Raw genomic sequence first — 105966 nt, forward strand, 5'->3', positions numbered from 1 at the left:
CATCGCCGACAAGGGCGAAAGCCTCTCTCAAGGGCCTCCCAACGGGATGAAAACTCCAGTCGGTGTCGAGCATGCACCTGGACCCCATAGGGACAGTTGGGGCGGTGAAAGATGAACGTCCGAGCATTGCCCACGTATCGAGTCTCCTCGGAAACGGGGCAATATCCGTAAAGGCCGCGCCGCTCGAGAACCGCTTCGCGTTGCAGCTTCACAAATTCGTCCACTCTGGAGAACCCTTCGGGTCCCAGGAACACATAGGCTAGACCCTCGCGGATCAGTTGGGCGTTGACACAGGTTCCGTCGCCCGTCATCACATAGGCCAGCAGCCTTCCATGATCGTCCCATGGATGTCCCTCATAGGACAATGTGACCACTTGCCCCAGGACCATGGCCTTGTTGCGTTCGAAGGCCTCCACAGCATAACAGTCATGGCGCCCTCTTTCATGATCCATCTCCGGCGCGTCCACCCCCAGGTACCGGACCCTAAAGCCCCCCTTCAACACCACCGTGTCCCCATCCAACACCTTGACCACCACCGCCGCCGTGGGGGGCGTGGCATTCTTTGAAAAGCCTAAGATTCCAGCGCCTTCTCCGAACGAGACCCGATGTGAATCCATGGCCGTCACGAGACAGGCCATGGCGGCGATCGCCCGTAAAACCGCGCCAGGTCGCTTCCACCAACACCGCACGTGTTCCTCCCCATGTCATGTGATCTGTGGATCCTTTAAGTGGGCCAAAGCTGCGCAAGGTTTAAAAACCCATGTGAAACCAAACGCAATCCGAACACTTGACCAACTTCCTTGGCGTAGATATTCAAAATATAGGAACGTTTCAACAAGCCGAAAAGGACAAGGTATGGAAGACGACATCCGTCAAGACGCTTCGGCTGTTTCCGGCACCAGGAAAAAGCGGGTGGCGGTCACCATTCGTCACATGGAAATTGATGACTTAGCTGAGGTGTTTCACTTGGGCGAGGAGCTGTTCACGGCGGACCGGGTGCCGAACTTGTATCGCACCTGGGATCCCTTTGAGGTGGTGTCGTTTTACTTAAGCGACTGGGAATATTGTTTTGTGGCGGAAATGAACGACAGCATCGTGGGATTTGCCTTGGGCACAACCATTTCCAAACCAAGGTCGGCCTGGAAATACGCGCACCTGGTGTGGCTTGGCGTTCGAGGAGACCTGAGGCGGTCGCATGTGGCCGAACGGCTTTTCGACCACTTCAAGGAAACGGTCATGGAAGAAGGGGCGCGCATTCTTTTCGTGGACTCCGAGGCGGATAACGATACGGCTTTGGCTTTTTTTAAAAAGATGGGGTTCACCAACCCTAGGGAGCACATCTATTTGAGCCTGAACCTGACGGAAAGGCTCAAGAAGACTCGATCCGACCCCAGGGCTTCCAAGAAGCGCCAATCCACTGCACCCGTGTCGCCGCCGTCGCTCTGAGGCGACGTTCCTTCGCGGGCAAGGGGTCACCCCATTGGAGGTGTCTGTGGGCTCATCCGCACGACCGGTTATCCAGACAGCCCGATTGCGTCGCCTTCTGGAACGCTTGGTCAACATCTACAGCCCCTCAGGAAAGGAAGAAGACGCCATCGATTTTCTCTATTCCTTCCTGAAACGATACGACGTCCCCGTCGTGCGTCAGCCTGTGGACGATCATCGGTCCAACCTGGTGGTGCTGCCGCCCGATGCCGATATTCAGCTCGCTCTCATCGGACACGTGGACACCATTTCGGCTTATGACCTGGAGGATTTCGGTTGTGACGAGGCCAGTGGAGAGCTCTTTGGTCTGGGGACAGCCGATATGAAGGGGGGCTGTGCCGCCATGATCGAGGCGTACCTGAGCGCCTCGGCCGTGGCCTCTTCCCCCATCCCCGCAGCCTTGGCCTTGGTGGTGGGAGAAGAGGAAGAGGGGGATGGGGCTCGACGGCTCGTTCGCGATTATCACTTTCCATGGGCGATCATCGGGGAACCTACCGACCTGAAAGTATCCCTGGTGCATTACGGCTACCTGGAAATGCAGTTGGCTATTCGCGGCAAGAGAATGCACGCGTCCATGGCCAACCGGTCCGCCCATCCGGCCGAAAGCCTTTTGCACTTTTTGCTGCGCCTTTTGAGGTATTGGGAAGAACGCTGGCCGGAGGTCATTCCCAACATTCGCGATCTGAGCAGTTCTTCGGCGGGCTTTGTGGTGCCCGATTACTGTGAAGCCTGGCTCGATGTGCACCTTCCTCCGGCTTTACCCATGGGCGAAATCATCTTGGAGCTGGAACAGCTCACGGAATCCATTCGTGAAGACAACCCCCATGTGATCCCGAGCTTGCGGTTCACGGAGATTCACTCGGGCTATGATATTCCTGAACGGAGCCCCTTTGTGCAAAAGATTCGACATATCCTGGAAAGCCGTGAGCTTCGGTGGACGCCCGTGCCTTTTCGAAGCCACAGCGACGCCAACACGCTGTGGACCGCCGGGGTCAAACCCATTCTGCTGGGGCCGGGACAATTGGAAAAAGCCCATTCACCGGAAGAATCCGTGTCCTTTGATCAGGTGGTGGCGGCCGCGGAAATTTACGCCGACATCCTGATGGCTCTCTAAGACCTTAGGCAGCGTCCCCAGGCGCCTGGCCGAGCATGGCTTTTCGGGGCCGTTTTCATTTCATCCTGTAGGATCACCGCAAGGCGTGATCAGGCGACGCGGCGTGCGCCACTCCTACAGAAATTGTTCTCGAACAAGCTTCAAGGAGCGTGTCCAAAAATGCCAATTGCGCTCGAATGCAGCCTTGCAAGTCATTGAAATTGTAAGGCTGCAAACCGTAAGAGATGAGTTCTCGAAGAGTCTCCCGGAAGCCTGTCCGACAATGCCCATTTAGGGACACGGGAGCCTTGCAACTTATTGAAATTGCAAGGGCGCCAATTGTCAAAAGTCAGTTCTCGGACGAGCTCCCAGCCGTCTGTCGGTAGATGCCTTTGTGGCTTCGTTGCGTGGGAGCACCGTGAGGCACCCCGGGGGCTCGCGGCGTGTGCCCCTCCGCTCTAAACATTCTCGAACAATCTTCCAGGCCGCCATGCGGTTGCACGTTGACCGTCGGTATTTTCATGGTATGTTATCAGCCTAGCATTCTAAGGAATCCGCTAGCCAAAGTGTGCCTTCTTAGCCGCTTCATCGAAAGGAATTGACCTATGCACGGGGGCGTTCCAGGCAATCTTCGAGTCGCCGCCACCACTCCAATGAAGAGCCTCTTCCCTGTCCAAGCCCGCCCACTCGCCATGGTGCTCGGACTCGTTCTGATGGGTCTTGCCGTCGCTAATCTTTTCTTCGGCCGTGCCTCAGTACAGGCTCAGGACATGGTGAAGCCCGCCTCGGGCGCAAATGCCAACATAGCGCTTAGTCGCGCCGGAATCTGCGAAGCATTGGAAAACCTTAATCCGGTCAACACCGCTGCCGTCTTTTCAGTCACGCAGGGGCAGATCTATTGCTTCACCGAATTCGGCGCGGTGCACTCCCAGACTGTGATCCACCATCGCTGGTACCATCGTGACGCTCTGACCACAGAAATACGACTGAAACTCTACCCTCCGCGATGGGCGACATACAGCGTGCTCAAGCTTCGAGAAGTGGACAAGGGGCCATGGAAAGTGGAAATCACCGACGCCGAAGGGCACGTTCTCAGTGTTCTTCGGTTTAGCATTGTGGATTGAACGCCATGCGCTCCATCCTTCTCGTTCTCTCCTCCATTCGATGGCAGGATGTGGTGGACATCCTGATCAACAGCTACATCTTGTTTCGCGTCTACGTCCTTTTTCGACACACCAACGCCTTTCGTATTCTGGCAGGCATTGCGTCTCTGTGGGTTATTCAAGAACTGGCCGCTTCCCTGGGCCTCATTCTCACCAGCTGGGCCCTTCAGGCGATTACGGCGGCGGCGGCGATCATCATCATCGTGGTGTTTCGCAACGAAATCCGCTCCGCGCTGCAAGCCCGTAACCTCAAGAATTTCCTTTGGGGATCACCGTTGGAAGAAAAGTCTTCGCCTGTGTCTGTTCTGGTCGACACCTTTTTTCAAATGGGCAAAAAGCGCATAGGGGCCCTTGTGGTCTTTCCGGGCAAGGAAGACCTCAGTGAACTCGTTCATGGCGGTATTCCGTGGGATGGGCGTGTGTCTCAGGAAATGCTCATGAGCATCTTCTGGCCTAAGAATCCTGTGCATGACGGGGCGGTGATCGTGAAAGGGGACAAGGTGACGGAAGTAGGCGTCCTTTTACCCCTGTCCCAAAGAACGGACCTACCCACCTTTTACGGCACGCGGCACCGGGCCGCTGCAGGGCTTGCCGAACGCTCGGACGCTCTGGTGGTGGCGGTTTCCGAAGAACGCGGGCGGGTCTCCACCGCCAAGGACGGCTGGATCAAGCCGGTGTCTCAGCCCGAAGAACTGGCCCATATTTTGGAATCCCATATGGGAATGGACCATCGGCGCGACCCCGAGTATCGCAAGAAGGAAATGACCAAGCTGCGTATTGCCAGCGTGCTTTCCCTTTTCATCATCACCGCCATTTGGCTGGGCTTCACTCGAGGCCGCGATACCCTTATGGAACTGAATGTTCCCGTGGAATTCGTCAACCGACCGGCTCAGTTTCAGATCCTGGAAACCTCCGCCAACAAGGTGCATCTCCAATTCCATGGATCCAGTGCCATCGTCAAATCTTTGCGTCCGGAACAGGTGACCGTTCGCATCAATCTGGCCAAAGCCGTGGAAGGCCTGAATGTCTTTCCCATCACTAAGGAAAACATTCAGATGCCTCCAGGACTCTTTCTCAACAGCGTCAATCCGGCCACTTTGGAAGTCACCCTCGACGTTCCGGCCACCAAGATCGTTCCTGTGCAGGTGGACTGGATCGGAAAACTTCCGAACAACATCGTCATCACCGAGGTGCAGGTCACCCCCTCCGAGGTTCAAGTGCTGGGTGGAAAAACGTTGCTGGCGGGCATCCACACCTTTTACACCGCTCCTTTGCGCGTGGATAGCGTCACCCAATCCGGCTCCCTCACCGCTCCCCTTATCATCACGCCAGCCTCCCTGAAACTGGCCGATCCTTCTCAAGAACACGTGGAAATTCGCTTTACCGTGGCCAAGCGCTCGGAAAAGAAAGGACCTCCGGAGGGCTGATGCCTTTTGTTCGGCTCAGTGCCGTCCGTGCCGCGAAGGCGGCCCAGGGTGCGAGGCATTGTGAGGAGGAGACCCCGCCATGGCCCAGGTCCCCACCGATATGGAGCGGTCGAGAAAACTGAGCGCCCTGTGGATCGGCTACCTCGGCTGGGTGCTCGCCGCCTCCACCATTGTGCTTCTCCAAAAACTCGGCTACAGCGACATTTCAACGCACCAGATCGGTATTTTCATTGCAGCCGCCACGCTGGCTCACGGCCTCGGCTGGGCCATGGTCACTCTTGGATGGGACAGGCTCTTTCGGTTCGACCCTCACTTTGTCCTTATTCCCAACTGGTTCTTTTTTGCTCCGGTGGCCGCCTATGGATTTTACGCCGTCGGCACGGCCCGTGACCTCATGCTCATCGGCTGGCTCATGGGCTTCTTCTTCCTTGCCGGTCATGTGCGCTTTCGATGCGTGCTTTTGACCGCCTGTTACTACATGTTCTTGTACTTCGCCCTGTTCGTCATCATGAGCCGCTGGCACGGACACAGGCCGGACTATGTTCGCGAAATCGTGCGCATCGGCGCCTTTTTGACGGTTTGCATTTTTCTTGCCCTGCTTCTGGATCGATTCGCTTCCCAAAAAGCCCATCTCAAAGAATCCATCGCCCAGCTGAGGGAAAAGGATCGGGAAATCACCAGACTGAATGAAAGGCTGGCCCTGTTTGTCAGCGATCCTTTGGTGAGACACCTGGCCAAGGACGAAGGGAGGACTTTGTTCGAACACCGGCGCACAAAGATCACTGTTTTCTTTTCGGACATCTGCCGCTTCAGCACCATTACGGATACCATGGAGCCGGAAGAAACGGCCGAACAACTGAACGAGTATTTTCACGAAATGATTCCTCTGGTCTTGGAGCACAAGGGGACCCTGGACAAGCTCATGGGAGACGGCATGATGGTCCTCTTTGGAGCCCCCGATGACATGGACGCCGCGGAAGGGGCCTACCGTTGTCTGCAGATGGCCACGGCCATGCGCGACAAACTTAGAGCCCTTAACCACCGATGGGCTCAGAAAGGTTACCCTCACGCCCTTCGAGTGCGCATGGGGATCCATACGGGACTGAGTGTCGTCGGAAGTTTCGGCTCGGAACATTGGATGCAATACACAGCCATCGGCTCCCAGGTCAACGTGGCCGCCAGGCTGCAGCAAATCGCCGAACCCGACCAGATTCTCATCAGTCGGGCCACCTACACCCTGGTGGCCGAGAAGGTTCAGGTTCGAGACCTGGGCCTCCTGGCCTTGAAGGGGCTGCACCAACCGATGCACGTCTATGAATGCATCGATCTCCATGCCGGCGACCAGCCCCAAAGGATCATGGATGAGGGGCCGGGTTATTTTGTTTGGGTCCAATCGGATGCCGTAGAAGCCTCCACCTTGAGGGAATTGGCCCTTCGGTTGGAGTCGCTGGCGGAAATCAAAAAGGAATCCAAGAAATAATGGAGATTTCTGAGGCGGAAAAGGCTAGTCCGAAGACATGGACGTTTCTAAGGGACGCAATAAAGGCCGCCAGTAGTCGGGAAGGCCTTTTTCCGTGCCGTTTCGCATGAATTGCAAAATTCGGTTCGTGCGGGTTTCCATGTCGGGAATGATCTTAGCCAAGGCTTTCAGGCTGGAAAGCACCTTTTGCGTGTGCTTCTTGTGGGGGACTTCCATGCCCGGATGATTCAAAAGAGCCAGCACCTGATCCAACATGGGCAATTTCTCCGCGGTAAACTCCATATACGCCAACTGAGGCCACAGGGTGCGCACCTCTTGCGGCAAATGCTCGAGCCGATCGGCTACTTCCTGATCAGTTCCAACCCATACGGCGCTCTTGAGCCGTTCCAAAATACCTTGGATTTCTTGGCGCAGATCATTCCACGCGGAACTTTCTTCCAAGAGCCGTTCCCACTTGGGCTGAATCTTCATGGCGATCCAGTTGGCGGCCTGCTCCGGCAGCAAGGGCGTCACCAACAACTCTTTTTGCTCGGCCAAAAGGTTCCGTCCCACTGCTCCCAATTCCGCATGGCCGTTCAGGTTTTCCAAGCGGGTTTCGATGAATTCATTGAGGCGGCCCAAGAGGGTGGTCTTGTCTTCCAGCCCGGTGTGTTTTCGAATCTCTTCTTCCCACTGTTCTCGAAGAAAACCTACTTCGGCGTTGATGGCCGAAAAGATGAAGCTGAGTTTCATCAAGGTGTTGCGCAGCTCATGGGCCAGGGCGTTACAGGAAGCGAACCGCTCCTGGATCAATTCACTCTGCACCTGGCTCAAGGTCTCGCGAATGTGCAGGGAAAACATCTCCGTTCCCAAGATGCGGGAAAGCTTCTTGATGACCTTGGTGGCCCGATCCCCCCGCTGAATGCTGTGGGGTAGGAAATGGATCTTAATGACGGCCACCACCACATAGTCCGTATCTTGCCAAATGGGCGTGCCTTTCCAATTGAGCGGATACTCCAGGCCGGACAGATCTTCCCCGTACAGGTCACTCTTTTTGACCAGCACAGGCTCCATGTGATGCCAATCTTCCGGCTCCCCACTCAACTGCTTGCGCACGCTGCGCTGGTCCTCATAAGGATTGTCCGCCGTCCAGCTCTTTTGGCGCTCCACACACCACGCCATGGCCTCCAAGGCCCGGCCGGGACGATCCCGGTACTGTTCCCACGTCTTTCCCGGCGGATTATAGTCGGAAACGGCGGGAAGGCCCCAATAAATGGTGCAATTGCCCTGCTCTCGAATGCCCGATGTCACCCTCACCGAGCGCAACTCCGGCATGGGACCGATGCGGTAGATGGTTCCCTTGGTAGCATGATCCAGGCACAGCAAAATGGTCTCGATCATGTTCTTGCAGGTTTTCTCTAAAAGGTCGTGACCAATGATCATGCCCTGTCCACCCTCTGTCACAAAGCCGCTTGACGCCTTTTTTGAAGCCCAATCTTATAGTCGGAAAGCGTCAGGGCGTCAATAAGCACTTCTCTCGTGATTTTCTAAAGCATATTCCATACCAGACAAAGGGGTTTTTTTCCAAAAAATTGGACCAGACCTGAACCGGTCGTTTTCAGGGCTTGCATATTCCTTGAAAAAAATTTTCTCTAGGCGTCTCGGCCAAGCCTTGCCGCCCGAAAAACATGGCCCCATGAGCGGACTTTGCCTTCGACCCCCTCGCCACAGGATGACGCCGCCTGCACAGAAGTGTGCAAAGAATTGCACTTTCCAGCAAGGTCTATTAGGGGAGCCCTACGGACGGCCTTTTTCATAGCCCATGTTAAAGGCTTTTTGGTTGAGGTCATAGAGTTTGGGCGGGAAGAAGCGCTGAAGGCAGGCATCCCAGGTTTCTTTGGCAATGGGAAGCACCTCAATGGCCGCCACGGCGCCCATGACCACCATATTGGCCGCCTTGACGGAACCTGCCCGTCGAGCCAAGGCTTCGGCGTCCAGCGTGACGACTTTGGCCAGCTTTTCTTGCAGCACGGCGACGGTGTGGGCAATGTCCGGATAGCTCCCTTGGCCGGCGGCGACGGTAAAAGGCACAATGGGTGCCAGGTTGACGACGGCCTGGGTTTGGGCATGACATCGGTTGAGAGCCCTTAGGGCTTCCAAGGGTTCAAAGGCCACCAGCACATCGGCTTGGGCTTCCCCCACGATGGGCGCCTGAATATTCCCCACCACCACGGAAGATTCCACGACACCGCCGCGTTGCGCCATGCCGTGGATTTCGCTCATGGACGCATGGAACCCTGCAGCCAGAGCCGCTTCGCCGACCAATCTGGTGGCCAGAAGGGTTCCTTGTCCTCCCACACCCGTAAAAAAGAGGCGAACGCCTTCAAAGCGCCCGCTTTCGTGCGTCTTCACCACGCTCTCCTCCTTGAAAGCCATAGGGTTGCAGGCTCTCCGGTTCAAAAGACTTTTCCATGCCGCCGTCGTGTTTTCTTTGTCTTTCTTTTGTGTTCCGTGCAAAGGGCGCCCTTTAATGCGCACGGGTTCACGTCTTCAGGGTCCGATGGAACCATCGAGAATGTTCAGTGGCTTCGCCGCCCTCAAGCCTCAGGGCTCAGCGCTCGGCCCCCCTGAGGTACGATCCATCCCCGCCGATCCACCCCCGCTGGCCCTCGCCGGCTACACTACCATTTTCTTCGGCTTGATGGCCTCGCACAGTTGCGCGCACACCCCGCACCCTCCGCACAGGACTTCGTTTATCTGAACGCAGGTTTCCCCGGCTTCATTCCGCGACCACACGAAGGCGGAACATCCCAGTTGCGCCAGATCTTCCCGGCACGGACCACAGTTTCCTGTCACCTGAAAGACCACCTTTTGTTTGATGCCGAGCATGCGGCGTTCATAGAGCGGGCATGGGGATCGGCTGATGAGTACGGAAACGCCGCCGGCTTTCAAGCCGGCCTTCATTTCCTGAAGCACCTGCTGCGTCTTTTTCACGTTTAAGGGATTGACCACGGCCAGCTTTTGCACACCGCAGCCCCGCACCAAGGTTTCCAGGTCCACTTTGGATTGCCGTCTTCCTTCCTTGGTCAGCCACACCCCGGGGTGCGGCTGATGGCCCGTCATGGCGGTGGTGCCGTTGTCCAGGATCACCAACAGAAGGTTTCTGTCGTGGCTCACCGCATTGATCAGTCCCGTGATGCCGCTATGAAAAAAGGTGGAATCCCCGATAAAGGCTATCACCGGTTGATGAAGCACGCGGCTGAAACCTCCGGCGGTGGACACACTGGATCCCATACAGATCAAGATATCGGCCATCTGCAGCGGTGGCAGGAGTCCCAGGGTGTAGCACCCGATATCCGTCGGATAGACCGCTTCCGAGCCAAAAACCTTCTTGACGCTGAAAAAAGTGGCTCGATGCGGGCACCCAGGGCACAAGTTGGGGGGACGCCCCGGAAGGTCCTGTGGCACGACAAAAACCTGGGGCGGCCGGTAGGTCACTTCAAAAAATCGGGCCATGGCTTCTTTGACCTTCACCGTGTCCAGCTCAAAAGCCCTAGGGATATATTCTTTTCCGGCGATTTTTCCCTGAAATCCGCATTTTTGCGCGACAACTCGCACGGCCTCTTCCAGGAACGGCTCCAGTTCTTCCACCACCAGCACGGCCTCCACCCGCCCGAGAAACTCCGCCACGAGCCCTTCGGGAAAGGGATGGGTCATGCCCAGCTTCAGATGGCGCACCCGATCCTTGATGCCCAGCTCGCGCACAGCGTCCTGGACATAAAGGGTGGAAACGCCGCTGGTCACGATGCCCCAGGAACCAACGCCCTCCTCGGTGTTGAAGGGGCTCGTTTCCGAGGCTTCTTTAAGCTGGTCCAGCTTCTCCAGAAGTCTGAGGTGGAGCTTTCGGCCCACCATGGGAACAACCACCAAGTTGAAAGGGTCCTTGGCAAAAGTGCCCTCCAACTTCCTTTCCACAAGCTTTCCCATGGTCACGGGGCCTCGACAGTGGTTGACTCGAGTCGTGGTCCGCAACAGGACGGGAATACCGTACTTTTCCGAGAGCTCATACCCGGCCAGCACCATGTCCTTGGCCTCTTGGGGTGTCGCTGGCTCCAACATGGGCACGCCAGCCATCTTGGCATAGTAGCGGTTGTCTTGTTCGTTCTGGCTGGAATGCAAGGAGGGGTCGTCCGCCGAAACCACCACCATGCCCGCTTTGACCCCCACATAAGCCAGGGTCATAAAGGCATCGGAGGCCACGTTCAGGCCCACATGCTTCATGGCCGCCAGACTGCGCACGCCGCACTGAGCCGCCGCACTGGCGGACTCCACAGACACCTTTTCGTTCACCGAATATTCCACTTCCGCCCCGATTTGCTGGCCCAGAACAGCAAAGCCGTCAATGATTTCTGAGGACGGTGTTCCCGGATAGGCGGCCACATAGCGCACGCCGGATTCCAAAGCTCCACGAATAATGGCTTCGTTGCCCAAAAGAAATCTCGTCTCACCTTGAGTCCCGCACAGCAGGTCATGCATGTCGGCCGCCTCCTCCTTCACCCGGTCTTGCGTCGATGATCCACAAAGGGTTTGACTTTGCCGTTGGAACGTTCCAGAGAACCTCTTTCCACCAGTTTGATACGCGGAACAATACCGATGAAATTGGCCACTTTTTGACGCATCTCATCCACGAGGGTCCGCTGCTCCCTCATTTTGTCAAAGAAGAGCTGTTCTGTGACTTCAATCCATATTTCCAGTTGATCCAAATTGCCGTGGCGGGTCACCACCACTTGGTAGGTCGGCCTTTCTCCCTTGACCTGCTCCAAAACATCCCCGATCCGTTCGGGAATAATGTTGATACCCTTGATGACCACCACGCCGTCGCAACGGCCTTCGATGCGTGAGATTCTGCGAAAAGTCCTTCCACAAGGACAGGGTTTCGTGAGGAGTCGGCACAGGTCTCCCGTCCGGTAGCGAATGACCGGAAAGGCCTCTTTGGTGAGCGTCGTAATGACCAATTCCCCCAACCGGCCCGGCTCACAAGGTGCTCCCGTGACAGGATCCACAATTTCCACAAGGAAATGGTCTTCCTGAACGTGCATGCCTTTTTGCTCCAAGCATTCTCCCGCCACCCCGGGCCCCATGACCTCACTGATGCCGTAATTGTCTGTAGCCGTGACAAAAAGTCTCTCCTGAATTTCCCGACGCATTTCTTCGGTCCACGGCTCTCCGGCGCACACGACATGCCGCAGGCTCAGCCTTTTGGGATCCACTCCCAATTGCTCCATTTTGTCGGCAATGATCAGGGCATATGAGGGCGTGCACACCAAGGCCGTAGTGCGAAAGTCCTGCATGATCTTGATCTGGCGCTCGGTTCGGCCCACGGAAGTGGGGAGCACGGATGCCCCCAGGCGCTCCGCCCCGTAGTGAATGCCCAGCCCCCCCGTAAGCAGTCCATAGGCAAAGGTCACCTGAATGACATCATCGTGCGTGAGCCCGGCCGAAGCCAGAATTCTGGCCACCAGTTGCGCCCAATGCTTCAGGTCCCGTTTGGTGTACCCCACGACCCTGGGATTGACGGAAGTTCCCGAAGAGGAATGCACTCGAACGACTTCCCGAAGGGGCACGGCGAACATTTCATAGGGATAACTATTGCTCACGTCCTCTCGTGTGGTGAAAGGCAGCCTTTTCAGATCCTCCAGATCCCCCAGATCATTTTCCGGCACAAAGCCGATGTCTCGAAAAATCCTTCGGTAAAAGGCCACGTTACGATCGACCCGGTTCAAAGTCGCCTGGAGCCGCTCCAGCTGTAACTGGCGCAACTCTTCAATACCGAGGCATTCCTTTTCCGGTTCCCAAATTGAAACCCCGTCCGGTCTCATAACCGTTCCCTCAACGAACCCATGAGTGTGGAAGCGCCGCAAGGCGCGAGCGGAATTGCGGCTTGAGGCGCTTGCACAAAATGCGTCCTCGAATCGGCTGCCGGCACTTTGTCCGACGATGCCATTTCCGAGGAGCCGAGATGGCAAAAAGCCCCATCCAGGGATGCTCCTCGACGTTTGAAGCCATCGTCCTCAGCCGCCTGAGCATTGGTGGATGGCCGGACCCCGTCGATGCGGTCGGGATCTTCCCGGAAGCGCAGGAGCGCCTCCCTCCGATGCGACGGATTCCCACCACATGCACCTTGAAGGGACCGGCTGCTGACAGTCCGCACTTGAGCAGATAGCCACAAGGTGATTCCTCCGAAAGCGTCAGGGGGACAAGCGTGCTTACGGAAACAAGAACCCTCCCGCAGCATTCACAAACGGCCTTCTCAGACAAAGGGCTTGGGGATGCCGGCGCGGTGTGCCGCCAGAAAGAGCGGCTCACCAAGAGGCCTTCAGCTTACGCTTCCCATATGTCTTTCGCCCCTTTGCCCAAGTAGGCCCTTTGCACTTCGCGATGGGCCAAAAGGTCTCGACCGTCTCCCTGAAGGACGATTTTTCCGGTCTCCAGGACATAGCCCCGATCCGCAATCTGCAAGGCGGCGCGCGCGTTTTGTTCGATGAGTAAAATGGTGCGCCCTTCAGCTCGCAGTTCCAGAATAATGTCGAAGATTTCTCGAACAATCAAGGGAGCCAGCCCCATGGACGGTTCATCCAGCAGGAGAAGCCGAGGCCGTGCCATAAGGGCTCGGCAGATGGCCAGCATCTGTTGTTCTCCACCACTGAGCGTCCCGGCCAACTGATGCCGCCTCTGGCGAAGCACAGGGAATCGGTCCAGCAGTCGATCCATGTCCCGTCGCATTCCCTTCCGGTCCTTGCGATGCACGAAAGCGCCCATCTCCAGGTTGGCTTCCACGCTCAAGGTGGCAAAGATCTGGCGCCCCTCAGGCACCAAAGAAATCCCCTTTTGCACGACGGCCTCTGAAGGCAGCCGCGTCAGGTCCGTTTCTTCAAAAAGTACGGCACCCTTGGCCGGTTTCAAAAGCCCGCAGATACAGTGAACCAGTGTGGTCTTGCCCGCCCCGTTGGCACCGATCAAGGCCACGATTTCCCCGGAGCGCACATGGAGCGACACCCCTTTGAGGGCGTGAATGTTTCCATAATAGGCGTGCAAGCTCTTGACCGTCAGCACCGCAGCTTATCCTTTTCCCAATCACATCTTGAGCGAGACCAATTCCATCAAAGTCTTTTTTTACCGTCTAAAAACATGCCTTCACAAAGCCCAGCCCTCACAGCTCATGATTCTCCGCCAAGGATCGCTCTCGAAGGTCGCCGGCGCCGTTCCCCCAATCTTCGCCCAGATAGGCCTGAGTGACGCTCGGGTTGTCCTTGATCTCCCGAGGTGTCCCAGAGGCCAGCACTTGGCCGAAATGGAGCACGACAATCCGATCGGAAATATCCATGACCAGGTTCATGTCATGTTCCACCAAAACCACCGTCACACCTTTGTTCTGAATCCGTCGAAGCAGATCCCCCAGTTCTTCCGTCTCTCGCGTATTGAGACCACCTGCAGGCTCATCCAGGAGGATCATGGCGGGGTCTGTGGCCAAGGCGCGCGCAATTTCCAGAATCTTTTGCTTGCCCAAAGGCAACGCCCCCGCCGGCAGGTCTCGCGCGTCTTGAAGTCCGGCAAAGACCAACCAGGCTTCGGCCTCCTCACGAATTTCGGCTTCTTCTCGGCGCATGAAGGGCAGCCGCAACCCTGAGGCCCAAAATCCCGCCCGGGTTCGCGCATGCCGCCCCACCATGACGTTTTCCCAGACGCTCATGTGCGGAAACAAAGCCACGTGTTGAAAGGTGCGCGACACGCCGCGACGGGCGATCTCGTGAGGCCTTTTTCCCTGAAGGGGTTCACCCTGAAAGATCACGGCGCCTGAAGACGGCCTTAGGAGGCCGCTGATGCAATTGAGCAGCGTGGTCTTTCCCGCTCCGTTGGGTCCGATGATGGATTGGATGATTCCGCGGGGAATGTGGGCGTTCACCCCCTTGAGGGCCGTGACGCCGCCGAAGTGCATGTGCACGTCATGAAGTTCCAGAATGGGTGTGGTGGATAAAGAAGAGGGGCTTTCGCTCATGGGTCATGAGCCACCGTCGGAATAGGGTTCACGAATGCGATGCCCGCGGTCGACAATTCCTTGCAGCCAGAGTACCAAACCTTGGGGCACAAACAAGGCCATGAGTAAAAGAATGCCGCCGTAGACCAAGATTTCAAAATCGGCAAAAACCTGGAGCCACTCGTTGCCCACAAATGTCAAGAGCACCGTGCCCGCCAAAGCCCCCCAGAGGCTTTGCATGCCGCCGACCACCACCATGAGCACGAACCGAATGGACCACATCAAATCAAAGGACCCCGGGGAAAGAAAGGAGACGTAGTGGGCGTAGAGGCTTCCGGCAATGGATGCCGAGACGGCGCTATAGACGAACACCTGCACCTTCAGCGTCCCCACGGGAACACCCATGGCCTCTGCGGCTTTTTCATCATCGTGAATGGCCCGCAGGGCTCTGCCGATGCGCGAAAGCAGCACATGGCGGGTAAACAGGAAAACGACAAGAACGATGCCCCAAACAAGGTAGAACCAAGCCACATCTCCCGAAAGCTTGCGGCCCGCGAAAGACAGCCCGGGAATGCCTCCAAACCCCGAAGGCCCTCCGGTCCAGTCCACCTCTTCGTTCATGACGATGTGGACAATGACCCCAAAACCCAGCGTGGCCATGGCCAGGTAATGACCTTTCAGGCGCAGGGCAGGCTTTCCCACTAGCCAGGCCACGGCGGCGGCGGCCGCGGCTCCGGCCAGCAACGCCACCCAGGGATTCCAACGAAAGTGGACTGTGAGGATCCCGGTGCCATAGGCTCCGATGCCGAAGAAGGCGGCTTGGGCCAAAGAGATTTGCCCGGCAAACCCCATGAGAAGACTTAGGCCGATGGTGACCAAACAGAAGATGCCGGCAAAAATCATGACGTCGGTGTAGTGAGAAAAAGACCGGGAGACACCGGCAAGCCATGGAAACGCAGCGAGGAAAATCGTCAAAGCCAAAAAGGCGGCCTTTTCCCGAGAGGTCATAGCGCTCAGAACCTCTTAAGCCCGGCGGCTTCTTTGTTTCCAAACAACCCTTCGGGCTTAAAGAACAACGCGGACATGAGTAGGACAAGGGCCACAGCATCCTTGTAACCTGAAGACAGATAGCCGGCACAAAACGATTCCGACAATCCCAACACAAGGCCGGCCACCAAAGCGCCGGAGAATTGCCCGAGTCCCCCCAGGACGGCCGCCCCGAAACCCTTGAGCCCGAGCAAGGTGCCGCGATCGTATTCCATCAAGGTGATGGGGCAAATGGCGGCCCCGGCCACGGCGCCTACGGTGGCACTGAGAGCGAAGGACAGCAGGACCATGGTGCGCACCGGAATGCCCACCAGCTTCGCCGCATTGGGATTATCGGCGCAGGCCAACATGGCTTTTCCATAAAAGGAGGTGCGAAAAAAAATCGTCAAGGCCACCACCACCACTGCACTGATTCCCAAGACCCACAGGGCTTGCGGTTGGATTGCCACCCCCTGCCACAGAAAGGCCCTTCCTTGACTGAAAGCAGGTAAGCGGTACGGATCCTTTCCCCAGGCCAGCATGGCCCCACCCTTCAGAAGGATAGAAAAAGCTAAGGTAACGATGATCATGGAAAGCACCGTCGCATGCCGCGCTCGACGGATCACGTAGCGTTCCAGGAGCAATCCGACGACACCGACCGTGACCACCGCGCCGAAGACAGCCGGTGCCAAAGGTAAGCCGCAGGTCTGGTGGTAAAAAACCCCAAACAACCCCCCCAGCATGACGAATTCACCTTGGGCAAAGTTGATGATCTCTGTCACGTTGTAGATGATGTTGTACCCGATGGCCACCAAAGCGTAGATGGCTCCGATGGTTACACCGCCCAACGCATATTGAAGCCACGCGGCTCCCAAAATTTCACCCACCATGATCACGCGTGTCCCTGATACCATGTTCCTTAAAAAAACCGGCGTGCCATTGCCCCATGGGTCGGCACGCCGGCTTTAAACTCCGCGGGTCCTGGTCACCAAGGGGCCAATGCCCAATCGCCGTTTTTCACCACAACCATTTCCAAATCGTCCTTACTCAAACCGTTATGGTCCTGGGGCGAAAAATTAAAGACGCCGTGTTGTCCCACAAAACCTTTGGTGTTTTCCAGAACGTCTCGAATTTTTGCCGGATCCGGCCCCACAGCCTTCAGAGCGGCAACGGCCAAGTGCAATGCATCCCACGCGTGGCCGCCGAAGGAAGAAACCGGTTCGTTGTATTTCTTTTCATACGCTTCGGTGTAGCCCATGATGACCTTCTTTTGTGGATGCGTGTCCGCAAGAAGGGGCCCAACGTTGACTCGAGCTAGCGGCAATAAAACGCCTTCGGCCGCATTCCCTGCCAGTTCCAGATTCTTGCGACTTCCAAAGCCGTGGCTTTGGAAAAGAGGAATGTTTTCCATCCTGAGGTCCCGCCACCCCTTGACGGCCAGCACCTGCGTCGGCCCCACGGACCAGTTCACAATGGCTTCCACTTTGGCTTCCCGCATTTTCGTCAGTTGCGCCGTCAAGTCCGTATCTTTTGGGCCGTAGCGTTCATCGGCGAGCACCGTGATGCCATATTCGGGGGCAAGACGCAAGAGCTCCTCGCGGCCGCTTGCGCCGAACCCTGTGGATGCGGTCATGATCCCAATCTTGGTGATACCTTTGGCTTTCATGTAGTCGTACATTTTGCCGACCACGTGTTTATCGGATCCGGCCACCTTAAAGACCCACCGGCGCTCGGCCACTGGCTCTACGATCTTGTAACTGGCCGCACAGGAGATGAGCGGCACGCGGGCCTCTTCAGCGATGGGGGCGACGGCCAGGCTGGCATCACTTTGCGTTGGCCCGATGATCACCGGAACCTGATCCGTCTTGATCAGCTTCTTGACGGCCAGAGTGCTTTTGGTGGCATCACTTTCGTCGTCGTAGATGATCAACTCCAGTGGATGGCCGTTGATGCCGCCTTGGCTGTTGATTTCATCCCGAATCATTTCCGCCGTTTTCTTTTCCGGCTCCCCAAGAAAGGAAGCCGTTCCCGTGATGGCAAAGACCGCCCCAACCTTGAACGGCTCCTTTGCCGCCAGGACCACCTTGCGCTGTAGAACGCCGGCACTCCACACCCCAACCATCATTGCAGCCAAGACACCCCACATCCAACGTCGCTTTGCCTTCATCCCTTGATCCTCCCTGTGCCCAGAGTGACAAAAAAGGGGCCGAGGGAACATCCCACGGCCCCAACAAAAAAGCCGGGGGCAAACCCGGAAATGCGGTCTGCCCACGGCTTATTCGGCGCGATGTCGCCTTCACCGACAGGCAGACCGCCTGCGGTAGCCGTAGCCATAATTACAGGAACACAACCGAATTGTCCGAAAAAGCATTGGCATCCTTTGCTGCACTGAGCCTGAGCGGGGTCTCCCGATTTCCCCCGTGTTCGTTTACACGGTTGCGTGTTTTCATGTCAAGGTGAAACTCATGCTCCGGCCGGGTTTTCGTTCAAAGCTTTCTGCAGGCACCGTCATCCCTGAAAGGCTTGGCCAAAAATGTGTTTTCCCGGTAATCATGAGCATGGGGAGCTTCACTAAGAAGAGCCTCGAGGATGAAGGTTCCATGAAGGAAAAACAAGCCCATCGGAAAACGCCCGTCGTCAAGGCCATCGGATTGGTTCTTTTCATTGTGACAGCCCTACTGGTGGTGCGAGATACGGGTATGCAGCAGCATTTGACCGCGGACTATCTGGCCACCCTCCTGAAAACAGCGGGCCTTTGGGCCCTTGTCGCGTATGTGTTTATTTACGCTGCGGGAGTCTGCATTTTCGTTTCGGGGACACTCCTGACGGCCGTCGCTGCGGCCATCTTTGGCCTTTACCTTGGATTCGTGGTGGTCTGGGGAGGCGCCATGCTCGGGGCAAGCTTGGCTTTTTGGATCGGAAGGACCTTGGGAAGGGATTTCGCCGCTTCTCTCATCGGCAGCCGCCTCAAGACATACGACGACGCTATCGAACGCAACGGCTTTGCCACCGTCTTGGTATCTGCGCCTCGTGTATTTTCCCTTCACGCCTATGAACTTCGGCATGGGGCTCACGAAGGTGCGGTTTAGCGACTTTCTTTGGGGAACCGCTTTGGGGATTCTAGTGGGAACCTTCGTTTTTACTTTTTTCATCGGCACTGTTCGAGATATTTGGCTTTCCGCCCAGTGGAGCAAACTTCTCTCTCCAAAGATCGCCGTAGCGCTCGCGCTTTTCATCGGGTCATTTTTCGTTCCTTTGCTGGTCAAGCGTCGGTATCGAACAGATTCGCTTCCATAGGCCCTTTGAACATTAATAGGCCCTTAGGCGCGAAATCGAAATGCTTGAGACCGCGGGTCCTCCAGGGCGGCCCTTCACGCCGTCGCCAAGCCCCCAGGGGGCCGCCCCACGTCCCAGTCCAAGCACTACCGGCGTGAAACGGCAAAACCGCACAGCCCTCGAATGTTCAAGGCGCCTTCAATGAATGAAACCACATCGGCACATTAGGGAAGAGGGCTTTTCGAGATCTGGTTGCCGATGGCGAAAAGACAGGACCAATAAACCCGGCGCAACCTTTGGTCGTGTTAAACAAAATCTTCATGCACTTAAAGGACCAAAAGGCGTGTTCACTTCGGCAAGGTTTTTTCTTGAGTTCTTTACGCATGTACTGTACGCAAGGGCGTGCAAGGGACGGCTGGAAGACTGTCCGAGAATTCCTTATTGCCCATCGAAGGTAAAGACTTTAGCTCGTTCACCGATGACGCCACCCCAAAGCCCATTGAATCCTTTCGTATGGCCTCAACTCCAGGCGGTCCCCGGACTTGTCCACGGGGTGTTTACGCGGCACGGCGGAGTGAGCCGTCCGCCCTACGCAACGCTCAATGCGGCCTTTGGCAATGGAGACAGCCCGGAGGCCGTGTCGGAAAACCTCAGAAGAATCGCTTCGTGGCTAGATCTGAACTTCCTAGTGGCGACACCTCAGGTGCATGGCACCCAAGTGGTCGTCGTGGATGAAGCGTTTCTGCACGCGCGGCCGAAAAAGACAGCCAACGGGTTTTCCCTCATCGTCGGCCCTCAGGCCGACGCCATGGTCACCGCCTGTGTGGGAGTCGGGCTTCTGATTAAGATCGCGGACTGCCAGGCGGTTTTCCTCATGGATCCGGTTCGACGCGTCGTGGCTAATGTGCATTGCGGCTGGAGGGGAAGCGTTGGGAACATTCTGGCGGAAACCGTTCGCGTCATGCGGACCGGATTTGGAACCCGCCCCGAAGATCTTCTGGCGGCCATCAGCCCTTCTCTGGGGCCCTGCTGTGCGGAATTTCGCCACTTTACCCGTGAGATACCTCTACATCTTTGGGGCTTTCAGGTTCGTCCGACTTACTTCGATTTCTGGTCCATCAGCCGCCATCAGCTGACGGCGTGTGGTGTTCGCCCCGAAAACATTCACGCAGCACAGGTCTGCACGGTGTGCCATCGAGACACTTACTTTAGTTACCGCGGGGAAAAAACCAAGGGCCGTATGGCGGCCGTGATTGGACTCACATCCCATTAGGGAAAGAACACGCACGTGCCAAGGGTTCAAGAAAAAGCCAAAATTCTCGAAAGTCATAGGGAAGCGGAGGGCATTTACCGGCTGGTGCTCTATGCGCCAAAAATTGTGCCCACAGCACGCCCGGGTCAATTTGTCATGGTCCGCGTCGCTTCCGAAGGTGCCGATCCACTGCTGGCACGCCCCTTTTCCTTTTACCGGCTGCACAAGGATGACGGCTTGTGTGAAATCCTTTTGAGAGTCGTCGGTACAGGAACACGCCTTCTGACGCGACGCACGCCGGGAAGCTCAGTGGATGTGGTGGGACCTTTGGGACGTGGGTTTACGGCCCCGACAAGTTCGGAAGAGACGGTGGTTTTAGTGGCGGGTGGCATCGGCATCGCTCCCCTTCGAGCGCTCCTGGATCATATGCTGGCCACCACACACAAGAACCATCCGGAACGCCTTCACCTTTATTACGGGGCTCGATCGGCCGGCGAACTCATCGCTTTGCATGCCCTGCAGCGAGCGGGGGTTGTCACGGTGGTGAGCACGGACGACGGGTCGGCAGGAGAGGCCGGCACGGTGCTGGACGCTATGCGAAAGAGATGGGAAGCGTCTGCCCAAATGCCCAATCGGCTGTACGCGTGCGGATCTTTACCCATGCAAGTGAATGTGGCGCGGTGGATTCGCGGTCGAAATATTCTGGTAGAAATGTCTTTGGAATCCATGATGGCCTGCGGCATCGGGGCTTGCCTGGGTTGTGCTTTGCCCGCGGTGGATCCCGAAGCCCCTCATGAGCCACGCTATCTGCATGTGTGCCAAGACGGTCCTGTTCTGGACCCGAGAAGGATACAATGGGACAAACTTCAACCCGTCATGGCTCGGCCCCTGACCTTCACGTCTCTTTAGGGCCCCTCCATTTGGTGAATCCTGTGCTGACCGCCTCCGGAACTTTCGGCTACGGGCTGGAATTCTCCGACTTTGTGGATCTGTCTCGACTGGGGGCAATTGTCGTCAAAGGCATCTCGCTCAAACCACGCCCCGGCAATCCGCCGCCGCGGCTCGCCGAAACCCCCTGCGGCATGATCAATGCCATCGGATTGGAAAATGTGGGCGTCGAGCACTTCATCTCGGACAAATTGCCGCTCCTTCGCCAACGCGGCGCCGTGATCATCGTCAACATTTTGGGCAACACCGTTGAAGAATACGCCGAACTAGCCCGCGTGCTTTCGGAAGTTTCCGGGATCGCCGCCTTGGAAATCAACATCAGTTGTCCCAACGTGAAAAAAGGCGGCATGGCCTTCGGCACCCACCCTCACATGGCGGCGAAGGTGGTCGGCGCCGTGCGGGCGTGCACGACGTTGCCGCTCATCACGAAACTCAGCCCCAATGTGACGTCCATTGCGGAGATCGCGCGCGCCGTGGTGGATGCGGGTTCCGATATTCTTTCCTGCATCAATACAGTTTCGGCCATGGCGGTGGATCCCTTCAGCCGCCGTCCCAAATTGGCCAACATTGTGGGAGGACTCTCTGGGCCGGCCATTAAGCCCATCGCCCTGCGTTGCGTTTACGAAACCGTGCAAGCCGTTTCCTGCCCTGTCATCGGCATCGGCGGCATCCGAACGGCCTTGGATGCTTTGGAATTCCTCGTGGTGGGAGCTTCCGCCGTTCAGGTGGGTACAGCCAATTTGGTCCATCCTAGAGCGAGCCTGGATATCCTTGAAGGGATCGAAAGGTTTTGTCGCCACCAGGGTATCGGCGCCATCACTGATTACATCGGCACTTTGGACACGGCCTGCCGCTTTCCCTTTGCCGATGAAGTCTGCGGCGTTGAGCCGCTTGCTCGAGAGCCCATGTAAGGTGTTCTTTTCTTGGAGTTTGTTTGAAAAAGCTCTCCGAAGGTTTTGCGTCCGCATCGAAGATTTTCGTGCTCATGCTTTTGAAGGGATGGCTTTCCGGCCGTCCGCGAACATCCAGACCCCAAAGAGACTGGTCCTTCCATTCACGGATGCAAGCCCGCGCAAACACCCAGAGCCAATGATCGAACCGCCAGGAGGCAGGCCCTCTGAAGGAAATAGGAGCGGCGACCCCCTGGCATCGCAGGGACGCACTCCTGCGCGTCCGCGCACTCCCACACAACAAAACCATGAAGGCATTGTTCGACAGTCTTCCAAAATGGCTGCCGATTTGAAGCTCTTTGGGAGACCCCTCACAGCGGTTCCTCAGCGTCCTTTGGCGCTTCAGTCAAGGAACGGGCGAAGCGTTCTCCCTCCATGCGGCACTGTCTCAGCCATTGGGGATCCTTTTCCACGTCTTTTTTCCCCTCCAACTCCCTCAGACACAGTTCTCCCACCATTTGGCCGCCAAGAGCGTCCATGAAATAGGTAAACGTCAAACGTGCACAATCAAAAAGTCGTTTTCCTCGCGTGGCTGCAGCACTGAGAAGGAATCCTTTCTTGCCATCCTTTGACGCCGCAGATGCCGATATTGGTTGGGCTTTTTCGTGCAGGCTTTTTTTCATAAACAGCGCTTGACTGCGATCGATGAGAAGCTTCACTTGGCCTGTGAGATTGTAAAAATACACAGGGGAAGCCAAAACAATACCGTGTGCCGCTTCCAGTAGGGGATACACCTCCTGCATGTCATCTTTGACCACACATTGGCCCGTCTCATCGCACCCGCCACATCCGAGGCAGCCTTGCAGATTGAGTTTTCGCACATAGATCTGGCGTACCAGAGCGCCTTCCTGCTGAGCTCCCTCCAAAAAAGCATTCAGCATTTTGTCCGTGTTCCCTCCAGCTCGCGGCGATCCGTAAATACCCACGATTCGCATGGACCCTCCCTTTTTTGCCGTGTGCCCCCAGGGCGAAGGTGCCGCTCTGGCACCACGGCCTTTAAGCACTCTGCCATGAGCCTTGGGGCTCTTCTCTGGCAGAGTGTCGCCCAGAAAACCTTGCTTCGCTCCTTTATAGATCACGGGGAACCTCGCTTCCAGTACCTTGCGCCAGATGGTGTCTAAATGACTCCCGGGCTGAACCTATCAAGGGCCGCAGCAGCACCGGGAAGGATCGTCCAGAGATGTGACAAAGCAGCTGTTCTTGTTCGCCGAAGGAGCTTTTTATAGGATGCGTGGGAAACGTGCAGTTCCTTATGAGATTTTGTGAATCTAGTGACCATAATGTTTGTGCGGGAATTGACCTTGTCGAAGGTAAGGAACTCGAAAGGCCTGAGAGAAAGGACGCAGCCATGGGGCGAAGAAAAAAACGCATTGTGTGGTCATGGAAGCCGGAAACAGGCGAGCTGGCGTGGGAGTATGTCAAGGCGGGAGTACTTATGGCATCGAGCAAAGGGCTTGTGTCAGCCAGAAAAGCGCTCGCCGATCTCATGGACTTTGTGAGTGACCTGGATGATGCGGGCGACGAGGTGGAGGCCCACAGGGTCATGGAAGAATGGGTGGAAATGGCATGGACCATCCGGGACCAAGTGGACGGGGAACTTAGAAACGCCATCGAGGAGGCCTGCCACGAGTGGTGGAACGCCGACGAAGACGACAATTAGACTGGCAGGCCAACGGGTGATCCAAGGGGGCTTTTGGGGCGCACACGGCGGAAATGGCGGCTAAGAAGGTCTCCTGCCGCGCATCGGAACTGAAAGTTATGAAACCTATTGCATGCGACTTTCGTGCCAAAGCCTACCGCATGCATTGCGACCGCGTGGGAAATCTTTTCAGCTCAGGCGGATATTTTCGATGGCACCTAGCCTGCTCGCAAAGAACCTCATCACCCAGCACGCATCACATCTCACGTTTCCAGGCTCACTCGGTTTCGCCCTTCCGTCTTGCTTCGGTAGAGCTGCTTGTCGGCCCGTTCCACCACGGCCTCGGCGGTCTCGCCCGGGCGGGAGACGGCGCCTCCGATGGAAACGGTCACCGCAATCCGATTCCCAAGGTGGTCGAGCCAGCTCTTTTCAATGAGCATCCGCAGGCGTTCCGCCAACGCACGCAAGCCGTCAGCGGTGGTATTCCGGCAAAGAACCACGAATTCTTCCCCGCCCCATCGACACGCCATGTCCAAGCTGCGAACGGTGCTGTCCAGGACACCCGCCACCATGCGCAGCACCTTGTCGCCCACGCCGTGCCCCCAGGTGTCGTTTACGGCTTTAAAGTGGTCGATGTCCACGAGGAGAACGCCGTACGAAACCCCGTATGCCCTTTCGTCCTTTTGGCATTCTTGAAGGCGTATCTCGGCATACCGGCGGTTGCCCACTCCAGTGAGCGGGTCTGTCAACACTTCTTTTCGGAGTTTCTGAATCTCTTGCAGAATATCGACTTTTTCGAAGGCAGCGTGGAAGATCTCCACAGCCCCCAAGATCCGGCCGGCGTCATTGCGCAGGGCCGTGGCGCGCACAACCACAGGGACTCGGTGCCCAAGCTTGTGGTGCATGTAGACCTGAGCCTCGCGCATTCGGCCATCCCGAATCACGGCCGCCACAGGGCACCCCTCAACACACAGCTCTCGCCCCGACTCATCCACGTGCCTCAAGAGGTTGTCAGCGCACGATTTTCCCAAAACTTCCTGGGCCGTGTAACCGCTGATCCGCTCTGCCGCTTTGTTCCAAAAAGTGATCCGTCGCTGCGCGTCCACAAAGTAGACGCCGTCCGCCATGCTATCCAAAAGCCTCTTGAAGAAAGCCTCATCCACGTCGCTCCCTCCCCTTCTCAAGACATTCCTCCATATCCTTCTGGGCTTCCGCCGGCGATTCCTTACAGCGGGCAAGAAACGCCTCGCGCTTGTCTTTTGACCATTGAGAACAGAAGGCGGGCTTTCCCTTTATGACCCGTTTCATGCACAGTGAACAGGCGGGTTCGCAGCGCACGATGGGTTCCGGCACTTCACCCTTGGCTTTCCTGGGCCAGAGGGGATCAGCAAAGAGGATGCGGGGCAGCCCGATGAGATCCGCCTTGCCTTGCTCGAGAATGGTTTCGGCCGTTTCCGGATCTTGAATGCGGCCGGCGGCGATGATGGGCGTGCCAGCCACGGCCTTTTTGATCCGAGCGGCCAAATCCGCCATATACCCTTGCACCTTTTCCCTGGCGAGATAGTCCGGCAGGAAAAAGGAATCGTAGGTCCCGGCCATAACGGAAAGGTAGGCCACTTGGCGCTTTTCCAGCTCGACGGCGTAGACGGACGTTTCCTCCACCATGAGCCCGTCCTTGAGGCACTCATCAGCCAGGAATCGATACCCCACCGGATAGCCGGGACCCACGGCGTCCTGAACCGCCGCCACCACCTCAAGGGGATAGGGCATGCGGTTCTCCAAAGGTCCTCCGTACTTATCCCCCCGTCGGTTGGTCCGCGGCGACAGGAACTGCACCAGCAGGTACCCCGTGCCGCCGTGGATCTCGACGAGATCGAACCCAGCCTCCCGAAGCCTTCGGGCTGCGGCCGCATAGGCCTGGCGAACGGTTTCCATGTCCGGTTCATCCATCTCTTTGGGCACCACCTCGCCTGTTCGAAATGGCGACGGCGCCAGGCGATGGGGCGTGTAGGCGTATCGACCCGCATGATTGATCTGGGCCGCCGCCAAGGCTCCTTCTTTTTTAATGACTCGAGCCAGTTGCTCCAGGCTCGGCAGGTAGCGGTCGTCGTCGGCCCGGAGCATGAACGGGCTTCCCAGCCCCGTTTCGTGGACCCCGATGTTTTCCACCACGATCATGGCCGCCCCTGATCGGGCCATCTCCCCGTAATGGTCCAAAAGGAGCGGGGTGACCGTGCCGTCGGCACCCGCGTAACCTGCAAAAAAGGGGGCCATGGTGATCCGATTGGAAAGGCTAAGGCCTTTCATACCAAGAGGTGAAAAAAGCAGAGGGTACCGTGTCATGGGGCATCTCCTTTTATCGTCAACCGGCCGGCGGCACGGGGGAGAGGACAACCTTGTCTCCCCCTTCGCAGGATCCTTGAGGCCGTGATCACTTGGATTCCCACGCTCCACCGGGCCCTCCTTTCCCTTTATCCGTCACCTGTTCATTTCATAGGCACCTTTGAGGACATAGATGTGGTCATTCCAGACGGTGGTGAACCGCGACGGGGGAACATGGGGTTTTCGAATCATTTTCTGGCACAAATCCATCTGCTCGGGCGTGCTGCTGGGCTTAGAGTAGATCTCCAGACTGAATTTGGAAAAGTCGCGGACCATGAGGTCAAAAATTTGGTCCACCAGGTTTTTGTCCACGTTGTCCATGGCCGCCTTTTCCAGAATGAGCTGGCCGTAAGCCACCAGCGTGAAAAGTTCTCCGAGACTCAGAAGGAAATCGATGTCACGGCTCTGCTCCTTGCTTGGGGGGGCGCCATGAGGAAGCGCTTGAACGCCTCAATCTGTTCCTTGAAGACCGCCAGATTGGGCAAATCCATGCTATCGTAGGCTATTCGGTAGTCATGGAAAAGCACTTTGCTGAGCCCGCCCGTAGGGCCCTGACGAAAAAGAAAATCATCGTCGGCCGCGTCGTCCCGCTTGGGAATTGTCGGAAACGGCGCCAGGTTGAAGAGAAAGTTTTTCATGAATTTGACCACCAGTGCCATGTTCACGTGCACGGTTCCTTCGAGCTTGGGTAGGGCACGAATCTCCCGAGCGGCCATTTCGAAGTAGACATCCTTCTCAAAGCCACGGGCGGCAATGACGTCCCAAAGCAGGTTGATCACGTGCTCGCCTTCGGTGGTCACCTTCATTTTCACCATGGGGTTGTAAAGCAAGTAGCGGCGGTCCTCAAGGGATGCGGAACGCATGTAGTCAATGGCTCGCGTGGAAAAGAGCTTCATGGCGGCCAGCCGGGCATAGGCATTCACGAAGAGCCGGCGGATATGAGGGAAATCGGTCACCCACGTGCCGTAGAGGTTGCGGTTGGCGGCATGCGTAATCGCCTCATAGGGGGCATGGGTGCAAATGCCGATGGAACCCCAACCTAGATTGAACTTGCCCGCACTGACCGTGCTGAGAGCCGCGTCCCAGGCCGCCTGGCCCGTGAACAGGATGTCGTCTTCATTCAGCGGATACCCGTGCAGAGCGTGTTCGGCCACAAACCCCTGCCAGGCCACCACGTTTTGGATGCACTCGTAGCCTTAGTGGCGCGAATCCACCGCAAAAAACACATACTCACCGGTTTCGCTGTTCTTGCCAAAGGTGGAGACCATGGCGACTTCGTTGCCGTTGCCGATGTAGTACTTGCCGCCGTCGGCCACGTAGCGGCCGTTACCCAACGGGGTCAAGGCCATTTCGGTGGAATAGTGGTCCGCGCCGTGCGCCCGTTCCGACAGACCGAATGCGAAAATGTGACCCTCCCTGAGGAGCTGTGCCGCCTTCTTTTTGGGCACCTCATTGGCGCTCATCCAGATGGGGCCCAGGCCCAAAATGGTCACCTGCCAGGTGTACCAGTAGGGCAGGCCGTAAAAGCCCAGGATTTCATTCATGTCGCAGATGCGCCTCGTGTCCCAACGGTAGGCCGGGTCGCCGCCGCCGTAGGCTGAGGGGGTCAGAAGGGGAGCAAATTCATTGTCCTTGACGAAATCCAGAAAATCCCTGTACCAAACCTGCTTGTGATAGTCCTCCTTGAGCCTGGCTTTGCCCTTGGTTTCAAAAAACTGGATCGTCTTGCGCATGATGGCCCTGGATCGCGGGTCCAAATGGGCGTAATCTTCCTTCTGAGGATGTAACAACATGCCTTTTCCCTCCTTTCTTGAAGTCCGGACCCTGTTGGGCCGCTTGCCGATCGAAAAAGCTTTGTGATTGAAAGCACGTAGAGGCCTATGCTATGAAGGCTCACGTCTTGGGCCCAACGGGATGTCCCATAAACGCCATCATTTTTCAAGCCAAGGAGGAAAAACCATGTCCCAAAGAAAACCCTTGATTGTTTTCTTGACCCTCGTGGCCGTTGTGGTTTGCTCACCTACGGTGTGGGGGGCCGACACCATCAAGATCGGCTTTGACATTCCCCTCACCGGGGACATTCCCAAGGTGGGCGAAGGGTCCAAGTACGCTGCTGAAATTCTTTTGGCGGAAGTGAACGGGGCCGGCGGCCTCAAGGTCGGTGACAAGACCTACATGTTGCAATTCATCTATTAGGACAGCGAATCCAAGGCGGAATCGGCCACGGCCGCTGCCTTGAAGCTCATCACTCAGGACCAGGTGCTGGCCGTCATCGGCCCTCAAGCCAGCAAACAGGCCATTCCCGCCGGGGAAGTCTGCAACTCCTATAAGACCCCGATGATTTCCCCGTGGTCCACCAATCCCCAGACCACCAAGGACCGTCCCTACGTGTTTCGCGCTTGTTTCTTGGATCCTTTTCAGGGGCCTGTAGCGGCCAAGTTTGCGATGGAAGAATTCCAGGCCAAGAAAGCCGCGGTGCTCTATGACATCGCCAGTGATTATCCCAAGGGACTGGCGGAATATTTCAAGGAAGCCTTTGAAAAGATTCACGGCTCCGGTTCCATCGTGGCCTTTGAAACCTTTACCACCAAAGACCGCGATTTCAGCGCCCAGCTGACCAATATCATCAAGTCCGGCGCCGATGTGCTCTTTACACCACAATACTACGATGAAGTCCCCCTCATCATCAAACAGGCCCATCAACTGGGCTGGAAAAAACCCATCATGGGCAGCGACAGCTGGGGCTCCGCGGAACTCATGAAACTGTGCGGCGACGACTGCAAAGGTCTTTATTTCACCACCCACTATGCGGCGGCCGGGGCCAAGGGAGCCACGAAAGAGTTCATTGACAAGTATAACGCCAAGTACGGGTATGTTCCGGACGATGTGGCGGCGCTCACCTGGGATGCCATTCGGTTGTTGCTGCAAGCCATTCAGAACACGGGAGGCCTGACTGGAAACCTGGAAAAAGACCGGGAGAACGTGAAGAACGCTCTGGCTCAAATCAAGGACTTTGACGGCATCACCGGCACAATGACCTTCACGCCTGAAGGGGATCCCATCAAGTGCGCCGTGGTGGTGAAGATCAGCGACCAAGGCGAATTTGAATTTTACAAATCGGTCTGCCCGTAAACCCACAGAGCGTTTGTCGTTCCTAGGGGAAGCGCCATGAGAACAGGGGATGCCGCCGTGAGAAGGGTTGGAAGGATCCCGTGCGCCCTGAAAGGGTTTCAGGGCTTCCTGCAGGTCGGGATTTCGAGCACATTCCTTTGAAGGAGCATCACGAATCACGAAATCGCCGTGCGGCGCCAAACCATAAGGACAGCCGGGATGACGACGACAAGACGTCGGCTGAAAAGAATCTCACAGTAACCCTTGCCGAAAAAAGAAACAGCCAGTGGACCTGCTTCTGCAAAACATCCTGAACGCCTTGCAGTGGGGAAGTTTCTACGCCCTGATCGCCCTTGGCTACACTTTGGTCTATGGCGTTCTGCTTTTGATCAACTTCGCCCACGGGGATATCTTCATGGTGGGGGCGTACATCGGCTTTTTCGTCGCCAACTTCTTATTGGGCGCCTATGCCTTCAAGCTTCCCACGACCCTCTCTCCTCCTGCGGTTTTTGCTCTCACCATCTTGGCCACCATGGTTTTGACCGCGCTCGTTGGCGTCACCTTGTAAAGGGTGGCCTATCGGCCCCTGCGACCCCGTGGTGCGCCGCGCCTTTACGTGGTCATCACCGCCCTCATGTGCGGCTTGCTTCTGGAAAACGGCAACTTGGCCCTCTTGGGCGCCAGCCGACGCAGCTTTCCCACTCTCATTCCGGCCACCGTGTATGACGTCGCCGGCGTGCTCGTCACCAATGTCAAGCTCGTGGTCATTCTGGCCACGATTCTGGTCTTTTTCTTTCTTGAAACCATCGTGCGCAAGACCAAACTCGGCATGGCCATGCGTGCCATCTCCTATGACCGTATGGCCGTGCCCCTCATGGGCATTCCTGTGGATCGGGTGATCGTCTTTACCTTTATCCTGGGATCATCCATGGCGGCACTGGGTGGCGTGCTTTTCGCCTCGGCCTATCCGGTCCTGGAACCCTACATGGGAGCCCTTATCGGCTGGAAAGCCTTTATCGCTGCCGTCATCGGCGGTATCGGAGAAATTCGAGGCGCTTTTGTGGGCGGATTTCTTCTGGGCTTCGTGGAAATTTTCGTGGCCGCCTTTTTTCCATCCACCCTGCGGGATCTCATCGCCTTCAGCATTCTCTTGGTGTTCTTGAGTTTTCGCCCCACGGGCATTTTTGGGGTTGCTCGGGCCACCAAGATCTGAGTGCAGGACAAGAGCATGCGACGCTACCTTGGATTCTGGCTCTACGCCATCTTTTCCCTCGTGCTTCTCTGGATCTGTCAGGCTCGATGGCTCACACCCTATGTGCAACTCGTGCTGATGTTCATCGGCATCAACATCATCCTCTCCAGTTCCTTGAATCTCATCAACGGGTACATGGGAGAATTCTCCTGCGGTCATGCGGGGTTTATGGCGGTGGGCGCCTACGTGGCCTCTATCCTCAACGTGGGGCTGTTTACCTCCCACCAAGGTATTTGGCCCTCCACTGCTTTCGCCCTCGACCGCCGTGTACCTTTTTCCGGCGACGCTTCTTGCCGGGGGAGTGGCTGCGGCCCTGGCGGGCCTTTTGGTGGCGTTTCCATCCTTTCGCACGCGCGGCGACTATCTGGCCATCATCACCCTGGCGGTCAACTACATCGTCAAGAGTGCAGTGGAAAATATTCAAGCCATCGGCGGTGCGCGAGGCTTTATGGGCATGCGCAAAGTCGTCGAAGGCATGGAAGCGGTCTGGAACATTCCTTGGGTCTTGCTGTGGATTCTCGTCTTTACAGGACTCACCGTGTGGGTGCTGCACCGCCTTGTTTCATCTTCCTACGGCAAAGGCATCGTGGCCATTCGCGATGATGAAATCGCCGCGGAAATCATGGGCGTGAACACGCGGCGCATGAAGGTCGTGGCTTTTATGCTTTCTTCCGGTCTTGCCGGGGTTGCTGGAGGCCTCTTTGCGCACATTCTCGGCTATATCAATCCGGGAACCTTCACCATCATGAAATCGACGGAAGTCATGGTCATGGTCTATCTGGGGGGCATGGGATCCTTAAGCGGCTCGGTGCTGAGCGCCGTGGCCTTTACCTTGATTTTGGAGCTGCTGCGACCCCTTCAGGTGATCAAATGGGTGGTGATTCCGCTTCTTCTCATTCTGCTCATGCTGCTGCGCCCCGAGGGCATCCTCGGCAACCGGGAACTCACAGACGTCTTTCCCAGGCTTCGCCGCTGGTTTGCCACGGAAAAGGAAGCCTAGATGGCGCTCCTAGACATTCGAAAACTCACCCACGACTTCGGCGGGCTTCGAGCTGTGGCCAATTTCAACCTCAGCTTGCAGGGCGGAGAGCTCTTGGGGCTGATCGGCCCTAATGGAGCCGGAAAGACCACCGTGTTCAACTTGGTATGCGGATTCTACAAGCCGACGGAGGGACAGATACTGTTTCAAAACAAGGACATTACGGGGTTGAGGCCGCACGCCGTCACCGCCATGGGAATCGCCCGCACTTTTCAAAACATTCGCCTTTGGAACACCCTCACCGTTTTTGACAACCTGTGTATCGCCCAACATTTCCGCCTAGGCTATAGGCTGCTGGACCTCGTGCTGCACACCGGGCGCTACATCCGTCAAGAACGTTCCGTGCGGCGCACTGCCGAAGAACTTCTGGAAATCATGGGCCTGCGCCATTACGCTCAGGAACTGCCGAGCAATCTCCCCTACGGCATGCAACGGCGCCTCGAGATCGGCCGCACCCTGGCCAGCCAGCCCAAACTCCTGCTGCTGGATGAACCAGCCGCTGGCATGAACCCCGGCGAAATCGATCAGTTGGTGGAAACCATTCGTTGGATTCGCCAGTCCTTTCAACTGACCATTTGGCTCATCGAACACCACATGCGGGTGGTCATGAGCGTCTGCGAACGCGTACAGGTCCTGGATTTTGGGGCAACCATCGCCGATGGAGCGCCTGAGGACGTTCAGCGCAACCCTCGCGTCATTCAGGCTTACCTGGGGAGTGAAGAACTGAGCCATGCTTGAAGTGACCAATCTGCACGTGCGGTACGGCAACATCGAGGCCCTGCACGGCATCTCCTTCACCGTGCGTGAAGGGGAAATGGTGGCCTTGCTCGGTGCCAACGGCGCCGGCAAGACGACCACCCTATGCGGCATCATGCGCCTTCCGCCTCCAGAAGGGCCCGTGGTCACGAAAGGGAGTCTGCGTTTTCGCGGCATTGATCTGCTCCATGTGCCGCCCCATGAGGTGGTGGCTAAACACGGAATCGGCCTGGTGCCAGAAGGGCGTCACATCTTCGGCAACTTGACCGTGATGGAAAACCTTCGCATCGCCACTTACGCCAGCAAAGACACAGCGGCCATCGCCAAGGATATGGATCGAGTGTTCGCCCTTTTTCCCAGACTGGCCGACCGGAAAAACCAAAGGGCGGGCACACTGAGCGGCGGGGAACAGCAGATGCTGGCCATGGGCCGCGCCTTTATGTCGGGCGTGCGTTGGATTCTTCTGGATGAACCGTCCATGGGGCTCTCGCCGCTGCTCATGCAGGAACTGTTTCGCGTCCTCAAGGAACTCAACGAAACAGGCACCACCATTCTCGTGGTGGAGCAAAACGCACACTTGGCTCTGCGCTACGCTCACCGAGCGTACGTCATGGAAACAGGGCGCATCGTTATGGAAGGCCCGGCCCAGAAGCTGGCTCAAAACCCCGAAATCAAAAAGGCCTATCTGGGCTGACCCACGGGAGCAAGACCATGAAGATCCTTATCTGTGACGGACTGCATGCTCAGGGTTTGGACATTTTGCGTGCCGATCCGGATGTGGAAGTGCTGGCGCCGGATCAGCCCAGTGTTGGGCTCATTCGAGAGCTTCTGCCGGAATGCGCGGCCATGGTGGTGCGCAGCCGCACCAAAGTCACGGAAGACTTCCTGGAAAACGCTCCGCGTCTCAGGGTCATTGGCCGAGCCGGCACCGGAGTGGACAACATTCATGTTTCGGCAGCCAGCGCTCGAGGCATCCTGGTGATGAACACTCCCGGAGCCAACGCCATGGCGGCGGCGGAACACACCATGGCCCTCATGCTGGCCCTGGCCCGCCACGTGCCCCAGGCAACGCAGTCCATGCGGGAAGGCCGATGGGACAAGAAACGTTTCATGGGCACCGAACTCTATCAACAGACCTTAGGCATTGTGGGCCTGGGAAAAATCGGCACCATCGTGGCCGATCGGGCCTTGGGATTCAAAATGAACGTCTTGGCCCACGACCCGCACATCACACCGGAAACGGCGGCCATTTTGGGAACCGAGTGGGTGGAACTGGACGAGATGTGGCCCCGCGCAGACTTCATCACCCTTCATACGCCCCTTACGCCCGAAACGCGAAACCTGATTAATCGGGACACGCTGAGCAAGATGAAAAAGGGTGTGCGCATCATTAATTGCGCGCGAGGCGGTCTCATCGACGAAGAGGCCCTGTACGAAGCCCTCGTGGCAGGGCATGTGGCCGGAGCGGCCTTGGACGTCTTCGCCAAGGAGCCTCCCGAAGGAAGCCCGCTCTTGACGTTACCCAACGTCATTTTTACGCCGCACCTGGGAGCGTCCAGTTACCAAGCCCAAGAAAACGTCTCTCGAGCCATCGCGGTGCAGATTTTGGATTATCTTAAGCGGGGCATCACTCGCAATGCCGTGAATTTTCCTTCCATCAGCGCCCGGGAATACGACCGCATTCGCCCCTATATGATTCTGGCCGAACGGCTCGGGCACTTGCATGGCCAACTGAGCACCCCTATCGAACGTGTGGACATCGAATACAGCGGCCCGGAGCTGCAGGAGCTGCCTCTGGATCCTCTCACGCAGAGCATTGCCAAGGGGCTTTTGGATCCCATTTTGGCCGAAAAGGTCAACCTGGTGAACGCCCCCATGCTGTTGCAGGAGCGCAAAATCCGGCTCACGGCCACCCGCACTTCCGAAGCTCGAGGCTACATGGGCCTTATTCGTGTCACCGTGGAAAGCAGGGGCCAAAAAAAATCAGCCACCGGGGCCGTTTTTCCCGGTAACGAAATCCGTCTCATTCGTTTCAACACCTATCGGCTGGAAGCTGAACCGGAAGGCATCAACCTCATCGTTCAAAACAAGGACACTCCGGGTGTCATCGGCTTCATTGGAACCACGCTGGGCGCCTTTCAGGTCAACATCGCCAACATGCACTTGAGCCGCACGCCGGAAAGGGACAAGGCCGTGGCCATCATTCGCCTGGATACCGAAGCGCCCGAAGACGCCCTGAAAGCCCTTCGCGCCAGTCCGATGATTCTTTCCGTGGAACAGGTGAAGTTGTAATAGGGCCTCAAAAAAGAACCTGCCCGGCCGGAGGGGGTAGCCGGGCAGGCCAAGGAGGGGTTAGGAGAAGGCGACATACCGTCTGCCTACCTATGCTTAGTCTAACGACGTCCTGAACGGAATTCAACCCCCCTTCCGCCAAATCCCTTGTGACATTTTCCCGACAGAAGCGCCGCGGAACCTTGGACCGGCTCTTGCTCCAAGGGCTGAAAGCCTGTCCGAGAATGCCGTTTTTGGACACCGGTGCCGGAACACAGGTTGCACCGCAGGGACGACATTCTCGCACTTTGATTATCGGATCTCGGCGTTCGGACTGGACGGCACACTCGACGGAAGGGCCGCTCTAAGGGTCCATAAACTCCCGAACGGCCGGATGGCCGTCCCTCCGAAAGCATGGGCGCGAAATCCTCGATCCGAGCGCATAAACCCTTGGAGCCTTTCTCGAACACGCTTTTGTGCGCCATACGGTATGAGGAATGGCGCACCCAGACATTCCCCGTTTTTTTGCCAACTCACGCGCCTACAAGGCGACGTGATGGACCCAACCAAAGGGATCTTCTTTTTCACCGTATTGAATCCCCGTGATCTCGTCGTAAAAACGTTGAGACCATTCGCCTACGCCGCCGTCACCCACTTTGTAGGTCTTGTCCTTGTAACAGACTTGGCCCACGGGCGAAATGACCGCCGCCGTGCCTGTGCCGAAGATTTCTTTCATGGTTCCCGTCGCCATGGCATCCAGGACTTCATCAATGGTGATGGGTCGCTCGTGGACCGTAAGGCCCCAATGTTGTGCCAGGTGAATGACCGAGTCCCTCGTGACGCCGGGAAGAATGGACCCGCTCAAAGGCGGTGTCACCAGCTCGCCTTTTATCAAGAAAAAAATATTCATGGTGCCCACTTCTTCCACATAGCGACGTTCCACGGCGTCCAGCCACAGAACCTGAGTGTAACCCTTCTTCTTGGCCACCTCCTGGGCTCGAAGGCTTGCCGCATAATTGGCCATGGTCTTGGCCTCTCCCACACCACCCCGCACCGCTCGGACATACTCGTCCGTGACGTAAATTTTCACAGAGTTGAACCCTTCCGGATAGTACGCCCCCACAGGACCCGTGATCACATAATGAAGGTATTCCGTGGCCGGGCGCACGCCTAAATGCGGTTCGGAAGCGATCATGGTCGGGCGAATGTAGAGCGAAGCCCCCTTGCTGCGAGGCACCCAGTCTGCGTCCAGGCGAACCAGGGTTTCAATGGCCTGCAGATGAAAATGCACGTCCACTTCAGGCATGCACAGGCGCTGCGCCGACCTATTAAAACGCTTCATGTTTTCCAGAGGGCGAAAAAGATGAATGCGCCCGTCGGCACATCGGTAGGCCTTGAGTCCCTCAAAAATGCCTTGGCCGTAATGAAGCACCATGGCTGCGGGATCCAAGGGCAACGGCCCGTAAGGAACAATGCGCGCGTTGGACCATCCCTCCGGCGCCTTATAATCCATTAAAAACATATGGTCGGTGAAGATCTTGCCGAAAACCAGTCCCGCATCCGCCGGCCGAGCTTTTCTCTGGTCCGGCGCCACAGCTTGAATGGTAATTTCCATGAAACCCTCCCCCCAAGAATTCACATTGTGCCTACGCACGCCCTTCACCCTTGGCTCTTCCTTGCCCCAAAGCCGCCCCATTCAATGGGTCAGAATCTTGCTCAAGAACAACCGCGTCCGCTCATTTTGCGGGTTGGAAAAGAATTGCTGTGGGGGAGCACTTTCAATCAAACGCCCCTCATCCATGAACACTACTCGGTGAGCTACTTCCCGGGCAAAACCCATCTCGTGGGTCACCACCACCATGGTCATGCCTTCCTTAGCCAGCTTCTTCATTACGTCCAGCACTTCATTGATCATCTCCGGATCCAGCGCCGACGTCGGTTCATCAAACAACATGATCTTCGGCCGCATGGCCAACCCTCGAGCGATGGCCACGCGCTGCTGCTGCCCCCCCGAAAGCTGCGCCGGATAATCATCGGCTTTTTCACGAATCCCGACCTTGTCCAGAATTTCCAAGGCCAAGGCCTCCGCGTCTTTTCTGGGCATCTTGCGCACCTTCATGGGCGCCAAAATGATGTTTTCCAGAGCGGTCATGTGCGGATAAAGATTAAACTGTTGAAAAACAAACCCGATTTCAGCCCGCAACTTGGTGATGTCCGTCTTGGGATCGTTCAGATCCATGCCGTCCACCACAATGGTTCCCTTTTGAATAGGCTCCAACTTGTTGATACACCGAATCATGGTGCTCTTGCCCGACCCGCTCGGACCGCACACCACCACCACTTCTCCCGACTCCACCGTGAAATCGATGTCCTTTAAGACATGCAGCGGGCCGAACCATTTGTTCACGCCGCGAAAAAGGATCATGGCCATGGGCTTTTCCACTCGGATTTCACAATGCTCACGCCTTGCTGGCCCTGTAGGTTGCGTAGGTGCCTGTCTGAAAACTCGCTTGCCCCTTCACGACCTCGCATTTTCCATGAGTGACAAGACCACATGTGGCTCGAATTGGCATTCGAGCACACGCTCCCGGGCCCGCGCACCGCCACCTTACGCCAGCACAGCCCGCTCTGGCAAGAATCGAAATCGGCTTTACGTGACAAACCAAACCCCAAGGCGGCAGTTTATCGGAAATACCTATTTGACACATGGAAAAGTTCCACCTAGAAAGCAAGTTGAGTAGAAAAAATTACCCTTATGGATGACCTCTATGACCGAGACAGCGATCCGCTTGGCCTCGCCCGTTGCCGATACCTTTGAACCGACGATCATCCTTTATTGCTGCCAGTGGTGTTCTTATGCCGCGGCGGATCTGGCGGGGGGCCATGAGGCTTCCTTACCCTACGAACGTGCGCATCGTTCAGGTGCCGTGCACAGGGCGCGTGGATGTCTTGCATCTGCTCAAGCCTCTAGAGCAAGGAGCCGACGGCGTCTACGTCTCCGGCTGTCTTCCTGGAGAATGTCACTATATATCTGGCAATCTCAAGGCCGCCAAACGCGTCGCTCGAGTCCAAAAGCTCATTGAAGCGCTCGGCGTGGAACCCGAAAGGGTTGGCATCGTCTACAATTCGGCGTCCATGGGACCACAGTTTGCTCAATGCTGCCGCGATATTACGGAACGCCTTCGCGCCCTAGGCCCCATCTATTCCAAGGACTGAGAAACGGTCAGGCTTTTTGCCACACGGCCTGCCGCTTCATGACGGCCATCGTATGGGGTTGAAAGTTGTCGTGCTGCCAAAACCTCGGCGACATGCTCGAAACAGCAGCCTTTGACAACAGGCTGAGCATCGTGAATCATGTGGTCTTCCTTGACTGTTGGAGAAGACGGAAGCTGGCCCATGCAGCTTTTCGGTTGTGGCGTCGCTATTTTTCGCAGCACCCTCTTTGGAATGAAAAAACCCGGTGGAAAGATCTTAGCCATTCCGTACTGCTTCGCTTCGCCTCCGAGCATACGGACGCGCAAAGAGCGCTCTTCGACCTGATCATGGTGTGTCAGGAACTCGGACACGCTGACGACGGCCAGTCTCTAGATCTGGAAACCCTGTGTCGCCTTTTTAACGGGTATTTTTACCTCATGAATCAAGCACAATGTGAAATCATGGCCCGCTTGGCCTGGGTGCAAAGGTCGCTACGCATGGAAAAGCCGCTGGTGGATTTGGCCTGTGATCCATTCATTTATGAGACCAAAGCTCTTTTGGAAATTCCTGCTCCCTGCCCGAAACATCCCGGTTATGAGGAATACCGAAGGAGCCAAGGCATGGAGCGCGCCGTCGTGGTTCGCAAAGCCATTGGCCAAGCTCTGCGTCATCTTCGAGCCATGGCATAGAGAGCGTTTACGCTTTAAGACATCGAGGAGGCCTATGCTTTCGACGTGCACCATCGGCATCGCCGGCCATGTGGATCACGGCAAAACCTCCCTGGTCAGAGCCCTGACGGGGTGGGATACGGATCGACTGCAAGAGGAAAAACGCCGGGGCCTGACCATTGAACCCGGCGTCGCGCCTCTTGTGCTGCCCAGCGGCCGACGTCTGGCCTTGATGGACGTTCCAGGCCACAAAGATTTTCGAAAGAATACCATTCGAGGTCTGAGCAGTGTGGCGGCAGCGATTCTCGTGGTCGCCGCCGATGACGGTATCATGCCTCAGACCTTAGATCATCTGGAAATCCTCCGGTTCATGGGGGCCAAAACCGGAATGGTGGTCCTCAGCAAGGCGGATTTGGTGGATGAGGAGACCCTGGAACTGGCCGAAATGGAAGTGCGCGATCTAGTGCAGGGCGCGTTTCTCGAGGGCTGTTCCGTGGTGCCCTTTTCTGCGCTAAACCGCCGTGGTCTTGACCACGTCCTTATGGAATTGCAGCAGGTGGCGGACGCGGTCACCGTGGATTGTGTCCATCCCGTCTTTCGGCTCTGGATCGATCGAGTGATCCAGGCGGCGGGCTTCGGCACCATTGTCTCCGGCACGGTTCTTTCCGGCACACTAGCCGAAGGTGACCCGGTGGAAATCCATCCGACCCGCACCACAACAACGGCGCGTTTTCTGGAAGTGCACCACGAAAGGGTGCCAAGGGTTGAACCGGGCATGCGGGCCGGAATCAACCTGCGCGGAGTCCCTTTGGAGGCCGTCGATCATGGTATGGCCTTGAGCAGCCCCGGTTACGCTTCCCCAGCCTTATATCTCAATGCGCAGCTGGAAATTTCCCGACATGCTGTCAAACCTTTGATCAACCGCACGCGGGTTAAGATGCATCTGGGAACGGGATGTCACAACGCCCTCGTCGTTCTAATGGACCGCGAGTCCCTCAACCCTGGAGAGAGCGGTCTAGTGCAATTTCGAATGGAAAGACCGGTCACGGCACTGGCCCGCGATCCCTTCGTGATGTGTTCTTTGGATTTGGAAGCCGTGCTGGGAGGCGGAACCGTTTTGGAAATTTCCGGCCAAAAATTCAGGGAACGCAAAGCACCCAAGATCGTGCCTTTTCTCGAATGCCTCATTCGAGAAGACGTCTCCGGCGCCTTGGATATGCTTTTCCAACGCAGCGGCAACCGCGCCCTGACGCTTCAGGACATGACCCGCGCCACGGGTTTTGCGAGCCGACGCATTGCCGAACACCTGGATCAAGCCCGCAGGCAGGATCGTTACGTGTCCATGGGCCAGGATTTTTACATTCCAAAAGCCGCCTACAACCACCTAATTCGGGAAGTTTTTCAGGCCCTGTCGGCAATCTTGTCCGAAAACCCGTTGAAGACCGCCGTGACCGCCCAGGAAATTCGGTATCGCGTCGATGCGCACCTGGACGATACCGTCTGCGCCCATGTTCTGGACGCGTTGGTCGAAAGCGGTATGGTCGCACGGACGGAGGGCTCTTACCGGCTTCCCGACCGTGTTACAGCTCTTCCCCGACGGCAACAGGAAATGGTGCAGAGAATTCTGGATTACGCCAACAAATTGGGTTGGCGCACTTTTGCCGTGGGCACTTTTTGCGACGAGCATGGTGAGCGATACCCTAGGCCGGAGGTTCAAAAACTCGTCGATTATCTGACAGCGCAGAAAATCTTGGTCCGTCTTCGTGATGGGCGCTATATGACCCGCAAGGCCCTTGAAGAGGTCAAAGAAAAGGTTCGAGAGAAAATTTTTCGTGACGGGGCAGTGACGGTTGCGGACTGTTCGGAACTGTTTGGTTTTGGGCGAACCCGTGGCATTAGCATTCTGGATTATCTGGACTCCACCGGCATGACCGTGCGCGTCGGCGATCGGCGCGTTCTTTCAGACCAATACGCGCAGGCCTTTTGGAGCGAGCGGCACCGTCGTCACAATGGTTCGTCAAATTCCTAAAAGTCCTAGGTATCCCAAAGATTTCGCTGAAAACGGACTGTTATGGTCGGCCCTTTCGGAACGGCTCCAAAATCCAGCGAAAAGAAGGGCGGAGCGCCGCCCGAAGGAGGCCTTTGAATTTTTCACGTGAGCGGCGACCGCAGAGAGGCCAGACTGGCTTACCCCAAATCTTTCCCCCACGCTTTTAGCCTTGAGAGCCAACTATAGGTCCATTATGCGGCAATTGGTCGCGATCCCAATCACAATTCTTTGTCAGGTCATTGCCATCAGTTTTCAAAGAGAACCTCAATCCTTGGCCCGGTCCACGGTCAGCACGGCGCCCACAAAGGCCGCTATACCCAGCCCAGCTAAGATCCCATAGGGGGAAAGAGTGGGTGTCTTGCCAAAGGCGGCTTCCCGCATAGCGGAAGCGGCGTGCGTGATGGGCAGGAACTGCAACACTTTTTGGGCCCACTCGGGCAGGTGGGCCAAAGGGAAAAAAGTGCCGCCAAGAAAGGCCATGGGCGTGATGATGAAGTTGTTCATAAAGGCCTGATCGGCATGGGACTGCACCAGCATGGCCAAAGCCACGGCCAGCGCCGAAAAGACCAGGCTATTGAGCACAAAGGCAATCCAAAAGTACAGGTTATACGAAAGAAAAACACCGAAAAGGGCTCCAAGACCGATAATGACCAGCCCGGCAAGGACAGCCCGGCACAATCCAGCCAGGACTTCCCCCAATACATAGTCCAAATGACTCATGGGCGCGGCTTGAAACTCTTCAAAGATATGCCAATAAAACCGAGCAATATTGATTTCGCTGCCGATGGCAAAGGCTTGCGTCATGCTGGTCATGGCCAAAAGACCCGGAATGAGGAACTCCACATAACTCACCCCTTGCACGCTGACGTGCCGACCCATGCCGTAGCCGAAGGCAATTAAATACAGAAGCGGGGCCACGGACCAGGAAAAGATTTGACGAAAAAAACGCCGGCGAAGGATGAGCATTTCTCGAAAAAAAACCGCCTGCCACGCATGACTCATGAGACTTTTTTCCCTGTATAGGCCAAGAAAGCATCTTCAAGGTTCACCCGGCGAAGCGTATACCCGTTCTTATGTTCTTCGCCATATCGACGGGCCGATTCTCGATCGGCAAAATATTGCGTCACCATGGCGTTGTCACGGTAGGAGTCAATGGCCCACTGGCCCAGGCTCTCCATCAGGTGCCGCGGCGTGTCCAACGCCACGATAGATCCTTCATCGATGAAGGCGACGCGGTCGGCTAAAAATTCTGCTTCTTCAATGTAGTGCGTGGTAAGAAAAATGGTGACGCCGTCTTGTTGAATCTTTTTGATAAGGGTCCAGATACGGCGCCGAATGGCAGGATCCAATCCCACAGTGGGCTCATCGAGAAACAACACAACCGGGTGATGTAACAAAGCCCGGGCAATCATGAGACGCCGCTTCATGCCGCCGGAGAGCCGTTTAACCAGACTGTCACGCTTTTCCTTCAATGCCACATAGTCCAACAATTCTTCAATGCGCCGCCGAATATCATCCCGGCTCATGCCGTGCAGCCGCCCATGAATCACAAGGTTTTCTTCCACGGTCAGCTCGGCGTCCAAATTCACATGTTGCGGCACCAAACCCTGATGCCGCTTGGCTTTCATGGGTTCCTTGGCTACATCGTACCCCCCGATATAAGCTTGACCGCCACTAGGCCTTGTCAGTCCCGTCAAGATGCGAATGGTGGTCGTCTTGCCCGCTCCGTTGGGCCCCAGGTAAGCGAAAAGTTCGCCGGATGCCACGCGAAGGCGAATGCCCTTAAGGGCTTGCACGCTCTTGTAGTTTTTTTTTAAGTCCACGATCTCGATCACATCACACCCTTTTTCAGCGAAACCTTGCTTGTGCAAAAGCCGAACGTCGCCCAGTGAGGCTGTTCCAAGAACAGTTGGCCCCTCTTTCACGCCGGCCCATGGAGCACGCTCTGTTGCCTCGGGCGGTGGCCCTTTTTAGATCATCCACGGATCTTTTCTAATCGGCCCTTGGTCGAGAAACGCCCCCCGCGGTGAGGGCTCCTTAGGCCCCGGCCATCCTGTAAGCGCCTCAGCCCACTCGGTTCATCGATTGCTCCATACACCGAAGGTGTCCTTTTGCAAAGATTCCCCACAGCCATGGAATGACTCAACGACGGACAGCCTTGAGAAGGTAGCGACCGGGTTCGTCGACCAGGGTCTGCACATGAAAGCCGGCCGCTGTGATCAGGAAGGTCATGGTCTGTGCATCGGGCAAGACATCCCGGCGCACCTCCTGATGAGTGGCGTGATGCCGAGCAAGCTCTTCGCGGCCCAGCAAATGAGCGATAACGAGCTTTCCCTTGGGCTTAAGAACCCGAGCCATCTCGCGTAGAGCTTGAGGAGGATCTTTGAAGTGGGGAAAGGCCGCAAAACACAGCACGCGGTCAAAGGCGCCGCTACGAAAGGGAATGGCATGCACGTCCGCTTGCAACGCCATTCCCCACGGTGCGGCGCATTTTTTGGCCGCCTCCACAGTCATGGCTTGAGCCAGATCAAAGGCGAGAATGCGGCCCGCAGGACCCAGGAGACGGCGCACATAGGGAATTAAAACCCCTGGGCCCGTTCCCACATCCAACACCCATTCCCCAGGGGCGACATCAAATTGCGGAAGAAACGCCTCAAGGCGTGCACGCACCTCGGGCGGGTAACAGGTTTGTTCCCAACGAGCGGCTCGTAACTCGAAGAATTCTTTACTGCCCGTCATTGTGCATCCTTGACGCCCCCAGTTCTTGGATATTCGATCTCTTTTCAAAACGCGAACTTTGCGCCCACCATCACACTGGTCCCGGGCATGGGATACCCGGGCAGATATTCGTAGTCTTCATCGAAAATATTTTCTACGGCCACGTAGACTGTGGCGTCCCCTGCCCTATAAGGCTAAGGAAAATGGTAGCTCAACTTGCCGTTCAACAAAAGATAGGCATCCACTTTTTGTGTGTTGGTGGCGCCCGCGCGTCGCGCCTGCTCACGAACGGTCATAGCACTCACCCTTTCCCCGTCAAGGCTAAGCGTCCAGCGGTCCAGAAAACGCCAATTGATGCCGGCGCTCAGGGTCCACTCAGGCGTGTAGGGCAAATCCTTTGGGTCGGCATCCAACAGAGTCCCTCCCAGGAACATGGCCAAGCGGTCCGTGGGTTAGATCGTGGCCGTCGCTTCCAGACTTTTCAACGTGTGGTCTTCCACATTGTCGTAAATGGGCGGAAATGGAGGTAGAGGCACCACCACATAGCGATCGGATCTACGGTCCCGAAAAGCCGTGACATCTAAGGAGAGCCAGCGACTCCAACGATGTTGAAGACCTACCTCGAAATGGTCCAGCACTTCGGCATCGAGATCTTTCCATGAGTCTCCTAAGGCAGGAATCACCTTTTGAGAAAAAACCACAACGTCCAACCCGGGATACAAGACACCTCGAGCATACCCCGCATGCAAGGCTGTATCCCGATACCCTAGAACCAAGCCCGCATGAGGGCCCCACTGAGCGTCGAAATCGGTGTGATCGTAGAAACGCACCCCGACCGACGGAGTGAGATAAAATCCTTCAGCATTCCCAAACATGTGGCTGACCGCTACGTATGGCGAAAGCAGGGTGAAATCATGCCCGTCCCATACATCTTTCTGCCCATTGGTGAACTTAGCCGTGTAGTCCCTTTGGTGCGATCCCAATCCAGCCCTGTGACGATTTCTCCTCCCGGCCACAACGCAAAACGCTCGCGGGCTTTGAAGCCGTAAAACAAAAAATCGTTGAACAAATCTTCGCGAACTCTGGCTGTGGACGAGGGCTGGTCTAACCAGTCCCCCTCGCCACCGCTTCGGTAAATTTTGAAGAAACCCGAAGCCTTTTCGCATTCGTTGGTCATAGCCGCGGAAAAGAGCCAAAGACGCGTTTCATAGCGTCCTTGGCGCCGATTCGGTGAAACCCCTTTGGCTTCTAGATCGTCTGCGTAATTGTCGTTCCACAAGGTTAAGGCATAAACCTTCCAGTGAGGGTTGAGGTGCCAGCCAACGCGGCCGTAGAGATTTCCGAGGGCTCCGTCGGCATTGTCGCGGTGGCCGTCGGAGCGCTGATACGCTCCGCTCACCACGTAACTCCAGGGTGCCTCACTGCCTCCGTTTTCTCCTCGAACCAGCAAAGTGCCGTAGCTTCCATAGGCGGCCCTCAGGGTGGCTTCAAAACCTTCCTGTGGGGCCGTCTTGGGTACCAGGTTCACCACCCCAAAGGCGTTCCCGAAAAGGTGCCGCTGCGGACTCTTATAGACCTCTACGGTCTGTGCCGGATCGATGGGTAATAGGTCTAATAAAGGATGATTCCAAATACTCATATAAACGGGAATTCCGTCAAAAAAGGTCTTGATTTCGGCGCCGGGGCGGCTTGAACCAAGCCCTCGAATGAATATAGCCCCTCCCGTCGCCCCACCAAAGGATCCGACAGGGTTGTATCGGGAAATGGTCACACCGGGAGTTCGACGCAGGGCCGTCTGCAGGTCATGGGCGTTCAAGTCCTCCATCTGCTCCTGGGTGAGTAGGGTTTTCTGCGCCGCAAAGGCATCCACCGGATTTGCTTCGATGATCGGAGCCGCAACCACGTGCACAGCCTCAAGAACGGTTCGCTCCACTGGCTCTTCCTTGGCGCGGACCGGGTCCATCATCAAAAGCACGACGCTCCAAAGCACAACGACCCAGAGGGTATATCGACGGCTACTTTTTTCCTGATTTTGCCTCCCTCAACAAATCCCTGAGGACTCCTTCTCGGCGCAGGAACGACATAACGGCCCCAAGGGCTTTTGCACCATCTTGCTGGGCATGGTCGGTTCTCCGCACGCCGAACACGGCTGGGACGGTTCCATACGTGCCCGCTCCGGCACAGGCCCTTCCACAGAGGTCACCAGAAACAGAACCTCGGGATCCATCTGCAATATGTCTTCTGTGCGCTGCCGATGAAGCTCATGAAACCGGGCCGTCCCTTCGGCATCCGCTTGACCCTTTAAGACCTTTTCCAAAAGCCTCGCATGTTCTGCATTCCGGCCAAGGGCATCCGCTTTCAAAGACACGCGAACGCCGCGGTTTTCGCGACGGCTGAAAAGGGTGACGGCAATCTTTCCGTAGTCTCGATGGATGAAATTGCCTTTGCCAAAAGTGCACCCCGTGAGCACCTGCACTGCATCCGCAAAACAGGCATCGTTTTCCACGACGGCCACCAATTCTTCATCTTCGGCGCGCGAGGCCAGAAGCTTTGCCATGGCTAAATCGCTCGCAACAAAGCCCAAAGCCAACCCAGGACACACATGCCCGTGAAACACCGCACACCGATGCCACGCCTCCTGCCTCGATGTCAAAGTCAACCATGAAGCCATTTCAGATCCCTCTCACTTTAGGCAGGGCTTCACCCTTAACGTGAAGCCTGCCTTTTTATCGTGGGACTAAAACTCCAGCGTCGCAGAGACAATGGCTGTAAACGGTGAGCCGGCGTAGTAGCTGGCTGCGCCGCCTCGGCTGTCGTCCGATACATTTATCAAAGACACATATCTTTTGTTCAAGAGATTATAGATATCAAGTGATATTTTCAGAGTGTTGTTGAACAGAAAATTTGTTAGTTGGTATCTTGCCCCAAAATCCACAACGGCGTAGGAATCGATCTTTTCGTTGTGTTGAATGTCTCCATAGCGCTTTCCTGAAAAACGCACCGATGGAATAAGCTCAAGATCTTTGAATTTATAGAGCATGCCGGCTCGCATCATTATTTTCGGCGTGTCCACGACCTGCTCACCTTCCACATCAAAGGTTTTGTTCTGGTAGGTGATATCTTTATCATATTCGAGCACAGTGTACGACGGATTGACGAACAGGGTGAGATTTTTCATGAGAAAAACATTGGCTTCTACATCCAGACCGTAACCTGAGGCTTCGCCGATGTTTTGCTGATAACTTAGACGAACTCGCGGGTCATAGACGGTGGTGAGCAGGTCTTTGTGTTTGGCGTAAAAAACCGTGGGAGCCAACTCAAACCAGGCCGTATTCCACCGAAATCCCACGTCCACATTTTCGGACTTTTCCATGTCGTAACCCTGAAAAAGATCATCGAGGCTGACACCGGCAGCCCGAAAGGTGGATCGGTTGGCACTATATAAACTGATCAAAGGCATGTAGGCATAGGGACGAATAAAGTTTTTGCCGTAGCTGGCGTATACGGAAAAATCTGGACGGAAGCGATATCCAACACCCGCCGTGGGAAGCCAGATATCGTAAGTACGCCCTTTTCGGTCGAGATCGGGAGCCGGTACTGGAACGTACCTGGGGGGCGGCGTGGTGTAGCCCTGGCTGTCGGAATCTTCAAAGCGAAAATACTTCAGCCCCCCTTGCCAGTCGAAAGGTCCGTGCGAGCCCGAAATTTTTAGATAAGGGCTGTGATTATAAGTCGTCCCTGTGGTGGCGGCGACTCCTACTCCTTGGTAGACTAAGTTCATTCCGGAGATGCCATAATTGCTCGATGAGATCTGCATGTCCGACTCTTCGTAAAGATAGCCCAAAACTGCGGAAAAAGGCTCCAAGGTTCCCCGCACTTCTCCGATGATGCCTGTTCGATCAATATCCCGATATCTTTTTTGAATGATGCCTCCACGAGTCGTTGTACCTTGAAAAATTTCCGTATCTTCGTCAGAATAATAGGGTTTCAAGATAAAATGTACATGCTCCCAAGGCTTAATGGTCAAAACAGCAAACACATCGCTGTTATTATAGTTTCCTTTATTATAATCGTAATAGTAAATGTCCTTAGCAGCCGATCCCGTACGGACAGAGTTGTAATCTTTGTTGTACGTATCCGACAGGTTTCGGGTTTGTTGGTAGGTGAGAGGCCGATACAAGTTCTGGTCCAAGTCGTTCATATTGATCCACAATTTGGCATTCAGCCACTGGCCCACATCTTGGTCCACCATAAAGTTGGCGTTGTTACGTGGGCCCACTTTTCCCGGCCCCTTCCACTTGTCCACCTCCGTGTAGGAATAGGAAGCGCTTAGCTTGGTGCTCGTGGGCCCAAGTCTTCCGGAATCCACCCGCGTCTCGGTGCGCGTGTAGCTGTGGGAGCCGAAACTCTGGCCCAGTCGCACACCGAATTCGTCTTGCGGCCATCGCGGTTGCAACCACAGGGCGCCACCGCGGGATCCCACGCCCGTGCCGATGTCGCCGGGCACCGCACCCTTGTAGACAGATAAAGACTCGACATTCATCATGTCGTAGATGTAATCGCGCGGGCCAATGGGGTTGCCACCGTAGTTGGGAATGCCTTCCACCGTGAGCGCTCCCAGGTAGCCACGGACGCCGCGAACCCGAATGCTCTGCTGTTCCGCGGCCAATCCAAAGGGATCCGGGCTTTCCACCTGGACGCCGGGAAGAATGCGCAACGTTTCATAAACGCTGGTGGATGCTCGAGGTCCCTGCGCCTCGATGCCCTTTCTGGTGACGGCCGTTCCGGTGTAAACGGTCTCATCCGCTTGGCGCGTTGGCGTTAAAATCTTTTCCGCCTGCACGACGATGTCTTGGACTTTCTTTTCCTCAGATCCACTGGGCTCCGCCGAAAAACTCGGTGTGGGTAGAATAAACGCAGCGAGAACGGCGATCCATAGGTGCCGCGCCCTCCGCGGCTTTCCCACGTCCTTTCCTTGAGCTTTCTCCGCACTACCCTTAAACCATTGAATTTGTTTCGCGTTCATGGAACCCTCCTCCTCGATGTGAAATGTTATTTGCATGGGCGCGCTTCAGCACAACCGCCGGGTTCCTTGGCCCCGTGTTTTCCGTATCTCTGACCTGTAAACTTTTTATTCAATCCATTGTCCACATCGTTCCAAACAAAGCTTTCGAAGGCCTGAATTTTACCGCCCGGATTGTGTTCCCAACTGGACAGTCCCTGCGAGGGGGCCATAAAGCTGTTCCATTTCCGGGTAAACGGATCGCCCCACAAAGGTGGTGTAAATCCGATCTGCCGCCTCGCGAAGGTCCACATCAGCAAATGTTGACGGATACAGCACTTTCCCGACGGCCACCGCGTCCACCAAGGCGGATTCCACGTTGGTGGCATAGGCGTTGAAAGGATACAATCGGTACACGCGCTCCTCTTGTACAGCCTTCAACTGGGTATAAAATGCAGAATGCTTTCGAGCATCCTCTTCCACAAGGTGCAACCCCCCTCCGTCGATAAATATGACCTCCGGGTTCAGGGCCAGAAGCTGTTCCTTGTCCAAAAAGATATGGCTTCCGAGGCGGCTGGGAATGGAAGCGGCCGCATGGGTGACGTGGTTCCATAGAAAAGGCACATAATAAATTTCCGTGCTTTCGATGCCATAGGCGCCCTTGTAGCCGATGCCTCCCACATAGGCTCGAGGCCTTTGGGGTTTGGGCACATTCCCGGTGCGGCGCCAAAGATCGTCGCGAAGCTCTTCCACAAAACGGCTGAGCTCACGAGCTCTCTCCTGACGGTCCAGCACCGTCGCCGCCACGGCCAGCGATTGGAGAATTTCCACATCAAAAGAAGCAAACCGCCCGTAGCTCAACACCACCACAGGAATCCCCGCAAGGCGGCTCACCTCATCGGCCAACGCCCTGTCCATGTAAGTGACAAAAAGCACATCGGGTTTTACAGCCAATAACGGCTCTAGATCCGGTTTGGCGTTGATGCTTGTAGGACCACCCGGGCCGATCAAGGGTCGCTGCGCCAGCTCGGGGTGCGCCATGCGGTAAGGTCGTCCAGAGGCTCGGGTTTTTTCAATGCCTTCAACACCCACCACCAGGTCTTGAGCCTGCAGGTAAACGATTAAACGCAACGCCCCTGGACCCACACAGACGACTCTACGAGGAGGCTTGGAAAAATTCACCGTGCGCCCCGCCATGTCCGTGACGGAAAAACCCGACGCCAAAGAGCTACATGCCACCAGGCTCAGGGCCATGAAGAGCACGCGTGCAAACGCTTTCATTATCCCTCCCCTCCCTTTCTTCTGTGTTCGGCGGCCATGTTCGATCATGTTGCCCATGTTTTAGGAAATGGACGCCTTGAAAAAACCGCTCGACTACCTCGGCACCACCACGGGGATGTCATCAATCTGGCACACGCGCACCTCGACGCCGTAAATACGGTGAACGATTTCCGCCGATACCTCACTGGGGCGCACCGCTGTTTCGATGCGCCCGTTTTTCAAAAAAAGCAGACGGTCACAAAACCGCAAGGCCATGTTGAGATCGTGAATAGCCGCCACCACCGCCAGGGATTCTTGTCGGCTGATGCGGCACACCAAACGCATCATGTCCATTTGGTTTTTCAAATCCAGATGATTCGTCGGCTCGTCCAGCAGCAAAACCTTCGGTTTTTGGGCCAAAGCTTTAGCCAAAAGGACTTTTTGCGCTTCACCGCCGCTCAGGGTGGAAAAAGGCCGATGAGCCAAGCCGGTCAAATCCATGGCCGTAAGAATGCCTTCCACCGCGTGAACGTCTTTTCGAGTCGGCCCCCAACGCCGGTGCGGAAGAACGCCCAAGAGAACCACTTCAAAGACGGTCAGGCTGGAGTCTGAGCCCTTTTGGGGGACGGAGGCCACGGATCGTGCAACACCCTTGAGCCCCAAAAGTCGTAGGTCCTCGCCCGCCAGAAGCACAGACCCGACCTGCGGCTTCAGCACGCCGTTGAGGCATCGCAGCAAAGTGGATTTTCCAGCACCATTGGTGCCGCAGACCGCCACCACCTCACCCGGTTGGACATCAAAACGGACCCCTTCCAGGACGGCATGGCTGTTGTATCGAAATGCAATGTCCAAGACAGAGAGGATCATGGCCGCTTTTTCAGTAAAAGGTAGAGAAACAGGGGGGCACCAAGAAAGGAGGTGACAACCCCGACGGGAAACGATCCCGTCCCTAGGACCAATCGAGAACATGTGTCGGCAAGGAGCAAAAGAGCCGCCCCCAACACCGCGGCAACGGGAACCAGAAATCGATGGTCGGCCCCGATGATGCGCCGTGCCGCGTGCGGCGCTATGAGACCCACAAAAGCAATCACACCGTGAAAGGCCGTGGCTAGAGCCGCCACCAAAGCGGCGACGATAAGGCCTTGCCACCGGAGCGCTTCCACGGAAATGCCTAGAGTCTTGGCTGGTTCTTCTCCCATGTCCAAAGCATTAAGGTGCCAACGCCACACAAAGCCCAAGATCCACAGGCCGATCACAGCCACACTGAGCCAGGAAATCTGCACCCAATTGGATCGCCCCACGTCGCCGAAGCTCCACGCCACCGCCATGGCCAACCTGGTCTCATCGCTCAGGACCTGCAGCAACACCGTTGCCGCGCCGAACAACGATGACAAGGCCACACCGGCCAAAATGACGGCCTCGGGCGTCAGACCTCGAAACCTTCCCAAAACGACAATGAGCATGGTGGCTCCCAAAGCCCCCGCAAAGGCTGCCACGGCCGTCCAGATTGGGCTGGCGTGAAACACAATGATGACGCACGACGCCCCAAAGGCCGCCCCTTGACTGATCCCCAGTGTGGATGGAGATCCCAGAGGGTTTCTCAAAAGAGTCTGAATAAAAAGGCCTGCCAGGGCTAAACCTGAACCGCAGGAAAGACTGGCGGCGATGCGAGGAAGCCGAATATTCCACACCACCAAGGAGCTCGTGTCGTCCACAAGCCGAAAAAGGGACTGTATCATATGCACAAGCTTTATGGGATACGTGCCGAAGCTCACCGCCACAACCGCCAAAACGGCTGTAGCGCTGAGCAGCGACAAGAAAAGCTTTTGCTTCTTTTTTGCCTTGCGCCAAAAGTTTTCCGCAATTCCTTGGGTCATGCACCCGACTCTTCAAAGGGTTTGCTCTGAAACGCAAAAAGGGCACTCGAGGCACCGAGCACTCTTAAGGTTTACGGCAGCCTTCGTGGCCCCCTTTTTTGTATCGGAATGTTCTTACGGAATCGCCAATGCCCCTCAGGGCAGGCGACGAATCAAAGGTTCCAGCTTCGAAGAAGCCCTTCACCACGGGCCCTTGGCGTCGTTTCAAAGGGCCTTTACGCCACAATGCACAGGCTTCTGACCTGCTGTTTTCCTTTCTGTAACGGTTCGCTCACCGAGGCGTGAATCCGCGCACCGCGAAAACGCTCTTTGCGCTTGTCCCGCATCGGCGTCGAACCGCCGTCTCTGAGAAAAAGGGGCGCCATGCCAACACTGTCATGTCAAGCCAGGTCTTCAAACGCCCTTCCCAGCAAGCGGCGCCATAAAACGCGGGTCCTCCAGATCTTAGGCTTCAAAAAGGATTTTGTGGTCCACCAAATTCATGAGCTTGATCCGTCCCTTAATCGTCTTGCGGTCGCCAAAAATCCCCACGAGCCGCCAGGTGTCCTCGCTTTGCGGCTCCACGATATCCACGGATTCCATGATGAGCTCTTCTTGTCCGTCTTTGATCATATAAGCATTGGCCTCACACATCGTGAATCACCTCCTTGATTTTTCCCTCCACCGCGGCTTGCACCAGGTGAGGCAGGGGCTCCTTGGCCACCCCCACGATTTCCACCTTCTCTTGACTCAAGGGAATGAGCACCTTCAACGCGCGGCATGACGCTACGGCTTCCGCGATTTTTGGGGTCACCTCTCCCAGCATGCTGTGCGCCCAGGTGACCGCAATGGGACCGACGACGCAGTCGGCCATGGCCAGCGTCCAGCAAATGGCGCTCTCTCCCGTGGCTCCTCGGTTGGCTCCGGCTTTGAGCATCTGTGAGGTGGCAATGGCGTTGGTTCCCAGAGCAATAACCTCCACGCTCTCACCAAAAGCCGCCTTGAGAGCCTTGATGACGGCGGCGCCGATGCCACCGCCTTGACCATCAATAACACAGATTGTTTTTGTGGACATTCAAGAGACTCGCTTTCCAATTTCTTGGCGTTCCAGAGCTTTAAAGAACCTTCCATTAGGATCTCTGCATGTCAGCCTCGATCCGCCTGAAGCTTGAGCCGTCCGGGAACTCGATACGAGGTCATACACCTGTTGCGAGCGCGCGCAGCCATGGGCGTTTTTCATATCAGTTCAAAAACCAGCCCGATTTCCACCGCCAAAGGGCGGCCTAAGATTTCCCGAGGAAAACCCGGAAAGGGCGAGGCGTCTCTGACGGCTTTGACGGCTGCTTCATCCAAAAGATTCGACGAAGATCTCTTGACCACCTCCAGATTCTCGACGGTGCCGTCCGGGCGAATGACGAAACGCACCGTCACCCGACCTTCCATCTGGCGACGCCTGGCAACGTACGGATAATGTTTGTAGCGGTCAATGCGCTGGCGCACCTGAGCCAAAAAGTGCTTCACGGCATCCTCCGATCCCGGGGTCACGGCGGGACCCGGTGGTGCATCAGGCCGGCCCAAAGACGCTGTGGGTGCGGAACCCGCTAAAGGCGCCTCATTGACAGCCGGTGCAGGACTCTGCGCTTCGGATGGAATAGTTCGAGGCGGCACCGGCTTCGATTTGGGTTTTTTGACCTTTTCCTGAACCTCAGCGCGCTGCACAGGCTTGGGCTCGGGCAAAGGCTCAGGCGCTTTGGGTTCCTCCCTTGGCTGGGGTTTGACGTCAGGCATGGCCAGCGAAGGTGCCGGCTCTAGCGGCTTCAATTCTTCTCCCTTGGACGGCGGTTGTGACGGCGCCAGGGGCAACAGATCCAAATCAATCACCTGAAGAGGCTTCTCCCGAAACCAGTGGGGGTTTCCGGCAAGGAGCAATCCGTGAAGAAGCGCCGAAAAGACCAGAAACATTCCGAAAAGCCCACGAGATGGGCGCTTCGCTAGTCCCTGGACTTCCAGAGCCATTGTCCCTGAACGGCATGTCCTGGATTCGACGCGTTCTGCCGCCGCCAATGACGTTGACGATTTCCACGCGGCGCCGTTCGACACCGCTTGAGCATGAATCTGCAGGGAAAGGGCATAAGGATCTTTCATGGCGACGGCCTCTCCGTGGCCAGGCGCAGCCGTGCCGCTCCGGCCGCCTTGATGGTGTCCATCACCTGAACCACTCGATCGAGAACCAGCGACCTGTCGGCCTTAAGCACCACAGCGGTTTGGGGGTCGGCTTCCAGTCGCTGATGCACGATGACCAAAAGATCCTCTAAAGACAGCGCCTTGGCTCCAAGATACACATCCCCTTCGGGGCTCAGGGTGACAATGAGTTCCTGATCCTCTTGTTGAACCGTGGAGACAGCCTGAGGCAACTGCACGCGAATGCCTTCCTCAGTGAGAAAATTGGTGGTGAGCAGAAAATAGATCAACAAGAGAAACACGATATCGATCAGAGACGTAAGCGGCGTTTGAACACCGTAGCGTGGTCTTTTACGACGGTGAACGAGCATACCTCTCTAGCCTCCACACACCATGGATTTGGTCTTGAAAAATCGCACCACGCCGTCTTGGAGCCGCGCTTCATAGCGGTCTACCAGGCTGGTCAAGTAGCTATGGGCCACCATGACGGGCAGGGCCACACACAAACCCAAGGCGGTGGTCAGCATGGCCTCCCAAATACCGCCGGCCAAAATGGAAGCATCCACCTTGCCGCCCAGTTGTTGAATGGCCATAAAGGCCTTGATCATGCCCAGAACAGTGCCCAACAAGCCCAAAAGCGGAGCAATGTTGCCGATGGTGGCCAGTGCCTGCAAATACCTCGACAGATCTCGCACCTCCTCTTCCACACCATGGGCGAGAACGGTTTCCAGGGTCTCTCGATCCGCATCGATGACTTCAAGCCCTTGCGCCAAAACGCGCCCCATGGGGGAGCGGCTTTTAAGGGCCGCTTCTAAAGCTTCACTCATTTTCCCTTCGCGCACCAAGGCCGACACTTGATCCGCCACGCGACGTCCGCGTCGGCGAAGCACGGCAAAACGCACGGTTCGTTCCAGGAAGATGGCCAAAGCCAGCACAGAGCACAACATGATGGGAATCACCAGCACGCCGCCTTTGGCGAGAAAAGCCATCACGGTCGGACTCCTCCTTCATAATTGCAAACTCTTCGTTCAAAGAGGGTCTCACCCCTTAGAGCCCACCCGAAAATCAAAAGGCCACGTCTCCTCGCTTCCTTGGAAAGCGATGACCTTCGTGGCCTATTTCTCTTAACCATCTCAATCGTTTTTCGAGACGCCTTTCGAGGCGCCATTGCCGGTGCTTCACTTAACGGAAACCCTCGTTTTTGTCAACCGGCACGGAATCTTCACAGTGGGTTCTCCTTAAGGATTGATTTTCAGATGATTTTCCATGTGCACACCCCTTTCTGTTTTAGGACCGATTCTCGCCTTTGGGGCGGTGCTTTAGATACCGCTTTGGTACTAAGGTCATTCGCGGAAAGCGTCCCAAGGGGCTCTTGTCCACCAAAACCACACACCCGTACGTCTCCTCGAGGGTTCGAAAGGTAAAAACCTGCTCCGGGGACCCTTGGCAGACGACGCGCCCGTTTTTCAGCAGCAGCACGCGATCCCCATACATAGCCGCCAGATTGATGTCGTGGGAAACCATAACCACAGTCAGTTGGCGCTCCTGGCGCAAGTCTTCCAAAAGGTCCATCAGGCGAACCTGATGGGCGGGATCCAAGGCGGCGGTCGGTTCGTCCAAGAGAAGCACCCGCGGCTCTTGGCACAAGGCTTGCGCCAGATAAACGCGCTGCCTTTCCCCGCCGCTCAAGGCCGTTACGGGGCGGTTCCACAGGTGCGCCACATCGGTTCGACGCATGGCTTCCGAGGCCTTGGCCATTTCGTCGGGGCCTTCCATCTGCAGCAGACCAAGATGCGGATGGCGTCCCATCAGAACCACCTCAAGGGCCGAAAAAGGAAAATCTAAGGGCACGCTCTGCGGCAGATAAGCCATCTGGCGGGCGCGTTCCCTTCGGCGATAGCTGGCCAGGGACCGGCCCATGAGCTGCACGGTGCCCCTGTGAGGCTGTTCCAGCCCCGCCATGAGCTTAAGCAGGGTGCTCTTTCCCGATCCGTTGGGGCCGGCCACGATAAAAAATTCCCCCTCGGTCACAGCCAAAGACACGTCATCTAACGCTTGAATAGCGCCATAGGAAAACGACACATTCTTGAGAGCGACCATGGTTGTCATCGAAGAGTTCGGCGCAAGAGCACAATGAACAAGGGAGCTCCGATCAAGGCGGTGACCACGCCGGCGGGCATTTCGCCGTGCTTGGGAATCCAGCGGGCCAGAGCATCACAGATAATCAGGTACCCACCACCGCCGAAAAAGCAGGCCGGTACCAGCACGCGATGATCCGGCCCCAAAAGCATGCGCAAGCCGTGAGGCACCGCCAGCCCGACAAATCCCAGAAGTCCTGTGGCGCAGACCGCCGCACTGACCATAAAGGTGGTCACCCCAAAAAGAAACCATCGCGTCCATGTGACGGGCACGCCAAGGGTTTCCGCCGTATCGCGCCCTATCAACATCACATTCATGGAGCGGGCCATGGCCAAGAGAATCGTCGAACAGGCGGCGAGAACCCCACCCAGACGATAAACTGTGGATATCTCAGCTCGGGAGAGATCTCCCATGAGCCAGAACAGGATGGTATGCAGGCGTGCATCTTGAGTGGTGGAAATAAAAAAGAGAATCAGGGCCCCACAAAAGGCATTGACCATGACCCCGGCAAGAATCAAGGCATCCCGGCGAAGCCCACCGCGACTGGAAGCCAGAATCAACACCAGGGTCACGGACAGGGCGCTGGATCCAAAGGCCGCCGCGCTCACGCCGGGAAAGAGGGACAAGCCCACCAGAATGCCCACAATGGCACCTACAGCCGCTCCTCCCGATGTGCCCAAAATGTAAGGTTCCGCCAACGGGTTTCGCAACAACGCCTGAAACACCAGCCCTCCTAAAGCCAAGGCCGCCCCCGTTTCCATGGCCAGTAAAACCCTCGGCCAGCGCAATTGCCAAAAGATGGTCCACGTGGTGGCATCCACGGCGCCTTGACCTTTTAGGGAACGAAAAAGCGCGCCGAAATCCGTACCCGAAGATCCTACGGCCATACCAAAAATCACGGCTACGGCTAGCCCTGCTACACAGCTGAGGGTCACCGCAAGAATGCGGGCCATCGTGATCGGTCGGTGCATGTCATTGGCCACATGAAGCTCTTTATCGACGACCATTGGAGAGTTCCGGATGCAGCATCCTCACCAACAGCTCCAAGCCGTCCACCAATCGAGGACCAGGTCGGTCGAAGAGATCGGACGGCACCAAATAAACGCGGTGCTCGGCAGCTGCCGGAATCCCCGACCACCGAAGCCACTGTTCCCGAACCTGGTCAAAGATCTGCGCGCGTTCCATGGATGAGACAATGATTGTGTCCGGTCTAAGTGTCATGACCTGTTCCAAAGTGAACCGTGGGTACGGATCGGGACCTTCGGCCACGTTTCGTCCCCCCGCTCGAACAATGAGCTCGTGGGCAAAGGTCTCCGTTCCCACGGAAACAATGGGGGACACACCGATTTGAAAAAAAACCCCCGGTCTGTAAGTGACATTCTTTATGGCATCGTCTACAGACTGAAGTCGCCGCGCCATGTCAGCCACCAGAGCCTCAGCTCTTTCTTGAGCGTGCAGCACATTCCCAAGGGCGAGAAGGGTTTCCATCACTTGGCGGAGCGTCTTAGGGTTCACGGCGTAGACAGGAATGCCGACTTGTTCCAGCTTTTCCACCACTTCCCTGGGATTTCCGTCCTTGATGGCAAGAACCAGATCGGGCTTCAAAGCCACAATTTTTTCCACATCCGGGTGCACGTAAGACCCGACTTTCGTGAGAGCCTGCACCTCGGCAGGATAATTGCTGTACTGACTCACTCCGACCACTCGATGGCCGGATCCTAAGGCAAAAACCATCTCCGTCAGACTCGGCGCCAAAGTCACCACCCTTTGGGGAACATCGGGAACACGGAGCCTTCGGCCCACAAGATCCACCACCTCGCGAGCCTGTGCTGAAGAAGCCGCTACAACCACGGCCCAAAGAATTCCCCTCAATATCCCCTTGATGCATCCATTACCCATAAAATGCAGTCTCTGCGAAGGCGACGACTCAAGGATTCTTGTAACCGTTTGCCCTCCGGTGCTTCATGCCCGTCCGAAAATGAATTGCCTGCCAAGAGCCTGTTCGACCATGGTTCGGCCACTTCATTTCGGCGTGAGGCTGGAGGAGCGCCGCAAGGCGCGAGAAGGAACCGCAACTTGCGGCGCTCCTACTGAAGGTGTTGTTGCGAACAGGCTCCAGTAACAGCCCCGCCTCATGGGGCTTCTAAAATTTCATCGACGCTCCCAGCATAAACGCCGCACCCGGCGTGGAATATCCGAAAACCTGCTCATAGTCGGTATCCAAAATATTTGTTCCCTTGAGGAAAATCTCGAGGTCTTTCAAGGGGGCGTGCGCCGTCACTGCGTAGGAAAGAATGGCATCCAGGATGAAATAGTCGTCCAAAGTGACCCGCCTGGGTGCCATCCAATCCCTGTAGTCTGCATCATCCCGACTTCCCACGTAATGGCCGAGGAAGCGGCACCGTAGGTTTTTCCAGCGGTAGTCCACCCACCCGGAAGCGCCCACTTGAGGACGTCGCAAAAGCTTTTTGCCTTCCTGAAAGGCAATGGAATCTATCCCTCCGTCGTCTGTGACTTCCGTGTCCAGAAAGGTCATACTGACCCCGGCCATGAGGTTATCCCAAGCGCGACTTTCCAGTCCCCATTCCACACCACGGGTTTTCGCCGCTTGAATGTTGAAAAAGTTCGGCGTCCTTTCCGGGGGTGCGGGAAAAGGTGTGGGCACGTAGGCAATGAGGTCCTTGTAATGATTTTCGAAATAGGTGGCGAAGGCCTGCAGCCGCCCTCCCAGGCGCTGCGAAACCCCCACCTCCCAAGATGTGGCCTTTTCGGGGTCCAAGTCAGGGTTTCCCAACGTCCAGGAATCATTGGCGAAGTTTTCATAAAACGTGGGTTCCTTGATGCCTTTGGCCGCCGCCATCCGCAGCGTCGTCCCCGTCTCCTTGATCTCCAAAGCTGCCGCTCCTCGAGGCGTCACCTCGGTGCCGTAGGCGCTGTTGTCTTCTACACGAAAGCCGCCCACCACGTGCAGGCGTTCAAAAAGCGTCACCTGATCCTGAACATAGACGGCATTATTGGAGCGATCCGCACTCAGTTTCGTGGCATCGAAATAAAAGGTCTCTTGCCTGTAGCTTTCCTCATCCCGTTCATATCCTACAGTCAAAACCGAGGTAAAACGCGCTGCGGGCTGCCAGGTCAGATTGGCGTGATAGTCCAAGGTGGCACGTGCCTCATTATACCGTCCGAAAGAATCGGCATAATCGGTCGCCTCGTTGTAGGGGTCCAAATTGCGGCGCCGATTATTATGATAGCCCACACTCACGACATTTTCCCACCACGCCGTGCTCTGCACCTTGGCAGAAACACCTATGACAGCGTCCTGCTCCCTTTGGGTTTGATCCGGATCCAAAGGACTGTACCTGTCGCCGGAACTTTCTGTAGGATATTCATACCTGGCATCAGTGAGTCGGCCCGTGAAGGACAGCTCCCAATTGTCCTTGGGAAAGAAGTCCAAACGTGTGCTGGCGGTATTGTTCCAATAATCGTTATTGATGCGCAGTATTCCACCATCGTCGATTCGGCCGTAGGCGGCTGAATACCCGAAACGGTCGGTACCGCCCGAGACTCGCACGCTATGTTCCCCCATGTAACGTCCGCGATCCGATCGAAGACCATGGGCCGTGGAAAGCTCCACCGAGGCCGGGCCATAGCCTGACTTGGTGAAAATCTGAATGACGCCGCCAATGGCATCGGAGCCATAAAGGGCGCTTTGCGGCCCACGAACGATTTCTATGCGCTCGATATTGTCCGTGGTCAGGTTTTCCCAATAAAAATCGCCGCCGCCCAGGTTCACCTTGACTCCGTCGATGAGCACAAGGGTATAGTTGGGCTCACCGCCTCGAGGAAAGACCACCGTCTGCGATCCCCGAGACCCATATCGAACGGGCTGAAATCCGGCCACATCGCGTAGAAGCTCCGCTACATCGGAAGCCCGGCGCGCGCGAATGTCTTCTTCCGTGAGGACGACGGAAGAAATCCCTAGACTTTGTTGCGGCACGGCCGTTCGAGTCGCCGTCACCACCACATCGTGCGCCCTCCACAGGGGCTGTTCCGCCGCCAGCCCGGGAATGGCTAGAACCCAGCACACGAATAAGGCGACCGCCCCAAACACCTCGCTCCACGATGGCTTTCTTCCTCCCCAAACGGGCTCTTTAGTCTGCACAGATAACGGGCCGGACAAATTTGCCGCTTGAATGCAGAACATCCTCCAATGGGATCCTGCCAAGTGGTGCATACGTCTTGGAGTCATGAATTCACCCCTCCGCGGTTTGGGAAGGCGTCCAACACCCCGAAAAGAGCAGATCAAAAGCGCAGCCGGTGCGCGTGGCGCTTCGAGGCGGATTCGAACAGCCTTCCAGGCTTTGGTCGGTTTCCATGAGGGGGCCCGCGACCCCATGGTGCGGCATAAAAAAACCCGGGTCTCTGAGAAACCCGGGATCTCCCTTTTTCATCCGAGCGGACTCTTGGCCGTCATGCCCCGCTGGCCCGAGGGCACGGACGCGCGCGTCGCCCAGGCAGGTCTTCTGACTCTCGGATCATCCTACAAGCTGCGCCTTCCCACCCTAAGTCGCGAGGCAGTGGCTTCAATGCAGCCTTCGTTCCCGATCACAGCGGCGGGCCCGCTCCCGATTTTCACGGGATTCCCTTTTAAGCCGAAAAGCACCTGGACGGAGTTTCGTTATCAAGAAGCCCGCTGCGTGTCAAGTGCGGAAAACCACCAGAACCTCCTTAACCACGGTGCGCTCGAAGGAGGATATCCAGCAACGTCTCTCTCGTGGCCTTGGCGCCGCCCTGCGTGGCTCAACGAACGGACTATTCGAACGAGGTTTCCTCATTGCCGGACACCCAAGAGCCCTTCCTTTCATTGCCGGAGGTTCGCTCATCCGATTGGATTTGAAGGAACCGGTGGTCCGCACGTTCGCGCTCGCCCAGGAGCGTGTCTCACAATGGCTTGGCCGCGTCCTTTCGGCTTGAAGTTGTAGGAGCATTGCAAGGCGCGATCAGCCATCGCGGCTTACAACGCTCCCACTGAAAGTGTTTTCGAACAGCCTTCCAAGGGACCCTCCACTGAAAGTAAGAACAAGCAATACCTCGATCCGGAGACAAGAACTGACAAGGCATTCTACGACATCCCCCCAAAGCCCTCAGCCAAAACCGTAGCATTACACGTTCAAAGCCCTTTATCAGGGAGGCGCTGTGGTGTCACCAGGTTGTGGTGGTCTTCAAGGTGACGCACCGAATGCCGAAGGGCATGTCATTGGGCGCGCATGCTGCAGTCAGCCGCAATTCCATAGGCACCTCGTGCCGCTTAGGCAATATAATGCCCTGCACAAGGGTTTTCGAGGCCTTGGAAGCTCGTTCTCTCCACTGGGCGATGGCGGCCTCATGGCCGCCTTTGTTTTTTTGTCGAGAAGCCCGCGGATTCAGCAAGAAATTCTGCTGTCACACCCATCACGACGGGATAGCACCAAAAGTGTGCTCAGGGCCGGGAAAAACCCCTTTTTCCACCTCGTCACGGTATCGGATGACCGCCTCCATGATCCTCTGGCCCAGGGCGTCGTATTGTTTCACAAAACGCGGAACGAACCGATCGAAAAGGCCCACCAGATCGTGAATCACCAAAACTTGGCCGTCACAGGCCCGTCCGGCCCCGATCCCGATGGTGGGAATGGGCACTGCTTCCGTGATGCGCTGGGCCACGGATGCCGGAATGGCTTCCAGAACCAGGCTGAAACAGCCGGCTTCAGAGAGGGCCAGAGCGTCCTCCAAAAGTTTGTTAACCGCTTCCTGGTCTTTTCCTTGCACCTTGAAACCGCCCAGTTTCGCGATGCTCTGTGGGGTCAAGCCCAGATGTCCCTGAACCGGAATACCTGCTTCCACAATGGCGCGCACCTGCTGCAACACCGAGGCCCCGCCTTCCAGCTTGACAGCCTGAGCCCGCCCTTCTTTGAGAAAACGCCCGGCGTTTTCCACAGCCTGGGCAACACTGACCTGGTATGACAGGAAAGGCATGTCTCCGATGACCAAGGCTCGCTGCGTACCACGAGCCACCGCGCGCGTATGGTGCAGCATCTCCTCCATGGTCACCGAAAGCGTGTCCTCATGGCCCAGCATGACCATGGCCAAAGAATCACCCACAAGGATCATGTCCACCCCCGCGCGATCCACCCACCGAGCCGTGCAGTAGTCATAGGCGGTGAGCATGGTCAGCTTGCGCCGGCCTTTGGCCCCCATGACCGCTGGAACAGTGACTCGGGGTGCAGGTTTCATAGATTGCTCATCACGCTTCTGTTCTGTGGCCATAGGTGGACTCCTTGATTTTGACCAGTTGGGTGAGGGTCCAGTTGACAGGAGCGGTCAAGCCGTGTTTCTGCGCACAGCGCACGACGGCTCCGTTGATGGCGTCGATTTCCGTAGGTCTGTGCGCTTCCACGTCTTGGCGCATAGACGAACGATTATCGGCCGTAGCCTGCGCCACGGCCAACACGTGGTCCAGAACGTCATCAGAAAGGCTCACTCCTTCCGCTCGCGCCACCATGAGCGCTTCGAGTACCGCGGCCTCGCACAAGCGACGTGCCGGCGGCATGCGGGGAATCTCCCCGTTGGCCAGCCGGCATAAAGCCGTGATGGCATTGATACCCACATTGACACACAGTTTCTGCCACAAGAGCTGGTAAATATCTTCCCGATAGGTGGCTTCCAGACCGGATGCGGCAAAGAGGTCCAAAAGTATTTGAGTTCCAGGCGGTTGAGTTCCAATGAAGCTGCCGAAAGAGGTGGGACCGATCCCGCCGTGGCGCACCACCCCTGGCCCCTCCTTGGTGGCTCCTTGCGCTGTGACCCCCACAAGGACCCTTTCCGGCCCCACAAGCCCAGCCAGTGTCTCAGCATTTCCCAAGCCGTTTTGCAGCGTGAGGACAAGGGTATGCGTCGTGATGGAGTCGGGGTGCACCAACTGCAGCGCCTGCCCTGTAGCATAGCTTTTGACCATGATTAGAACCAGATCCGCACCGCCTTTGAACGGGACAGGCGTAAAGGAAGCGTCCATGCACACGCGTTTTTCTTCTCCATTGAGCTCGTAAAGATGCAACCCACGGCGTCGTATAGCCTCCACGTGCTCCACATCGACGTCCAGCAAGAGAACGCGCGCTCCTGCCATGGCGAAGCGCGCTCCCAAAAGACAACCCATGGCTCCGGCACCGACCACCAGCACGTGCATCATCGACGTGTCCTTTTGCTTCGGCCTAAAGTTCTGGACAAGAGCATGTTTCAGGTCTTCTTTTCAGGGACTTCCGTGCTACCTTGGCACAGTTTTCGCCTCAGGGCAAGTCTGTGGGCGTGTTGTGGAGAGGTCCCGCGTTTAACGTAAACCCTTTGAAAGGAAGCGTCATCAGAAAGGGTGTCATCGCAGGGGCAAAAGATTCTTCTTGAGGGAGAGCGACCATGACGAAGAAAAGCAAAGTTTGGATGATGGTCTTACTGGTTGGGGTGTTCGTGGCGGTGGGTGTTGTGCCCAAAGCTGAAGCGCACAAGCCGAAATACGCCAAAAGCTACATCTATGTTCCGGCCCCATGCCCGCCTCAAAAGACCGTGGTTCACCACTACTACCCGTACAAGCTCTATCGGTACGCGCCGCCGCCGCCACGGCGTGTAGATGTGTACCATTATTACCAACCGTGCTATCCTGTGTGCGGATACTACCCGGCGTCACGCGGCCCTTATGTGGGAGGTTACGTCGGGGATGGAGGATGGTCCCTGATTTTTGAAACGGGCGACCGCTGGTAACCAGCACGGTCAGGCGGTTCACACCCGCGTGATGATCCCCGCACGGAAGGCTTTTCTGTGACCCACTCTTTGCACCTGCCTGCGGATGAGCCTTTGACCGCTCGAGCAGTGGACAAGGAACGTTCGAACAAGGGTGACGGCTCGGCCGAAGGGGATGAGATCCAACTGGTCCTTCGAGCCCAGGCGGGAGATGCGGAGGCTATGGATGCGATCATCGCCACTTACCAATACATGGTGTTCGCCGTGGCCTACCCTCTGTGCGGGTTCGATCGCGATGAAGCCATGGACGTGACCCAAGAAGCCCTGATTCAGGTTTTTCGAAAGATCGGTCAGTTTGAAGGTCGATCTTCGCTGGGAACGTGGATTCGCCGTATTGCCATCAACGCGAGCCTGCTGGCTTTGAAGAGAAAAAGAAGGCGCCTTCAGTTCATCCTTCCGTGGCGCCTTCTTGAAAACCAAGAAAATCAAGAGATGCCCTTTGATCTTCCGGGCGGTGCAGAGGGTCCAGGGCCTAAAAATCCTCTGGAAGACCTTTCCACGAAGGAATTCAAACGGAACGTGCGCAAAGCCATGGAAGGACTTTCCGAAAAGCAACGCACCGTCTTTGTGTTAAAGGTTTTTGAGGAAATGACCATTGCGGAAATCGCCGAGATGACGGGCATGGCCTTGGGGACGGTCAAAACCCATCTGTTTCGCGCTACGCGCACCATCCGCGATCGGCTGACGGCCATGGGCTACGGTGAGGACACACGGGGGGCGACACCATGAGGGGCTGTAAGAACTTTGAAGAGACGCTCATCCTTGATGTGTTTGATGAATTGCCTGAGGAACAATGTTCCCGATGGAGTGCTCATGCCGCCCAGTGCGACGCCTGCACGACGGAACGCCGTCGCCTTAAACAGTTGATGCAGCGGGTTAAAGCCGCCGGCACACCGGAACCCATGCCGGAATCGGAAGCCCTGCGCATGAGAGCCCGAGTGCGTTGGGCTTTAAACAATGACGGCCGAACCTTCGCCTCGTTCAAAGCCCCGTCCTTATGGCACAGTTTTGCATTTAAGCCCGCATGGGCTACAGGGCTTATTTTGAGCGCGGTCGTGATGGTCGGCGGCCTTACGTGGATAGGCCTGCCTTCAAGAATGGCGGATACCGACACGGCGTCGGGACCGACCGTGGTGGCGGATCAAGACCAGGAGGTGATGGAAAACCTCGAGTTCCTCAAAGAATTGGATACCGTTCGAAAACTCGTCACTGTCATCGATCAACAAGACCAAGAGGTTCCCTCGGCGGAAATCCTCGATAACGCGCCGGCACCCGTTTCCTCGCAGCTGGAAAAAGAAGCCTATGCCTAAGGCCGCTCACCCATTGAGGAGCCTTTGCCGGAATGGCTTTTCGGGGCCGTTTTCGTTTCATTATTGTGAGTCTTTTTACTACAGTAGGAGCGCCGCACGGCACGATGAGGCGTCGCAGCTTGCGCCGCTCCCACTAAAGGTGCTCTCACACGAGCTCCTGAGGAGAGTGTTCGAGAATGCTGTGTGAGAGTTTTCGTGTTTGTAACAAGGATTTTCTCGTCCATGCTTGTGATGGGACAGCCTTCGGGCCCTCCGGTGACGCTCGGACCGGCATGAGCCGATCTCCTCGAGGCGAATCGGCAGGCGAACCTGTGGCATCGAAGGGACGCGCTCCTGCGCGTCCGCATAGGTGTGGCCTTGGAGGACGCGATCCCTCCGTTGGAACATGCGGTCCCGGACGAGCACCAAGAACAGGCATCCTCAAAAAGGCATTCAAGACTCTGCGGGGGAACGGCTCTTCGTCTTCATGGCACGGGGTTCGCCGGAGCAGGTGGCTTTTTCTTGTGCTGTGCGTCTTGGTCCTGAGTTCAACGCATGCGGCCTGGGGCACGACATCTAAGACTCTCGCATTTTTCCTAGAAAATCTTACCCCTGGCCCCTTTTCTCCATCTGCTTTGAAGTTCTATGCTAAACGTCCGGATGACCGAGAAAAGAGCGTAAACCCTTTTTCTCCGTTTTCAGGGCCGTCCAAGGCTGCACCTCAGTACCGGGAATGGCAGTCTTTGCCACCGCAGGAAAAGGACGTGTTGCGGCGGCGCCTGGAAGAATACCGAAGCCTTCCGCCCCAGCAACAGCAATTGTACCGACAGCGCTGGCAGCAGTGGCAACAAATTCCGCTGGAAGAACGGCGCCGTGTGGAGTTCGACCTTCAACGGTGGAACGAGCTGTCTCCCGAGCAGCGCGAAGCTATTCGGCGGCTTTTTCAACGCTAAGGGGAATGGGTCATGAAGGTCTTGCGAGCATCCCGCATGGAGCGTTGCATCGGGTGCTATTCCTGCGCTCTGGCCTGTGCACGCCTGGTGCACCGGTGTTTGTCGTGGCGGCATTCCGGAATTCGCATTCGCAGTTCCGGAGGGCTCAGCACGGGTTTTGACGCGCAGGTGTGTCTGGCGTGCGATCCAGCGCCGTGCGTGGCCGCGTGCCCCACCGAAGCTTTTTCTCAGAGAGCTGGAGGCGGCGTAAAGGTCCAACGGGGTTTGTGTATCCGCTGCGGCGCGTGCGCCAAAGCCTGCCCGGTGCAGGCGGTTTGGGTGGATCCCGAAAGCTTGGAACCCATCGTGTGCATTCATTGCGGCCGCTGCACCACGTTTTGTCCGCACGCATGCCTGGAAATGGCCGATGTGCCGGGTTCAGCCGAGAAGCGCTCGCTCATCGGCAACGCGCTTCAAAAAAGGTGAGAGAAAAAAGCGGCAATCTCGCAAAGCACGCCACGGATTGGCCTGTTGCACTCATTATATAAGGATCCTTCATGACATCTTCCTTTCGCGTCCTACTGGTCAATCTGACCACGGGCCTCTCAAAGCCCACGGAGTTTGGCAGCGTCCATGAACACTTGGGTGGAAGCGGACTCGCCGCGGCGCTTTTTGAAGCCTACGGCGACCTCAAAGCCCCTTGGGATGCCCCCGAACAACCCCTGGTTTTTGCCATCGGTCCCTTGACCGGTTATTTGCCCCTCATGAGCAAGGTGGTGCTGGGTTTTAAATCGCCTTATCACAATCAGTATGCGGAGAGCCATGCCGGAGGGAGATTGGCTCTGGCTCTACGTTTTTCCGGCTTTGATGCCCTGGTGATCACAGGCGTGGCGGCCACACCGACCCTTTTGACCATCGGGTCCCGAGAAATCCGTCTCTGGGACGCTCATTACCTGTGGGGAATGGACACTCTGGCCACGGGGAAATGGGTGCGAAAAATCCATCGAGGCGAGGGAGGCCATCGAAGCATTGTGCGCATCGGTCCGGCCGGCGAAAATCTTGTGGCTTTTGGCGCTATCAACGTGGACACGTATCGCCATTTCGGCCGTTTGGGATGTGGAGCCGCCATGGGCCGAAAGCGCCTCAAAGCCGTGTTGGTCTCCGGGGATCGAAAGGTTCCTGTGCCGGATTCCAAGGCCTACGCGGCGCTTTTTCAAGCCATTTACCAAGAGGCCGTCCAATCCCCTCTCATGCGCAAGTACCACGACCTGGGCACACCGGAAAACATCCTTCCCTTAAACGCTCTTCACGCCTTGCCGTGGCGAAACCTACAGGCCACCCAGGACTCCAATGCCACCTCCATTTCCGGGGAACGTTTTGCTCAAGAACTGCTCCTGAGACAAACGGCCTGTGCGGGATGTCCCGTCGGCTGCATTCACATCGGGCTGCTGCGGGAGCGTTTTGGTGAAGAACACGAGTATCTGTACCGGCAGGTATCCTACGACCACGAACCCGTCTTTGCGGCCGGATCCATGCTCGGGGTCACTGATCCGGCACAGGTGCTGCGGCTTTTGGAATCCATGGAACGCCTGGGCTTGGATGCCATCAGCGCTGGCGTCTCTCTGGCCTGGGCCACAGAAGCCTTGGAAAAAAGGCTTGTCAGCGAAAAGGAAACCCTGGTTGCCCTTCACTTTGGGGATGCCGACGCCTATGAGCAGGCTCTGACCCACCTGGCGGGCGGCACCAATGATTTTTATCAAGCGCTGGGCCGAGGAACCCTTCATGCGGCGAGCCTTTACGAAGGCAAAGACTTCGCCTGTGTGCTCGGCCAAGAAATGGCGGGTTACGCCACGGGGGAAGTATTTTTTGTCAGCCAGGCCTGCGGCTTTCGACATTCCCATCTGGATAGCGCCGGTTACACCTATGACCAGAGCGCCGATCACAAGACGGTGGATCACGCTTTGGCCTTTCTTCTGGATGAAGAACGCCGCCGCGTGCAACTTACGTGCATGGTGGCTTGTCTCTTTGCCCGCAAGCTCTACCCCGAGGACCGGCTTCAGGAAGCTCTGCGTGTTTTGGGCCATGAAGAAGCCGCACAGAACCTGGCATCTCTCAGCCAAAAAGTGCAGGCTATTCGATGGCGCATGCGCTTCCGTTCGGGCTTCGATCCCGACCAGGTGCTCCTTCCCAAAAGATTTTATGAACTCACCACATGGAAGGGCCCCATCGACGCGCCCTTTCTAGAAAGGCTCGCCGCCGCCTATAAACACGCCATCCGCCGCATGGCCGACAGCCCTCTTTAGGAGCCTGTTTGAGAATGCCCATGTTGGCCGTTTGTGGCTTCGTAACTACCTGAGATTGCTAGACCGGAAATGGACGAAAAGGAGTTCTCGGACACGCTGCTTTAGGAGCATGCCTGAGAACTCCTTAAACTGGTAACAACGCGTCTCTAACGGCCTGCATCGGAACCGTGTCCGAGAACGCCGTTGACAGCGTTCGGACGGGCCCGCATGTCCCAACGCATGAGCCGCGCCCGTGCGGTCCGCACCTTTTCGGACGCGCAGGAGCGCCGTCCTTGCAAAAGCGGAGGCGCCGCACAGGCTCCATCGGCACACAAGGCCTTTTGAACTGGGTTTTCGGACAAGATCGGCGCAACACGTCCAAGCACATCACGGGGCGGCCCTTTCTCAAACACTGCCTCATGAAGAAAGAGGCTCCCCTTCGTAGCTTTCGACGGCCCGTCGAAGTTTTTCCGGAACAGGCACTGGTTGGCGCCCTCCCTTCTCCACCGCCACGGCCACGATGCGCCCCGTCGTGATCAAGCGGTCCGTGTCGGCTTTATAAATGGCAAACTGAAAGGTGAAACTGGTTCGGCCGATGTGCGTGATGCGGGCATGAACGTTCAGCACCTCATCAAAACGGGCGCTTCCCTTGTAGGTGCACTGGGCTTCCACGTAGAAGAAGTCGAAACCGTCGTCCAGCATGGCGTCATAGCCATAGCCGATGGCCTTGAGATAATCCGTAAGGCCCTGGTCAAAATAGACGAGATAGTTGGAAAAGAACACATGCCCCTGGGCATCGGTGTCCGCATAACGCACGCGAACGGGGGTAAAAAATTTGTATTTCTCACGCATGCACGACTCCTCTCCACAGGTTCAGGCGGCTCAAATCCACCACAAGCAGGTCCCGACATCGTTCCGTATGTTTCTCGCCCTGGTAGCACATTCCCACCTTTGCTGTCGACGGTAGGGGCCGAATCGGTGGGGTTGCAGCCGGCAAGATCAGCTTGAACGGGTTCGATGCCGATGATATAGCCTCATTCAACCCACTTAAGCTGCATATGGACGTTGCAGACGACGAGTGGCGGAGAAGCGTGTCCCGCAACGTCGGTATCTTCGGTAACGCGGCGACTCTGCTGCTGTGCCCTGCATTTTTTCATCACCATCCCCAGGGCAAGGAGGACCGGCTATGGCTTATTCTTTTCGCAATCTCGTCTTTGAAGGCGGCGGCATGAAAAGCATCGCCTATGTGGGAGCTCTTCAGGTGCTTGAAGAAAAAAATATTTTGCCACAAATTCTTCGTGTCGCCGGTACATCCGCGGGGGCCATCACCGCCGCGATGGTGGGCCTGAACTACAGCCCAGAGGAAATTTGGGCTGCAGTGAGTTCCATGGATTTTGGAAAATTCATGGACGACGATTTCGGCGTCGTGCGGGACATCAACCGTCTTCTTACCCAATTCGGCTGGTACAAGGGAAACTCTTTTCGAAAGTGGATCGGCGAAATCATCGCTCAAAAGACAGGCCATTCGGAAGCCACCTTTCTGCAGGTCCAGCAACAAAAGGCGGCTCAAGGGTTTCGTGACATGTACTTCATCGGCACCAACATCTCCACACACTTTGCTGATGTCTTTTCCCACGAGCACACGCCACGCATGTGTGTGGCCAACGCTGTTCGCATTTCCACGTCGATTCCCCTCTTTTTTACCTCGCGGCGCAGCCCTCGAGGGGACGTGGACGTGGATGGCGGCCTCTTGGACAACTACCCCATCAAGATCTTTGACCGCTTACGCTCCTTGGACCCTGCCACGGTGGCCGGCCACGGACAGCTCACGGACTACTACACCCGGCACAAGAACAGTTTGAAACGTAAGGGGATCGGTGTGAGCCCATACATCTACAACAAGGAAACACTATGCTTTCGGCTGGATTCGGCTCGGGAAATCCCCGTCTTTCACGATCAGGCCGAGCCCGCCGCGGAAACCGTGGACGATTTCTTTGCCTACTGCTTCAACCCGTTGCAGAGCATGCTTAATGCCCAGTCTAACTATCACTTGGACAAGGACGACTGGCACCGCACCATTTACATCGACACGCTAGGGGTGAAAACCACGGATTTCAAGACTTCCAAATCTCGAAAAAACGCCTTGGTGCAATCCGGCCGCAAAGGCACCGAAGCTTACTTCGCCTGCCACGACGACCCGGCCAGCAATCCGGCCAACCGTGTTCTCTGAAAGGCTGTTAAGGGATGTTTCTTCGGTGTCGTTTTCGTTTTATCGTGAAAAAGCACCGCAAGGCGCCGTAACACCTCGCCACCTGCGGCGCTTCTCCACAAGACATGCTGCGACAAGCTTTCGGGTGTGAACAGAAGTTGGATAACGAGAGGGCCTTGGGCTTGACTTTCGGCGAAGGTTCATCATTGTGGCCATGAATCCCAATGGAAAAAGGAGGCACCCATCATGGTGACACGTTCCGGCTATCGCGCCCTGTTTTCATCGGATTGGAGTGAATGCTTGGCTCCCAGCGGCCCATTTGACTGTATTTTTTTCAACTATCCTCAGCTCAAGGAACCCCTGACGACCATTTTTCGGCAGTACACCTCCAACCAGATTCACTTGAGCGAGGCCATCAAGCGTATTGAAGCCATGATGCCGGGCTCCGTCACCGAAACCATGATGGACAGCTACCTGGAAGCCTCCTACAACACCTACCCTGGTGCCGCCGAATTCATTCACTGGTGCCATAACAACGGCATCCTTTTCATGCTCAACACCACGGGCATGAAAGGTTATTACCAAAGGGTCCTGGCCAAGGGATGGCTCCCTTCTATACCAGCCCTGTCAGCCCATCCGTTTATCGCTTACTCCGAAAGCCCCACCGACCCTGAAACTTTCTTGCCCCTTTTGGAAATTCAGGACAAGGCAACCAATTCTGCAGCTGTCGCCGAAAAATACGGCATTCCGGCGGGCCGCATCATCATCATGGGAGACAGTGGCGGCGACGGCCCTCATTTCGCCTGGGGTGCTCAAGTGAACGCCCTGCTGATCGCCAGCCGCCCCAAACCTTCCCTTGAGAAGTACTGCGCGGAACAAGGCATCCCGATCCATCACCGCATCGGAAGCCCGGAGGAACCCAACAAGGCGAATTTCATGGACATGGTGGAGTGGGTCGAAAGCTATCTTCATGGCAAATCCCACCAATAAACGCCATGGCACTCGTGATTTGCCAACGCGTGCATCGGCAGGTGCACGCCGTGAGGCCCGAACGGTTCAGATGGTACCTTGGGCTCGAAGGCGGTTGAGATCTGATAGGCCCAGGCCCAAGAGCTTTCCGTAGACAGCTTCATTGTCGGCCCCTACGGGGCGGCAGGCCCATTTGAGGCGCGGAGGGGTGCCCGTCATTTTCCACACCGGTCCTTGCAGGGCCAGTTCACCGTAAACGGGGTCCTGAATCTTTCGAAAAACACCCCGATCCCACCAATTTTGTTCGGCAAAGGTTTGAGACGGACGGCAGACTTTTCCCGTCACCACGGCGGCGGCACGTCCCTCCTTTTTGGCTGTCGCCTCCGCGACCTTATCGATCACTTCATCCACCGTGTACTGCAGGCTCCATTCCTCGAGGATCCGCTGCAGGGCTTCCTCGCTTTCATAGCTCGTCCTTTGCATGAAAGTGGAAAACCGCGGGTCCTGTGTCAGTTCCGGACGGCCAATGATTTCCATCAAGGTGGCAAAGGCTTCCTCGTTATAGGCGGCCATGAAAGTGTAGCCGTCCTTGCACTGAATAAAGGTGTACGGAAAAACCGAAGGGTCGTAATTGCCCAACCTTTCCTTGACGCCTCCGCCCATATGGTACCAGCCCATGTTGTAGTCGATAAACTTCATGATGCATTCGGCTCCGGAAACATCCACCATTTGCCCTTTGCCGGATTGTTGCCGATATAGAAGAGCGGCCAGGATGCCGTAGGCGGCAAAGAGGCCTTCCGCATACCATCCATACCAACTGCCTGTTTTGGTCGGCACTCCATGGGGCGAACGCTCGGCATCCTCAGGTTCCCCGTTGATGTAGATCAAACCCGAGTAGGCCTGGTTGGCGATTTCCGATGCCTGGCGGCCCTGGCGCGCTTTGGGCCCGAACTGCCCGTAGGTGTGCAGCGCCGCATAGATGAGACGCGGCTGAATGTCCCGAAGCTGGCGGTAGCCTATCCCCAAAGCATCCAAGAAACCGGGTTCAAAGGTTTCGATCACAACGTCCGCGTGGACTGCCAGTTTTTTAAAGATTTCGCGGCCCTCTTCATCTTTCAAATTCAGAGTGATGTGGTGCTTGTTACGGCCTTCCACGAGATACGCCAGCCCTGTATCCTGATGCATCAGGCCGTAGGGACTGAAGCTTCGGGTCGGATCGCCCTCTGGGGGTTCGATGCGAAAGACTTGAGCGCCCAGTTCCGCCAAAATGGATGAAGCCACCAGCCCGCCGAAACTGAGATAGCTCAGGTCCAAAACCAAAAGGTCGTCCAGCGCTTCGGGATGCTGCGGCGCATGGCGAGGATCGGAATGTGCCTTAGCCCAATCAAACCAAGTTATGGTGGTTTCGTTCATGTTGCATCCTTTCCCTGTATCGGAAGTCGTGTTCAGAAAACCCGCCCCCTCTCACCGTCCCAGTCTTCCGGAGGCTTGGCGCCGATGCGGTCAACCCAGGTGCCTACAATACCTTCGTCGGTGAGGGCTTTGACAGTGTCGGGATCCAGGCCCAAAACCTTGCGAAAGACGTGGTCGTTATGAAACCCAACAGGCTTGGCGATCCAACGCATGCGCCCAGGAGTTTCCGAAAGTTTGGGGCCTGGTCCGTATTCCACCACGGGTCCGTACAAAGGATCCTCAAATTCCCAGACCGCTTTTCGAAACCGCAAATGCTCGTCCTCGTAATGGTCTCGCGCCGAAGCCACCCGCTGGGCCGAAAAACCATACCGGACGCCCCAGTCTTCCACCTGGCGCACTGTGTGTTCGGCCACCCATTGGGACAACCTCTCATAAATCTTTTGCTGGTTTTCTTCTTTAAGACGCCCGCGCAAGCTTTCGACCTCGTCGTCGTCCCTCAGGTCCTGCGCCCCCATGGCCTCGCATAGCCCTTGAAAAGAACCGTCGTCCACGGCGGCAACGGCCACAAAGCCATCCTTGGCTCGAAACACCCCCGAAGGCACCATGGCCACATCCACATTGCCCACGCGACGCCTTTCTTTGCCGAGAAGGCTCCAAAAAAGCCAAGTCCAGTCTTGAATGCGAATGAGGCTTTCCCCTTGGGAAACGTCGATCATTTGGCCTTGCCCCGTCTTGGAGCGAGCGTACAGCGCCGCAAGAATGCCTACGGTGGCAAAAAGCGCTCCCGTGTAATCGCCGATCCAAATGCCGATCTTTAGAGGTGGACGGCCCGGAAAACCGGTGGTGGCCGAAAAGCCGCTCATGGCCTGGGACGTGGCGTCATAAGACGGCCGGTCCCGGTAAGCGCTCCATTGCCCGAAACCGCTGTTGGCCTGATAGATCAGCCGGCGATTCACCTCTCGAAGCTGCCGATAGCCCACGCCCCACCGATCCATAGTGCCGGGTCGAAAATTTTCCACCAGCACATCTGATCGCGCCACGAGCTGTTTTAAAAGTTCCGCTCCCTTGGGCTTTCGAATGTCAATGGCCACGTGATACTTGTTGTGATTCATGTGAGTGAATGCCGGAGAAATATTCTTGTAGAAAAATCCTCGCGGCGCCACATAGCGCATCAGATCCCCTACTCCGGGAAGCTCGATTTTGATGACCTCGGCGCCGAGGTCCCCTAAGAGATCGGCGGTCACGGGCCCAAAAACCCGCGTGCACAGCTCCAAAACCCGGACCCCTTTAAGGGCTTCGGGTTTGGAAAAGGCGGCCTCAGGTTCAAAAAGCTTTTCCGTCCAGTCGAAATAATCGCCCGTTTCCATCTTTATGCTCCTCACGCATCTCATCTGGTTCTGGGTTCCCCCGCAGGGTTAAGGACGCACCCACAGCAGAACGAGCTTCATCAGAACGGGTGTCACCACGGCGGTGGCCACGCCGTTGAGACAGATGGCCAAACCGCCGGAGGCCCTCTGCACCTCCCCTTCTTCCATGGCTCGAGCCGTTCCGATGCCGGGGGAGGCCGCACCCATGGCCAGCCCAAAGGCCACAGGATGGCGCACGCCGCACAGGCGAAGAGGCCGGGACCGATCACGGCACCAAGAATTCCCGTGGCAATGACAATGGCCGCCGTAAGCGGCGGAATACCTCCGATCTTTTCCGCAATGCCCATGGCGATAGGTGTGGTCACCGACTTGGGTGCCAAAGACGCCACCACCGGGGCGGAAGCGCCCAAGAGGGCCGCAGTGCCGGCGGCGCTCAGCACTCCCACCACGGCCGCGACAGCCATGGAGACTCCAATGGCACGGCCGCGCTTTCGAATCTCTTCCATCTGCAAATACAGCGGCACTCCTAAGGCCACCACGGCGGGGCCGAGAAAAAAACTGATGATCTGTCCGCCCTGAAAGTAGTCTTCGTAGGGAATACCCATGATGGTCAAAAAGACCATGAGTCCCACGATGGAAAGAAGGACAGGATTGAGCCAAAAATATTGCAACCGACGGTAGAGACGCTGCGCGGCATAAAAGGCTAAGAAAGTGACAAAAACAGAAAAGACCCTGCTTGTAAAAAACGCCGTCATTGACGCTCCGTTTTTTGAGTCACCCACCCCACAACCACCAGCACTACCAGAGTACTCACCACATAAGCCACCAGCAGGGGAACCCACTCCCGGGACAAAAGGTCCAGATAAAGCAAGAGCCCCACACCCGGCGGGACAAAGAAAAAAGCCATGTTCTGCACCAAAAGGTCTGCGGCCGGCTTGATTTTTTTGACGTCCACCCATCCTCGACACAGCGCCACGGTGAGCAGCATCATGCCGATGACATTGCCGGGAATGGGCAAGGCCAGCCCATAGCACACGACATCCCCCAAAGCCAGAAATCCGAAGATGATACTCAGGCTCTGAATCATCATGACATCACAGGGCTTGGCGCGATCGAAAGAAATCCAGCACAAATCCGATATGGCGTCTCATGGCATTGAGGGCTTCTTCGCTGTCCCGATGCCGAATGGCTTCATATATGGCCGTATGTTGTTCAATGATGCGGGGAAGATTCTCCGGGTCTTCGTAAAGTTTTTGCAAATTCATGCGTATCCCGAAAAAAAGAAAATCATACAGGCTGCGCATCACTTTGATCTGGACGGGATTGCGGGAGGCATAGGCGATGGCCATGTGAAAGGTGATGTCCGGCTCATGCCCCAGACCTCCTGCGGCAATGTCCGCCTTCATGGCTTCCAGGCTGGTGCGCAGGTGTTCCATGTCCCGGTCGTCGGCCCGCGTGGCCGCCAGAGCCGCCGCCGTGCATTCCAACCCCATGCGCACCTCCAGAATGTGTTCCAAGGTCACATCCTGCCCCTCCATGAACGTGGCCATGGGGTTTTCATGCAGCGGGTCCAGACTTCGCACGAACGTGCCTTGCCCGTGGCGTTGTTCCAACAGATTCATCACGGTGAGCTGATTAATGGCTTCACGCACCGTGGGGCGGCTCACTTGCAGCTGCCGCGCCAGCTCCCGCTCCGACGGCAGCCTTTCTCCGGGCTTCAAAAATCCACGGTAGATGAGCTCAGTGAGCTGCTGCGCCACTTCGTCGGCGACCCGCTTGGGTTTGATGGGTTTGACAGGAAGAACAGTCACGTTTTCAGACTCTCTGCGTAAATTTCCACAACATGCCGCACGTGCACGGTATCCCCGGCCTGACTCAATCGGTCATAAAACTGTAACATGCAGGCCGGGCACGCCGTAGCCAAAACGCGCGTTCCCGTCGCCACCACCATGTCCCGCTTTCGGCGTCCCACCTGAGACGACAGGTCGTAGTGTTCCAGACTAAAACTCCCCCCCAGGCCGCAACACCAATCGGACTGGGCCATTTCCACCAAACGAATGCGTGGGTTGGCTTGCAAAAGCTGCCGAGGTTCTCGAAACACGCCAAGGGATTTCTTGAGGTGACACGGGTCATGATAGGTGACGGCAACGGCGTTGGAATCCGGCGTGGCCATCGGCGGGCTCAGCCCCAGACGTCGAATGAGAAATTCATGGATGTCCATGGTCTTTTCGCTGAGGCCGCGAACACGTGCCAAGAGGTCGGCGCCGTCCTCGGAAAAAAGCACGGGCCAGACTTTGCGAATGGTGAATGTGCAGGTGGCGCAGGAGGTGATCAGCACATCAAAACGTTCAAAGGGAAATCGTTCCAGGTTGTGGCGCACAAGCTTTTTGAAGGCGGTCATGTCCCCCGAGGAGGCGGCTGGAATCCCACAGCACGCCTGATTATCTGGAAGATAGATGCCGACGCCGTGGGCGCGAAGCACCTTCAGCGTGGCCTGGGCCACGGAAGGAAAAATCTTGTCGATGAGACAGCCTACAAAAAAAGCGGCCTTGATGCCGGAGGAACCAGGTGCGGTGTCCATGTTGGGCACGTCCGCATGAAAGGGGCGAGCTGCGAACGGTTTGATGTGTCGATCGCCGAGAAGCGGAGACATGAACCGAGCGCACGAGGTTCCCAACATTTCATTGGCCGGCTGGGTGAAAAGATCCTGAAACTTGGCTCCCCATTCAGTCACCTTGTCAAAAAAGGCAGGGTTGGCCAACATACCGCGCAGGATGAGCTTCTTGACGGGAGAAAGCCCCATGTAGCTGGCAAGAATGGCCCGGGCCTTCAAGAAAATGTCCAACACCTTGACGCCGCTGGGGCAATTGGCGGCACAGGATCCGCACAAAAGGCAGCGATGCAACCGCTCGGACACGCCCCGCGGATCGCGAAACATCTCCTTGGAAAGCCCCTCCAACAACGCCAACTTGCCGCGCGCCACGTCCACTTCCCGGCCCGTTTCGGCATACAGCGGACAGACAGCCTGGCACATGCCACAGCGCATGCACACAACCATTTGGTCTTCCAATTCCCGCACCAGCCGGGCCAGATCCTTGATGCCGGCCATCTCACGCCTCCCCGATTACTTTGCCGGGATTCAAAATGTTTTTGGGATCCAAGGCCCGCTTGATGCGACGCGCATATTGCAAAGTCGCCCGAGTGGTTTCCTTTTCCATGAAAGGAGCTTTGGCCAAGCCGATGCCGTGCTCGCCCGACAGGGTCCCGCCCATGGCCAGCGCTCGATCAAAGATTTCCTCCACTGCCCGCTCCACTCGATGCCACTCCTCGGTGTTGCGCCGGTCCGTGAGAATCGTGGGATGCAGATTGCCGTCGCCGGCATGGCCAAAGGTGCCAATGGTCAGGTTGTACTTGGCGGCGATCTCTTGCACGGCCTGCACCATGTCCGGAATGCGGCTCCGCGGCACCGTAGCGTCTTCCAAAACCACCGTAGGTTTGAGCTTGGCCAGGGCCGACAAGGCCGCTCGGCGCGCTTCCCACACCTTGTCCCGCTCTTCGGCCGTCTGAGCCACGCGAAGCTGCTGCGCTCCAAGCCGGCGACAAATGGTTTCCAGCTTGGCAGCGTCTTCCTCCACCTGAGCCGGATGGCCGTCCACTTCAATGAGCAACATGGCGGCGGCGTCTGTGGGAAGCCCGGCCCGGGAAAAAGACTCGACGGCCCGAATGGTGAAATTATCCAGAAATTCCAACGTGGCTGGAACAATTTTTTCGGCGATGATGGCCGCCACCGTTTGGGACGCTCCGGACACGGCATCAAAGACGGCCATCATGGATTTTCGATGCTGGGGTTGCGGGATGAGTTTAAGAAAAATTTTGTAAATGACCCCCAAAGTGCCTTCCGATCCCACAAGCAGAGAGGCCAGATTATAGCCTGTGACGCACTTGACCGTGCGGGCTCCCGTTTTGATGACGTCCCCGTGCACGTCAAAGAATTCCAAACCCATCACATAGTCCCGCGTCACCCCATATTTGAGGCCGCGAAGCCCTCCGGCATTTTCCGCCACATTGCCTCCAAGGGTGGACACGGCCTGACTTCCGGGATCCGGAGGGTAAAACAGGCCGCGGGCTTCCACGGCGGCGGCGAATTTGGCTGTGATGACGCCGGGTTCCACCACGGCGTAGAGGTCTTCCTCATGGAGTTCCAAAATACGGTTCAGGGCGTTGGTGAGGACGACCACACCGTGCGCTTTGGGAATGGTGCCCCCGCTCAAATTGGTTCCGGCACCGCGCACCGTCAAAGGCACATTGCTTTCATGACACAACCGCACCACACGCCCCAGGCTTTCGGCCGTGACGGGCCGCACCACCGCGGCGGGCATCACAGGCTCCAAAACCGCGGCATCATAGGCATAAACCGCCCGATCCGCCTCATCCATTAAAAGATTGTCCTTCCCCACCGCATCCGCCAAAGCCTTGATGAAACCTGTTGAGACCATGATGTGTTCCTCCATAGCGAGATTCGCCTCATAGGGGGACAAGACCGTGCCGCGAAGCCCGAGCCACCTACGCGGGGAAGCGGTAGCGATGGCAGGTGGTAAGACCATATGACATTAAGACCACAAAGGTGGCGATTGACGCTTCGTTCTTTTGGACTTTATCAGCACCGACAGATGAATGCAACATTTTTGTGAAATTTTTTTCTTGACACGTGGCCAGGCCTGTGCAAAGTGTGTGGTCAAGCCAGCGACCGGATTGTGGCACGTGGCACATGATGCGCGTCGGCGTGGGTCCCCGTTCCAGATTCTGGGAAAAGTGCCAATGAAGGCTTGAAGGCCTTTTTAAACCTTTTCCCGCAGCGCCTGCTCTCCCTTCCGCCGCACTCAGCGGACGCGTCGACCGTGGACTGGAGACGAAAGGGGGTGAGAACCTTTCAGCACGGCCGCAAGATGTGACTTGTGTGATGAAATGCTCAATAGAAAGGCATGGAGCCCCCTCGGGATGGCAGGTTTTCACTGATCCATTTTTTCAGCTTACGTCAGCAGAGGAGAGGCAATGATGAAGCGCTGCGCAACCGTGACGATGGTTTGTGTTCTCGCGATTTTTTTAGCTTTGGGTACGGCCTTGGCCGCCAAGGAGCAGCGGGGTAAATTTGCGGAAGATTCACGCCATGATATCGCCAAAAATATAGTTTTTAAACCCTCCGACAAGACCTTTCGCTGGAAAATGGTGATGCCCTGGACCAAGGGCCTTTTGTTCTACGACATTGCACAACACTTTGCCGACAGCGTGCGGTTGGCCTCGGCGGGCCGCTTGGACATCAAGGTGTTTTCCGCCGACGAATTGGTTCCGGCCATGCAGACCTTTGACGCCGTCGCCCAGGGAACGGCCGAAGTGGGTCATGACTGGCCCGGTTACTGGAAGGGCAAAAATGAAGCCTTCGTGGCCTTCGCTTCCGTGCCTTTCGGCCTCGACGCGGAAGGCTACAACATTTGGCTCTATGAAAAGGGCGGCTTGGAGATGATGCAGGAACTCTATGGACGTTTCGGGCTCCATGCGCTGCCTTGCGGCCAGGTGGGCCAGGAAATGGGCCTTTTTTCCAACAAGCGCGCCACCAAAATGGAAGATTTCAAAGGCCTGCGCGTGCGCACTCCCGGCTGGTACATGGACATTATGAACATGTTGGGGGCTTCGGTGAGCCCGCTGCCCGGCGGCGAAGTCTATCTGGCCTTGGAACGCGGCGTGATCGATGCCGCCGAATTTTCTTCTCCCGCTATCAACTACCCCATGGGCTTTGACGAAGTGACCAAGTATTCCATTCAGCCGGGGGTGCATCAGCCGGGCTGCCAGTGCGCCGTGTTTTTCAATAAAAAAGCCTGGGATCAGTTGCCGGAAGACCTCAAGTGGATCGTGCAGATCGCCGCCATGGAAACCCAGCTGTGGAGCTACAACTGGGTGAACGCTTTGAACGCCAAGGCCATTCAGGAATTTAAGAAACGCATCGAATTTGTCCGCATGGACACGGACGCTCTCATTCAGTTCCGCAAGACCACCAAACAATACTTGGATTCGCTGAAGGAAAAGTACCCCGATGTGAAGAAAGTCTTGGATTCCCAGGAAGCTTTCCTTGAGGAATACGCCGTGTGGCGAGATGCTCGAAGCGGTGTCGCGCCGTGGCCCTATGACATTTACATTTCCGGGCGGGTGACCGAATAAGGCACTGTTTTCTGCCAACCATGGATCATGCCAGGGTGTCTGCGGTCCTTCACGGGCCGCGGACACCTCCATATGGAGATGCTCAATATGGCCAATGCCTTCCGCTCCTTCGTGGATGGTTTCGTCGACCGTCAAGGTCGCCTGTGCGCTCTGTTGATCCTTCCTCTGAGTGCGGTGGTCATCTATGAAGTCATTATGCGCTACCTTTTCAACGCCCCCACCATCTGGGGCTTTGAAATGACCACCTTTCTCTACGGGCTTCACTACATGCTGGGCCTGGCCTACACGGAACTGCACGGGGGCCACGTCAAAGTGGACATTCTGACGGCGCGCATCAAGAAAAAAACCGCAACCGTCTTTGCTATAGTCACCAACGTGGCCATCTTTCTGCCCGTCATGAGCCTGCTGACGTACTGGACGTGGGCCTTTGCCATCAAGTCCACCCAAATGCTGGAAAAGAATGCCACGAGCTGGGCGCCGCCCATATGGCCCATTAAGCTTCTCATGGCTTTCAGCTTTACACTTTTGCTCCTGCAAGGCCTCTCCAACCTTCTTCGCAACATTTCGTCTTTGAAAAACCCTTCCTAACCCAGTGTCGAGGTGACGTGCCATGAGTCCTGAAGTTCTCACCCTGGCCATGTTCGGCACCTTGGTGGTCGCCGTGGCCTTTGGCCATCCCCTGGCCTACACCTTGGCAGGGGTCGCCACCCTTTTTGGTCTGATCGACAACGGTTTCAATGTTCCCATGTTGTTCAACATGTACGCCAACCAATGTTGGGGCATCATGGACAACTACGTTCTGGTGGCCATTCCCCTATTTATTTTCATGGCCCAGCTGCTGGATCGATCCAAAGTGGCCGAAAAGCTCTTTGAGTCGCTCTATATCGTGTTGGGCAGCATCAGGGGCGGCCTCGGCCTGGCCGTGGTGGTGGTCTGCACCGTTTTTGCGGCCACCACAGGTATCATAGGCGCCTCCGTGGTGGCCATGGGGCTTCTGGCCGCGCCGGCACTCGTAGAAAAGGGCTACGACAAGGCCATGACGTCAGGTATCATCTGCGCGGCCGGCACACTGGGCATTCTCATTCCTCCCAGCATCATGATGGTCGTCTACGCCGGTCTCACAGGCCTCAAGGAAACCTCGGTGGGAAACCTCTTCGCAGGCGCCGTCATTCCCGGGCTCATTCTCTCGGGCCTTTATTTTATTTACATCCTTGCGCGCTGCATATTGAATCCCCAGATGGGCCCTCCCATCAGTCAGGAAGAAGCAGGACGGTATACCAAGGCGCAGAAATGGGCCATGACCATGAAATCTTTAGTGCCTCCCTTGGGCTTGATCTTGATCGTCATGGGAACCATTTTGGGAGGGGTGGCGACACCTACGGAGGCCGCTGGTCTCGGTGCGCTGGGAGCCTTCATTCTTGCCGCGGCCAACCGCAAGCTGACCTGGAAGGTCCTAAAAGAATCTAGCTATGCCACCTTGCGCACCACGGCCATGGTCATGATGCTTTTTATCGGTGGCAAATTTTTCAGCGCTGTCTTTCTGCGCATGGGCGGCGGCGACGTGGTGGCCGATCTTCTCATCGGCTCGGGTCTGAGCAAATGGAGCATCGTGACCATCATGATGCTGATCGTTTTTATCATGGGCATGTTTGTGGATTGGGCGGCCATTCTTTTGGTTACGGTTCCTGTTTTCATGCCCATCGTTTTGGAATTGGAAATTGATCCTTTGTGGTTCTCCATGCTCATGTGCGTCAATCTGCAAACCTCCTTTCTGACTCCCCCCTTTGGTTACGCTCTTTTTTACTTCGCCGGTGTTGCCCCCAAAGGCTACGATACGATGACCATCTATCGAGGTATCATCCCCTTCGTGGTGCTTCAACTCATCGGCCTGGTCATTATCGCTTTGTTTCCGACAACCGTGACCTGGCTTCCCGACCTCTTTTTCGGTCGATAGAAGGCGGCGGCTCAGAGCCCATGGCGCAGGGTCTTGCATCAGCACAGAGAAAACAGCAGGGCCCTTTACAATCGACACGGGACGGTGAAAATCCCGTCCCATCCCATGCTTTTTTGGAGGCTCAGAATGAATGCTCAGGAACTGGTGGAACTCATGACCCAGAGGGCTCAGGCGGTGCAGACAGTCGTGCATGCTTGTGCCGACTGGAGTGATGTGGTGGCCTACACCCTGGATTTGACCACCACCCAAGGCGGCAGCACCATCGCTCCGTGGGGCCTACCGGAACGGGCTCATGAGGCTCTCCTTCGCGGTGCCGCAGCCAAGGGGCTGCGCATCCTGGAACGGCCTCTGCGCCGGCATCTGGAAGAAATCCACACAGTGCTCACGCCTGCCGACTGGGGTATCGCCGAAACGGGCACGGTGGTCATCGATTCCACCTCGGAAGATCTTCGGCTGGCCACCATGCTTTCCGAAACCCACGTCGTCGTGCTTGCCGAAAGCTGCCTTCGCTTGTCTTCCCTCGACGTGGTGGAGGCCATGAAAGCCTGGCACAGGGAGCCTCCCCGTTACGTGGCGTTCATTTCCGGAGCTAGTCGCACGGCGGACATTGAAAGGGTGCTCAGCATTGGGGTGCACGGCCCTCAACAGTTGCACCTACTGATCCTGAAGGAGGCCGCTTTATGACGTCCAACGCACCGCAGAATATGAAAGCGTATCGGCAGCGGCTGCGCCAGGCTTTGGACAACACCTTTTTGCGCCAAACGCTGGACACCTTTGCCGACGCCTATCGGGAATCCCGGGCCAGGGCCTTTGAAGGCATCGATCTGGAATCCCTTGTCAACGACATCGCCCACCGCAAGGCCTCAGCCTTGCCGCGTTTGAAAGAACTTTTTGAGCAGTTCAAGCACCAGGCGGAAGCAGCCGGCGCCGTGGTCCACTCGGCGGCCACCGCTCAGGAAGCCAACGAACTCATCGCGGCCATCGCCCGGGAACATGGCGTGCGTAAGATCATCAAATCCAAGTCTATGACGGCGGAAGAAACCTTTCTGAACTCGCATCTGGAGCAGGAAGGTTTTCATGTCACCGAAACCGATCTGGGCGAATGGATCATTCAGTTGCGCGGCGAAGGGCCCTCGCACATGGTGTTGCCCGCCATTCATCTTTCCAGGCATCAAGTGGCTGAACTTTTTGAAAAGGTCACCGGAGAAAAACACAACCCCGATGACATCGAAAAGATGGTCAAAGTGGCCCGACGCACCCTTCGCCGCGCGTATCTGGAAGCGGATATGGGGATTTCCGGAGCCAATTTCGCCGTGGCTGAAACCGGCACTCTGGGCCTGGTGACCAACGAGGGCAATGCTCGTTTGGTCACCACGCTGCCACGAGTCCATGTGGCTCTGGTGGGCTACGACAAACTCATGCCCGACCTGGAAACGGCTCTGACCATTCTAAAAGCTCTGCCCCGCAACGCCACGGGGCAAATCATATCCACTTACGTGACCTGGATCACGGGGGCCACAGAGTGCGCCGCATCGCCCACGGGTCGAAAGATTCTGCACATCATCTTTCTGGACAACGGCCGGTTGCACCTGGCCAAGGATCCCGTGTTTTCTCAGGCTCTGCAGTGCGTGCGCTGCGGCGCCTGCGCCAACGTGTGCCCCATCTATCGCCTCGTCGGCGGCCATAACTACGGCCATGTCTACATCGGCGCCATCGGCCTCATTCTGACCGCCTTTTACCACGGCGTGCCCAACGCTCGGGCCCTTGTGATGAACTGTCTCAACTGCCAGGCCTGCAAAGCGGTTTGTCCTGCCGGCATTGACCTGCCCTACCTGATCAAGAACACCGTCCGGCACGTGCTGCAAGCGGAAAACCGTCGTCCCGTCAAAAAGCGGTTGCTCAGCCTCGTTCTCAAAGACCGCAAGCTCTTTCACTTCCTACTTCGCCGCGCCTCGCTCGTCCAAAAGCCTTTGGCGGGAGAAGGGCCCTTCATTCGCCACTTGCCCTTGTTCTTTGACAAAACTCACGGTTTTCGAAGTCTTCCGGTGATTGCAGCAACACCTCTGCGGGACCGTTGGGCAGCCGTGCGGCCTCACGTGGCCAATCCGGCTCTTCGAGTCACCCTTTTCGGCGGATGTCTGATCGATTTCGTATATCCCGAACAGGCTCAAGCTATCCTGCCGCTTTTGGCGGACCATCAGGTCAGCGTGGATTACCCTCAGGCACAGACCTGCTGCGGCCTTCCGGCGCTTATGGCCGCCGAACCGGAAACGGCTCGCCACTTGGCCTTGCAGAACTTGAAGGCCGTGGATCTGGACCACACGGACTGGATCTTGACCCTGTGCGCCTCCTGTGGTTCCCACATGAAGGAGAACTACCCCAAACTTCTGGGCGATGATCCGACCCTGGCCGATCAGATCCGGCGTTTCACGGCCAAGGTCATCGATTTCAGTTCATTCGTCAAAGAGGTACTGAAGGTTTCCGATGACGAATTCATGGCAACAGGTGTCAAAACGGCTTACCACGCGCCTTGCCATCTATGCCGAGGCCTGAAGGTGGTGGACGCGCCGCGGGAAGTGCTCAAGACCGCGAATATGAACTATGTGCCTACCCGCGATGAGGATGTGTGCTGTGGCTTCGGCGGATCGTATTCTTTGGAATTTCCGGAAATCTCAGCGGAACTGCTCAAACGCAAGCTGGATAACGTGGCAGCGTCGGGAGCCGACATGCTCGTGACGGATTGCCCGGGGTGCGTCCTTCAGCTGCGTGGAGGAGCCGACAAGCAGGGACGTTCCTTTGAGGTGTGTCATATTGCGGAGGCTGTCGCCCGCGCGTACCAAGGGGCAAAGAAGGCTCTGGTCGAAAAGAGTTCATAAAGAAACGTCGATGCGCGCCTCTGCAGCGGGTGCGAAAAAGCTATTTGATGCAGGCCAGACTCATTGGAAGGCCGGAGCCCTTCAAAAACAGACCGTCGGCACGGTACCCCTCAGGCTATTCATATAATGAGCGAACACCCGGTATTGGAGGGACACGCTTTTGCGCGTCCGCCTTTGGATCTCCCGCGGGAAAGCGCCCCCGCGGGTCTTTGAATGGAGGGACCGGCAGGAGCTGGTCCCCCCGAGAAACTGATCGCGCCTTGCGGCACTCTTCTAAAACAAACCCCAGAGGATGTCCCGGATTGCCTCGTCAATGGCGGCCAAGCTCCACACCTTCGGCAACGGAGGCTTTAAAGCTTCTTGAGCGCCTCGCGGGCTTCTTCGGCCCGCACGTAAATGTGCGGCGCCACGCCGCGTTTGGCCAGAGCGTCCCCTAATTTCATGCGCAGAAAGGCGCTGGTGGTGTAGCGGGTCACGCCTGTGTAGTAGTAGTCCACCAAATATTTCACCATGTCCGTATAAGGGTCCACCACGTCGGGAAAGATGGTGAAGTTGTCGTAGTTGACAATGGCATAGACTTTGTGCCCGAGGGGTTTAAAAATCTTTTCCACCGCCTCCCGAATGGTTTCCACCTCTTCCAAGGTCTTCACGCTGAAGCCTTCAAAATCGACGAAAAAGAGGTTTTCCGTGGGATCGTACACAAGCCGCTCTTCCAACGGCAGGGAAAGCAGATCTCTCTTGAGATCCATGAGCTCGTCCCAAAAGATGCGGTCGTCCATTAGGCGCGGCGTGCCTCGAATGACAGGCACAAAGTCCATCTGAGCCAGAATATCCCGTTCCAGATCCACTCCGGGAGCGATCTCGACCAATTCCACACCTTGGTCCGTGAGAGCAAAGACGCAGCGTTCGGTAACATAGAGGACGGCTTTCTTGCGCCGCCGAGCGTAACTGCCGCTGAAGGTGACGTGCTCGACCTGCGAGACAAATTTTTTTGCCCTCCCTTCTTGAAGGATGCGCAGGGGGCCGTCTTCCACCATGGTCTTGAGCCCGCCGGCGGTAAAGGTGCCCATGAAAACCACTTTCTTGGCGTTTTGACTGATGTTGATCAATCCTCCGGCTCCGGCGATCTTCGGCCCGAATTTGCTCACATTGACATTGCCCTGCCCATCGGCCTGAACCATGCCGAGAAAGGCAATGTCCAGACCGCCGCCGTCATAAAAGTCGAATTGGGCCGTCTGATCGATCACTGCATCGGTGTTGACGGCGGCGCCGAAGTTCAGGCCTCCCGCCGGCATACCGCCGATGACTCCCGGTTCGGCCGTGAGGGTCAAGTATTCCAATATCTTCTCTTCCACGGCCACATTGGCCACGCCTTCCGGCATGCCGATGCCCAGGTTGACGACACTGTTGGCTTTCAGCTCAAAAGCGGCTCGACGTGCAATGATTTTCCTTTCATCGAGAGCAATGCTGGGCACGGTGGTCATAGGGACGCGAATTTCGCAGGAAAACGCGGGATTGTAAGGGGTCGCGAACGTTTGCCAGTGGTTTTCTGGGGTCGCCACCACGATACAGTCCACCAAAATGCCGGGAATCTTGACTTGGCGGGCGTTGAGGGTTCCACGTTCGGCAATGCGTTCCACCTGAGCGATGACAAAGCCGCCGCTGTTGTGGGTCGCCGTGGCTAAAGACAAGGTTTCCAAGGTCAAGGCTTCCCGTTCCATGGTGATGTTGCCGTCGGTGTCCGCGGTGGTTCCTCGAATGATGGCCACGTGGATGGGAAAGGTCTTGTAGGCGAGAATCTCTTCGCCGTCGATGACCATGAGTTCCACCAAATCCTCTGTGGTGATGGCACTGAGTTTTCCGCCGCCGTTTCTGGGATCCACGAAGGTTTCCAAGCCCACGGTGGTGAGGGTTCGCGGTTTTTTGGCGGCAATATCCCGATACATGTGCGTGATGACACCCTGAGGCAAATTGTAGGCTACGATCCTGTTTTCCTTAGCCAGGCGCTGCAACTTGGGCACCAAACCCCAGTGGCCGCCTATAACGCGTTTGACCAAACCTTCATGCCCCAGATGATTCAAGCCGCGTTCTTTGCCGTCCCCCTGCCCGGCGGCGTAAAACAATGTCAAGTTGCGAGGCCTTCCCGTCTCTAGAAACCTTTTTTCCAAAGCAATGGCCACTTCCTCGGCAAAGCCTGTGCCCACGAAGCCCCCGGTCGCCACCGTGTCGCCGTCGCGAATCACTTGGACGGCTTCCTGGGCGCTGACGATTTTGCCTTTGCGCTTTTTTGGGGAGGATAGGGTGAAAGAAAGGGATGGGTTCCGGAAACAATGTGGTCGGTCATGGCATCTCCTTTCATGCAGGGCGTGCATGGCCACAAAGCAGGGTTCGCCCGAAAGACCTTAAAAATTTCGTGATGGCAAAGGGTTCAAACCATGGGTTTGAAGAAATTGTCGCAGCCCAGTGGGGTTTTGGTACAGGTGCGAAGCGATGCCTAAAACTTCGGCGGCCTCCACATTTTCCCCCGTGTCATCCACAAAAAGGGCTTCACGCGGGCTCACCCTCAGCCTTTCGAGGGTCAACCGATAGGCCTCTTTCCAAGGCTTTCGCACACCTTCCTCAGCAGAACAAATAACGGCGTCAAATAAAGACAAGATCCCCCAACGCTCCAGCCATGCAGACAACCCTCGCGGTGCATTGGAAAGAATCGCCAAGCCAACGCGCCCGTAGAGATTGTGAATCATGGTGATCACAGGAGTATTAGGTCTTTCGTCCGCATCGTAGCGGGCTCGAAAGGCCGCCACCGCCTCGGCATCGCGCAAACCCAGCCGAGTCCCTATGATTGCCCAGTACTCATCCAAGCTTCGTCGGCCAAGCAAGGTATCTTCCCAGGCAGGATCGTCAAACATGATGCGATTGAGACAGCCCAGAGGCAACTTGAGGTCCCGTTCGTAGCTTTCAAAGAGCGATGCCGGCTTGGGCGCAGAAATCACCCGCCCGAAATCAAACAGCACTGCCTTCGGTGATCCCTTCACCTTGTCTTCTCCCTGCAAACATCTTAGATTTTCTCGTGGATAGACCAAATCTTGGAAGAGGTCGAGTTCATCGAAATGAACCACTCTACATTAGCGCATCAGCAACGGCCCATGCCCACGGGAATCTTGGTGCTTATGGGATCGGGAGAGCTTTCCTCGAGCATGGTGGAAGTGCACAAATCACTGCTTCGCACCCGAGGCCCCGATCCATCCGCTGTATTTATCGACACTCCGGCAGGATTTCAACAAAACGTCGATGAAATTTCCCAGCGGGCTCAGGAATATTTTGTAAAGCACGTGGGCCATCCTTTGCATGTGGTCTCTCTCAAATGCCGACACGTCATAGACTCGGCTCAAGGACGCGCGGCGTTGAAGCGCCTGGAGAAGGCCGATTACATTCTCATGGGGCCAGGTAGCCCCACCTACGCAGTCCGCCAATGGATCGGCACCCCTGTACCGCACATCCTGCGATCCCGGTTGGAAAGCGGCGCCGTGGTGGTGGCGGCCAGTGCCGCGGCCCTCAGCACCAGCTGGAAAACGCTTCCCGTCTATGAAATCTACAAAGTGGGCATGGATCTGCACTGGGCCGACGGCCTCGGCCTTTTGGAACCTTACGGCCTACGCCTTGTGATTGTCCCCCACTGGAACAATGCGGAAGGGGGCACCCATGATACGCGTTACTGCTACATGGGAGCAAAGCGGTTTCAAGTTCTGGAAAGCCTGCTTCCCCAAGACGCTCTGGTCCTGGGCCTGGACGAACACACAGCCCTTGTTTTGGATTTCGTTCAGGGAGCGGCGACCGTTCGAGGTGTGGGGACTGTCACCTTGAGACGCAAGGGAAGTCACAAAACCACCACGCTCGCGAAGAGCCCGGTCGATGACCCGAATCCTTCACCTTCGGAACTCGAACCGCCGGACCGAGAAAAGGCCGGTTATCATGACGGCGCCTTCGCCCAAGTCGGGTGGCCCGTCAGCCAGAGAGTATACACTTCTGGCCAAACCTTTCCCTTGCGTCTTCTTTGGGCCTTGACCCTCGAGACAGCCGCGGAATCCCTCGAAAGTTTCCAAGGTCCGATGCCGTCGGACACTCCCTCGCCCTTTGAGAAGAACACGGCTTCATCCCTTTCACAGGAAACGGATTCCATACCTGGATCAGAAGATTTCTGGAACGCGCTGCGCCGAGCCCAAGAACTTCTTGAACGGGGTCTCGAACAGCGCCTTCCAGAGGATACGGCCAGAGCGCTGCTGGATTTAGACCGGCTTTTGTGGCAGAGTGCGGCCCATGGTGCGCCGTTGGAAGACATTTCCCAGGGCCGAGAAATTTTTCGAGAAGGGCTCGTTCAGGCGGCTCAACGCCTGACCTTGTCATTTGAAGACAAGCGCACGGTCCTGGAACCGCTTGTGGACGATCTGGTGCGCCTCAGACAACGGTTGCGGGACAACAGGCTGTGGGAGGGGGCGGACGCGCTGCGCACCCTTCTGGCCGCTCAGGGAGTTGCCATCGACGATACGCCTTCGGGGCCACGCCGCCGTTGGGTGAATACGGAAGGACAAAGTGGTAGGGAGAGAATGGTCTGAGGTTACAGTTAAGATCACCGAAGCGCTTCATCCTCTGTGGCACCTGTGGCGCAACGAAAAGCATCTTTTTGAAGGCCGCCCTTTGTTTGTCACCCCACCATGGCTGGGCACATGGAAAAGCACGCTGGGCCGTAACGAAGCCTTCTGCCTTCTGACGGCCAACGGCCCCCTCGGCACCGATGGCTACTGCGCTCTGAAGGTGCGCGATACCGAAGGGCTTTTTGCCGGAGATCCGAAGGTGTGCGACTACTTTGACGTGGTGATTCGGCCGGGAAGAGAAGAAGTGGTCTGCCGAGCTCTGTTGCAAACAGCCCGTCAGGCCGGCTTAAAAACTTTGGATCTTTTTCCCTTAAGGCCCGGATCGACGGTCATGATACATGGCGTGCCGGTGTGTCGCGCTCTGGGGTACACTGTTTCTGTGGAACCTATCGATGTCACGGTGGAGATGCAATTGGCCGAATCCTGGGAGAAATACCTGCAAAGCCTGAACGGCAAGCAGCGCCACGAAGTGCGCCGAAAGATGCGCCGCATGGAAGAAGCCGGCAACGTGGACTTTCGTGTCGTCACCTCGACGTCGGAACTGGTACCGGCGCTGGAGCTGTTCTTTCGCCTCTTTCAAAGCAATCGGGACGATAAGGCCCGTTTCTTGACCCCGGCCATGCAAAAGTACATGGAGACGTTGTGCCACGCCATGGCGCGCGAGGGCATGCTGCGCCTTTGCTTTCTGTACGTGAACCGTTCACCCGCAGCATCCGCGCTGTGCTTTGATGACGGGGAAACGGTTTTCCTGTATAACAACGGCTACGACGCTGCCTTTGCCCGCTTGAGCGTCGGGTTGATTCAGACAATTTTCACCATCAAAGACGCCACCGAGCGTGGGCGCAGGCGTTACGAGTTTTTGCGCGGCGATGAAACTTACAAGTTCCGGTTGGGAGGTCGTGAAGTGCCCTTGTATCGAGTGCGCATCTTTCTGGACGCGTCCTAGAAAGCTTCTTCGATAAGGCGATCCGTGGGGACGGCGTCCGCTGCAAGGACACAGCGCGCCGTGCGGCGCTTCCCCAAAAGGAAGCCGCAAAGCCATTCTCGAATGCGCTTCCATGGCATGACCTCAAAGATGGAAAGCTCATGCGCATGTGCCATCGGTTCAAATCGCCATCATCCGCATTTCCCGCAACCCATCACCTTAAGGGCGCTCAACGGCTTCGCATCGCCATGATCTGCGCCCACTCCAATCCTCTGGGGCCTCTCGGACGCCGGGATACGGGCGGCATGAGCGTCTACATTCGCGAGATGTCTCGAGCCTTGGCGTCCCAAGGGCACCACGTTCATCTTTTTGTGGGCGAACCAGTGCATGGGCCCGAATCTGAAGGCCCGGACTCCACAAGGGAAACCCTGCAACAGTATTTCGGGCCCAATGTGCATTGGGTGTCCGTACCCTGCGCCACCACGGTTCCTCAAGAATCTCTGGAACACATCAAGACCGCGGACGCATTTTACCGAGCCATTCTCAAGGCATCTGGAAAACATGGCATGAACGCGCAGGCTTCGGCGTCCCGCTCTGGGGTGAATTTGGACAATCTCGCCGCCTCGAGCATGAAAAAAAGGCGCCCCTTTGACGTTATCTTCAGCCATTACTGGCTGTCAGGACTAGCCGGCCTTCAAACGGCCAATGCCCTACAAGTGCCTCATGTGGTTATGTTTCATACGCTGGCCCGTTCCAAGGCCGCCGCTCTGGGTTTGCCCGCGGACGGTTCGTGCCGGCTGTGTGCGGAACATTTCGTCGCGTCCCAAAGCCATGCCGTGGTGGCTCCCACCTACGCGGAAAAGGAAGCGCTGCACACCCACTATGACGTAGCACCTCATCGTATCGCCGTGGTGCCCTGCGGCGTGAACAATCAACTTTTTCGCCCGAGCGACCGCTCCTTGGCGCGAAGACAGCTTCAGCTTCCCTTGAATGCCATTATTTACCTTTTTGTGGGGCGGCTCGATCCCATCAAAGGTCTGGACAGCCTAGTTGCCGCCTTTGCGGGCCTCCCTCGCTCCGTGCCAGCACGACTGGTGGTCGTGGGTGGAGATGCTTCGGAAACCGAGCCCCTGAAAGCCTATCAAGAGATGGTATATGCTCAGGGACTTTCTGAGCGCGTCATCTTTGCCGGCCGAGTGGACCAGTGCCGACTTCCGGCGTTTTATGCCGCCGCCGATGCCCTGGTCGTCGCTTCACACTACGAAAGTTTTTGCCTGGTAGCTCTGGAAGCTCTCGCTTCGGGACGACCCGTGATCGGGCCTCCTGTGGGCGTGCTTCCGAAAGTGCTGCGTCTAGCCGAAGCCGGCGTGTTGGTTCAGGACAACAGCCCAGGGGAACTTCTTCGAGGCATGATGGTCATCGCCAGCGACCGCCAAAATCAAGGATCTTTTCAGGAGGCGGTGCGCCGCACCATCTCTGAACGATACTCATGGAACCGGGTCGCTCAAGACCTGGCTCAGACTTTAACACTCATCACGAACCCCGAAGGGGCGTTTCGCCTTGCAGAAGGGACTTTCATCCATGGATTCCATTTATGCTCTCGTCATTGCCGCACATCCGGACGACCCTGAATTCGGCGCCGCGGGCACGGTCGCCAAATGGACACGCGACGACAAAAAAGTCGTTTACCTCATCTGTACGGACGGGGACAAGGGCACCAGCGACCGGGCCATGAATCCAAAGGAATTGGCCCGCATACGCCAGGACGAACAGCGAGCCGCCGCCCGTGTGCTCGGCGTTCAGGATGTGGTGTTTTTGCACTACCCGGACCAGGGTTTGGAAGACACCGCCGAATTTCGTAAAGAATTGGTGCGCTGGATTCGCCGTTTTCGGCCGTGGATTGTTCTTTCTTCAGACCCTTACCGGCGCTACCTGTGGCATCGGGACCACCGCATCGTGGGCCAAGTCGTCATGGACGCCCTGTTTCCTTACGCTCGCGACCATCTCGCCTTTCCCGAGCTTCTGGCTGAAGGTTTGGAACCGCACAAGGTCAAGGAAGCCTGGTTTTGGGCCGCTGAAGACGTCAATCATCGGGAAGACATCACCGACACCTTTGATCTGAAAATGAAGGCTTTGCAGTGCCATGCCAGCCAATGGAACGCGCACCCGGTGCGGGACATTCGCGCCTGGGTGGAGGAACGGTTTCGCACGGCCGCCCAAGGCACTCCGTACACCTACGCGGAAGCCTTTCACCGCGTGATCTTGCCCGATTGAGTCACCGACTCCAGACCACATCCCCGTAAAGGTTATCGGGGTATCCCCGGCGTAGGAATCCTTCAAAGGCCATGCGCTCGTAGCCCACGTTGGTCGGTGGGCCATGACCTGGAAACACCAGCACGGTGTCCGGCAAGGTAAAGATTTTCCGAGTCAGGGACTCGAGGATGCGGCGAAACGCGTCGGGGCTTTCCGTGCGCCCCGGGCCGTTGGGGAAAAGGGTGTCTCCGGAAAAGAGCACATTGTGCAGCAAGAGGCAGAGGCTTCCCGGTGTGTGTCCCGGCGTGTGGATCACGCGCAGGGTCAAAGCCCCCACGGAAAGCTCCTGGTCCTCTTCGAACACCAATGCGGGTTTCACGGGAAGCCGAGGGGCCTCCAGAAGTTGAACGCCCACGGGGATGCCTGTCCTTTCCACCAGGTTCTTGAGCCCTTGGGTGTGATCCTCATGGGTGTGCGTGAGCACCAACGCCTGGAGCGGCCCTTGAAATCGAACCGTGTCAATGCCTTGCGGCGCATCGATCAGAAGCCCTTGACCGGTTTTTCGGCACACCACTTCGTAGGCGTTCACCGCGTACGGTCCCAGTGTGTAGCGCGCCACAACGGCATCGCCCAGAGTCAACAAGACGCCGCTTTTCAGTAGCATGGCTTTCATTTCCATCTGTGCGCTTTGGTTTCATAGGCCCGCGAGGGCGTTTCTAGGGTGAAAGCCTTTTTTTGGGAGCTCGTCCACGCCCGTGCCCGAAAGAAACTCTACCTGGAAGCGCAGGTCTTCGGCCCCAAGAAAACGCGAGCGAGACTGCCGCGTTCTCCGTCTCGGCAGGGACGGCCAAAGACCGTCCCTCGAATCCCAAGCCCATGCCCGTCGGTGCACTTCGAACGTCCTCGACGCCATTCGTTCCCGCATTGGTCTCTCTCGAAAGGACCAGCTTCAGCCGGTCCGCACTTTCTGCGGACGGCCGGGACGCCGCCCCTTCGGTTTCAAGGGCCGGTCTCAAGGTCGCGCCCATCGTTTCATCTTTGGGAGACCGCGTTGTCGCGGTCCGCACGTTTTCAAACGGCTTCTTCAGGGCGTTTCGGGCAACAGAGGAAGCCCGTCCAGAGAGGGCAGAAGATCGGCCGCATGGCGCTCCAAAGCACTCATGATTTCATCACGACTGTAAAAGAAGACCTCACCCGTTCGGCGTATCTTGACCTCGTAGGTCCCTTGCTTTAAACCCCGCTGGCTGATCACCACACGCAAGGGGATGCCCAAAAGGTCGGCGTCCTTGAGTTTCACTCCCGGCGACTCGTCTCGGTCGTCGTAAAGAACCTCAAACCGGGTTCGTAGAGTCTCGTATAGGGCGTCCGCAGCCCCGTCCACTTCCGGACTCTTGCCCAGAGTGGAGAGTATCACCTGGAACGGGGCGATGGTCACCGGCCAGATAATGCCCGCCTCATCATGCCACTGTTCCACGGCCGAAGCCATGAGCCTTTCGAGGCCGATGCCGTAGCAGCCCATGACTAACCGGTGATTTTCCCCGTCCGCTCCGAGAAATGTCACATCCATGGTGTCCGAGGCGGTGTACTTGGTGCCCAACTTGAAGGTGTGGCCGAGTTCGATGCCACGACGAATTTCCAGCCTTCCCGAGCGACACTGAGCGCAGGGGTCTCCCGAGCGCACCTCCGCAATGTCCACCTGTTCCTGCACCTGAAAATCCCGCCCGGGCACCACGTTTTTCAGGTGAACATCCACGGCGTTACCTCCGGCGATGTAGAGGGTTTCACACCCCACGGACGTGTCCACAACGACTCGAAGGTTTTTATCTGTCAAACCGACCGGCGACAGAAAACCTCCAAATAAGCCGTGACGCTCCAACAGATCTTCGGAAGCCAAATCCACACGCACGGCTTTGAAATGATTGGCCAGCTTGGTCACCGAGATGTTGAAGTCTCCTCGCACCACGCCCAGCACCAAACGGCCGTCGGCTTCATAAGCCACCGTCTTGAGAAAATGATCTTCCGTGCTCTGAAAGAAATCCATGAGCTGCGCGATGGTTTTGACACCCGGCGTGGCCACCGAGACCATGGCCGGTGGATCGGCCGCCAGGTCCTTAATGACAGGCTTGACGCCTACGGCCTTTTCCGTATTGGCTCGGTAGTCGCAGTGGCTGCACACCACAAACTGGTCTTCGCCATGGACCGACTCCAACATGAATTCATGGGATCCGGTGCCGCCCATGATGCCCGTGTCCGCTTCAATGGGCACCGCATTGAGCCCACAGCGCCCAAAGATGCGCAAATAGGCGTTGTAGATTCTGGGATAATAGCGGTCCAGGTCCTCAAAATCGGGATGAAAACTATAAGCATCCTTCATTTGGAATTCGCGCAGGCGCAGCAACCCCGCTCGAGGTCTCGCTTCATCGCGAATCTTGGTCTGAATCTGGTAGAGCATCACCGGCAGGTCTCGGTAAGACCGGAGAAATTTCTTGGCGATGTCCGTAACGATTTCTTCGTGGGTCATGGCCAGCACAAATTCCCGCTGGCGACGGTCGCGAATGCGAAAAAGTTCTTGACCGATGTCGAAATAGCGCTTGGTGGCTTTCCACAATTCGGCCGGATTGAGCACGGGCATGGTCACTTCCAGACCGTCGATCCCGTCCATTTCCTCGCGGATGATCCTTTTCACCTTCTCGGCCACTCGGTGCCCTAGAGGCAGCAGGGAATAAATGCCGGCAGCCGCCGGGTAGACGTAGGAGCCGCGAAGCAGCAACACATGGGATGGTGTCTCCGCTTCTTTGGGCACTTCGTACTGGGTGTGAATAAACGAGCGGCTATAGCGCATGGGCGGGACCTCCTTTTGGTCTGGCTTCTAGCTTTCCGATAGTTATTAGGGCGTTAGAACTTAGCATGGGAGGTGCTGGATCACAACTTGAAAACACGCTCCACGACGAGCGTTTGCAAGCGTGGACGAAAAGGCGTTTTATGAGTTGTTTTGACCTGCTGAAAAACTTAGGGTGCTCAAACAGCCCTTCTGCACATGGAAACCCTGAGGCTCGTTGCCAACAGGCGTCTTGATTTGCCCCTTGGCCGATGCCTAGAGACTTGGTATGAATCGGCACGCTTCCAGGCCTTCTGGGCATGAGGCCTGGCATACCCTGGCACAAAGGAGCCTTGCATAGAAATGAACGCCCACGACACCCCTCAGAACACGACGCTGGCCGACGCACAGTCTCCGGCCTGCTGGGCCGCGGAAACCTTGCGGGACAATGTGTTGGCCCACGTGCAGGAACTGGCACGCCACCCAGAAAACAAGGTACCTGCGGAACGGGTCTTGTTGCAATTGACCCAAGACACGGACTTTCAAGCGGTGCTGAAAACCTGGAACACCCTGAACGGACCCGATCGTGTAGCGGCCTGGAAAAAGGTGCTGGGTCTGGCTGAACACCATGCCCGCGAAATTCTTCCAGCCTGTGTCCAATGCGGCGAATGCTGCCGCCAGGGCAGCCCTACGCTGTACTTGGAAGATGTGGAACTGCTGCACAAGGGTGCCATTCCGTGGAACGCGGTCTACACGCTGCGGCGGGGTGAACCTGTGCGCTCCCCTTTTCAAACAGAGCTGGTTTTTCTTTTGGATGAGCGCATCAAGGTGCGGGAAAAACCGGGAACAATGGAATGCCTCTTTCTCGATACCTCCTTAAGCCAATGCCGCATCTATGCCGACCGCCCTTTGCAGTGCCGCGCTCAAGCCTGTTGGGATGCCGGCCCCGCCGAAGATTTGAGCAAACAGCCCTACTTGACGCGCCGGGATCTTTTTAAGGATGTCGAACTTCTGATGGACGTCATCACCGAACACGACCGCCGCTGCCGTTTCGATCAGCTGGCCGCCGCTTTTCGAGAGCTGGACGCCACCAGGGGAGCTTCGGTGGATCAGGTCCTTCATCTGCTGGCCTATGAAGACCATTTTCGAAACTTCATGGCCGAAAAACTCAACATCCCAGAGGACCATATGGAATTGGTCTTCGGTCGAAGCTTTGCCGCCTTGGTCCAGGTGTTTGGGTGCCGTGTGCGCACGGAACCCGACGGCACCCGGGTGCTCGTTCCGGATCGAGACGAAGCCTCGCCCTCGAGCTGACGCCGACCACAACCTTCGTTGGGATAAGATATGGGGTTCCGCCAAAGCCCATAAGGGGGCACGCGCACGTTCCTCAGAAGCCCGTTCGAAAAAGCCGCCCGATGGTTCTTGTATCCCTATCGTCGATTGCCGAGCCCCTGCTTTCGGGGGGTGATCTTTCGGCCGTCCGGGGAATGTGCAGACCGGCAAAAGTCGGTCCCCTCGAGAGAGACCCACGCTGGGAACGAGTGGACCCCGGGAGGCCGTTCTTTCGAGAGAGACCAACCTGGTGCGGATCCGGACCCCAAGGGGCAGGCCCTCCAGGAAGAAAAATAGGACGAACCCCTATATTGGAGGGACGCGCTCCTGCGCGTCCGCCGTTGGATCCCCCGCCAGCGCCCATCCGAGTCCGGGAACGGAGTGACCATAAGGATGGGTCCCTCCGTGGTGAATCGACGGGCGCGGCCTTTAGATCTGACGGACATCCCCCTGGTCGTTTCTGGATTTTGCGGACCGGCAGGAGCCGGTCCCTCCAAAAGAAACATATATTGGAAAGAAGGGACTTCACGAAGGCCATCCCTCCGTTGGGACATACGGCACGGACGAACGCCACGGGAAGGCCTTCTCGGACGAGATCTTAAGCCGAAGAAGAACGATAGAGCGTGTAACACACCTGGTCCCCGACCTTGGTGGCTTTGGCCAGTTCGAGATGGCGCAACACCGCGAAGTCCGATCGAAACGCCGCCTCGTCCATGCCGAGGGTCTCGAGGATCTTTTCCAAAGGCATCGGCCCGCCGGCTTTTAGAAGCTCCAGAATCCGCTTTTGGCGATCCGTCAATCCCGCTTGTCCTTCGCCGGTCTTCTTGGCACTGTAAACGGCCCACGGGTCACACACTTTGGGAACGGCCACGTGATCCAGATAGCAGTCCTCACAGACCTTCTCCCCCGCCAGTTCGTAGTGATCATCAGTGGGGGCCATCGAAACGCCGCATCGCGCGCATACCGACATGGTCTTGTACCTCCCTCATTCATTTTCCATTCTTCAGAAAACGAATTCCTCCTCCCTGGCACGCCCGTCATGGGGCAGGTAACGGCATCTGCCCGCCAGGGATTCCAGGGCAAGCAGAAGCGCTTGGGTACCCTTGCGGCCGTAGCCTTGCGCCTTGACGGCGGTATAAAGTTGATGGACCAGGGCCAGGCCGGGAAGAGCCACTTGCATGTGTTGGGATTCCTGAAGGGCAATGCCCATGTCCTTGATAAAATGCTCCACGTAAAAGCCCGGCTCAAAATCGCGCCGCAACATGCGCGGGGCCAAATGGTCCAAAGTCCAGCACCCCGCGGCCCCTTGGCGGATGCTCTGCAGGACCTTTTCCGGATCCAGTCCGGCCCGCGTGGCGTAGAGAAGGCTTTCACACACGCCGATCATGGTTCCGGCAATGACGATTTGATTGCACATCTTGGCGTGTTGGCCGGAACCGGCAGGGCCGTGGTGCACGATGTTCTTGCCGAGAATGCGCAACAGAGGGTCAATGGCGAGAACAGTCGCCACATCACCCCCCACCATAATGGTGAGCGTCGCCTGCCTCGCTCCCACATCGCCTCCGGAAACCGGAGCATCCACCGCTAAAGCCCCATGGCGTCGGGCCTCCGCGTCGATGGATTGGGCCAGTCGAGGTTCCGTCGTGGTCATGTCCACCAGAATAGATCCCCGCTGAATGCCTTCGAAAATGCCTTTCGCTCCGAAATACACTTCCCGCACATCCTCGGGGAAACCCACCATGGTGAAAACCACGTGGGACACGGAGGCCACCTCGGCGGCCGACGCCGCCCAGTGGGCTCCCCGCTCCAGAAGCGGTTCGGCCTTCGCGCGATGACGGTTGTGGATTGTGACCTCATACCCGGCGTCCAGAAGATGGGCGCACATGGACGAACCCATAACCCCTGTGCCGATCCAACCGATGCGCGTCCACGAAGGGTGGCTTACCCTGGAAGAAGAAACCTCCCCGCATTCCATGCCCAGTCCTCCTCAGAACCTCATGGCGCGTCATTTAAAGGTGAGAAACTCGAGCCCCCGTGTCAAGACACCGATCCCCTTCCCTAGGCGTCTCAGTCCTGAGGCGGTCGCACCCAGGTGCCCACGTCCTTGTAGGCTCGAGTCACGCCTTTAAGTTCCTCGCGGCGTTCCAGAAAAAGGTCTTTCATGCTCTGCAGCCACTGTCGATGGGCCACGGCATCCTCGCGAGTGAGAAACAAGGGATGTTCGCCACGCACCGTATCGACGACAAAAGATGTGCCGTTCCATTGCAGGGTGCCCTCACTGCTGCAGGTCATACAGCGAAGCCGCCGAACATTGGACGGATTGATACCTTGGTGTGCGAGAAACCGAAAGGTGTCTCCGCCGCACAAAGGACATCGTGGCACATGGGGATCGGGAGAAGCTGCCCTGTGCTCCAAAGCTTTGGCCAGCCTTCGCGCCGCAGCGGGGCCATCGTCGTTCAGCAGAACTTCACCGGGCAACGCACCGTAGACCACTTCGGAGCCCCGATGATCGGCCAAAATGAGTTTTAGAAAGCTGTCCACCATGAGCTTGGTGTAACCCTCCAGGCCCTTGACGCCAGCAATGGCGACCCCCACGGCCGGCTTGCCCCAAAGGTTTTCCAGATGAGCATAGAAGCTCAATCCTCGGTCCAGCAGGCGCTTCAGGCTGGCGTTAGCTCCAAGAAAGTATGTGGGAACCGCCACGAGAATGCCGTCGGCTTGAACCATTTCTTTAAGAACGCATGCCAGATCATCCTTTTGCACGCACTTCATGGAGCCGAAAAGGCACTGATAGCAGGCCAAGCACGGGCGAATGTCCAGTTCGGGAAGCCTGATGAGGCGCAAGTGCCATGAGCCCTCCAGGCGCCGATAGACTTCCTTGACAAAGATTTCACAGTTGCCGAATTTTCTGGGAGAAGCCACGAGCCCCAATAAGGTTTTCATTCCCGCACGCTCCTTCTTGCAAGATCTTTAGATGCGCCTTCCGCAGCGTCAACGCCTTCAGGAGGATGGCCTGCCGCCTCACACGACCGTAAGCGCTTTAACCGACGGCATCAACGCCTGCCGGGGATCGCCTCTTGCAGCAGCACAACACCTTACAGAGAAAATCACCCGCCTGTAAACCCGAATCCCCCAAAACAATGCGGCGCTTCCACTCGTATCAAGGCTGTATTCCCACCCCTTGAACCGACATGAAACCTCACGAGATGGCAGGACCAAAAAGATCGGCCCACAGGATAAGCGCGTTTGCGGGAAAGGGTCTGCAGTGTCGTCTCGGCTGCGTTTCCTCGCAGCACCGCAAAAGATTCTTAGCGGTTGCGGTCTGGGCCGTGTCCGCAAGCAAGACACATCGTCCCAAAATTCGCCGGCAACTGCTGCTCAATTGTATCGTTCAAGCCCTTTCGGCATGGCGCAGGCTTTGGGGCTTTCTTGCTCCAAAGGGCCGGCCTTCGGGGCGGCCGCCAAGGTACCCGACCACCAGGAGCCAGTCCCCCCTGGCGCGACCGGTAACGGGCATCCGTCAGCCCGCGGGCCACGCCCACACCTTACGCCGGGCCGGACTGGCTGGTCGGGGTCCGTTGATCCTTTCCTGACGAGTCGATAAAATCTGTGGCAACCTGCCCTGAGACAACAAGGAGGCATCGCATGGTGGAAAAAGTGGTGATCATGGGGGCGGCCGGACGTGATTTTCATAATTTTAACGTGTACTTTCGAAACAACCCCAGATACCGCGTCGTGGCTTTTACCGCCGCTCAGATTCCCGATATCGAGGGGCGGTGCTATCCTTCGGAATTGGCTGGGCCGGGTTATCCCGACGGCATCCCCATTCACCTCGAAGAACACTTGGCGGATCTGATTCGAGAATACCGCGTCGATTTGGTGGCCTTTTCCTACAGCGATGTGCCTCACCTGGACGTCATGCGTAAAGCGTCTTTGGTGATGGCCGAGGGCGCCGATTTATTCTCATTGGGGCCAGCTACACCATGCTTCGAGCGGCCAAACCCGTGATCGCCGTGTGCGGCGTGCGCACCGGTTGCGGCAAGTCGCAAACCACCCGGAAAGTCTGTGAAATCCTTCGGTCCCACCGGGTGCGCGTGGTGGCCGTCCGCCATCCCATGGCCTATGGAGACCTTCGAGTGCAGATAGTCCAACGGTTCGCCCGCTATGCGGATTTCGACCTTCACCGGTGCACCATCGAAGAGCGCGAGGAATACGAACCGCTGGTGGAACAGGGCATCACCGTCTATGCCGGTGTGGACTACGAAAAAATCCTTCGCGAAGCCGAAAAGGAGGCTGATGTGATCGTCTGGGACGGCGGCAACAACGACACGCCGTTCTATTATCCCGATGTCCATATCGTGCTGCTGGATCCTCACCGGCCCGGCCATGAACGCTTGTATTATCCCGGGGAAACCAACCTGCGCATGGCCGACATCGCCGTCATCAACAAGGTGGACACAGCCTCCGCCAAAGGAATCGAGACGGTTCGCCGCAATATCGTGGATTTGGCACCCAAGGCTGAGATTCTCATGGCCGAATCCTCGGTGATCGTTTCGGAGCCCGAAAGGATTCGCCAACAGCGCATCGTGGTGGTGGAAGACGGCCCAACCCTCACCCACGGCGAAATGCCCTCTGGAGCCGGCATGATTGCGGCCAGGAAATACGGAGCCGCCTGCATTGTGGACCCCAAGCCTTATGCGCGCGGTACCCTTCGAGAAACCTACGCCCGGTACCCGCACATTGGTCCTGTGGTGCCCGCCATGGGCTACAGCCCCAGGCAAATCGCCGATCTTCAAGAAACCCTCAACGCCGTGCCGTGTGATCTGGTCCTCTTCGCCACTCCCATTCAGTTGACACGCATTGTGACCCTCAAGCATCCCACGGTGCGCGTGCGTTATGAATACCACGATCACGGCAGGCCCACTTTGGAGGAGGCTTTGATGCGCCGGCTTCCTCAAGTTTTTGCCCAACTCGGAAAAGACAATCCATCCATGCACTCGACAGAAAACCGCAGCTCCCTCTCGCAGGGGCCGCAGGCATCGCCGACAAACCAGGAGAAACCGTGAGCCCCATCACGCCTCCAAAGCCTGTGCTGCTTGTGGCCCTTGGCGGCAATGCACTCATCCGCAAAGACCAAAAGGGCACCATTGACGAACAGTTTGCCAATCTTCGCCTGCCCATGCGCCAGATCGCTCAACTGACGGCAACCTTTCGCCTGATCATCACCCACGGCAACGGTCCCCAAGTGGGCAACCTCATGCTGCAGCAGGAGTGTTGTCCGGACGTTCCCCGCTTGCCTTTGGAAATCCTTGTGGCTCAAACCCAAGGACAAATCGGCTACATGATCGAATCCACTTTGGACAGCGAGCTGATGGCGATGGGTATCGTCACGCAAAAAGGCTTGGTGAGCCTTATCAGTTATGTGGTCGTGGACCCCAAGGATCCCGCGTTTGCCGATCCTTCCAAGCCCGTAGGTCCCGTGTATCCGGAAGACGTGGTGCCGTCGCTGCCTTTTCCTGTGAAAAAAACACCCAAAGGGTACCGCCGCGTTGTGGCTTCCCCGAAACCATTAACCATCGTTGAACAGAAAGAAATACGACAACTCATCGCCATGGATTTTGTGGTGATCTGCTGCGGTGGAGGAGGGATTCCCGTGATTCGAGAGGGCCGAGGTTTTTGCGGCGTGGATGCTGTCATCGACAAGGACTTGGCCAGCGCCAAGCTGGCCCGGCAGGTGGGGGTGGATATCTTTTGCATCGCCACGGACGTGGCGGGGGTTTACTTAAATTATGGGACACCGCAGCAGCGCTTGCTGCCGCGCCTGGATGTGCGCGCTGCCGAAAACTATTTGGCTCAGGGACAATTTCCTCCAGGATCCATGGGACCAAAAGTGGAAGCTGCGGTGGAATTCGTGCGCGCCACCGGGAAGCGGGCCGCCATCGGCCCCATCGAGAACCTCGCGGGAACCGTTGCTGGCACCCACGGCACACAGATCACCCTCGAACCGTGAGGCGTGACCCTTCGGGGCATCAGCCCTTCCGTGGCCTGCCCACGTGTCCTTTGAGCCCTCAACCATCGCAAAACCAGGCTGTTTGAATCAGGCCGATGCGGCACACGCCGCGGCACCTGAGGGGATCGTGCGGCATGCCCCTTCAGGTCGACTCAACAACTTTGGGACCAGCAAGGCCCGTGGCGCAGGGAAGCCGGCTTTCACCCCTCGAATCCGGCCGTGAAATTTACCTTGAAAGCGCCGCTCGCTCCTCGCGGCGGCGCAGGCCCCTCTCCACCGTCACCACGAAGTCCTGCACATTGGTCAGAAGGGAACGCGCGGTCAAAGAGCCACGGTTGGCCAATTTCTGGACGGCGAATTCGGACATATCCACGGTATAGAAAAAGACCGGGCGTACCGTGCCGTCTTCCAATACCCGATAGGCCGGCGCCATATTCCCCGTGGCAATGGCGTGCAGTTGCGTCGCCAAAGCCACAATAGTGGTCGCCCGCCGAACCAGCGCTCTCATGCGGTCCTGAGCCGCATACATGTCGGCGACGACTTCGGGCAACGGGCCGTCATCCCGAATGGATCCGGCCAGAACCATTGGAATGCCGCGCTTCCAGGCCGTATAAATGACGCCTTCGGCCACCAGCCCTTCCCGCATGGCGGCTTCCAGGGATCCCACGGCGCGCACTCGGTTGATGGCATCCAAATGATGATAATGACCCAAAGGCACCAGACGCTTGGCATAGATTTCCTGACCCAGAGCCGTGCCGAACATGGCCGCTTCCACATCGTGGACCGCCAAAGCGTTGCCTGCCAGCACCGCGTGCACATAGCCTCGCTCGATCAAGGCGCAAAAGGCATCGCGAGCGTCCCGGTCAAAAACCAATGCCGGCCCCAAGACCCACACGATCCAGCCGTGGTCCCGTTCATGGCTCAAGAGGTCGTAGAATTCATCGTAATCGATGGAAAAAGATGTCTCACGCGTCAGCCGCGTGCGAAAACTGAACTTGTCCCCTTGGCCTCCTTCAGCCCCAAAGGCCTCCGCATGCACATAAATACCGTCTTCACCGTTTTCTCCGCGGCCCAGAGCCACACGATCCCCCTTCTCCAGGCGCCGAAATTCCAAGGCTTCCAAAAGCCCTTCCGGCCGTTGCACCACGACGCAGTCCATGCGCGATTCTCGAAGCAGTTCCCAGCGGCCTGGAGCCACATGGAAATATTCGGGAAAAATGGATGTGGCATGATAGCCTTCCGGAGCCACGCCGGCACGTTCTACGGGGGCGAATCGCACCAGGGGCGCATCCTTGAGCGGAGGGGCGGAAAAATCGGGGGGCGTGTACGACGGAAACCAAAACATGGGCACCTCCCGCAGGACTTGGAACAGCACATTTCACTGGGATCTTATATCGTTGTTTAGCAGGTGCCTCAAGAAACCTCAACGACTCACGGCGCCTTCAACCGAATCAGCCGCCGCCTCGAGGCTTTAAAAAGCTTTCTGAATCACGGGACCATTTGTAGGATTCTTGTGCGCCGCCATCCCTTCCCGCTCGCCATGGACTGAAAACCATGGGCCCTCAAAGGCTTTTGCAAGCCCCCCCAGCGCGTCCCTTGAAAACCAACGCTCGCTCGAACCGCTCACTCAAAACACTGGACCCCTGGGTCGAGACCTGGAATCGGCGCTTTTTAAGGCCGGCTTGACAACACGGCGCTTTCTTTATAGGTTCCCTGCATTCGATGTATTGGGACTTTCAATGACCTGCGGGGTCTGCAACATGGACATTCGCCGATTGGAAGTTTTCTGCCGTGTCGTGGAACTCGGCAGCTTTACCAAGGCCGCAGAAGCCGTGCTTTTGTCGCAACCGACCATCAGCGAACACATCAAAACGCTTGAAGAAATGGTCGGAGAGCGGCTCGTGGACCGCCTGGGCCGGGATACCGCTCCCACACCGGCGGGAAAGATTCTTTACCGCTACGCCAAGAAGATCATTCAGATCAAGGAAGAGGCCATGCAGGCCATGGCGGTGTACCGAGGGGAATTGGCCGGAACAGTGCATTTGGGCGCAAGCACCATTCCGGGTACCTACATTCTTCCGCGGCTCATTGGATCGTTCAAACAACGCCATCCTGCGGTGCAGATCAGCGTGCACATCGGAGCCACCAAAGATGTGGCTGAGGCGGTGGCCGAGGGCCGGCAGGAATTGGGTCTTGTGGGATCCCAATGGAAAGATCGACGCCTGAGCTTTGAGCGCATCTTTGCCGACGAACTGGTCTTGGCCGTGCCCAAGGGCCATCCCTGGACTTCGGAGAAATGCATTCCTGTGGATCGGCTGAGCGAGGAACCGTTCATCGCGCGGCATCGAGGTTCCGGAACTCGCATGGTCACCTATGAGATCCTGGAAAACGCGGGGTTCGATCCAGGAAGACTTCGCGTCGTCGCCGAAATGAGTACCACGGAAGCCGTGCGCCAAAGCATCAAGGCCGGCATCGGCATTTCCATTCTTTCCCGCCAGGCAGTGGCGGAAGATGTGGCCCACGGGAGCCTGAGCCTTGTCCCCATTGAAGGCGTCACCTTTCACCGGGCCTTTTACCTGGTCAAGCGTCGAGGTCGTGAGCTTTCTCCTGTGGGCGAGGCGCTGGACCAGCACCTTAAGACCCACAATCACCATCCGTTTCCCGAGCCCGGCTAAGGACCCTACCCGAAAACAGGTCTCCCCTTCCCCTTGACCGTCTTTCTTTGGAAGCCTGTCCGAGCATACCTTCAATAAGAGCGGCGCAAGCCGCGATTCCTTTTCGCGCCCTGCGGCGTTCCTACAGCATGTAGCCGAAAGGACGCGGCAAAACCAGTGTCGGACATGCCCCCTGGGAGGACATCTCAAAAGGCCCTTCAAGGGCTCGTGGAACCGTCTCGTGCCTTTCCTTTCCACGCCTATGTTTTCGAAGGACCGGCCTCCCGGCCCTCCCGAAGTCGTGGACCGTGAGGACGCGCTCCCTCCGCTAGGCCATGCGAACCTGGACCGACTCCAAGAA

At 56.9% G+C, this 105966-nt stretch carries 91 protein-coding genes, 7 pseudogenes and 1 riboswitch; of the genes and pseudogenes, 43 read left to right on the forward strand and 55 right to left on the reverse strand.

Going from position 1 to position 105966, the window contains the following annotated elements; translation table 11 throughout:
- A partial coding sequence (locus ACUVSA_RS01010) for a thermonuclease family protein (protein WP_445893449.1) occupies positions 1-689 on the reverse strand: 689 nt, incomplete at its 3' end.
- 166 nt (positions 690-855) lie between these two features.
- Here ACUVSA_RS01010 and ACUVSA_RS01015 point away from each other — a divergent pair.
- The 5 genes from ACUVSA_RS01015 (at position 856) to ACUVSA_RS01035 (ending at position 6648) form a co-directional block, all read left to right on the forward strand.
- Positions 856-1446: a GNAT family N-acetyltransferase gene (locus tag ACUVSA_RS01015; RefSeq protein ID WP_445893450.1), complete on the forward strand. Its 591-nt coding sequence runs from the start codon at positions 856-858 to the stop codon at positions 1444-1446.
- A gap of 46 nt (positions 1447-1492) precedes the next feature.
- Positions 1493-2599, forward strand: coding sequence for a M20 family metallopeptidase (locus tag ACUVSA_RS01020; protein ID WP_445893451.1), 1107 nt, complete (start codon positions 1493-1495; stop codon positions 2597-2599).
- Positions 2600-3270: 671 nt separating this feature from the next.
- Positions 3271-3702 carry a DUF2914 domain-containing protein gene (locus ACUVSA_RS01025; RefSeq protein ID WP_445893452.1) on the forward strand — a complete coding sequence of 144 codons (432 nt, stop codon included), beginning with the start codon at positions 3271-3273 and terminating at the stop codon, positions 3700-3702.
- A 5-nt stretch (positions 3703-3707) separates the two neighbouring features.
- Complete coding sequence (locus tag ACUVSA_RS01030; protein WP_445893453.1) at positions 3708-5168, forward strand: diadenylate cyclase; 1461 nt, start codon at positions 3708-3710, stop codon at positions 5166-5168.
- Between the two features lie 79 nt (positions 5169-5247).
- On the forward strand, positions 5248-6648 hold the full coding sequence (locus tag ACUVSA_RS01035) for an adenylate/guanylate cyclase domain-containing protein (protein WP_445893454.1): 1401 nt from the start codon (positions 5248-5250) through the stop codon (positions 6646-6648).
- Between the two features lie 24 nt (positions 6649-6672).
- On the opposite strand, the gene ACUVSA_RS01040 is transcribed toward ACUVSA_RS01035, so the two are convergent.
- The 9 genes from ACUVSA_RS01040 to ACUVSA_RS01080 all read right to left on the reverse strand — a co-directional run bounded on the left by ACUVSA_RS01040 (position 6673) and on the right by ACUVSA_RS01080 (position 17855).
- Positions 6673-8028 carry a hypothetical protein gene (locus ACUVSA_RS01040; RefSeq protein WP_445893455.1) on the reverse strand — a complete coding sequence of 452 codons (1356 nt, stop codon included), beginning with the start codon at positions 8026-8028 and terminating at the stop codon, positions 6673-6675.
- Between the two features lie 396 nt (positions 8029-8424).
- A complete protein-coding gene (locus ACUVSA_RS01045; RefSeq protein WP_445891406.1) occupies positions 8425-9042 on the reverse strand; it encodes an indolepyruvate oxidoreductase subunit beta in 618 nt (205 codons plus the stop codon).
- Positions 9043-9303: 261 nt separating this feature from the next.
- Entirely contained in the window at positions 9304-11163 is a 1860-nt protein-coding gene (iorA, locus tag ACUVSA_RS01050; protein WP_445893456.1) for an indolepyruvate ferredoxin oxidoreductase subunit alpha, read from the reverse strand.
- Between the two features lie 17 nt (positions 11164-11180).
- Positions 11181-12506, reverse strand: a complete 1326-nt coding sequence (locus tag ACUVSA_RS01055; protein WP_445893457.1) for a phenylacetate--CoA ligase family protein — start codon at positions 12504-12506, stop codon at positions 11181-11183.
- 502 nt (positions 12507-13008) lie between these two features.
- On the reverse strand, positions 13009-13740 hold the full coding sequence (locus ACUVSA_RS01060) for an ABC transporter ATP-binding protein (protein WP_445891403.1): 732 nt from the start codon (positions 13738-13740) through the stop codon (positions 13009-13011).
- Between the two features lie 97 nt (positions 13741-13837).
- Entirely contained in the window at positions 13838-14683 is an 846-nt protein-coding gene (locus tag ACUVSA_RS01065) for an ABC transporter ATP-binding protein (RefSeq protein ID WP_445893458.1), read from the reverse strand.
- 3 nt (positions 14684-14686) lie between these two features.
- Positions 14687-15670 carry a branched-chain amino acid ABC transporter permease gene (locus ACUVSA_RS01070; protein ID WP_445891401.1) on the reverse strand — a complete coding sequence of 328 codons (984 nt, stop codon included), beginning with the start codon at positions 15668-15670 and terminating at the stop codon, positions 14687-14689.
- A gap of 5 nt (positions 15671-15675) precedes the next feature.
- A complete protein-coding gene (locus ACUVSA_RS01075; protein WP_445893459.1) occupies positions 15676-16602 on the reverse strand; it encodes a branched-chain amino acid ABC transporter permease in 927 nt (308 codons plus the stop codon).
- Between the two features lie 71 nt (positions 16603-16673).
- Positions 16674-17855: an ABC transporter substrate-binding protein gene (locus ACUVSA_RS01080; protein ID WP_445891399.1), complete on the reverse strand. Its 1182-nt coding sequence runs from the start codon at positions 17853-17855 to the stop codon at positions 16674-16676.
- Between the two features lie 433 nt (positions 17856-18288).
- Between ACUVSA_RS01080 and ACUVSA_RS01085 the strand changes: the two genes are divergently transcribed.
- From ACUVSA_RS01085 to ACUVSA_RS01105, 5 genes are all read left to right on the forward strand, one after another.
- Positions 18289-18777 carry a TVP38/TMEM64 family protein gene (locus ACUVSA_RS01085; protein ID WP_445893460.1) on the forward strand — a complete coding sequence of 163 codons (489 nt, stop codon included), beginning with the start codon at positions 18289-18291 and terminating at the stop codon, positions 18775-18777.
- Positions 18752-18985 (forward strand): hypothetical protein, encoded by a 234-nt coding sequence (locus ACUVSA_RS01090; protein ID WP_445893461.1) that lies wholly within the window; start codon positions 18752-18754, stop codon positions 18983-18985. The genes ACUVSA_RS01085 and ACUVSA_RS01090 overlap by 26 nt, the downstream gene beginning before the upstream one ends.
- Before the next feature lie 457 nt (positions 18986-19442).
- Entirely contained in the window at positions 19443-20237 is a 795-nt protein-coding gene (gene pgeF / locus ACUVSA_RS01095; RefSeq protein WP_445893462.1) for a peptidoglycan editing factor PgeF, read from the forward strand.
- 15 nt (positions 20238-20252) lie between these two features.
- Positions 20253-21125: a dihydroorotate dehydrogenase electron transfer subunit gene (locus tag ACUVSA_RS01100; RefSeq protein WP_445893463.1), complete on the forward strand. Its 873-nt coding sequence runs from the start codon at positions 20253-20255 to the stop codon at positions 21123-21125.
- Positions 21071-22075: a dihydroorotate dehydrogenase gene (locus ACUVSA_RS01105; protein WP_445893464.1), complete on the forward strand. Its 1005-nt coding sequence runs from the start codon at positions 21071-21073 to the stop codon at positions 22073-22075. Before ACUVSA_RS01100 ends, ACUVSA_RS01105 begins: the two co-directional genes overlap by 55 nt.
- A 350-nt stretch (positions 22076-22425) precedes the next feature.
- On the opposite strand, the gene ACUVSA_RS01110 is transcribed toward ACUVSA_RS01105, so the two are convergent.
- A complete protein-coding gene (locus tag ACUVSA_RS01110; RefSeq protein ID WP_445891251.1) occupies positions 22426-23049 on the reverse strand; it encodes a flavodoxin family protein in 624 nt (207 codons plus the stop codon).
- A 413-nt stretch (positions 23050-23462) separates the two neighbouring features.
- On the opposite strand from ACUVSA_RS01110, the gene ACUVSA_RS01115 reads away from it, so the two are divergent.
- Positions 23463-23774: a hypothetical protein gene (locus tag ACUVSA_RS01115; RefSeq protein WP_445893465.1), complete on the forward strand. Its 312-nt coding sequence runs from the start codon at positions 23463-23465 to the stop codon at positions 23772-23774.
- 242 nt (positions 23775-24016) lie between these two features.
- Here the strand turns inward: ACUVSA_RS01115 and ACUVSA_RS01120 are convergent, their stop codons facing one another.
- From ACUVSA_RS01120 to ACUVSA_RS01130, 3 genes and pseudogenes are all read right to left on the reverse strand, one after another.
- Positions 24017-24916 (reverse strand): sensor domain-containing diguanylate cyclase, encoded by a 900-nt coding sequence (locus tag ACUVSA_RS01120; RefSeq protein ID WP_445893466.1) that lies wholly within the window; start codon positions 24914-24916, stop codon positions 24017-24019.
- Entirely contained in the window at positions 24909-26096 is a 1188-nt protein-coding gene (locus tag ACUVSA_RS01125; protein WP_445893467.1) for an oxidoreductase, read from the reverse strand. Before ACUVSA_RS01125 ends, ACUVSA_RS01120 begins: the two co-directional genes overlap by 8 nt.
- 135 nt (positions 26097-26231) lie before the next feature.
- Positions 26232-27928: pseudogene (locus ACUVSA_RS01130) on the reverse strand (acyl-CoA dehydrogenase family protein).
- 166 nt (positions 27929-28094) lie between these two features.
- On the opposite strand from ACUVSA_RS01130, the pseudogene ACUVSA_RS01135 reads away from it, so the two are divergent.
- The 6 genes and pseudogenes from ACUVSA_RS01135 to serA all read left to right on the forward strand — a co-directional run bounded on the left by ACUVSA_RS01135 (position 28095) and on the right by serA (position 34585).
- A pseudogene (locus ACUVSA_RS01135) lies at positions 28095-29267 on the forward strand (ABC transporter substrate-binding protein).
- 265 nt (positions 29268-29532) lie between these two features.
- Positions 29533-30459 (forward strand): annotated as a pseudogene (locus ACUVSA_RS01140) (branched-chain amino acid ABC transporter permease).
- Positions 30460-30474: 15 nt separating this feature from the next.
- A pseudogene (locus ACUVSA_RS01145) lies at positions 30475-31498 on the forward strand (branched-chain amino acid ABC transporter permease).
- A complete protein-coding gene (locus tag ACUVSA_RS01150; RefSeq protein ID WP_445893468.1) occupies positions 31499-32275 on the forward strand; it encodes an ABC transporter ATP-binding protein in 777 nt (258 codons plus the stop codon).
- The gene (locus ACUVSA_RS01155) at positions 32268-32987 is read left to right on the forward strand and encodes an ABC transporter ATP-binding protein (RefSeq protein ID WP_445893469.1); all 720 of its coding nucleotides are present in this window, start codon (positions 32268-32270) and stop codon (positions 32985-32987) included. The genes ACUVSA_RS01150 and ACUVSA_RS01155 overlap by 8 nt, the downstream gene beginning before the upstream one ends.
- A 17-nt stretch (positions 32988-33004) precedes the next feature.
- Positions 33005-34585, forward strand: a complete 1581-nt coding sequence (gene serA, locus ACUVSA_RS01160; RefSeq protein WP_445893470.1) for a phosphoglycerate dehydrogenase — start codon at positions 33005-33007, stop codon at positions 34583-34585.
- 520 nt (positions 34586-35105) lie between these two features.
- On the opposite strand, the gene ACUVSA_RS01165 is transcribed toward serA, so the two are convergent.
- Together ACUVSA_RS01165 and ACUVSA_RS01170 are read right to left on the reverse strand one after the other, a co-directional pair.
- Positions 35106-36179, reverse strand: coding sequence for a branched-chain amino acid aminotransferase (locus tag ACUVSA_RS01165; RefSeq protein ID WP_445893471.1), 1074 nt, complete (start codon positions 36177-36179; stop codon positions 35106-35108).
- 81 nt (positions 36180-36260) lie between these two features.
- Positions 36261-36989, reverse strand: a complete 729-nt coding sequence (locus tag ACUVSA_RS01170) for an amino acid ABC transporter ATP-binding protein (RefSeq protein WP_445893528.1) — start codon at positions 36987-36989, stop codon at positions 36261-36263.
- 343 nt (positions 36990-37332) lie between these two features.
- Here ACUVSA_RS01170 and ACUVSA_RS01175 point away from each other — a divergent pair.
- The 4 genes and pseudogenes from ACUVSA_RS01175 to selB form a co-directional block, all read left to right on the forward strand.
- Positions 37333-37419: pseudogene (locus tag ACUVSA_RS01175) on the forward strand (hypothetical protein); the annotation flags it as partial.
- Between the two features lie 28 nt (positions 37420-37447).
- A complete protein-coding gene (locus ACUVSA_RS01180) occupies positions 37448-37780 on the forward strand; it encodes a hydrogenase iron-sulfur subunit (protein WP_445893472.1) in 333 nt (110 codons plus the stop codon).
- A 92-nt stretch (positions 37781-37872) separates the two neighbouring features.
- A complete protein-coding gene (locus ACUVSA_RS01185; protein WP_445893473.1) occupies positions 37873-38448 on the forward strand; it encodes a hypothetical protein in 576 nt (191 codons plus the stop codon).
- A gap of 34 nt (positions 38449-38482) precedes the next feature.
- A complete protein-coding gene (gene selB / locus ACUVSA_RS01190; protein WP_445893474.1) occupies positions 38483-40456 on the forward strand; it encodes a selenocysteine-specific translation elongation factor in 1974 nt (657 codons plus the stop codon).
- 285 nt (positions 40457-40741) lie between these two features.
- Here the strand turns inward: selB and ACUVSA_RS01195 are convergent, their stop codons facing one another.
- The 22 genes and pseudogenes from ACUVSA_RS01195 to ACUVSA_RS01300 form a co-directional block, all read right to left on the reverse strand.
- Complete coding sequence (locus tag ACUVSA_RS01195) at positions 40742-41479, reverse strand: ABC transporter permease (protein ID WP_445893475.1); 738 nt, start codon at positions 41477-41479, stop codon at positions 40742-40744.
- The gene (locus ACUVSA_RS01200) at positions 41476-42312 is read right to left on the reverse strand and encodes an ABC transporter ATP-binding protein (protein ID WP_445891236.1); all 837 of its coding nucleotides are present in this window, start codon (positions 42310-42312) and stop codon (positions 41476-41478) included. Before ACUVSA_RS01200 ends, ACUVSA_RS01195 begins: the two co-directional genes overlap by 4 nt.
- Positions 42313-42619: 307 nt before the next feature.
- The gene (locus tag ACUVSA_RS01205; protein WP_445893476.1) at positions 42620-43216 is read right to left on the reverse strand and encodes a class I SAM-dependent methyltransferase; all 597 of its coding nucleotides are present in this window, start codon (positions 43214-43216) and stop codon (positions 42620-42622) included.
- A gap of 173 nt (positions 43217-43389) precedes the next feature.
- Positions 43390-44070, reverse strand: a pseudogene (locus ACUVSA_RS01210) (TonB-dependent receptor domain-containing protein).
- An 11-nt stretch (positions 44071-44081) separates the two neighbouring features.
- The gene (locus ACUVSA_RS01215; protein ID WP_445893477.1) at positions 44082-45185 is read right to left on the reverse strand and encodes a TonB-dependent receptor; all 1104 of its coding nucleotides are present in this window, start codon (positions 45183-45185) and stop codon (positions 44082-44084) included.
- A 51-nt stretch (positions 45186-45236) separates the two neighbouring features.
- Positions 45237-45866 carry an FmdE family protein gene (locus ACUVSA_RS01220; RefSeq protein WP_445893478.1) on the reverse strand — a complete coding sequence of 210 codons (630 nt, stop codon included), beginning with the start codon at positions 45864-45866 and terminating at the stop codon, positions 45237-45239.
- Positions 45867-45932: 66 nt separating this feature from the next.
- On the reverse strand, positions 45933-48221 hold the full coding sequence (locus ACUVSA_RS01225; RefSeq protein ID WP_445893479.1) for a TonB-dependent receptor: 2289 nt from the start codon (positions 48219-48221) through the stop codon (positions 45933-45935).
- A 159-nt stretch (positions 48222-48380) separates the two neighbouring features.
- Positions 48381-49478 carry an iron ABC transporter substrate-binding protein gene (locus ACUVSA_RS01230; RefSeq protein ID WP_445893480.1) on the reverse strand — a complete coding sequence of 366 codons (1098 nt, stop codon included), beginning with the start codon at positions 49476-49478 and terminating at the stop codon, positions 48381-48383.
- Positions 49479-49571: 93 nt separating this feature from the next.
- Positions 49572-50324, reverse strand: coding sequence for an ABC transporter ATP-binding protein (locus ACUVSA_RS01235; protein ID WP_445893481.1), 753 nt, complete (start codon positions 50322-50324; stop codon positions 49572-49574).
- Positions 50321-51334 carry a FecCD family ABC transporter permease gene (locus tag ACUVSA_RS01240; protein WP_445893482.1) on the reverse strand — a complete coding sequence of 338 codons (1014 nt, stop codon included), beginning with the start codon at positions 51332-51334 and terminating at the stop codon, positions 50321-50323. Before ACUVSA_RS01240 ends, ACUVSA_RS01235 begins: the two co-directional genes overlap by 4 nt.
- Before the next feature lie 215 nt (positions 51335-51549).
- A complete protein-coding gene (locus tag ACUVSA_RS01245; RefSeq protein WP_445893483.1) occupies positions 51550-51699 on the reverse strand; it encodes a hypothetical protein in 150 nt (49 codons plus the stop codon).
- 79 nt (positions 51700-51778) lie between these two features.
- Positions 51779-51967 carry a CooT family nickel-binding protein gene (locus ACUVSA_RS01250; protein WP_445891227.1) on the reverse strand — a complete coding sequence of 63 codons (189 nt, stop codon included), beginning with the start codon at positions 51965-51967 and terminating at the stop codon, positions 51779-51781.
- On the reverse strand, positions 51960-52388 hold the full coding sequence (locus tag ACUVSA_RS01255; protein ID WP_445891226.1) for a DUF3842 family protein: 429 nt from the start codon (positions 52386-52388) through the stop codon (positions 51960-51962). The genes ACUVSA_RS01250 and ACUVSA_RS01255 overlap by 8 nt, the downstream gene beginning before the upstream one ends.
- Before the next feature lie 161 nt (positions 52389-52549).
- On the reverse strand, positions 52550-53458 hold the full coding sequence (locus tag ACUVSA_RS01260) for a TonB family protein (protein ID WP_445891225.1): 909 nt from the start codon (positions 53456-53458) through the stop codon (positions 52550-52552).
- Positions 53455-53865: an ExbD/TolR family protein gene (locus ACUVSA_RS01265; protein WP_445893484.1), complete on the reverse strand. Its 411-nt coding sequence runs from the start codon at positions 53863-53865 to the stop codon at positions 53455-53457. Before ACUVSA_RS01265 ends, ACUVSA_RS01260 begins: the two co-directional genes overlap by 4 nt.
- 6 nt (positions 53866-53871) lie before the next feature.
- A complete protein-coding gene (locus tag ACUVSA_RS01270) occupies positions 53872-54483 on the reverse strand; it encodes a MotA/TolQ/ExbB proton channel family protein (RefSeq protein WP_445891252.1) in 612 nt (203 codons plus the stop codon).
- A gap of 298 nt (positions 54484-54781) precedes the next feature.
- Entirely contained in the window at positions 54782-55594 is an 813-nt protein-coding gene (locus ACUVSA_RS01275) for a heme ABC transporter ATP-binding protein (protein ID WP_445893485.1), read from the reverse strand.
- Positions 55595-55599: 5 nt separating this feature from the next.
- Positions 55600-56604 (reverse strand): FecCD family ABC transporter permease, encoded by a 1005-nt coding sequence (locus ACUVSA_RS01280; protein ID WP_445893486.1) that lies wholly within the window; start codon positions 56602-56604, stop codon positions 55600-55602.
- A gap of 22 nt (positions 56605-56626) precedes the next feature.
- Entirely contained in the window at positions 56627-57484 is an 858-nt protein-coding gene (locus tag ACUVSA_RS01285; protein ID WP_445893487.1) for an ABC transporter substrate-binding protein, read from the reverse strand.
- A gap of 292 nt (positions 57485-57776) precedes the next feature.
- Entirely contained in the window at positions 57777-59744 is a 1968-nt protein-coding gene (locus tag ACUVSA_RS01290; protein ID WP_445893488.1) for a TonB-dependent receptor plug domain-containing protein, read from the reverse strand.
- A gap of 385 nt (positions 59745-60129) precedes the next feature.
- A riboswitch (cobalamin riboswitch) is annotated at positions 60130-60315 on the reverse strand.
- 769 nt (positions 60316-61084) lie between these two features.
- Complete coding sequence (gene panB / locus ACUVSA_RS01295; RefSeq protein ID WP_445893489.1) at positions 61085-61936, reverse strand: 3-methyl-2-oxobutanoate hydroxymethyltransferase; 852 nt, start codon at positions 61934-61936, stop codon at positions 61085-61087.
- Positions 61914-62855 (reverse strand): ketopantoate reductase family protein, encoded by a 942-nt coding sequence (locus ACUVSA_RS01300; protein ID WP_445891218.1) that lies wholly within the window; start codon positions 62853-62855, stop codon positions 61914-61916. The genes panB and ACUVSA_RS01300 overlap by 23 nt, the downstream gene beginning before the upstream one ends.
- Positions 62856-63076: 221 nt before the next feature.
- Here ACUVSA_RS01300 and ACUVSA_RS01305 point away from each other — a divergent pair, with 221 nt between their 5' ends.
- The 6 genes from ACUVSA_RS01305 to ACUVSA_RS01330 all read left to right on the forward strand — a co-directional run bounded on the left by ACUVSA_RS01305 (position 63077) and on the right by ACUVSA_RS01330 (position 67981).
- Positions 63077-63418, forward strand: coding sequence for a hypothetical protein (locus tag ACUVSA_RS01305; protein WP_445893490.1), 342 nt, complete (start codon positions 63077-63079; stop codon positions 63416-63418).
- A 57-nt stretch (positions 63419-63475) separates the two neighbouring features.
- The gene (locus tag ACUVSA_RS01310; protein WP_445893491.1) at positions 63476-64186 is read left to right on the forward strand and encodes an RNA polymerase sigma factor; all 711 of its coding nucleotides are present in this window, start codon (positions 63476-63478) and stop codon (positions 64184-64186) included.
- Positions 64183-64767, forward strand: coding sequence for an anti-sigma factor family protein (locus tag ACUVSA_RS01315; protein WP_445893492.1), 585 nt, complete (start codon positions 64183-64185; stop codon positions 64765-64767). The genes ACUVSA_RS01310 and ACUVSA_RS01315 overlap by 4 nt, the downstream gene beginning before the upstream one ends.
- Positions 64768-65381: 614 nt before the next feature.
- A complete protein-coding gene (locus tag ACUVSA_RS01320) occupies positions 65382-65699 on the forward strand; it encodes a DUF3106 domain-containing protein (RefSeq protein WP_445893493.1) in 318 nt (105 codons plus the stop codon).
- 12 nt (positions 65700-65711) lie between these two features.
- Positions 65712-66164, forward strand: a complete 453-nt coding sequence (locus ACUVSA_RS01325) for a 4Fe-4S binding protein (protein ID WP_445891213.1) — start codon at positions 65712-65714, stop codon at positions 66162-66164.
- A gap of 71 nt (positions 66165-66235) precedes the next feature.
- Positions 66236-67981 carry an aldehyde ferredoxin oxidoreductase N-terminal domain-containing protein gene (locus ACUVSA_RS01330; protein ID WP_445893494.1) on the forward strand — a complete coding sequence of 582 codons (1746 nt, stop codon included), beginning with the start codon at positions 66236-66238 and terminating at the stop codon, positions 67979-67981.
- 396 nt (positions 67982-68377) lie between these two features.
- On the opposite strand, the gene ACUVSA_RS01335 is transcribed toward ACUVSA_RS01330, so the two are convergent.
- Positions 68378-68812 carry an acyl-CoA thioesterase gene (locus ACUVSA_RS01335; protein WP_445891211.1) on the reverse strand — a complete coding sequence of 145 codons (435 nt, stop codon included), beginning with the start codon at positions 68810-68812 and terminating at the stop codon, positions 68378-68380.
- Positions 68813-69146: 334 nt separating this feature from the next.
- Between ACUVSA_RS01335 and ACUVSA_RS01340 the strand changes: the two genes are divergently transcribed.
- Together ACUVSA_RS01340 and ACUVSA_RS01345 are read left to right on the forward strand one after the other, a co-directional pair.
- On the forward strand, positions 69147-70190 hold the full coding sequence (locus ACUVSA_RS01340) for a patatin-like phospholipase family protein (protein ID WP_445893495.1): 1044 nt from the start codon (positions 69147-69149) through the stop codon (positions 70188-70190).
- Between the two features lie 225 nt (positions 70191-70415).
- Entirely contained in the window at positions 70416-71159 is a 744-nt protein-coding gene (locus tag ACUVSA_RS01345; RefSeq protein ID WP_445891209.1) for a hypothetical protein, read from the forward strand.
- Positions 71160-71225: 66 nt separating this feature from the next.
- On the opposite strand, the gene ACUVSA_RS01350 is transcribed toward ACUVSA_RS01345, so the two are convergent.
- The 7 genes and pseudogenes from ACUVSA_RS01350 to ACUVSA_RS01380 all read right to left on the reverse strand — a co-directional run bounded on the left by ACUVSA_RS01350 (position 71226) and on the right by ACUVSA_RS01380 (position 78414).
- A complete protein-coding gene (locus ACUVSA_RS01350) occupies positions 71226-72551 on the reverse strand; it encodes a CaiB/BaiF CoA transferase family protein (RefSeq protein WP_445893496.1) in 1326 nt (441 codons plus the stop codon).
- 32 nt (positions 72552-72583) lie between these two features.
- Positions 72584-73918 (reverse strand): CaiB/BaiF CoA transferase family protein, encoded by a 1335-nt coding sequence (locus tag ACUVSA_RS01355; protein ID WP_445893497.1) that lies wholly within the window; start codon positions 73916-73918, stop codon positions 72584-72586.
- Between the two features lie 48 nt (positions 73919-73966).
- Positions 73967-74673, reverse strand: a pseudogene (locus tag ACUVSA_RS01360) (LrgB family protein).
- Positions 74670-75008 (reverse strand): CidA/LrgA family protein, encoded by a 339-nt coding sequence (locus tag ACUVSA_RS01365; RefSeq protein WP_445893498.1) that lies wholly within the window; start codon positions 75006-75008, stop codon positions 74670-74672. The pseudogene ACUVSA_RS01360 and the gene ACUVSA_RS01365 overlap by 4 nt, the downstream one beginning before the upstream one ends.
- Positions 75009-75012: 4 nt before the next feature.
- Positions 75013-75729 carry a FadR/GntR family transcriptional regulator gene (locus ACUVSA_RS01370; RefSeq protein WP_445891204.1) on the reverse strand — a complete coding sequence of 239 codons (717 nt, stop codon included), beginning with the start codon at positions 75727-75729 and terminating at the stop codon, positions 75013-75015.
- Complete coding sequence (locus ACUVSA_RS01375; RefSeq protein ID WP_445893499.1) at positions 75726-77027, reverse strand: (Fe-S)-binding protein; 1302 nt, start codon at positions 77025-77027, stop codon at positions 75726-75728. Before ACUVSA_RS01375 ends, ACUVSA_RS01370 begins: the two co-directional genes overlap by 4 nt.
- A gap of 1 nt (position 77028) precedes the next feature.
- On the reverse strand, positions 77029-78414 hold the full coding sequence (locus ACUVSA_RS01380; RefSeq protein WP_445891202.1) for an FAD-linked oxidase C-terminal domain-containing protein: 1386 nt from the start codon (positions 78412-78414) through the stop codon (positions 77029-77031).
- A 556-nt stretch (positions 78415-78970) separates the two neighbouring features.
- On the opposite strand from ACUVSA_RS01380, the gene ACUVSA_RS01385 reads away from it, so the two are divergent.
- From ACUVSA_RS01385 to ldhH, 5 genes are all read left to right on the forward strand, one after another.
- Complete coding sequence (locus ACUVSA_RS01385) at positions 78971-80131, forward strand: TRAP transporter substrate-binding protein (protein WP_445893500.1); 1161 nt, start codon at positions 78971-78973, stop codon at positions 80129-80131.
- Between the two features lie 87 nt (positions 80132-80218).
- The gene (locus tag ACUVSA_RS01390) at positions 80219-80719 is read left to right on the forward strand and encodes a TRAP transporter small permease subunit (protein WP_445893501.1); all 501 of its coding nucleotides are present in this window, start codon (positions 80219-80221) and stop codon (positions 80717-80719) included.
- 22 nt (positions 80720-80741) lie between these two features.
- Positions 80742-82085: a TRAP transporter large permease gene (locus ACUVSA_RS01395; RefSeq protein ID WP_445893502.1), complete on the forward strand. Its 1344-nt coding sequence runs from the start codon at positions 80742-80744 to the stop codon at positions 82083-82085.
- Positions 82086-82190: 105 nt separating this feature from the next.
- A complete protein-coding gene (locus tag ACUVSA_RS01400; protein ID WP_445893503.1) occupies positions 82191-82769 on the forward strand; it encodes a LutC/YkgG family protein in 579 nt (192 codons plus the stop codon).
- The gene (gene ldhH, locus ACUVSA_RS01405) at positions 82766-84961 is read left to right on the forward strand and encodes an L-lactate dehydrogenase (quinone) large subunit LdhH (protein ID WP_445893504.1); all 2196 of its coding nucleotides are present in this window, start codon (positions 82766-82768) and stop codon (positions 84959-84961) included. The genes ACUVSA_RS01400 and ldhH overlap by 4 nt, the downstream gene beginning before the upstream one ends.
- A 350-nt stretch (positions 84962-85311) precedes the next feature.
- On the opposite strand, the gene ACUVSA_RS01410 is transcribed toward ldhH, so the two are convergent.
- Positions 85312-87333: an acyl CoA:acetate/3-ketoacid CoA transferase gene (locus ACUVSA_RS01410; protein ID WP_445893505.1), complete on the reverse strand. Its 2022-nt coding sequence runs from the start codon at positions 87331-87333 to the stop codon at positions 85312-85314.
- Between the two features lie 30 nt (positions 87334-87363).
- A complete protein-coding gene (locus ACUVSA_RS01415) occupies positions 87364-87996 on the reverse strand; it encodes an HAD family hydrolase (protein WP_445891195.1) in 633 nt (210 codons plus the stop codon).
- Positions 87997-88071: 75 nt separating this feature from the next.
- Here ACUVSA_RS01415 and ACUVSA_RS01420 point away from each other — a divergent pair, with 75 nt between their 5' ends.
- Both ACUVSA_RS01420 and ACUVSA_RS01425 read left to right on the forward strand, forming a co-directional pair.
- Positions 88072-89574 (forward strand): Type 1 glutamine amidotransferase-like domain-containing protein, encoded by a 1503-nt coding sequence (locus tag ACUVSA_RS01420; protein ID WP_445893506.1) that lies wholly within the window; start codon positions 88072-88074, stop codon positions 89572-89574.
- The gene (locus tag ACUVSA_RS01425) at positions 89552-90559 is read left to right on the forward strand and encodes a GNAT family N-acetyltransferase (RefSeq protein ID WP_445893507.1); all 1008 of its coding nucleotides are present in this window, start codon (positions 89552-89554) and stop codon (positions 90557-90559) included. The genes ACUVSA_RS01420 and ACUVSA_RS01425 overlap by 23 nt, the downstream gene beginning before the upstream one ends.
- On the opposite strand, the gene ACUVSA_RS01430 is transcribed toward ACUVSA_RS01425, so the two are convergent.
- Positions 90556-90714 carry a hypothetical protein gene (locus tag ACUVSA_RS01430; protein WP_445893508.1) on the reverse strand — a complete coding sequence of 53 codons (159 nt, stop codon included), beginning with the start codon at positions 90712-90714 and terminating at the stop codon, positions 90556-90558. The genes ACUVSA_RS01425 and ACUVSA_RS01430 overlap by 4 nt on opposite strands.
- On the opposite strand from ACUVSA_RS01430, the gene ACUVSA_RS01435 reads away from it, so the two are divergent.
- Positions 90700-92169, forward strand: coding sequence for a glycosyltransferase (locus ACUVSA_RS01435; RefSeq protein WP_445893509.1), 1470 nt, complete (start codon positions 90700-90702; stop codon positions 92167-92169). The genes ACUVSA_RS01430 and ACUVSA_RS01435 overlap by 15 nt on opposite strands.
- On the forward strand, positions 92120-92812 hold the full coding sequence (locus ACUVSA_RS01440) for a PIG-L deacetylase family protein (protein WP_445891190.1): 693 nt from the start codon (positions 92120-92122) through the stop codon (positions 92810-92812). Before ACUVSA_RS01435 ends, ACUVSA_RS01440 begins: the two co-directional genes overlap by 50 nt.
- Before the next feature lies 1 nt (position 92813).
- Here ACUVSA_RS01440 and ACUVSA_RS01445 read toward each other — a convergent pair whose 3' ends face one another.
- Entirely contained in the window at positions 92814-93470 is a 657-nt protein-coding gene (locus ACUVSA_RS01445; protein ID WP_445893510.1) for an MBL fold metallo-hydrolase, read from the reverse strand.
- 405 nt (positions 93471-93875) lie between these two features.
- On the reverse strand, positions 93876-95633 hold the full coding sequence (locus ACUVSA_RS01450; protein WP_445893511.1) for a proline--tRNA ligase: 1758 nt from the start codon (positions 95631-95633) through the stop codon (positions 93876-93878).
- A gap of 339 nt (positions 95634-95972) precedes the next feature.
- On the opposite strand from ACUVSA_RS01450, the gene ACUVSA_RS01455 reads away from it, so the two are divergent.
- A complete protein-coding gene (locus ACUVSA_RS01455; RefSeq protein WP_445893512.1) occupies positions 95973-96923 on the forward strand; it encodes a YkgJ family cysteine cluster protein in 951 nt (316 codons plus the stop codon).
- 616 nt (positions 96924-97539) lie between these two features.
- Here ACUVSA_RS01455 and ACUVSA_RS01460 read toward each other — a convergent pair.
- From ACUVSA_RS01460 to ACUVSA_RS01470, 3 genes are all read right to left on the reverse strand, one after another.
- A complete protein-coding gene (locus tag ACUVSA_RS01460) occupies positions 97540-97881 on the reverse strand; it encodes a hypothetical protein (RefSeq protein ID WP_445893513.1) in 342 nt (113 codons plus the stop codon).
- Positions 97882-97944: 63 nt separating this feature from the next.
- A complete protein-coding gene (locus tag ACUVSA_RS01465; protein WP_445891185.1) occupies positions 97945-98916 on the reverse strand; it encodes an NAD(P)-dependent oxidoreductase in 972 nt (323 codons plus the stop codon).
- Between the two features lie 92 nt (positions 98917-99008).
- The gene (locus ACUVSA_RS01470) at positions 99009-99884 is read right to left on the reverse strand and encodes a flavodoxin family protein (RefSeq protein ID WP_445893514.1); all 876 of its coding nucleotides are present in this window, start codon (positions 99882-99884) and stop codon (positions 99009-99011) included.
- Between the two features lie 702 nt (positions 99885-100586).
- Here ACUVSA_RS01470 and ACUVSA_RS01475 point away from each other — a divergent pair.
- The 3 genes from ACUVSA_RS01475 to ACUVSA_RS01485 are packed head-to-tail and all read left to right on the forward strand — an operon-like array spanning position 100587 to position 102951.
- On the forward strand, positions 100587-100949 hold the full coding sequence (locus ACUVSA_RS01475) for a hypothetical protein (RefSeq protein WP_445893515.1): 363 nt from the start codon (positions 100587-100589) through the stop codon (positions 100947-100949).
- The gene (locus ACUVSA_RS01480; protein WP_445893516.1) at positions 100925-102007 is read left to right on the forward strand and encodes a GTPase; all 1083 of its coding nucleotides are present in this window, start codon (positions 100925-100927) and stop codon (positions 102005-102007) included. Before ACUVSA_RS01475 ends, ACUVSA_RS01480 begins: the two co-directional genes overlap by 25 nt.
- On the forward strand, positions 102004-102951 hold the full coding sequence (locus ACUVSA_RS01485) for a carbamate kinase (RefSeq protein ID WP_445893517.1): 948 nt from the start codon (positions 102004-102006) through the stop codon (positions 102949-102951). The genes ACUVSA_RS01480 and ACUVSA_RS01485 overlap by 4 nt, the downstream gene beginning before the upstream one ends.
- A 226-nt stretch (positions 102952-103177) precedes the next feature.
- On the opposite strand, the gene ACUVSA_RS01490 is transcribed toward ACUVSA_RS01485, so the two are convergent.
- Entirely contained in the window at positions 103178-104296 is a 1119-nt protein-coding gene (locus ACUVSA_RS01490; RefSeq protein ID WP_445893518.1) for an ornithine cyclodeaminase family domain, read from the reverse strand.
- Between the two features lie 415 nt (positions 104297-104711).
- Between ACUVSA_RS01490 and ACUVSA_RS01495 the strand changes: the two genes are divergently transcribed.
- Positions 104712-105626, forward strand: coding sequence for a selenium metabolism-associated LysR family transcriptional regulator (locus ACUVSA_RS01495; RefSeq protein WP_445893519.1), 915 nt, complete (start codon positions 104712-104714; stop codon positions 105624-105626).
- Positions 105627-105966: the final 340 nt, after the last annotated feature.

The organism is Desulfosoma sp. (assembly GCF_052743555.1).

Coding starts and splice junctions, on each gene's coding strand:
- ACUVSA_RS01125 (WP_445893467.1), bottom strand. CDS start 26,096: ATGACACGGTACCCTCTGCTTTTTTCACCTCTTGGTATGAAAGGCCTT.
- ACUVSA_RS01170 (WP_445893528.1), bottom strand. CDS start 36,989: ATGATCCTTTTTCGCGGCGTGAACAAATGGTTCGGCCCGCTGCATGTC.
- iorA (WP_445893456.1), bottom strand. CDS start 11,163: ATGCATGACCTGCTGTGCGGGACTCAAGGTGAGACGAGATTTCTTTTG.
- ACUVSA_RS01445 (WP_445893510.1), bottom strand. CDS start 93,470: ATGGAAATGAAAGCCATGCTACTGAAAAGCGGCGTCTTGTTGACTCTG.
- ACUVSA_RS01185 (WP_445893473.1), top strand. CDS start 37,873: ATGCTCGAAACAGCAGCCTTTGACAACAGGCTGAGCATCGTGAATCAT.
- ACUVSA_RS01055 (WP_445893457.1), bottom strand. CDS start 12,506: ATGAGACCGGACGGGGTTTCAATTTGGGAACCGGAAAAGGAATGCCTC.
- ACUVSA_RS01165 (WP_445893471.1), bottom strand. CDS start 36,179: ATGGAAATTACCATTCAAGCTGTGGCGCCGGACCAGAGAAAAGCTCGG.
- ldhH (WP_445893504.1), top strand. CDS start 82,766: ATGACGTCCAACGCACCGCAGAATATGAAAGCGTATCGGCAGCGGCTG.
- ACUVSA_RS01395 (WP_445893502.1), top strand. CDS start 80,742: ATGAGTCCTGAAGTTCTCACCCTGGCCATGTTCGGCACCTTGGTGGTC.
- ACUVSA_RS01390 (WP_445893501.1), top strand. CDS start 80,219: ATGGCCAATGCCTTCCGCTCCTTCGTGGATGGTTTCGTCGACCGTCAA.
- selB (WP_445893474.1), top strand. CDS start 38,483: ATGCTTTCGACGTGCACCATCGGCATCGCCGGCCATGTGGATCACGGC.
- ACUVSA_RS01255 (WP_445891226.1), bottom strand. CDS start 52,388: ATGTCCACAAAAACAATCTGTGTTATTGATGGTCAAGGCGGTGGCATC.
- ACUVSA_RS01400 (WP_445893503.1), top strand. CDS start 82,191: ATGCTTTTTTGGAGGCTCAGAATGAATGCTCAGGAACTGGTGGAACTC.
- ACUVSA_RS01340 (WP_445893495.1), top strand. CDS start 69,147: ATGGCTTATTCTTTTCGCAATCTCGTCTTTGAAGGCGGCGGCATGAAA.
- ACUVSA_RS01305 (WP_445893490.1), top strand. CDS start 63,077: ATGACGAAGAAAAGCAAAGTTTGGATGATGGTCTTACTGGTTGGGGTG.
- ACUVSA_RS01460 (WP_445893513.1), bottom strand. CDS start 97,881: ATGGCCCCCACTGATGATCACTACGAACTGGCGGGGGAGAAGGTCTGT.
- ACUVSA_RS01325 (WP_445891213.1), top strand. CDS start 65,712: ATGAAGGTCTTGCGAGCATCCCGCATGGAGCGTTGCATCGGGTGCTAT.
- ACUVSA_RS01275 (WP_445893485.1), bottom strand. CDS start 55,594: ATGGTCGCTCTCAAGAATGTGTCGTTTTCCTATGGCGCTATTCAAGCG.
- ACUVSA_RS01470 (WP_445893514.1), bottom strand. CDS start 99,884: ATGAAAACCTTATTGGGGCTCGTGGCTTCTCCCAGAAAATTCGGCAAC.
- ACUVSA_RS01335 (WP_445891211.1), bottom strand. CDS start 68,812: ATGCGTGAGAAATACAAATTTTTTACCCCCGTTCGCGTGCGTTATGCG.
- ACUVSA_RS01085 (WP_445893460.1), top strand. CDS start 18,289: ATGAAGGAAAAACAAGCCCATCGGAAAACGCCCGTCGTCAAGGCCATC.
- ACUVSA_RS01205 (WP_445893476.1), bottom strand. CDS start 43,216: ATGACGGGCAGTAAAGAATTCTTCGAGTTACGAGCCGCTCGTTGGGAA.
- ACUVSA_RS01150 (WP_445893468.1), top strand. CDS start 31,499: ATGGCGCTCCTAGACATTCGAAAACTCACCCACGACTTCGGCGGGCTT.
- ACUVSA_RS01155 (WP_445893469.1), top strand. CDS start 32,268: ATGCTTGAAGTGACCAATCTGCACGTGCGGTACGGCAACATCGAGGCC.
- ACUVSA_RS01435 (WP_445893509.1), top strand. CDS start 90,700: ATGCGCATGTGCCATCGGTTCAAATCGCCATCATCCGCATTTCCCGCA.
- ACUVSA_RS01115 (WP_445893465.1), top strand. CDS start 23,463: ATGGGGCGAAGAAAAAAACGCATTGTGTGGTCATGGAAGCCGGAAACA.
- ACUVSA_RS01280 (WP_445893486.1), bottom strand. CDS start 56,604: ATGCACCGACCGATCACGATGGCCCGCATTCTTGCGGTGACCCTCAGC.
- ACUVSA_RS01410 (WP_445893505.1), bottom strand. CDS start 87,333: ATGCACGCCCTGCATGAAAGGAGATGCCATGACCGACCACATTGTTTC.
- ACUVSA_RS01315 (WP_445893492.1), top strand. CDS start 64,183: ATGAGGGGCTGTAAGAACTTTGAAGAGACGCTCATCCTTGATGTGTTT.
- pgeF (WP_445893462.1), top strand. CDS start 19,443: ATGACGCCACCCCAAAGCCCATTGAATCCTTTCGTATGGCCTCAACTC.
- ACUVSA_RS01490 (WP_445893518.1), bottom strand. CDS start 104,296: ATGTTTTGGTTTCCGTCGTACACGCCCCCCGATTTTTCCGCCCCTCCG.
- ACUVSA_RS01065 (WP_445893458.1), bottom strand. CDS start 14,683: ATGAGCGAAAGCCCCTCTTCTTTATCCACCACACCCATTCTGGAACTT.
- ACUVSA_RS01265 (WP_445893484.1), bottom strand. CDS start 53,865: ATGCTCGTTCACCGTCGTAAAAGACCACGCTACGGTGTTCAAACGCCG.
- ACUVSA_RS01105 (WP_445893464.1), top strand. CDS start 21,071: ATGGGACAAACTTCAACCCGTCATGGCTCGGCCCCTGACCTTCACGTC.
- serA (WP_445893470.1), top strand. CDS start 33,005: ATGAAGATCCTTATCTGTGACGGACTGCATGCTCAGGGTTTGGACATT.
- ACUVSA_RS01230 (WP_445893480.1), bottom strand. CDS start 49,478: ATGAAAGCGTTTGCACGCGTGCTCTTCATGGCCCTGAGCCTGGTGGCA.
- ACUVSA_RS01245 (WP_445893483.1), bottom strand. CDS start 51,699: ATGGCGCCCCTTTTTCTCAGAGACGGCGGTTCGACGCCGATGCGGGAC.
- ACUVSA_RS01300 (WP_445891218.1), bottom strand. CDS start 62,855: ATGATGCACGTGCTGGTGGTCGGTGCCGGAGCCATGGGTTGTCTTTTG.
- ACUVSA_RS01035 (WP_445893454.1), top strand. CDS start 5,248: ATGGCCCAGGTCCCCACCGATATGGAGCGGTCGAGAAAACTGAGCGCC.
- ACUVSA_RS01380 (WP_445891202.1), bottom strand. CDS start 78,414: ATGGTCTCAACAGGTTTCATCAAGGCTTTGGCGGATGCGGTGGGGAAG.
- ACUVSA_RS01250 (WP_445891227.1), bottom strand. CDS start 51,967: ATGTGTGAGGCCAATGCTTATATGATCAAAGACGGACAAGAAGAGCTC.
- ACUVSA_RS01455 (WP_445893512.1), top strand. CDS start 95,973: ATGAACGCCCACGACACCCCTCAGAACACGACGCTGGCCGACGCACAG.
- ACUVSA_RS01495 (WP_445893519.1), top strand. CDS start 104,712: ATGGACATTCGCCGATTGGAAGTTTTCTGCCGTGTCGTGGAACTCGGC.
- ACUVSA_RS01240 (WP_445893482.1), bottom strand. CDS start 51,334: ATGACCCAAGGAATTGCGGAAAACTTTTGGCGCAAGGCAAAAAAGAAG.
- ACUVSA_RS01430 (WP_445893508.1), bottom strand. CDS start 90,714: ATGGCACATGCGCATGAGCTTTCCATCTTTGAGGTCATGCCATGGAAG.
- ACUVSA_RS01025 (WP_445893452.1), top strand. CDS start 3,271: ATGGTGCTCGGACTCGTTCTGATGGGTCTTGCCGTCGCTAATCTTTTC.
- ACUVSA_RS01480 (WP_445893516.1), top strand. CDS start 100,925: ATGCTTCGAGCGGCCAAACCCGTGATCGCCGTGTGCGGCGTGCGCACC.
- ACUVSA_RS01225 (WP_445893479.1), bottom strand. CDS start 48,221: ATGAACGCGAAACAAATTCAATGGTTTAAGGGTAGTGCGGAGAAAGCT.
- ACUVSA_RS01465 (WP_445891185.1), bottom strand. CDS start 98,916: ATGGAATGCGGGGAGGTTTCTTCTTCCAGGGTAAGCCACCCTTCGTGG.
- ACUVSA_RS01365 (WP_445893498.1), bottom strand. CDS start 75,008: ATGATGATTCAGAGCCTGAGTATCATCTTCGGATTTCTGGCTTTGGGG.
- ACUVSA_RS01350 (WP_445893496.1), bottom strand. CDS start 72,551: ATGAACGAAACCACCATAACTTGGTTTGATTGGGCTAAGGCACATTCC.
- ACUVSA_RS01220 (WP_445893478.1), bottom strand. CDS start 45,866: ATGGCTTCATGGTTGACTTTGACATCGAGGCAGGAGGCGTGGCATCGG.
- ACUVSA_RS01015 (WP_445893450.1), top strand. CDS start 856: ATGGAAGACGACATCCGTCAAGACGCTTCGGCTGTTTCCGGCACCAGG.
- ACUVSA_RS01235 (WP_445893481.1), bottom strand. CDS start 50,324: ATGATCCTCTCTGTCTTGGACATTGCATTTCGATACAACAGCCATGCC.
- ACUVSA_RS01040 (WP_445893455.1), bottom strand. CDS start 8,028: ATGATCGAGACCATTTTGCTGTGCCTGGATCATGCTACCAAGGGAACC.
- ACUVSA_RS01080 (WP_445891399.1), bottom strand. CDS start 17,855: ATGAAGGCAAAGCGACGTTGGATGTGGGGTGTCTTGGCTGCAATGATG.
- ACUVSA_RS01330 (WP_445893494.1), top strand. CDS start 66,236: ATGACATCTTCCTTTCGCGTCCTACTGGTCAATCTGACCACGGGCCTC.
- ACUVSA_RS01195 (WP_445893475.1), bottom strand. CDS start 41,479: ATGAGTCATGCGTGGCAGGCGGTTTTTTTTCGAGAAATGCTCATCCTT.
- ACUVSA_RS01075 (WP_445893459.1), bottom strand. CDS start 16,602: ATGGTATCAGGGACACGCGTGATCATGGTGGGTGAAATTTTGGGAGCC.
- ACUVSA_RS01355 (WP_445893497.1), bottom strand. CDS start 73,918: ATGGAAACGGGCGATTATTTCGACTGGACGGAAAAGCTTTTTGAACCT.
- ACUVSA_RS01110 (WP_445891251.1), bottom strand. CDS start 23,049: ATGCGAATCGTGGGTATTTACGGATCGCCGCGAGCTGGAGGGAACACG.
- panB (WP_445893489.1), bottom strand. CDS start 61,936: ATGGCCACAGAACAGAAGCGTGATGAGCAATCTATGAAACCTGCACCC.
- ACUVSA_RS01475 (WP_445893515.1), top strand. CDS start 100,587: ATGGTGGAAAAAGTGGTGATCATGGGGGCGGCCGGACGTGATTTTCAT.
- ACUVSA_RS01440 (WP_445891190.1), top strand. CDS start 92,120: ATGGATTCCATTTATGCTCTCGTCATTGCCGCACATCCGGACGACCCT.
- ACUVSA_RS01420 (WP_445893506.1), top strand. CDS start 88,072: ATGAACCACTCTACATTAGCGCATCAGCAACGGCCCATGCCCACGGGA.
- ACUVSA_RS01385 (WP_445893500.1), top strand. CDS start 78,971: ATGATGAAGCGCTGCGCAACCGTGACGATGGTTTGTGTTCTCGCGATT.
- ACUVSA_RS01070 (WP_445891401.1), bottom strand. CDS start 15,670: ATGACCTCTCGGGAAAAGGCCGCCTTTTTGGCTTTGACGATTTTCCTC.
- ACUVSA_RS01090 (WP_445893461.1), top strand. CDS start 18,752: ATGGGGCTCACGAAGGTGCGGTTTAGCGACTTTCTTTGGGGAACCGCT.
- ACUVSA_RS01345 (WP_445891209.1), top strand. CDS start 70,416: ATGGTGACACGTTCCGGCTATCGCGCCCTGTTTTCATCGGATTGGAGT.
- ACUVSA_RS01375 (WP_445893499.1), bottom strand. CDS start 77,027: ATGGCCGGCATCAAGGATCTGGCCCGGCTGGTGCGGGAATTGGAAGAC.
- ACUVSA_RS01030 (WP_445893453.1), top strand. CDS start 3,708: ATGCGCTCCATCCTTCTCGTTCTCTCCTCCATTCGATGGCAGGATGTG.
- ACUVSA_RS01260 (WP_445891225.1), bottom strand. CDS start 53,458: ATGAAAGATCCTTATGCCCTTTCCCTGCAGATTCATGCTCAAGCGGTG.
- ACUVSA_RS01270 (WP_445891252.1), bottom strand. CDS start 54,483: ATGGCTTTTCTCGCCAAAGGCGGCGTGCTGGTGATTCCCATCATGTTG.
- ACUVSA_RS01450 (WP_445893511.1), bottom strand. CDS start 95,633: ATGCGCTATAGCCGCTCGTTTATTCACACCCAGTACGAAGTGCCCAAA.
- ACUVSA_RS01180 (WP_445893472.1), top strand. CDS start 37,448: ATGAGGCTTCCTTACCCTACGAACGTGCGCATCGTTCAGGTGCCGTGC.